General features: G+C 53.3%; 93 protein-coding genes, 1 tRNA gene and 1 pseudogene. 35 read left to right on the forward strand and 60 right to left on the reverse strand.

Annotation, left to right across the window (positions count from 1 at the left end; all coding sequences use genetic code 11):
• Nucleotides 1-206 precede the first annotated feature (206 nt).
• The 3 genes from B4B27_RS01040 to B4B27_RS01050 form a co-directional block, all read right to left on the reverse strand.
• Nucleotides 207-947, reverse strand: a complete 741-nt coding sequence (locus B4B27_RS01040) for a hypothetical protein (RefSeq protein ID WP_290722806.1) — start codon at nucleotides 945-947, stop codon at nucleotides 207-209.
• On the reverse strand, nucleotides 944-2,011 hold the full coding sequence (locus B4B27_RS01045; protein ID WP_290722809.1) for a hypothetical protein: 1,068 nt from the start codon (nucleotides 2,009-2,011) through the stop codon (nucleotides 944-946). The genes B4B27_RS01040 and B4B27_RS01045 overlap by 4 nt, the downstream gene beginning before the upstream one ends.
• A gap of 139 nt (nucleotides 2,012-2,150) precedes the next feature.
• A complete protein-coding gene (locus tag B4B27_RS01050; RefSeq protein ID WP_290722812.1) occupies nucleotides 2,151-3,830 on the reverse strand; it encodes an ABC-ATPase domain-containing protein in 1,680 nt (559 codons plus the stop codon).
• Between the two features lie 117 nt (nucleotides 3,831-3,947).
• Here B4B27_RS01050 and B4B27_RS01055 point away from each other — a divergent pair, with 117 nt between their 5' ends.
• Complete coding sequence (locus B4B27_RS01055) at nucleotides 3,948-4,484, forward strand: PEGA domain-containing protein (protein WP_290722815.1); 537 nt, start codon at nucleotides 3,948-3,950, stop codon at nucleotides 4,482-4,484.
• A 163-nt stretch (nucleotides 4,485-4,647) separates the two neighbouring features.
• Here B4B27_RS01055 and B4B27_RS01060 read toward each other — a convergent pair whose 3' ends face one another.
• Nucleotides 4,648-5,862, reverse strand: coding sequence for a hypothetical protein (locus B4B27_RS01060; protein WP_173366007.1), 1,215 nt, complete (start codon nucleotides 5,860-5,862; stop codon nucleotides 4,648-4,650).
• Between the two features lies 1 nt (nucleotide 5,863).
• Nucleotides 5,864-6,856, reverse strand: coding sequence for a DUF6175 family protein (locus tag B4B27_RS01065; RefSeq protein ID WP_173382092.1), 993 nt, complete (start codon nucleotides 6,854-6,856; stop codon nucleotides 5,864-5,866).
• Between the two features lie 276 nt (nucleotides 6,857-7,132).
• On the opposite strand from B4B27_RS01065, the gene B4B27_RS01070 reads away from it, so the two are divergent.
• The 7 genes from B4B27_RS01070 to B4B27_RS01100 all read left to right on the forward strand — a co-directional run bounded on the left by B4B27_RS01070 (nucleotide 7,133) and on the right by B4B27_RS01100 (nucleotide 14,401).
• Nucleotides 7,133-8,077: a hypothetical protein gene (locus tag B4B27_RS01070; RefSeq protein WP_290722819.1), complete on the forward strand. Its 945-nt coding sequence runs from the start codon at nucleotides 7,133-7,135 to the stop codon at nucleotides 8,075-8,077.
• 30 nt (nucleotides 8,078-8,107) lie between these two features.
• Nucleotides 8,108-8,836 carry a response regulator transcription factor gene (locus B4B27_RS01075; RefSeq protein ID WP_173366004.1) on the forward strand — a complete coding sequence of 243 codons (729 nt, stop codon included), beginning with the start codon at nucleotides 8,108-8,110 and terminating at the stop codon, nucleotides 8,834-8,836.
• Nucleotides 8,818-10,665, forward strand: coding sequence for a sensor histidine kinase (locus B4B27_RS01080; protein WP_290722822.1), 1,848 nt, complete (start codon nucleotides 8,818-8,820; stop codon nucleotides 10,663-10,665). The genes B4B27_RS01075 and B4B27_RS01080 overlap by 19 nt, the downstream gene beginning before the upstream one ends.
• A gap of 66 nt (nucleotides 10,666-10,731) precedes the next feature.
• The gene (locus tag B4B27_RS01085; protein ID WP_173366002.1) at nucleotides 10,732-12,069 is read left to right on the forward strand and encodes an ATP-dependent 6-phosphofructokinase; all 1,338 of its coding nucleotides are present in this window, start codon (nucleotides 10,732-10,734) and stop codon (nucleotides 12,067-12,069) included.
• A gap of 24 nt (nucleotides 12,070-12,093) precedes the next feature.
• Entirely contained in the window at nucleotides 12,094-12,237 is a 144-nt protein-coding gene (locus B4B27_RS01090; RefSeq protein WP_173366001.1) for a hypothetical protein, read from the forward strand.
• 6 nt (nucleotides 12,238-12,243) lie between these two features.
• A complete protein-coding gene (locus B4B27_RS01095; RefSeq protein WP_173366000.1) occupies nucleotides 12,244-13,005 on the forward strand; it encodes a hypothetical protein in 762 nt (253 codons plus the stop codon).
• Between the two features lie 283 nt (nucleotides 13,006-13,288).
• Entirely contained in the window at nucleotides 13,289-14,401 is a 1,113-nt protein-coding gene (locus B4B27_RS01100; RefSeq protein ID WP_173382090.1) for a hypothetical protein, read from the forward strand.
• Between the two features lie 138 nt (nucleotides 14,402-14,539).
• Here the strand turns inward: B4B27_RS01100 and pta are convergent, their stop codons facing one another.
• Nucleotides 14,540-15,928, reverse strand: coding sequence for a phosphate acetyltransferase (gene pta, locus B4B27_RS01105; RefSeq protein ID WP_173382089.1), 1,389 nt, complete (start codon nucleotides 15,926-15,928; stop codon nucleotides 14,540-14,542).
• A 259-nt stretch (nucleotides 15,929-16,187) separates the two neighbouring features.
• On the opposite strand from pta, the gene B4B27_RS01110 reads away from it, so the two are divergent.
• On the forward strand, nucleotides 16,188-19,883 hold the full coding sequence (locus B4B27_RS01110) for a fibro-slime domain-containing protein (RefSeq protein ID WP_290722829.1): 3,696 nt from the start codon (nucleotides 16,188-16,190) through the stop codon (nucleotides 19,881-19,883).
• A 233-nt stretch (nucleotides 19,884-20,116) separates the two neighbouring features.
• Nucleotides 20,117-23,794: a fibro-slime domain-containing protein gene (locus B4B27_RS01115; protein ID WP_290722831.1), complete on the forward strand. Its 3,678-nt coding sequence runs from the start codon at nucleotides 20,117-20,119 to the stop codon at nucleotides 23,792-23,794.
• Nucleotides 23,795-23,866: 72 nt separating this feature from the next.
• Here the strand turns inward: B4B27_RS01115 and B4B27_RS01120 are convergent, their stop codons facing one another.
• The 4 genes from B4B27_RS01120 to B4B27_RS01135 all read right to left on the reverse strand — a co-directional run bounded on the left by B4B27_RS01120 (nucleotide 23,867) and on the right by B4B27_RS01135 (nucleotide 27,737).
• Nucleotides 23,867-25,402, reverse strand: a complete 1,536-nt coding sequence (locus tag B4B27_RS01120; protein ID WP_173366049.1) for an Rne/Rng family ribonuclease — start codon at nucleotides 25,400-25,402, stop codon at nucleotides 23,867-23,869.
• Nucleotides 25,403-25,617: 215 nt separating this feature from the next.
• A complete protein-coding gene (locus B4B27_RS01125) occupies nucleotides 25,618-26,613 on the reverse strand; it encodes a hypothetical protein (protein ID WP_290722834.1) in 996 nt (331 codons plus the stop codon).
• A 20-nt stretch (nucleotides 26,614-26,633) separates the two neighbouring features.
• Nucleotides 26,634-27,467: a M23 family metallopeptidase gene (locus B4B27_RS01130; RefSeq protein WP_173366047.1), complete on the reverse strand. Its 834-nt coding sequence runs from the start codon at nucleotides 27,465-27,467 to the stop codon at nucleotides 26,634-26,636.
• Between the two features lie 3 nt (nucleotides 27,468-27,470).
• On the reverse strand, nucleotides 27,471-27,737 hold the full coding sequence (locus tag B4B27_RS01135) for a hypothetical protein (protein ID WP_173382086.1): 267 nt from the start codon (nucleotides 27,735-27,737) through the stop codon (nucleotides 27,471-27,473).
• A gap of 66 nt (nucleotides 27,738-27,803) precedes the next feature.
• Here B4B27_RS01135 and B4B27_RS01140 point away from each other — a divergent pair, with 66 nt between their 5' ends.
• From B4B27_RS01140 to B4B27_RS01155, 4 genes are all read left to right on the forward strand, one after another.
• A complete protein-coding gene (locus B4B27_RS01140; RefSeq protein WP_173366045.1) occupies nucleotides 27,804-27,956 on the forward strand; it encodes a hypothetical protein in 153 nt (50 codons plus the stop codon).
• 3 nt (nucleotides 27,957-27,959) lie between these two features.
• Nucleotides 27,960-29,081, forward strand: a complete 1,122-nt coding sequence (dnaN, locus tag B4B27_RS01145; RefSeq protein ID WP_290722839.1) for a DNA polymerase III subunit beta — start codon at nucleotides 27,960-27,962, stop codon at nucleotides 29,079-29,081.
• Nucleotides 29,082-29,225: 144 nt separating this feature from the next.
• Nucleotides 29,226-30,596, forward strand: coding sequence for an anaerobic C4-dicarboxylate transporter (locus B4B27_RS01150; RefSeq protein ID WP_290722840.1), 1,371 nt, complete (start codon nucleotides 29,226-29,228; stop codon nucleotides 30,594-30,596).
• A gap of 39 nt (nucleotides 30,597-30,635) precedes the next feature.
• Entirely contained in the window at nucleotides 30,636-31,358 is a 723-nt protein-coding gene (locus B4B27_RS01155) for a tRNA 2-thiocytidine biosynthesis TtcA family protein (protein WP_173366043.1), read from the forward strand.
• A 32-nt stretch (nucleotides 31,359-31,390) separates the two neighbouring features.
• On the opposite strand, the gene B4B27_RS01160 is transcribed toward B4B27_RS01155, so the two are convergent.
• The gene (locus B4B27_RS01160; RefSeq protein WP_290722843.1) at nucleotides 31,391-31,993 is read right to left on the reverse strand and encodes a fibrobacter succinogenes major paralogous domain-containing protein; all 603 of its coding nucleotides are present in this window, start codon (nucleotides 31,991-31,993) and stop codon (nucleotides 31,391-31,393) included.
• A gap of 123 nt (nucleotides 31,994-32,116) precedes the next feature.
• Between B4B27_RS01160 and B4B27_RS01165 the strand changes: the two genes are divergently transcribed.
• Nucleotides 32,117-33,871, forward strand: coding sequence for a 1-deoxy-D-xylulose-5-phosphate synthase (locus B4B27_RS01165; RefSeq protein WP_290722845.1), 1,755 nt, complete (start codon nucleotides 32,117-32,119; stop codon nucleotides 33,869-33,871).
• A 130-nt stretch (nucleotides 33,872-34,001) separates the two neighbouring features.
• On the opposite strand, the gene B4B27_RS01170 is transcribed toward B4B27_RS01165, so the two are convergent.
• From B4B27_RS01170 to B4B27_RS01215, 10 genes are all read right to left on the reverse strand, one after another.
• A complete protein-coding gene (locus B4B27_RS01170; protein ID WP_290722847.1) occupies nucleotides 34,002-34,205 on the reverse strand; it encodes a hypothetical protein in 204 nt (67 codons plus the stop codon).
• Nucleotides 34,192-34,752: a 4Fe-4S single cluster domain-containing protein gene (locus B4B27_RS01175; RefSeq protein WP_290722849.1), complete on the reverse strand. Its 561-nt coding sequence runs from the start codon at nucleotides 34,750-34,752 to the stop codon at nucleotides 34,192-34,194. Before B4B27_RS01175 ends, B4B27_RS01170 begins: the two co-directional genes overlap by 14 nt.
• Nucleotides 34,752-35,261: a hypothetical protein gene (locus B4B27_RS01180; protein ID WP_290722852.1), complete on the reverse strand. Its 510-nt coding sequence runs from the start codon at nucleotides 35,259-35,261 to the stop codon at nucleotides 34,752-34,754. Before B4B27_RS01180 ends, B4B27_RS01175 begins: the two co-directional genes overlap by 1 nt.
• 7 nt (nucleotides 35,262-35,268) lie before the next feature.
• Nucleotides 35,269-37,245, reverse strand: a complete 1,977-nt coding sequence (locus B4B27_RS01185) for a hypothetical protein (protein ID WP_290722854.1) — start codon at nucleotides 37,243-37,245, stop codon at nucleotides 35,269-35,271.
• Between the two features lie 2 nt (nucleotides 37,246-37,247).
• The gene (locus tag B4B27_RS01190) at nucleotides 37,248-38,744 is read right to left on the reverse strand and encodes a hypothetical protein (RefSeq protein ID WP_290722856.1); all 1,497 of its coding nucleotides are present in this window, start codon (nucleotides 38,742-38,744) and stop codon (nucleotides 37,248-37,250) included.
• A gap of 8 nt (nucleotides 38,745-38,752) precedes the next feature.
• Nucleotides 38,753-42,052 (reverse strand): AAA domain-containing protein, encoded by a 3,300-nt coding sequence (locus B4B27_RS01195; protein ID WP_290722858.1) that lies wholly within the window; start codon nucleotides 42,050-42,052, stop codon nucleotides 38,753-38,755.
• Nucleotides 42,053-42,066: 14 nt separating this feature from the next.
• Nucleotides 42,067-43,629 carry an AAA family ATPase gene (locus B4B27_RS01200; protein ID WP_290722860.1) on the reverse strand — a complete coding sequence of 521 codons (1,563 nt, stop codon included), beginning with the start codon at nucleotides 43,627-43,629 and terminating at the stop codon, nucleotides 42,067-42,069.
• A gap of 427 nt (nucleotides 43,630-44,056) precedes the next feature.
• Nucleotides 44,057-44,683, reverse strand: a complete 627-nt coding sequence (locus B4B27_RS01205; RefSeq protein ID WP_290722863.1) for a hypothetical protein — start codon at nucleotides 44,681-44,683, stop codon at nucleotides 44,057-44,059.
• Between the two features lie 26 nt (nucleotides 44,684-44,709).
• Nucleotides 44,710-44,952: a hypothetical protein gene (locus B4B27_RS01210; RefSeq protein ID WP_290722864.1), complete on the reverse strand. Its 243-nt coding sequence runs from the start codon at nucleotides 44,950-44,952 to the stop codon at nucleotides 44,710-44,712.
• Nucleotides 44,953-45,292: 340 nt separating this feature from the next.
• Nucleotides 45,293-47,773, reverse strand: a complete 2,481-nt coding sequence (locus B4B27_RS01215; protein ID WP_290722866.1) for a hypothetical protein — start codon at nucleotides 47,771-47,773, stop codon at nucleotides 45,293-45,295.
• A 330-nt stretch (nucleotides 47,774-48,103) separates the two neighbouring features.
• On the opposite strand from B4B27_RS01215, the gene B4B27_RS01220 reads away from it, so the two are divergent.
• The 4 genes from B4B27_RS01220 to B4B27_RS01235 all read left to right on the forward strand — a co-directional run bounded on the left by B4B27_RS01220 (nucleotide 48,104) and on the right by B4B27_RS01235 (nucleotide 51,467).
• Nucleotides 48,104-48,820 carry an NYN domain-containing protein gene (locus B4B27_RS01220; protein WP_290722868.1) on the forward strand — a complete coding sequence of 239 codons (717 nt, stop codon included), beginning with the start codon at nucleotides 48,104-48,106 and terminating at the stop codon, nucleotides 48,818-48,820.
• Between the two features lie 176 nt (nucleotides 48,821-48,996).
• Nucleotides 48,997-49,341 (forward strand): hypothetical protein, encoded by a 345-nt coding sequence (locus B4B27_RS01225; protein WP_290722870.1) that lies wholly within the window; start codon nucleotides 48,997-48,999, stop codon nucleotides 49,339-49,341.
• A gap of 9 nt (nucleotides 49,342-49,350) precedes the next feature.
• Nucleotides 49,351-50,532 carry a DUF4434 domain-containing protein gene (locus B4B27_RS01230; protein WP_290722872.1) on the forward strand — a complete coding sequence of 394 codons (1,182 nt, stop codon included), beginning with the start codon at nucleotides 49,351-49,353 and terminating at the stop codon, nucleotides 50,530-50,532.
• Between the two features lie 35 nt (nucleotides 50,533-50,567).
• The gene (locus B4B27_RS01235) at nucleotides 50,568-51,467 is read left to right on the forward strand and encodes a glycoside hydrolase family 11 protein (RefSeq protein WP_290722873.1); all 900 of its coding nucleotides are present in this window, start codon (nucleotides 50,568-50,570) and stop codon (nucleotides 51,465-51,467) included.
• A gap of 73 nt (nucleotides 51,468-51,540) precedes the next feature.
• Here the strand turns inward: B4B27_RS01235 and B4B27_RS01240 are convergent, their stop codons facing one another.
• Nucleotides 51,541-52,863, reverse strand: coding sequence for an aspartate kinase (locus tag B4B27_RS01240; protein WP_290722874.1), 1,323 nt, complete (start codon nucleotides 52,861-52,863; stop codon nucleotides 51,541-51,543).
• 260 nt (nucleotides 52,864-53,123) lie between these two features.
• On the opposite strand from B4B27_RS01240, the gene B4B27_RS01245 reads away from it, so the two are divergent.
• Entirely contained in the window at nucleotides 53,124-54,041 is a 918-nt protein-coding gene (locus tag B4B27_RS01245; protein ID WP_173381699.1) for a sigma 54-interacting transcriptional regulator, read from the forward strand.
• Between the two features lie 8 nt (nucleotides 54,042-54,049).
• Here B4B27_RS01245 and B4B27_RS01250 read toward each other — a convergent pair whose 3' ends face one another.
• Genes B4B27_RS01250 through B4B27_RS01280 form a run of 7 tightly spaced genes read right to left on the reverse strand, consistent with a single transcriptional unit; the run spans nucleotide 54,050 to nucleotide 63,904 of the window.
• Nucleotides 54,050-54,997, reverse strand: a complete 948-nt coding sequence (locus B4B27_RS01250; protein ID WP_290722876.1) for a PorV/PorQ family protein — start codon at nucleotides 54,995-54,997, stop codon at nucleotides 54,050-54,052.
• A gap of 19 nt (nucleotides 54,998-55,016) precedes the next feature.
• Nucleotides 55,017-56,549 (reverse strand): phosphomannomutase, encoded by a 1,533-nt coding sequence (locus B4B27_RS01255; protein ID WP_290722877.1) that lies wholly within the window; start codon nucleotides 56,547-56,549, stop codon nucleotides 55,017-55,019.
• Between the two features lie 39 nt (nucleotides 56,550-56,588).
• On the reverse strand, nucleotides 56,589-57,080 hold the full coding sequence (locus B4B27_RS01260; RefSeq protein ID WP_290722878.1) for a DNA-deoxyinosine glycosylase: 492 nt from the start codon (nucleotides 57,078-57,080) through the stop codon (nucleotides 56,589-56,591).
• Between the two features lie 2 nt (nucleotides 57,081-57,082).
• Nucleotides 57,083-57,694 (reverse strand): hypothetical protein, encoded by a 612-nt coding sequence (locus B4B27_RS01265; RefSeq protein ID WP_290722880.1) that lies wholly within the window; start codon nucleotides 57,692-57,694, stop codon nucleotides 57,083-57,085.
• Nucleotides 57,691-60,306 (reverse strand): hypothetical protein, encoded by a 2,616-nt coding sequence (locus tag B4B27_RS01270; protein ID WP_290722883.1) that lies wholly within the window; start codon nucleotides 60,304-60,306, stop codon nucleotides 57,691-57,693. Before B4B27_RS01270 ends, B4B27_RS01265 begins: the two co-directional genes overlap by 4 nt.
• Nucleotides 60,303-62,603 (reverse strand): hypothetical protein, encoded by a 2,301-nt coding sequence (locus B4B27_RS01275; protein ID WP_290722885.1) that lies wholly within the window; start codon nucleotides 62,601-62,603, stop codon nucleotides 60,303-60,305. Before B4B27_RS01275 ends, B4B27_RS01270 begins: the two co-directional genes overlap by 4 nt.
• A gap of 2 nt (nucleotides 62,604-62,605) precedes the next feature.
• Nucleotides 62,606-63,904: a hypothetical protein gene (locus B4B27_RS01280; protein ID WP_290722887.1), complete on the reverse strand. Its 1,299-nt coding sequence runs from the start codon at nucleotides 63,902-63,904 to the stop codon at nucleotides 62,606-62,608.
• A gap of 168 nt (nucleotides 63,905-64,072) precedes the next feature.
• Between B4B27_RS01280 and B4B27_RS01285 the strand changes: the two genes are divergently transcribed.
• Both B4B27_RS01285 and B4B27_RS01290 read left to right on the forward strand, forming a co-directional pair.
• On the forward strand, nucleotides 64,073-65,155 hold the full coding sequence (locus tag B4B27_RS01285) for a histidine phosphatase family protein (RefSeq protein ID WP_290722888.1): 1,083 nt from the start codon (nucleotides 64,073-64,075) through the stop codon (nucleotides 65,153-65,155).
• Between the two features lie 6 nt (nucleotides 65,156-65,161).
• A complete protein-coding gene (locus B4B27_RS01290) occupies nucleotides 65,162-65,347 on the forward strand; it encodes a hypothetical protein (RefSeq protein ID WP_290722890.1) in 186 nt (61 codons plus the stop codon).
• Nucleotides 65,348-65,490: 143 nt separating this feature from the next.
• Here the strand turns inward: B4B27_RS01290 and B4B27_RS01295 are convergent, their stop codons facing one another.
• The 7 genes from B4B27_RS01295 to B4B27_RS01325 all read right to left on the reverse strand — a co-directional run bounded on the left by B4B27_RS01295 (nucleotide 65,491) and on the right by B4B27_RS01325 (nucleotide 73,521).
• A complete protein-coding gene (locus tag B4B27_RS01295) occupies nucleotides 65,491-66,540 on the reverse strand; it encodes a hypothetical protein (protein WP_290722892.1) in 1,050 nt (349 codons plus the stop codon).
• Between the two features lie 104 nt (nucleotides 66,541-66,644).
• A complete protein-coding gene (locus tag B4B27_RS01300; protein ID WP_173381710.1) occupies nucleotides 66,645-67,001 on the reverse strand; it encodes a hypothetical protein in 357 nt (118 codons plus the stop codon).
• 133 nt (nucleotides 67,002-67,134) lie between these two features.
• Complete coding sequence (locus tag B4B27_RS01305; RefSeq protein ID WP_290722897.1) at nucleotides 67,135-68,508, reverse strand: glycosyl hydrolase family 5; 1,374 nt, start codon at nucleotides 68,506-68,508, stop codon at nucleotides 67,135-67,137.
• A gap of 24 nt (nucleotides 68,509-68,532) precedes the next feature.
• Nucleotides 68,533-70,101 (reverse strand): glycosyl hydrolase family 5, encoded by a 1,569-nt coding sequence (locus B4B27_RS01310; RefSeq protein ID WP_290722900.1) that lies wholly within the window; start codon nucleotides 70,099-70,101, stop codon nucleotides 68,533-68,535.
• A 231-nt stretch (nucleotides 70,102-70,332) separates the two neighbouring features.
• Entirely contained in the window at nucleotides 70,333-71,358 is a 1,026-nt protein-coding gene (purM, locus tag B4B27_RS01315) for a phosphoribosylformylglycinamidine cyclo-ligase (protein WP_173381712.1), read from the reverse strand.
• 40 nt (nucleotides 71,359-71,398) lie between these two features.
• On the reverse strand, nucleotides 71,399-72,202 hold the full coding sequence (locus tag B4B27_RS01320; protein ID WP_290722903.1) for a cyclic nucleotide-binding domain-containing protein: 804 nt from the start codon (nucleotides 72,200-72,202) through the stop codon (nucleotides 71,399-71,401).
• A 2-nt stretch (nucleotides 72,203-72,204) separates the two neighbouring features.
• Complete coding sequence (locus B4B27_RS01325; RefSeq protein ID WP_290722905.1) at nucleotides 72,205-73,521, reverse strand: ABC transporter substrate-binding protein; 1,317 nt, start codon at nucleotides 73,519-73,521, stop codon at nucleotides 72,205-72,207.
• 170 nt (nucleotides 73,522-73,691) lie between these two features.
• Here B4B27_RS01325 and B4B27_RS01330 point away from each other — a divergent pair, with 170 nt between their 5' ends.
• Nucleotides 73,692-74,549, forward strand: coding sequence for a hypothetical protein (locus B4B27_RS01330; protein WP_290722907.1), 858 nt, complete (start codon nucleotides 73,692-73,694; stop codon nucleotides 74,547-74,549).
• 55 nt (nucleotides 74,550-74,604) lie between these two features.
• Here B4B27_RS01330 and B4B27_RS01335 read toward each other — a convergent pair whose 3' ends face one another.
• Nucleotides 74,605-75,234, reverse strand: coding sequence for an NYN domain-containing protein (locus B4B27_RS01335; protein ID WP_173366771.1), 630 nt, complete (start codon nucleotides 75,232-75,234; stop codon nucleotides 74,605-74,607).
• Nucleotides 75,235-75,326: 92 nt separating this feature from the next.
• Nucleotides 75,327-76,262 (reverse strand): tetratricopeptide repeat protein, encoded by a 936-nt coding sequence (locus tag B4B27_RS01340; RefSeq protein WP_290722911.1) that lies wholly within the window; start codon nucleotides 76,260-76,262, stop codon nucleotides 75,327-75,329.
• A gap of 348 nt (nucleotides 76,263-76,610) precedes the next feature.
• On the opposite strand from B4B27_RS01340, the gene B4B27_RS01345 reads away from it, so the two are divergent.
• A complete protein-coding gene (locus tag B4B27_RS01345; RefSeq protein WP_290722913.1) occupies nucleotides 76,611-76,850 on the forward strand; it encodes a hypothetical protein in 240 nt (79 codons plus the stop codon).
• Between the two features lie 66 nt (nucleotides 76,851-76,916).
• Here B4B27_RS01345 and B4B27_RS01350 read toward each other — a convergent pair whose 3' ends face one another.
• The 8 genes from B4B27_RS01350 to B4B27_RS01385 all read right to left on the reverse strand — a co-directional run bounded on the left by B4B27_RS01350 (nucleotide 76,917) and on the right by B4B27_RS01385 (nucleotide 86,088).
• Nucleotides 76,917-78,737: a penicillin-binding protein activator gene (locus B4B27_RS01350; protein WP_290722918.1), complete on the reverse strand. Its 1,821-nt coding sequence runs from the start codon at nucleotides 78,735-78,737 to the stop codon at nucleotides 76,917-76,919.
• A gap of 42 nt (nucleotides 78,738-78,779) precedes the next feature.
• Nucleotides 78,780-79,094, reverse strand: coding sequence for a nucleotidyltransferase domain-containing protein (locus tag B4B27_RS01355; RefSeq protein WP_173366768.1), 315 nt, complete (start codon nucleotides 79,092-79,094; stop codon nucleotides 78,780-78,782).
• A gap of 138 nt (nucleotides 79,095-79,232) precedes the next feature.
• Entirely contained in the window at nucleotides 79,233-80,843 is a 1,611-nt protein-coding gene (locus B4B27_RS01360) for an FISUMP domain-containing protein (protein ID WP_290722922.1), read from the reverse strand.
• A gap of 25 nt (nucleotides 80,844-80,868) precedes the next feature.
• A complete protein-coding gene (locus B4B27_RS01365) occupies nucleotides 80,869-82,611 on the reverse strand; it encodes a carbohydrate binding domain-containing protein (RefSeq protein WP_290722925.1) in 1,743 nt (580 codons plus the stop codon).
• Between the two features lie 5 nt (nucleotides 82,612-82,616).
• The gene (locus B4B27_RS01370) at nucleotides 82,617-83,450 is read right to left on the reverse strand and encodes a TIGR02147 family protein (RefSeq protein WP_173381720.1); all 834 of its coding nucleotides are present in this window, start codon (nucleotides 83,448-83,450) and stop codon (nucleotides 82,617-82,619) included.
• 186 nt (nucleotides 83,451-83,636) lie between these two features.
• The gene (gene lysA, locus B4B27_RS01375) at nucleotides 83,637-84,899 is read right to left on the reverse strand and encodes a diaminopimelate decarboxylase (protein ID WP_290722929.1); all 1,263 of its coding nucleotides are present in this window, start codon (nucleotides 84,897-84,899) and stop codon (nucleotides 83,637-83,639) included.
• A 177-nt stretch (nucleotides 84,900-85,076) separates the two neighbouring features.
• Nucleotides 85,077-85,490 (reverse strand): hypothetical protein, encoded by a 414-nt coding sequence (locus B4B27_RS01380; protein WP_290722933.1) that lies wholly within the window; start codon nucleotides 85,488-85,490, stop codon nucleotides 85,077-85,079.
• Between the two features lie 190 nt (nucleotides 85,491-85,680).
• Nucleotides 85,681-86,088 (reverse strand): glycogen-binding domain-containing protein, encoded by a 408-nt coding sequence (locus B4B27_RS01385; RefSeq protein ID WP_290722935.1) that lies wholly within the window; start codon nucleotides 86,086-86,088, stop codon nucleotides 85,681-85,683.
• A 141-nt stretch (nucleotides 86,089-86,229) separates the two neighbouring features.
• Here B4B27_RS01385 and rpe point away from each other — a divergent pair, with 141 nt between their 5' ends.
• Nucleotides 86,230-86,880 (forward strand): ribulose-phosphate 3-epimerase, encoded by a 651-nt coding sequence (gene rpe, locus B4B27_RS01390; RefSeq protein WP_290722937.1) that lies wholly within the window; start codon nucleotides 86,230-86,232, stop codon nucleotides 86,878-86,880.
• A 64-nt stretch (nucleotides 86,881-86,944) separates the two neighbouring features.
• On the opposite strand, the gene B4B27_RS01395 is transcribed toward rpe, so the two are convergent.
• Nucleotides 86,945-87,394, reverse strand: coding sequence for a hypothetical protein (locus B4B27_RS01395; RefSeq protein WP_290722938.1), 450 nt, complete (start codon nucleotides 87,392-87,394; stop codon nucleotides 86,945-86,947).
• Nucleotides 87,395-87,716: 322 nt separating this feature from the next.
• On the opposite strand from B4B27_RS01395, the gene B4B27_RS01400 reads away from it, so the two are divergent.
• Both B4B27_RS01400 and B4B27_RS01405 read left to right on the forward strand, forming a co-directional pair.
• A complete protein-coding gene (locus tag B4B27_RS01400; protein WP_290722940.1) occupies nucleotides 87,717-88,091 on the forward strand; it encodes a hypothetical protein in 375 nt (124 codons plus the stop codon).
• 10 nt (nucleotides 88,092-88,101) lie between these two features.
• Nucleotides 88,102-89,865 carry a hypothetical protein gene (locus B4B27_RS01405; protein ID WP_290722942.1) on the forward strand — a complete coding sequence of 588 codons (1,764 nt, stop codon included), beginning with the start codon at nucleotides 88,102-88,104 and terminating at the stop codon, nucleotides 89,863-89,865.
• An 80-nt stretch (nucleotides 89,866-89,945) separates the two neighbouring features.
• Here B4B27_RS01405 and B4B27_RS01410 read toward each other — a convergent pair whose 3' ends face one another.
• From B4B27_RS01410 to B4B27_RS01455, 10 genes are all read right to left on the reverse strand, one after another.
• Complete coding sequence (locus tag B4B27_RS01410) at nucleotides 89,946-90,368, reverse strand: hypothetical protein (protein ID WP_173366531.1); 423 nt, start codon at nucleotides 90,366-90,368, stop codon at nucleotides 89,946-89,948.
• Between the two features lie 18 nt (nucleotides 90,369-90,386).
• Nucleotides 90,387-90,458 (reverse strand) — tRNA-Met (locus tag B4B27_RS01415).
• Between the two features lie 59 nt (nucleotides 90,459-90,517).
• A complete protein-coding gene (locus B4B27_RS01420; protein ID WP_173366530.1) occupies nucleotides 90,518-91,252 on the reverse strand; it encodes a metallophosphoesterase in 735 nt (244 codons plus the stop codon).
• A 357-nt stretch (nucleotides 91,253-91,609) separates the two neighbouring features.
• Nucleotides 91,610-91,972, reverse strand: coding sequence for a bactofilin family protein (locus B4B27_RS01425; RefSeq protein WP_173366529.1), 363 nt, complete (start codon nucleotides 91,970-91,972; stop codon nucleotides 91,610-91,612).
• 9 nt (nucleotides 91,973-91,981) lie between these two features.
• Nucleotides 91,982-92,782, reverse strand: a complete 801-nt coding sequence (locus B4B27_RS01430; RefSeq protein WP_173381333.1) for a M23 family metallopeptidase — start codon at nucleotides 92,780-92,782, stop codon at nucleotides 91,982-91,984.
• Nucleotides 92,783-92,792: 10 nt separating this feature from the next.
• Nucleotides 92,793-93,737 (reverse strand): ParB/RepB/Spo0J family partition protein, encoded by a 945-nt coding sequence (locus B4B27_RS01435; RefSeq protein ID WP_290722951.1) that lies wholly within the window; start codon nucleotides 93,735-93,737, stop codon nucleotides 92,793-92,795.
• 33 nt (nucleotides 93,738-93,770) lie between these two features.
• Nucleotides 93,771-94,556 (reverse strand): ParA family protein, encoded by a 786-nt coding sequence (locus B4B27_RS01440; protein ID WP_173366526.1) that lies wholly within the window; start codon nucleotides 94,554-94,556, stop codon nucleotides 93,771-93,773.
• Nucleotides 94,553-95,275, reverse strand: a complete 723-nt coding sequence (locus B4B27_RS01445) for a 16S rRNA (guanine(527)-N(7))-methyltransferase RsmG (protein ID WP_290722953.1) — start codon at nucleotides 95,273-95,275, stop codon at nucleotides 94,553-94,555. The genes B4B27_RS01440 and B4B27_RS01445 overlap by 4 nt, the downstream gene beginning before the upstream one ends.
• Before the next feature lie 218 nt (nucleotides 95,276-95,493).
• Nucleotides 95,494-96,135, reverse strand: coding sequence for a hypothetical protein (locus B4B27_RS01450; protein ID WP_290722955.1), 642 nt, complete (start codon nucleotides 96,133-96,135; stop codon nucleotides 95,494-95,496).
• Between the two features lie 263 nt (nucleotides 96,136-96,398).
• Nucleotides 96,399-96,719 (reverse strand): hypothetical protein, encoded by a 321-nt coding sequence (locus B4B27_RS01455; protein ID WP_290722957.1) that lies wholly within the window; start codon nucleotides 96,717-96,719, stop codon nucleotides 96,399-96,401.
• Between the two features lie 216 nt (nucleotides 96,720-96,935).
• On the opposite strand from B4B27_RS01455, the gene B4B27_RS01460 reads away from it, so the two are divergent.
• From B4B27_RS01460 to tmk, 8 genes are all read left to right on the forward strand, one after another.
• On the forward strand, nucleotides 96,936-97,442 hold the full coding sequence (locus B4B27_RS01460; RefSeq protein ID WP_290722959.1) for an O-acetyl-ADP-ribose deacetylase: 507 nt from the start codon (nucleotides 96,936-96,938) through the stop codon (nucleotides 97,440-97,442).
• On the forward strand, nucleotides 97,439-97,999 hold the full coding sequence (locus B4B27_RS01465; protein WP_290722961.1) for a hypothetical protein: 561 nt from the start codon (nucleotides 97,439-97,441) through the stop codon (nucleotides 97,997-97,999). Before B4B27_RS01460 ends, B4B27_RS01465 begins: the two co-directional genes overlap by 4 nt.
• Before the next feature lie 55 nt (nucleotides 98,000-98,054).
• Complete coding sequence (locus B4B27_RS01470; RefSeq protein WP_290722963.1) at nucleotides 98,055-98,453, forward strand: pyridoxamine 5'-phosphate oxidase family protein; 399 nt, start codon at nucleotides 98,055-98,057, stop codon at nucleotides 98,451-98,453.
• 452 nt (nucleotides 98,454-98,905) lie between these two features.
• Nucleotides 98,906-99,514 (forward strand): hypothetical protein, encoded by a 609-nt coding sequence (locus B4B27_RS01475; protein WP_290722965.1) that lies wholly within the window; start codon nucleotides 98,906-98,908, stop codon nucleotides 99,512-99,514.
• A 131-nt stretch (nucleotides 99,515-99,645) separates the two neighbouring features.
• Entirely contained in the window at nucleotides 99,646-101,151 is a 1,506-nt protein-coding gene (locus B4B27_RS01480; RefSeq protein WP_290722967.1) for a FecR family protein, read from the forward strand.
• A 235-nt stretch (nucleotides 101,152-101,386) separates the two neighbouring features.
• Complete coding sequence (locus B4B27_RS01485; protein WP_290722969.1) at nucleotides 101,387-102,229, forward strand: hypothetical protein; 843 nt, start codon at nucleotides 101,387-101,389, stop codon at nucleotides 102,227-102,229.
• Between the two features lie 170 nt (nucleotides 102,230-102,399).
• Nucleotides 102,400-105,351, forward strand: a complete 2,952-nt coding sequence (gene secA / locus B4B27_RS01490) for a preprotein translocase subunit SecA (RefSeq protein WP_290722971.1) — start codon at nucleotides 102,400-102,402, stop codon at nucleotides 105,349-105,351.
• Nucleotides 105,352-105,362: 11 nt separating this feature from the next.
• Nucleotides 105,363-105,992, forward strand: a complete 630-nt coding sequence (gene tmk / locus B4B27_RS01495) for a dTMP kinase (protein ID WP_290722974.1) — start codon at nucleotides 105,363-105,365, stop codon at nucleotides 105,990-105,992.
• Nucleotides 105,993-106,014: 22 nt separating this feature from the next.
• On the opposite strand, the gene B4B27_RS01500 is transcribed toward tmk, so the two are convergent.
• The 3 genes and pseudogenes from B4B27_RS01500 to B4B27_RS01510 all read right to left on the reverse strand — a co-directional run.
• Nucleotides 106,015-106,338 carry a DUF3392 family protein gene (locus B4B27_RS01500; RefSeq protein ID WP_290722976.1) on the reverse strand — a complete coding sequence of 108 codons (324 nt, stop codon included), beginning with the start codon at nucleotides 106,336-106,338 and terminating at the stop codon, nucleotides 106,015-106,017.
• An 18-nt stretch (nucleotides 106,339-106,356) separates the two neighbouring features.
• On the reverse strand, nucleotides 106,357-107,586 hold the full coding sequence (locus B4B27_RS01505) for a GDSL-type esterase/lipase family protein (RefSeq protein ID WP_290722978.1): 1,230 nt from the start codon (nucleotides 107,584-107,586) through the stop codon (nucleotides 106,357-106,359).
• A gap of 198 nt (nucleotides 107,587-107,784) precedes the next feature.
• Nucleotides 107,785-108,093: pseudogene (locus B4B27_RS01510) on the reverse strand (ORF6N domain-containing protein); the annotation flags it as partial.

The raw sequence follows: 108,093 nt of genomic DNA on the forward strand, positions 1-108,093 counted from the left end.
GTGAGGCCAATTATAGAATTTTCAGGGAGAATGTCAAGGGTTTTTCTCGAAAAAATTTCACTTTTTTTCACTTTTTTTGAAAAAACGGGTAAAAACCAGTTTAAAAACCCTCTATCAACAAATAATTCACAAAAATCTAGTGTACAAGACCGTTTCAAGGGAGTCGAAAGCGCAAAAAAACAACCGCACACCACGAAAAAAAGCCCCTACTCCTTCCAGACGCTCCTTTTTTGCGGCCTTTCGCCGTTGTTTTCCATGGGAGACAAACGAACTTGCTCCAACGGAGAACCTTTCACAACCAGATGCAGGAGTTTTTCAGACAAACTAACATTCGCCGTACGTCCCATTTCACCCCGGACGTCCACCTTGCCGTACGCAAGAACCTTGCCGCGCTTGACATCGGTAATGGAATACTGGGCCTTCACCGTTTTTACACCCGTTGTATCAGCACGTTCGCTTGCAACAATGACGACTGGCGATATCACCACCGCGACTTCTTCCACGTCATCCCTGTATTTTTCGCGAAGCACCGGCACCTCGACCGAATCCGCATCTGCGCCATAGCGATGCCACTGGGCGCGCCGTTCCAGCGCAAACGCAGAATCATCGACGCTCATTACTTCCGCTCGGACGCTAAGCGTCGCCGCGGCATAATCCATCTGCTGCTTGAACCAGCCGCTGAAATTGCCGCCGTATTCAGGCCACTCTTTTTTGAACGACGAATACCCGTCGAACATAGGCTCGGAATACAATACCGTAACACTGCGCGGGACTCCGTCCCATTCGGGATCCACCCAGCCGCCAGCCGGCACATGGTCCCTATAGTAGGAATCTTGCGTGTAGTTCATCCAGTCAACGGCGAGTTTCATTACCGTGGTACAGCCACTCAGCACACACGTCATTAAGAACAACATAATCACAAACAAAGGAGCAGTAAACTTTTTCATCGTCCACTCCTTTTGGGCGCACCGAAATGGACCCCGGCAGAAAGATTCAACACCTCGACCAGGCCGCCCTTGTTGCGACCGTCGATCTCGAAGGAGGAATAGCGCAAGGAGAACTGCGCCCGGATATCGATATCAAGGACATTCGTCACGGGAATGAAGCCATCGACCTGCACGCCAACGAGCATAGTTTTTGACGACGGGATATCGTCTACATCTTTCATTTTCAAATCTTCACCGACCATCCCGAATATCACATCCGCCGAGAAATATTTCCATTCCATGAAGGCAAAACCGCCAGACAGCGCCATGGAAAAATGACTGAAGTCGTCACCGGAAATAGAACCAACCTGGAGCAGGAACAGGATGCGCGACATCTGCCATTCGGCCATGATGTTGAACCCGGTCGAAGGCTCCAGTATTTTTTCCAATCCTCCGGAATACATCGCATAGGAATACCCGCCAAGCAGCGTCCAGTGCATCCACTTGGGAGCCACGGACAGATGCTGATCCTCGGCAGCCTTCGCCGTCTCGGGGCTTGCTGGAGGCACCCAACCAAGGTAAGGGCTACCGGGATAGCGTTTGCGAAATTCATTCCACTCCGCAATAGAATTGCTATAGTCCATCGGTTCGCCACCGCCATAGTTCAGCGCGAGGCGTTCCAGGTATATGCCGTAAAATTCGCGCGTCTCGCGCGGGACATCCCTCACCGCCATGGCAAACCGTAAATCGCGATGGTTCACGTTGATGGCCAGATGACGCTTTTCGAGCAGACATTCCCCACCAACAACCTGCAGTTTTTCGCGGACCGCCACAATGGAATCGCGTTTCGCGAGCAGAAAATCTATATGCTCCCAATACTTCGGCTTGTCTATGGCATCGGCATCCTGGATCGCCCTGCTGTACAGGAGGAATTCCTCTTCATAAGAAAGGAGAACAAAACCGGCAGGCGGCGCGAGGCGTTCCAGTTCCTCGACAGCCCTTTCCGAGGAATACCCGTAAATGGCATCGCGCTTGGCCTTTTCCAAACTTGAATCGGCAGCATAAGCCACCTGTGCAAGCAGCACAAGGCTAAATAGAACTAAACAAAGCTTTTCTCCTCTGGACATGATTACACCTTACCGAAAAACTAATAGGAGGCCCCGAAAACAACTCGAAGACTCTATTAGAATATATATCAACGTTGCAGATTATGAATGTAATTCGTCAGCGTTTTGCAGCGGTCAGTCGGAACGCCACGCAGGCGATATCGACGGCACGGGGCAGGCTCATCTCGCGGCTCATGCCTTGCGGCAAGTTGCGAAACCCGACATTGCAAATCGTGTCGCAAAGTTTCTGCGCCGCACCTGCGACAGAATCGACAGGCGAGTCTCCCTCGGCATTGCTCGCGGCATTCTGGAGCATGTTCAAAAGCATGAAACCGGCACCGAAACGTTGCTGTTTATCTACCAGCGTCACAAGTCTCGATGTGTCGGCCACAAGGAAGCCTATCTGCAAAAGCGTATCGCCCACAAGCTTCACCTTCACCTGGCGTTCCACGGCAGAGGCCGGACGTACAAATTTCTGAAGGGGCTGCATGTAGGCAACAAAGGGGCGCTTCACCGGCATCCCGGCGGGCACCAGAGCAGCCGCGGCTTCATTGAACCTGGCGCACTCCGCCCTGTAATTTGCCATTACAATTATGTTGTCTGCAAGGTCAAGATAGTCACCGCAGGCGCCCGCGACAAGAATAAAGTTCATGCCCGCAGAAGCGAGCTCGCGAATGCGGTCGGTCAGCGGGATAAGCGGCTCGCGCTCGTCGCCCAGCAGTTTGCGTACGCGCATGTCGCGAATCAAGAAGTTCACCGCAGAGGAATCCTCGTCGATGAAGAATGTTCTTGCACCCGCCTCCATGGCTTCGAGAAGGTTCGCCGCCTCGCTCGTGGAACCCGAGGCCGACAGCGTATTGAAATCCTTCGTGCTGATGCCACCCGGCAAGTCGCGGACAAACATCGAGAGGTCCGTACCGCGAACGCTGCGCCCGTCTTCCACGCCCACACGGAGCGCAGTCTCGTCAACCACGATTCCCTCGCGACCGTCACCCGGCACATGCGGGTACACCGCCCGCGTCAAGGCCTGCAACAACGTGGATTTCCCGTGGAACGCGCCGCCGGTAATAACCGAAATTCCCCTGGGGATTCCCATGCCGCGGATTTTGCGTCCGCAAACATCTAGAGTCACAGCCATCTCCGCAGGCGAGGCAAACGGCACGGCTCCCTCTAGAGGCATTTCGCTCAGGCCCGAAGCCCTCGGAAGTACCGCCCCGTCGGGTACGAACGCGCAAAGCCCGCGAGTATCGAGCTGCTCCAGAATTTCCTTGCGTTCGGCAAGCACACGGTAGTGTTCCAGCATCTGGGGTTCGTCCGCCTTGCTGAAATACAGCCCCGCCGACACAAGGTCAGGCAGGACCATCGTCAAGATTTCCGCCGCAGGTTCCGCCTGAATCTTGCGGCCCTCGCCCGGGAGCCTCACCTGCAAGCACACACGAATTTCGCCATTGTCTATCCAAAGGCTATTCCGCACCAACATCTCGGGTCCGGCAAAATCGAACAGGACCGCGGCATCTTTCCCGGGGAACCTTTCCTGCACCAGGCGTCCCAGTTTACGGTATAGAAAATCGCTCAGCGCGAGCCTGCGTTCAAAGCTACCGCCCCATTCCGACGCATACCCGAGCGTCGAAAGAGCCGCCCTGAGAACAACCCTCGAAGGCGGCGCATACGGATCTCCCTGCACATGGATAAATTCCAGCACAAAGTCGCCAAAATCCCATGGTTTTTCAGCGAGGCTCTTGTACAGGCCGTAGTTCTTGCCGCTCAGAATGCGGATTTTCTGGTATAGGGCTTTCATAAAAATTGGCTTTTGGGTGTCTCTTAAAAGAATTTTACCTACAAAATATTATAAAACTCTTCCCACTTCAAGGAAAACTTTATATTTTAGGGGTAAACGTAAATAGGAGTAACACTAATGAAGAAACTTTACATCCTCGCCCTTTTGGTGGCATTCCTTGTCTCGGCCGCTGTCGCAGACGACGACCCGCCTCCCCGCGGCAAGCCCGCAACCGTTACCATCATCACGAACCCGCCCAACAGCGACGTGTACCTGGGTAACGAACTCCTCGGCAAGAGCCCCATCGAGAACATGCAGGTGCAATCCGGTCGCCAGACCCTCATCGTCATCGACCAGGGCTACGAACTGGTGAACCAGCGCGTGAACGTGTGGCCGGGCAAGGACAAGCGCAACACCTTCGACTACGGCACCAAGATCCCGAAGGGCCACATCGAAGTGACGACCATTCCGGGCAAGTGCCTTATCTATGTCGACGGCGAAAACTCCGACAAGACCGACGGCGCAGCTCTCACCATCCACAACCTCGACGCAGGCGACCACCTCGTGCGCGCAGAATGCTCCAACCGCAAGTCCGCCGAAATGCTCGTGACCGTGAAGGGTGAAGAAACCGTCAAGATTACGCTCGACGCTAGCGGCAAGAAGAAAAAGAAGTAATCGTCAAAGCACCGCCAAGTGCACACGAAGAAACTGCAAAGGACGCCGGATGGCGTCCTTTATTGTATATACGAGGCAAGCTCTTGCATGCCAAAATTTTTTACTTCATCGATTACGCATGTGTATGCGCGAGGCAAGCACACGCTTGCCGAAGTTTCTCGTTTTACTTTCCGCAGGTAGCCTTGACCTGCTGTTCCAGTTCCTTGAACTTGAGTTTGCCGATAGCCTTGGAAACGGCTTCGCTTTCCGTCTTCCCGACACCCTTGGAACTCTTCGAGAAGCTGACCCTGTCACCGGAAACGGAAATGGCGACATCAAATGACAGGAGCTGGTTCAGAGAACTCTTGGGAGTCGACTTTACCTCCGCGGCGAGAAGCGGGTAGCGGGAATCGTTTCCGACGAAGATGGATTGCTTGGCCATCTGGTCGGTAAGCGCCTTGCATCCGTCTGCATTGCCCTTGCAGTCAAGGCGCACATTGCATGCCGGCAGCTTAACCTCGTACTGGACCACAAAGCCCTGGGCCATCCCGGCCGCCTTCAAGATATCTTTCGGGAAGTTGGGAACCAGGGTCAAGGTATGTTGGCCAGCACCGAATTCCACATTCTGGATCGTGAACACGGCAACGCCCTGGTCCTGGGTGCGACGTTCGGCGAGCGTCTTGCCATTTTGCACGGCCTTCAGCGGGAAATCCGTCACGATTCCATTCGCATCCGTAACCGTCACGTTCAAGTCGGTGATGATATCCTTATCGATAACCAGGCGCGCCGGTACGGATTGCACGCTGATGTTCGCGAGACGCGATGCGATAGCGGCCTTGAGACCGGGAAGATCGTGCTTCAGGTTGAACGATTCATTCAGGGTAAAGACCTTGGCAAGTTCAGCCTTCAACTGCGCATACGGCTGCAGGAGAGCCTCTGCCGCGGCGAGGTTGCGCGCAGCCTCGTCATAGCGGGAAGCGTCCAGGGCGGCGCGGCCGGCAGCTTCAAACTTCTCGAGCTTTTCTTTTGCCGTCGCCATCTGCAGGCGGATGTTGTTCGTCATCTCGTCGATATCGAGCGTGGCCGTCGCGCGGAAGCGCTTGCCTTCCTTCGGGAGCGGAGTCACCTTGATCCACTTGAGGTCGACATCGGTCTTCACGTTCTTGTTGGACGTATAGGTCTGCGAAATCTTCTCCTTGCCTCCAGCGGACACATCCTCCGTATAGAGCTTGTCATCGGTCTTGACCGTCGATGAAACCTGCTTTGCGACACCGGCCATCGCAGTATTATTCGCTTCTTCCTGCGATACGGCAGAAGATGCCGTATAGGTAATGACCTTGCCAGCAAAAGCAGCAACAGAGAACGACAACAGCAAAATCGCAATTTTCTTGATGTTCATCTTACTTCAACTCGATAAGAATAAGTTTCTTGGTGATGTTGATTTTCTTGACTGTCACCGAACCCTTCATGCCGCGACGGACGTAGCTGTAGACTTCCTGCGAATCGGCGAACTTGTTCATGTCCGCGAATACGGTCAGGTCGATAGTCTTCGATGTCATCACGTTCACGCTAACACGCTTGAAAGCCTTCTTCAGGAGCTGATCTACGTCATCCTGGATATCCTCGACACGCTGTTCATCGAACTCTCCCTGGAGTTTCATGATGACCTTGTACTGCACGCCGTTCTTACGGTCCACTTCCCAGTAACCCTTGATTTTCTTCTCGAGGCCAGGCATGGCGCGTGTAGCGGCGGCAAAGACTGCGTCAGCAATTTCGCCACGGGAATTTCCCGAAACCATGGCCTGGCTCGTCTGGCTTCCCAGAAGGCGCGCGGTCGCGGCCTCGTAGGCGCTCAGCTCAATCAGCACGACTCCCTTTTCGATGGATGCCGCAAACTTGACGTAGATATCGGCACCGAGAGCAAGACTTGCAAGATAGGAGAGGTCCTCGTCCGTCTCGGCGATATCCTGCTGCATCTGGATGACCTCGTTCAATGTCTCCTGGCCCTGCAGGGACTTGACTTCGTACTGGCGCTGTGTCAAATAGCTGTTGATGGCTTCGGTCGCCATGCGGTTGTTGGGGTTGCTCTGGAAAGCCTGCAAATCACTCATGCCCTTTGCCTTCTGGGCCGGGACGACGAGAATTGTAGGCATGTGGAAGTCCCCCGCATAGGAGGAATTCGACTGCGAAACCGGCCTCTGGGCCGATGCCGGAGCCACCGCCTGCTGCTGGGTCCTCTGTGCGGGAGCCGTCTTCGGGGCGGGCCTTTCCACCCCATCCAATTCGTCATACGCACGGGAAGCGTCGCGCTTGGTCTCCGTTCGCGATGGAGCCCCGAACGAGAGGCCGACCAGGCAACCGAGGAGAATTATGTATTTTGCGATATTTCGCATATCACACCTTCTTTCAAACATCTTGCGATACACCGGCTACCCCTGCCAAACCGCATCAGGGGTCACCCTAGCATCTTAATAGATAGTAATATATACTTTTTTTCACATTGTCAGAGAAAAATGATACGAAAAGTGTGATAAATATCCTATTTATCCGATAAAAGGACTCGGAAAGAAGGCTTCTGGCCCATTTTCTTGTTTTTTCGGACATTCGAGTGTCCGTTTTTTGATTTTTTTTTCTAGTTTCAAGTTTGAAAGTCAATCCAAGGAGTCTATATGAACTTCAAAGCAGTCCTTGCGGCAGGCGCCCTGCTTGCAACACAGTCTTTTGCCATCATCGGCATCGGTGCTCACTACACCCCCAATTTCGGGACGAAGATGACCGGTTTCTCGGCCACCCCAGACAGGTTCGGCAACAGCGTCGACGTTTCCGATGCGGGCGAAGTCAAGCTGTGGCACGGTGGTTTCAACGAGATGATGCACGGTTTCGGCTTCAAGGTGTGGGTGGACATCCTCCCCATCATCGACGTGGAAGCGACATTCAACATCCAGTTCGGCTCCTACGACGCATCGCTGTTCATGCTCGACCCGAGCCTCGCCCTCAAGAGCGCCATGGGAATGGGCGCCGGCGAAGAATACAAGCTGGAAGACTACAAGCAGATTGACCTCGAAATCGAACTTGGCGGGACCCCGTTCGGCAAGGCGAACCCAAAGTTCGTGCAGATGAACGGCGACATCTCCATTACCTATCCCATCACGTTCATCCCCATCATCCGCCCCTACATCGGCGGCGGTCTCACCTACTACATGAACACGTTCATCCTGAACCAGAAGTTCACGAAGCGCGTCGTCGGTGACACCTACAAGACCCTCATCGACACCTTCAAGGACGAAGCGGAAAAGAAGGTTAACGACATCATGAGCGACCCGACCAAGCTGCTCGACCCATCCGCAGACCCGACTTCCATGGCGATGCCCGACCAGGCCGACATCATGAAGACTGTCTCTGACGCCATGGTCGAGAACCTGCAGGATGCCGCCCTCGAAGAAGGTCTCAAGACCAGCATCGGCGGACATATCCTCGTTGGCGTGCGTGCCAAGCTCCCCATCATCCCGATCGCCGCATATGCAAACTTCAAGTACTACTTTGGCGGAGACTTCCCCGAAGAAGTCGAACCGGGCAGGATGGCCGCCGAAGTCGGCGTCGGCTTTGCACTTTAATTTTAAGGAAGGAATACAAAGGAATCAAAGATGGCTCTCAATCCAAGCAGCACAAGCATCCTCATTGTTGAAGACGAAATTGCAATTGCCGAAGGTCTCGTGGACCTCTGCGAACTCAACGGCTACAACGTAAAGCACGTGGCCGATGGCGAAAGCGGTCTTTCCGAAGCCCTCTCCGGGCAATACGGGCTAGTCCTCCTCGACGTGATGCTCCCTGGAATGAACGGTTTCGAAGTCTGTGACAAGATTCGCGAAAAAGACAGAAGCCTCCCCATTATCATCCTCTCGGCAAAGAACACCGACGAGGACATCATCAACGGCCTCAAGTTCGGCGCCGACGACTACATCCCGAAGCCGTTCTCCGTCCCCATGCTGCTCGCCCGCATCGAAGCGGTACTCCGCAGGAGCAGGCAGTCGCTGGAAAACGAAGGCAAGCTCGCCGCCGGCAACCTCCGCGTGAACTTCCGCGAATACGCAGGAACGCGCGGCAAGGAAGAACTCGCATTCACCCGCAAGGAAATCGAAATCCTCGAATACCTCTGGAACAACCGCGACCACGCAGTGCCCCGCTCGGAGCTGCTCCGTGAAGTCTGGGGCTACGAGAATGCCGAATCCGTGGATACGCGCACCGTGGATATCCACATCACCAAGTTGCGCAAAAAGATCGAGGACGACCCCTCGCACCCGAAGCTCCTGGTCACGTTCCGCGGCGAAGGTTACCAGATGCGGTCGACGCCTGAATGCACAAAAACCGCTTAATTGCAATATTCGTTGCCATCTTCGTTGTCATAGCGGTGCCCATCGCGGGGCTCCTCTATGACTCGTACCTGCACATGCAGGACGACACCAAGGCCGAGTGGGCCATGCACGCGAACCAGGTGCTGAAGATGGCGAACAACCGCATCAAGGACGACCTCTCCATCGAAAACAAGCGGTCGTTCATGGAATACCGCTTCATCAAGGTCGCAAAGACCATCTCGGCGGGCGAACAGCCGACCTATTCCGACCTAGCCCTGAACTACCCCGTAGTTTCGTGCGACAACGACTCCACAAAGAACGACTACTGCAGCCAGTACACAGGGTTGATAGGGCATTTCCAGATAGACCCGGACGGCGTTTTCAGCACGCCCTATCTGCCGGCAGGTGTGCTCGGCCAAGTGCAGCTCGAAAATCGCGAAGTACGCGAGTCCCTCCAGAACAAGCTCAAGTTCATTGTCCGCGACATGGGCATCAAGAACAAGAAGGCGACTGCGCAGGATTCGCTCAAGAACTCGAGCGCGCTCGACCAGCTCGCAAACGAAGTGGACCTCTCCAAGCGCAAGAAGGGACGGAAGACGCGCGTGGAAAGGACGTCCGAGCAGGAGCAGTTCGCATTCAACGTCGAATCGGCCAAGAGGGATACTTCCGGGCTCTACCGCATATTCCCCTATGTCGGCACGATGGACATCTCCATCGAATCGTTCCAGGTCGAACTGGACAACCGCCACATCGTTTTCTACAGGAATGTGCTGCGCGGCGAAGAAAACTTCGTGCAAGGTTTCGTCGTCGACATCCGCGAATACCTGAAGAGCATCGTAAGCCTCGAAATCAGCGAGTACGAGAACAGCGACAACCACCTCTCGCTCCGGTTCTTCAAGAAGGGCGAACAGGTCATCTCGTTTGGCGACAGGAACAACAAGACCCTCAAGGTGTTCGAGGAACCGCTTGCCGAACCGCTTGACGGCATCACCCTCGCCATGTATATCGACCAAGACGCCGAGAAATCCAGCGACCACGGCCAGGTCATATCGAACGGGAACTTGCTCATCCTCATCGGCGGCATCATGTTCCTGTTGCTCGGGGGCGGCCTCGTCTCGATTTACCGGCTCACCCAGAGCCAGCTCAACCTCGCCCAGAAGAGGCAGGACTTTATCTCGGCGGTGAGCCACGAGCTAAAGACTCCGCTAACCTCGATAAAGATGTACGCAGAGCTGCTGCAGAATTCGTGGGTGGCGAACGAGGAAAAGCGGCACAAGTACTACAACCTCATCGCAAGCGAAGCGGAACGACTCACGAGACTCATCCAGAACGTGCTTAACTTGTCCAAACTCGACGGAAACCGCTGGACCGTACAGCTGCGGCAAGACAGGCCCAAGGCCGTCCTCGACGATTTCGTCGCCACCTACACGCGCAACGTGGAGAAGAACGGGTTCTCGCTTACGGTCACCTGCGATACAAGCGCAAGCGAAGTCTCGCTCATGATGGACCGCGATGCCGTAATGCAAATTCTCATGAACCTGGTGGACAACTCGCTCAAGTTCTCGAAGAATGCCGACTACAAGATGATCGTCATCGAACTCAAGAAGGAAGGGAACCACGTGTACCTCGCCGTGCGCGATTACGGCCCCGGCATTCCGCCTTCCGAAATGAAGAAGGTGTTCCAGGAATTCTACCGCGTCGAAAACGAGATGACGCGCGAAACCAAGGGCACGGGCATCGGGCTTTCCATGGTGAAAAAACTCTGCGCACTTTCGGGAATGACCATCGAACTCGAGAACGCGGGGCCCGGATTGAGGACGAAAATACACTTCCCGCCCGCATCCGTCTAGGCCCTTTTTTTGTATTTTAAGGTAGGTTCCGCTAAAGGGGCCTCAGAACGCAACAAGGATTAGGCAATGACACAGGAAGACATTCTCCAGAACCCAGACCAGTACGACCTCTCCATCGAGACCGTCGGAAAGGGGACACTTCGGTCGCCCATGAAGGGCATACAGTTCGTTTCGGAAGAAGACCGCATTAGCCTCACCACGGATGTAAAGCGCATCCATGAATTTTACGAGAAAGGCATCGCCATTCCCTCGCTCGAAGCGGCCGGCCCGCGCGAGACCATTTTCCATGACCCCGCCTGGACACGCGCGGGAATCGTCACCTGCGGAGGCCTCTGCCCCGGCCTCAACAATGTCATCAAGGGCCTGGTACAGGTGCTGTGGTTCGACTACGGCGTCCGCAACATCTTCGGCATTCCCTACGGCTACCGCGGACTCAACCCCGCCTACGGATACTCGCCCATCGTCCTGAACCCGGATGTCGTGGACTCCATCCAGGAAGACGGCGGCACCATCCTCGGAAGTTCCCGCGGCACGCAGGAACCCGCCATCATGGTAGACACCCTGATGCGACTCAACATCAACGTTCTGTTCTGCATCGGCGGCGACGGAACACTTCGCGGGGCGCATGCCATTGCCGAAGAAGTAAAGAAGCGCAGGCAGCCCATCTCGGTTATCGGCATCCCGAAAACCATCGACAACGACCTGAATCTCATCGACCGCACGTTCGGTTTCGAAACGGCCGTGCTCTCCGCGACCGACGTGATAACGAGCGCTCACAACGAGGCGAACGGGGCGTTCAACGGGCTCGGTCTCGTGAAGCTCATGGGCCGCGACTCGGGCTTTATCGCCGCCTATGCCGCCCTTGCAACGACCGTCGTGAACTTCTGCCTCATTCCCGAAGTACCCTTCACGCTGGAAGGCCTCTTCAAGGCTCTCGAGAGCCGCTATGCAAGCGGCAAGACGCACGCCGTCATCGCTGTCGCCGAAGGCGCCGGGCAGGAACTATTCAAGGACCAGGAAGAACGCCGCGACGCCAGCGGGAACATCCTCAAGAACGACATCGGCGAGTTCCTCACGCGCAAAATCAACGAACACTTCAAGAAGGTCGGCAAGGAAGTGAACATCAAGTATTTCGACCCGAGCTACATGGTGAGAAGCATCCCCGCGAAAGGAACCGACGCCATTTTCTGCTTCCAACTTGCTGAAAGCGCCGTGCACGCAGGCATGGCCGGCAAGACCGACATGGTGGTGGGCAGCATGAACGAACAGTTCAGCCACGTGCCTATCGAATACGCCGTAAACGAAAGGAAGAAAATTGACCCGAACGGAACACTATGGCACGCCGTTCTCGGCGCCACACGCCAGCAGGACTATTTCTCCGGCAAGGGCAAAGGCAACAAGTAAACGTATTTTTATTAACTTTACCGCATGCTGAAAAAAGAAGAAAGACTCCTCATCCGCACCTCGCTCATGGAATACCGCAATATTTTGTTCAAGACATACCACGGTACAGACGAAGAGAAGGGGCGGATAGCGCAGGTCAACAAGCTCCTGCAAACCTGGAAAGTATAGGACCCCATGGGAATCGGCTTCAAGACTTTATTCGTATTCGCATTGGCAGCCAGTGCCGCGTTCGCAAACGAGGATCTCCGTTTTGCGGACTCGTGCTATGCGGCCAGGGCGGAACGAGCCAAGGGCGACAAGGCCGACGCGCATAACGCGAAACTCATGATCGACGCCTATCACAAGGCCACCAGCGACGCCTCGGTCGAAGAAGCCGCCACCGAAGGCTACGTGAAAAGTCTTTTCTTCTCGTTCCGGTTCGTGCCCTTCGACAAGAGCAAGCGCGCAAGAAAGCTCGATTCGCTCAAGACTGCCAGCGAGGATGCCTACGGCAAGTTCCCGAAAAACAAGGAAATCGCACACATCTATGCATCCGCCCTTTCCATGTGGGGTGCCGACAAGAATCCGCTGCAGGCCGTAAAGGACGGCGTCGCCGCCAAGGTCCGCGATGTCGCGACCGCTGCCGAGGACTACCAGGTGCTCGGACGCGCGCATTTCGTACTGCCCTACATTCCGCTAGTCCTTTCATGGCCCGACAAGAACCTCGCCGACAAATACCTGACCATGGCGCTGGAAAAGGACCCAAAAGACTTGTACAACTACTTCTTCCTTGCAGAGCTTCGCTTTGACCAGAAACGCTATGCCGACGCGCTCGACCTTATCGAACGCGGTCTTTCCCGCGGTATCCGGACAAACTATTTCATGGAAGACAAGCGCGGCCGCTGGCAGCTGAAAGAGCTCAAGAAGAAGATTAACGCCAAGCTCGACAAGAAATAGGGCAAAGCGTCAATTAAACTGGCCATCCCAGCCAGGAGTCCGGTCGCTATCCCCCAACAGGTTTGCATGTTGACGAAGTTCAACGACCTTCATCTCCGGAGACCGATAATCTCTTTTTTGAACAATACAAGTGTAACAAGACTGCTTGCAGACCTGTTTCCGAGCCGCAGCCACGGACGCTGAACGCGTCAAATAACTGAAAACATAAGTATTCATTGCGGTAGAATTAAATTATATTTATTATACAGCAGAAATTCCAACTTTTCCCCAGGAGACACATATTATGGAAGGAAACGCTACCAACCAAAAAGCCATGGAACTACTCCATGAGGCCGCCTTCACCTCTTCCCTTATCAAGGCCAAGGAACGCGAAAGCGGCATTGTAACAGAAGAAAATATGTACCCGGTCAACAAGAAAGAGACCGACCGCATGGCAGAACTTCTGGGACAAGCCGAAGCTGCTGCCGACAACGCCCAAGACCCGGCATTCGTCGAAAAATTCGACCAGCTAAACGATATCGTACAGTGGTCCTACGCCCGTCATCGCACATGGAAGTTTAGCCTTATTTGTGGCGTCATCCTTTTGGCCCTTCTTTTCCTATGGGCACGCAGCAGCAGTCAGGACTCGGTCCAAACAGCAAAAGACACTATCGCAAAAGTCGAAGCCTGGACCGAAAACGACACCACCATCTCTTGGGAAAAGAGCGGAACGCACTTCAAATACACTGAACTCTTCGTCTCTGCAAACAAATGGAAAGCGAACAAGCTGGCCTCGTATAAAAACAACTACCTCGAGTGCGAAAAGAACCTGAAGACCCTCAATAAGTCTCTTGAAACGGCCACCACCGACTCCAGCAAGAATGCAATCCAAAAGCAAATTGAATACAACACAAAAGACATGAACCAGAGCCGTGCCATTTTCGACAGCATTGCCGCGATGAACTTCCAGCAAATCAAAGCCAGTGTCATCGCGGATGAAAATCGATACATCAAGAGTTCAGAATCCAGCGCCACAACCTACCTGGTTTTCATCATCCTCCTTGCCGTTCTCATCGGCCTCTACATCTGGACCGGTTACCCCTATGGTTACGAAATGACGCGCAGCCGCACCCGCAACAAGATCCTCGAATGGGTGCGCAAAGTCGGTTTTTCATTGGCAAGCACGTTCTTCGGCGCTGGACTTGCAGCCAAGCTCTTTGCCGATGACTATATCGTAAAGACCACATTCATGGACGGTCACACCGAAACCCGCAGGGAATCGGACATTGCCGGCACCTTCTTCAACATTATCATAAAATTCGGCCTCATGGCAGTCGGTGCTTTCATCTTCATATTCATCTCCATATTCATCATCTTTATCGAAACCGCAGCCGGCCTGATAAACAAGATCCGCTAGACGATCGCCAAAGCCATTTACCCAACAGAAAAGCCGGTAGCAAACGTGATGAAAACCCCGAAAGTTGTATCCAACTTTCGGGGTTTTCATCAAAGCGGTGCTTTTAAGCTTTGCACTAGGATGAGCGGTCGCTAGCTCTTACCCTGCCTGGACGGCGGTGAGGGCGATCGTGTACACGATGTCTTCGACGAGGGCGCCACGGCTCAGGTCGTTCACCGGCTTCGCGAGACCCTGGAGCATGGGGCCGATGGCGATGGTGCCCTGCGCGCTACGCTGCACGGCCTTGTAGCCAATGTTACCCGCAGAGAGGCTCGGGAACACGAACACGGTCGCCTTGCCGGCGACGGTGCTGCCCGGGGCCTTGAGGGACCCGACGCTCGGCACGGTCGCGGCATCGTACTGCAGCGGGCCATCCACGAGCATCTCGGGGCGGGCTTCCTTCACGATCTTGGTCGCTTCGCGCACGAGGTCTGCATCGGGGCCCTTGCCGCTGTTCATGGTGCTGTAGCTGAGCATCGCGACACGGCTCGGGAGGCCGAAGGCCTTAGCGGTGTCGTCGCACTGCATGGCAATCCCTGCAAGTTCCTCGGCGGTCGGGTTCAAATTGATGGCGCAGTCGCCGTAGATGTAAGTCTTGCCGGGCATGCACATGAAGAACACGGAGCTCACGGACTTGACACCCGGGGCGCACTTGATCACCTGCAGGGCAGGGCGCAGTGTATCTGCGGTAGAGTGGATGGCACCGGAAACGAGGCCGTCGACTTCGCCCATCTTGAGCATCATGGTGCCAAGCATTACGTTATCTGCAAGAGCCGCGCGGGCTTGGTCTTCGGTCATGCCCTTCGACTTGCGGAGTTCCACGAGCGTCGGAACGTACTTTTCGGCGAGTTCAGCACTGGGTTCGATAATTTCGATGTCAGCCGGGAGCTGCACGCCCTGTTCCTTCGCGACCTTCAGAATTTCTTCCTTCTTGCCCACGAGCACGGGAACCGCGATACCACGGTCGATTACGAGCTTCGCGGCCTGCACGGTACGCGGTTCGCTACCTTCAGGGAGCACGATACGCTTTTTCACCTTGGACGCCTTGAGGAGAAGACCCGCACGGAACATCGCCTGGCTCGTCTTCCTTTCGGCGGGTTCTGCGGCGAGGTCCTTCGCAAGGCACTTGGGGCAATGCAGCAGGCGGCACGGGCAGAACAGGTCGGCATCCTCGCTATCGGAATAGATCTTCGCGTCGAGCGCGGTCGCGAGGGTGTCGTTGAACTTCTGGGCCATCACGTCGCTCATGCCAACAGCGCCTTCCACCACGACTGCATCCACGGAATCAAAGTCCTGCTTAAGGAAGTCGGCGGCAATCTTTTCCATGAGCACGGCGGAGTTGTGCGCCTTGAGTTCGGCAACTGCCTCGGCGCCGTTCACGCAGGGCTTGTAGGTGGCGGACTTGAGGCCGGCGGCGGCAACGGCGTCGACGACTTCCTTGACTTTGGCTTCCATATTTGCGGAAGCGACCAGGTAGACTCGATTCATAGAATATCTCCGGAATAAAACTGATTGTTGAACGTGTAAAAAGTAGGTTTTAACCGCGGAAAAAATTGGGGACCTGTCCCAAAAACGGCACCCTTTGCCCCGCCGTAAACTTTTGTTTACGTAAATAGGCTGTTTATGCACGTTTTTTGCACGCTTATTTTAAATTGGAACCCTGCCTCCTGTTGCATTTTTACCCAAAATAAGCGATATTTATAGTATCGCCCCACTTGATTGGGATGTGTAATAAGGAGCGATTATTGTGTGGTATAAGGTTATCACTCGTGTGATTCTGTCGACGCTTGTCATGGCAATGTGCGCCATGTCACAGCCTGGGAGGGACAGGAGTTCTTCCTCGGCCGACGTTGCGTCGTCATCGTCTGTCGCCGGACCCGGCGCAGGCGGTTCTACTGTCGTTATCCGGTTCATGCCGAACTGGACCAACACCAACGCCATCTTGAACTACAAGGGCACGGAGACCCCCATGACCGCAGTCAACAACTACTGCGGCTGGTTCCAGGCGACCGTCAAGAACGCCCCCGCAAGTGGCTTCGAGGTCTTGTTCAAGCAGACCATCGGAAACACTTACGTGACCGCGGAAGGCCCGGAAAAGGTGGCGCGCGACCTGCAGCCCGTCGGGACTCCCATCAACCTCGACAGCGTCGCCGCGCTGAACGACACGCTATGGATTATCGGGAATCCCTCGGGACCCCCTGACCTGTTCTCGAAATACCCGAACCGCCTGGGCGACTGCCCGGTCAAGACGCTCTCGGTGATGATGTTCGACTGGTACGACGGCTCGAACAGGGGCGGACGAAACGGCTACGAGGCACGCGGCGTCCCCCAATACGGCGAAGGCACAAACGAAGACTTCGGCAACAGCGGATGCGGTCTCACGAAGGGAATGGTGGAGCCTACGCTCGGCAGCAACGGCGTCCCGGTCCGCGCAAGGGACTTCCCCTCCAGCTGCACGAACGCGACCCACCTCGACTACTGGTTTTTGCCCGAAGTCATCAACACCGGTGCAGACGGCAAGAAATACACGAACGCCACATGCCGCGACCTGGAACTCGAACTGACCGACGACGGATTCTGGCTCGGCCAGCGTGACGACGGCAGCAAGGAAGGCGGGTTATTCTTCCTCGACGACTTCCGCTGGCTCGACGAGGCCGGCACGGTCGAGAACGTGCATTACGATTCCATCAACGGTAACAAGGGCTTCCACAACTTCGGCTTCACCATGAAAATCCAGGCGAAGTTCGAATACGTGCCCGGCCAGTACTTCGAATTCAACGGTGACGACGACGTATGGGTGTTCATCAACAACCGTCTGGTGGTCGACATCGGCGGACAGCACACCAAGGCTTCGGGCTCGGTAGACCTCGACACGCTCGGGCTTGTCGAAGGCAAGACCTACCCGTTCCACATCTTCTACGCCGAACGCAAGCAGACGCAGTCGAACTTCATGATGCGCACCTCCATCGACCTGCGCACCGAGGCAAGCATATTCCTCACCGACACGCGCTCCACGCGGGATATCAAGAACTACGACGTATGGCAAATCGTGAAGAAGGACGCCCTCAGTTGCGACTTCTCCGCGAACGAGCTTGCAGACGTCGACACCGTGGAAGGCCCGTCCAACTACCGCCTTACCGGCGGCAACCTCGGTGAAGCGGGCGTGATGCTCGATACCGCGGGAATGTGGTTCGAGGGCATCTACATCGAAAACAACTGGTACCAGTTCAGCATCGACTCCGCACGCATCGTAGAGAACAACGGGCTTGCGCCGGGCCACTACTACCTCGAGGTCTCGCTCAAGAACAACCCCGAACAGAAGACCGGCGTGTGGATTACCATCCCGCCGTACAAGGTGCCCACGCTCGTGTTCGCTACCGAGGAATGGAAGAACCTTTCATCGGAGATTTCGGGCGACACGCTACAGATCGGCCAGTGGGCATACGAGATGTACAAGGTGCAGGTGATGTTCGAGGAAGACTGGGCGCAGGTATCCATCTACAACCAAAACATCAACCTTTCTTCTAGCGACCCGAACATGAAGACGGTGGACGAGAACGGCAAGCCCATAAGCAAGGTCGTGCTCGACTCCATGGGCCGTGCCACGTTCTACGTCATCGCGAATGCACCCGTTACGGGAGCGACGCTACAGGCGAAGGGGGCGGCATCTTCCGCAGCAACATGGACCGACCTCGTGTTCAAGGAACCTCCCATACCGCGAATCTCCAGCGCGATATTCATTGACCGCAACGGCGACGGGCGCGGCGACAGCCTGCACATCAAGTTCAACAAGGAGCTCGGCGGCAAGAACAACCTCGACTCGCTCAAGTTCGCATTCGGCGAAGGCTTCCCGGTACAGACAAAAGAAAACTGGAAGGTCTCCAGCAACAATACCGAACTTTCCATCGTATCGAGCAGCACCTGCGAACCCTACAAGCTCTGCGGATTCAGTTCCCTCATCTTTACCGGCGGCAAGGAAGATATCTACACCGGAAGCATCGACACCTGGTTTACCTACACCGAAGGCGGCAAGGGCTACCACTTCCACATCGCGGCAGACCCGCTCGAAGACGGCGTGAACCCCATCGTCACGCAAGCCGTCAAGAACATCACGAAGAACGGCCACGTGCTGAGCCTCACCTTCAGCGAGGCGATCACCGAAGAGACGAGGCAATACTTCAAGGACATGTTCCGATACGTCTGCGTGCGTGGCGGCGAACAGGTCAATCCCGAAAAGCCCATGGGCATAGACAACGGGACTTCCCGCAGCACGATGGACCTGCTCTTTACCGTGACCACCTACGATGCGGTGATTCCCTCCGTAGGAGACTCTGTCGGCTTTGTCCCCGGCGTAGGAGGCTCCACCACGAATGTCGCCGAAGACATGAGCGGGGTAAAACCGCACAAGTACACCCCGATGGTGCGCATCTCGGGACAGCAGGACATGCAGATTACCGGAACCGACGTGCTCCCGCTCTCGCCGGACAACCCCATCGTGCAGGATCCGACAACCACGCAGCCTAAGCTCATCACCAACAAGGATGCCGACGCGAAACAGGTTTCCGATTCTCTCGGCGTGCAGGGGCACCTGGTCGGTTTCGACGTGGCCGAACTCATCTCGACCCAGACCGCCGAAGAAATCGCGAGCCTCGACAACCTCATCTCGACGCTGCTGAACGGAGGCAAGGACGACACCACGTACACTGTGCTCGAGATTACCAAGGAAGAATCCATCGCCCAGCTCATCGAGGCCATCCAGGCAAGCACCATCAGCGGCTTTAGCGACAAGGCCATCACCGGGTTCATGGATTCCACGATCAACGCCAGCAACTACAAGAAGAAACTGACAGGCGATGACCTCCAGCTGTTCGAGGAATACGTGCAGCGCGGAATCGAAGCGAGCCGAGACACCATCGTGAACATCACGACCGCGGCCGACATGGATGTCAGTTCGCTGTTCCAGGACATTATCGACGGGACCATTTCCGCGAAAGAACTGAAGAAGAACGGCGTGAGCGAAGAGGTAATCGAGGCCATCAAGAACGGGACGATTACCGCAAGCAACATCGACCGCTACCGCGACGGGACGCTCTCGCTCGTCACGCCCGACGACGTGAAGCTTGTTTACGAGACCAAGTACTACTCGCACCTCGGCAACTACGTGGGCGGATCCTCGGGATCCATCCTCTGCTCCGACAAGGAAATCTATGGCGACGCGGGATGCCTCGCGAACCCGGGCAACCTGTTCCTCGCATGGAACATGCGCGCCGACGACGGACGGCTCGTCGGAACGGGCGCCTACATTGCGCGCCTGCACCTGAAAGTCGTCGTCGGGAAGAAGACCGCAACGAACATCACGCGCGACCTCCTGTGGGGCGTGCGCCGCGGAGGAAACAACGGCATCAACCTGGGAGATATCCTGAACGAAAAGAAGAAAAAGTAGCATTACGGAACCTTTTCTCCCTACTGTAAATTTCTGTTAACCAAAGATACACGAAAATGGCCATTTTTCGTGTATCTCCTTGTGTTGTAAACAATTATATGGTTGCATTTTCGTTTACAATAAGGCATATTTAAGGTATAGTCTATTAATGGGATGTTAAAGGAGTAACAACCGTGTGGTACAAGTCTATCACTAGAGTTTTATTGTTGACGCTTTTTGCGGTAGTGTGCGCTATGTCACAGCCAGAGGGTGGCCGCAGCTCAACAACGGTAATCCGGTTCATGCCGAACTGGTCCAATACCAATGCTATCCTAATCTACAACGGAACGGAAACCATCATGACCGCAGTCAAGAACTACTGCGGCTGGTTCGAGACCAAGGTGAAGGACACGCCCGCCTCCGGGTTCGAGGTGACCTTCAAGCAGACCATCGGCAACACCTACGTGACTGCCGACGGACCCGAGATCGTCCCGTCCGGATCGCTCCCCGTCGGGGCCCCGATTTCGCTCGACACGCTCAAGGCCAAAGGCGACACGCTGTGGATTATCGCAAACCCCGTGGACGCACCCGAACTCTACGCGGCATATCCGAACCGCCTGGGCGAGTGCCCCGTGAGGATCCTCTCGGTGATGATGTTCGACTGGCTGCACGGTGAAGGATGCGACGGAATAGAATGCAAGGACAGCAAGCCCTACGCGAACGGCGCGAAGGACGTTTATTTCAACGACCCCATCTACGCCATCAGCAACGACTTCGGTAGCGGCGGCTGCAGCGGATCGTACAACAACTACCAGAACAACGCGAAGGACCAGCACAACACAAGCTACATGTCGGGCATGGTAGAACAGCAGCTGGGAGCAAACGGCGCACCGGTTCGCGCACACGACTTCCCCGAGCACTGTCTCCTCACCGAGCACCTCGACTACTGGTTCCAGCCCCTCGTCATCGGCAAGGACGCCGCCGGCAAGCAGTACACGAACGCTACCTGCCGCGACGTGGAACTCAAGTTGACCGACAAGGGATTCTGGGAAGGCAAGAAGGACGGCAACAGCAAGGAAGGCGGGTTCTTCCTGCTCGACGACTTTGAATTTCTTGACGATGCGAAGACCGTAAAGAACATCTTCTTCGACACGGGAACCAAGGCCAAGGACGGCAAGAACCACAACTTCGGCTTCACCATGAAGGTGCAGGCGAAGTTCGAATACGTGAAGGGCCAGGAATTCGAGTTCTTCGGCGACGACGACGTGTGGGTGTTCATCAACAGGCGCCTGGTGGTCGACCTCGGCGGACAGCACAGCCAGGTGCGCGGCTCCGTGAACCTCGATACGCTCGGGCTCGTCGAGGGCCAGGAATACCCGTTCCACATCTTCTACGTGGAACGCCACACCGGTTCTTCCAACTTCATGATGCGCACGTCCATGGACCTGCACACCGACGCAAGCATATTCCTCACCGACACGCGCTCGACGCCACTGCTCAAGAACTACGACGTGTGGCAGATCGTGAAGAAGGACGCTCTCTCCTGCAACTTCGACATGAACGAAGGCGCACAGGTCGATACCGTGGAAGGCCCCTCCAACTACCGTCTCACCGGCGGCAACCTCGGCGAAGCGGGCGTGCTGCTCGACAAGACCGGCGAGTGGTGGTTCGAAGGCATCTACATCGAGGACACCTGGGACAAGTTCAGCATCGACTCCGCACGCATCGTGGAGAACAACGCGCTCGCCCCCGGCCACTACTATCTCGAAGTTTCGCTCAAGAGCAATCCTGAACAGAAAGCCGGAGTCTGGATTACCATTCCGCCCTACAAGGTTCCCACGCTCGTGTTCGCGACCGAAAACTGGAAGAAGCTCGGCTCACAGGTTCTCGGCGACACGCTACAGATTGGCGAATGGGCCTACGAGACCTACAAGGTGCAGGTGATGTTCGAGGAAGAGTGGGCGACAGTCACCCTCTACAACCAGAACATCAGCCTCTCCTCCTCCGACCCGCAGATGAGCATCCTCAACGAAGAAGGCAAGCCCATCAGCAAGGTCGTTCTCGATTCTACAGGAAGGGCGACCTTCTACGTCCGCGCGAACACTCCCATTACGGGCGCGACCTTGCAGGCCAAAGGAACGGCGGCATCGGCGGCGACATGGAGCAACCTAATATTCAAGGAACCGCCCATCCCGAGGATTACCTCTGCCAAGATATTCGACCGCAACGGAGACGGACGGGGCGACAGCGTGTGCATCAAGTTCAACAAGGAACTCGGCGGCAAGAGCAGCCTCGACTCGCTCAAGTTCGCGTTCGGCGAAGGATTCCCGGTGCAGAAGAAAGGCGCCTGGAAGACCCACAACAACAATACGGAAATCACCATCGTCTCCAGCGAGACCTGTGAGCCCTACAAGTCATGCGGCTTCAGCTCGCTCGTGTTCACCGGCGGCAAGGACGACGTCTACACGGGCGCCGTCGACACCTGGTTCACCTACACCGAAGGCGGCAAGGAATACAACTTCCACATCAACGCGGACCCGCTCGAAGACGGCGTGAACCCGATTGTCACGCAGGCAGTCAAGAGCATCACGAAGAACGGCCACGTGCTGAGCCTCACCTTCAGCGAGGCCATCACCGACGAGACCAAAGATTACTACAAGGAGATGTTCAACTACGTGTGCGTCCGCGCCGGCGAAGTTGTAGATCCGGACAAGCCTATCGGATACGACAACGGCAGCAACCGGAGCAAGATGGACCTCCTGTTCTCCATGGCCACCTACGACGCGATTGTCCCCTCCGTGGGAGACTCCGTCGGATTTGTGCCCGGCGTGGGTGGCTCCACCGTCAATGTCGCCGAAGACATGAGCCAGAACAAGCCGCACAAGTACACCCCGAAGGTAAGAATCTCGGGCGACCAGGAAATGGAAATCACGGGTCCCGATGTCCGCGGAATCAATCCCGACAACCCGATTATCAAGGATACGACCACGACGCAAACATTCCTCGTCACGAACAAGGATGTCGACGCCAAGTATGTTTCCGACTCTCTCGGTGTCCATGGGCACCTCATCGGTTTCGATGTCGCGGAACTCATCTCCTCGCAGACGGCCGAAGAGATTGCGGCACTCGACGCCCTCATCACGGAACTCCTGAACGGGGGCAAGGACGACACCACCATCACGGTCACGGAGATATCGCGCGAGGAAGCCACCACGCAGCTGATAGAGCTTATCAAGGAAAGCCAGGTGACCGGATTCAGCGACGAAGTGTTCAACGGGATTCTCGAAGGGACCATCACCGCCGACAACTACAAGACCAAGCTCAAAGGCGATGACCTCGCGCTCTTCAACGAATACGTGGAAAGCGGCATCGAGGCGAGCCGCGACACGGTCTACGACATCAAGTCCGCCGCCGACAAGAACATCGGGAGCCTCTTCCAGGATATCATCGACGGGACCATCACCGAAAAGGAACTCAAGAAAAACGGCGTGAGCGACGAAGTAATCGAGGCCATCAAGAACGGCACCATCACGGCAAGCAATATCGACCAGTACCGCGACGGCACCCTGAACCTCGTCTCACCCGACGACGTAAAGCTCCAGTACGAGACAAAGTACTTCACGCACCTCGGCCACTACGTGGGCGGGTCCTCCGGCGTCATCATGTGCTCCGACAAGTCCGTCTACGGCGAAGAAGGATGCCTCGTGAACAACGGCAACCTCTTCCTCTCCTGGAACATGCGTTCGGACAACGGCCGCCTCGCGGGAACGGGCGTCTACATCGCGCGCCTGCACATGAAGATTATCGTCGGCAAGAAGACCGCATCGAACATCACGCGCGACCTGCTCTGGGGCGTGCGCCGCGGCGGCAAGAACGAAATCGACCTCGGCTCGATGCTTCCGAAATCTTCCAAGAAATCCCGCAAGAAATAATATTCTCTCTCATTGAAAATTAAGGGCTTGCGGTCTTGCCGCAAGCCCTTAAATTATCACCCGGGGATTATCCTATACAAAGTTGTACAGGTCGGTGATATCCTCGTTGTTCTTGTCGTACACCCAGAACTGGTTCGTATGCGCATGATCGTCTTCCACGAGGTTGATCTTCATGCCGTGCTTGTATTCCAGGTAGTGGAACATGCGGCCGAGGTCCTTGCAGAACACATCGACAAGCGGCGTGCTCACCACGAGGGTCACTTCGCGAAGCTTGCCCTTCGCACGGGCGCGGGCGAGCCAGCGGTCAATCATGCCGAGCGTAGATTCGAGAGTCGGGATACGGCCACCGCCATGGCAGACAGGGCAGAGTTCCGTCTTCTCGGTCATCAGGTTCACGCGGACGCGCTTGCGGGTCACTTCCATGAGGCCGAACTGGCTGATGGGAGCCGGGCTGATGGGAGCCTTGTCGCGGCGGATAGCCTTGCGGAATTCCTGGTACACCGCCTCGCGGTCGGCATCGGTCTCCATGTCGATGAAGTCGATGATGATGAGGCCGCCCACATCGCGGAGGCGCAGCTGCTTCGCAATCTCGTGGCAGGCGTCGATGTTTGTTTCGAGGATGATCTTGCTCTGGTCCTTGCCGTGCACCTTCGGTCCGGTGTTCACGTCGATGGAAACTAGCGCCTCGGTCTGTTCGATGACGAGGTTGCCACCGCGCGGAAGCGGGACCTGGCGCTGCAGGGAGCGCGCATAGTCGTTCTCGATCTTGAAGTATTCGAACAGGCTCTCGCTAGAGCTCCAGAGCTTCACCTTGTCAAGCTTGTCCGGAGAAAGCACCTTGAGGTAATCACGGAGGGCAAAGTATTCGTCGCGGTTGTCGATATACACGTAGTCCGTGTTCTCGCCGAAGTATTCGCGAACAGTCTGCTCAATGGAATCGGATTCCTCGTAGATGCACGTTTCGGCAGGCATGGTCTCGAAGTTGTACTTCGTCTGTTCCCACTTGCTCTCGAGTTCGCGCATCTGCTTGCTGATTTCGAATTCGGATTCGTTCAGGCCGTTGGTACGCACGATGTAGCCCACGTCGCGGCCCTTGAGGCGGCGGACCACCTTCTTGAACTCGCGGCGCTTGGACGGGTCGCGCAGCTGCTTGGTCACGCCGATGAAGTTCGTCCCCGGCATGCACACCAGGAAGCGGCCCGCAAAGCTCAGGTGCGTCGTCAGACGGGCGCCCTTGGTGCTAATCGGTTCCTTCACGACCTGGACCATGATTTCCTGGCCTTCCTTCAAGATCTCGTCGATGGAGACCTCCTTGGAAGAACCGCCCTCGTCGTCATCGTCGCCATATTCGCGGCGAAGCGACTCGTTCCTGTCCATGGCGTCGTCCTGATGGAGGAACCCGGCCTTCTCGAGGCCGATATCGATGAACGCGGCCTTCAGGGCGGGGAGCACCTTCTGGACGACTCCCTTGTAAATATTGCCCAGGACTCGAGTAGACGAGACGCTCTCCACGACAAGTTCCGCAAGGTCGCCATCTTCCATGATAGCGATGCGCTTCTCGTAAGGTGTCTTGCTAATCAAAATCCCACGCTTACACTTATTTGCCATAAAACTCCTAGAAGTAAATGCAAAACCAATAAAACTTATAAATCCCTAAAAAGCCCTCCAAAAGTATGGAGCGCTTCCGAGTCACGGGGGATTCCTTGCGGAAAGTACCGAAATTCCACCCCACGGAACCTAGGGAACCAAAATATAACAAGACAGGAAGCTTTAGGTAGGATTGGGCCGCCCTTTACAAGGACAAAACGCCCTCTTTCGAGGCGCTAACCGCCCAAATGGGTCGGCGGATTGCTCGCGCTGCTCCTGATGGCGGCCTTCTTCTTTTCGACAATCGCATCCGCAATGGAGCGAGCCTTCTCGACAAGCCACAGCCACGACTGGGAGCCTTCCGAATAATCAGCCTCGCCGAACATCTGCACACGGTTGTCCCTGCGAAGGGCGTCGACCTGCTTGAACGCGCGGACGTTGCCCTTGGGATAGACGGCGAAGGTGGCGCCGCCATTGTAGTTCAGGATGCTGAACGCAGGCACGTCGGAAGGGCCGTCGGCGATATAGACCATGTTCTCGAAGGGAACACGGCGGCTCTCGCGAGCGATGGACGAGTTCACGTCGATCGTATCGGGATACTTGTTGCTTCCCTTGTTGATTTCGAAGAGGTAGCGCGTCTTGGAGGTGTTGTCGAGAGCGCAGGCGACCTGGGTAATCTCGCGATCCGGAACCAGGCCGAGTTCCGCGGCAGACGCACTCGATTTCAGGTCCCCGGCCGCATTCAGGAACCCGGGCTGCAAAGCATCCTCGATGAACTCGCAGCCGTAGATGCCGTCGACATAGGGCGCAATGGCACTCCCGCGAATCGTCTCCGCGAAGCCGGTACTAACAACATAATGTTCCAGACGGATATCGAACGCCTTGTATTTCGGGTCTTCGGCGATAAGCTTCTTCATGTCGCCGAAAAACTGCGGGAGGCCCGGATAAAACACGAGCTCCTTGCCGAACTCGCGAAGCCGGGCGTTGTTGAGTCCCTTGAACAGGCCCGCCTTCACATAGGTGAGGATGTGGTTCAGGTAGCTCGTATCAGCATTGACGGATATGCCCTGCGCGGCATAGCGTTCCCTGAGGGCGTTCGCCTCGTCCCAAAAAATTTTTCCGTCCACGCCGTAATAGCGGAAGAGCGGTTCTTGCATGTAAGAACTGATGAGCGTCTTGTCGCAGTCCCAGACCATCGCGATTACATTCTGTTCAAACGGAGCCTGTTTCATTCCCGCACCTCGCCTTGACGTTACTTTGTTATAAAATAGTCTTCCGGATTTACGGGCACGCCATTCACGCGAATCTCGTAATGAAGCCCGACTCCGGATTCGCGACCGCTCTCGTTCACAATGGCAATCGGGGAACCGCGATGGACACGTTCGCCTTGCTGTACCAGCGACTGGCCCAAGTGCGCATAGAAAGTCTTGACCCCGGGCGTATGTTCGATTTTGACCGAGAGGCCAAACCCGCGATGAGAACGCACCTCGGCCACCACTCCCGCACCGGTCGCGTAGACCGTATCCCCCACATCGGCGACAAAATCTATTCCGCGGTGTGGCAGGTCTATTTCGGTAAACGGGTCATGGATCATCTCGAAGCGGTTCCTGACAGCATGGCCGTTCTTGAGCGGATGCAACACCGGAATCGATGCGGCAAGAGCAGGATTCTTCTCGACTCCATTAAGCAGGTTCTTGAAGGTCGTCTCGATTTCACGGATACTTTTCCGTGGGTACAGGCCATTCGCACCGTCGTCGGCCAAGGCATCATCGAGCGTGAACCCGAGCCCGCTGAGCTTGACGGTACTGTCGCGCAGGAGCTTGGTTTCTTCTGCACGGAGAATCGTCTCGTCCACCGATTCGCGAACCTTCTTTATCTCGCGGGAGATACCCCTATTCTGGCGATACACGGATACGGCGTCGCCATCGGCGACACTGTCCACAATCTTCACGGGAGAAAAAAGCACGAACCCCACGACGGCAAGCACGAAGCATATCCCCATGACAACAAGCCGCATCGGGCTCACGCGGAAGCTCTTGCTGCCGGACGTCCTTTCGGAGAAGGTATGTATCTCAATCTTTCGCACAGGCTACGGACGCTCCCCGGCAATCTTCTTTTCGAGATCCTCGATACGCCGCTTGCCCTCCTCGATTTCGCCCAGGAGTTCCACAACGGCCGGATCGTCCTTGATTGTCCCGAGCAGGTCCCCGCGGACCGCCTGGTACAGCTTCTGGCCCAGGGACTGGAACCTGGTTTTCAGGCGGCTTTCTTCCGTCGCCAGTTCAACCCTCGCCAAAGCGGAGCCCGCAAGGTCCTTCGCCTTGGTTTTGAGCTTATTTATTGCCGTTTCGTTCATGTTCCTTTCCTCTTTCGCCTCTAAAAAATAGTAGTTTTTCACTGTTAAAATCAACGGAGACACAACATGAGTCGAAGCGAACGCAGACGCGCAAAGCAGAATGCAAAGAATTTCGTGCCAAAGAAAAGCAATTCCATGAACAAGTGGGTGATCGTGGCTTTGGCCGTTATCGCAGTCGTATTCTTTGTCGGTACGACTATTATCCAAAGAGGTGCCTAAAAAATGAAGTTCGTTATTGAAAAAACCGTTTTCCAGGATGTACTGCAGGCAGCCATCAACGCCGTCCCCAATAAGTCCACCATCCAAATTCTCAACAACTTCGCGCTGCGCCTCGAAGGCAACTTCCTCGAAGTGAGCGCGACCGACTTGAACCTCGGTATCAGGGTCAAGGTCGAAGTCCAGGGCGAACGCGACGGTTCCGTGGTCATCAACGCACGCAAGCTTCTCGAACTCATCAAGAGCCTCGTCGACCCGAGCATCACGACCGTATCCGTCGACGTGCAGGACTTCCTCGCCACCATCCAGTGGAGCGAACGCGGCAAGGCCTCCATCACCGGTTTTGATGCAAGCGACTTCCCGCCGTTCCCCGAAGTTGCCGAGGGCGAATCCCTGAGCTTCGCCGCTAGCGAACTTGCATTCCTCGCCGAGAAGACGACCTTCGCCTGCTCGACCGATGCCATCCGCCTCAACCTGAACGGCGTATTCCTCGAAGCGAAGGACGGCACCGTCTCTATGATTGCGACCGACGGTCACCGTCTGGGCCGTGCCTCCATCGACCAGGAAGGCGCGAACCTCACGAACGGCGCCATCATCCCGAAGAAGGCACTCCAGCTTATCCTCAATATGGCGAAGTCCGACGCGACCATCGAAATCCGCACGTCGGCCACGCACATTCTCTTCAACACCGGATCCACGCAGGTCATCTCGAAGCTCTTCGAAGGCCCGTACCCGAACTACCGTGCCGTGATCCCGCAGAACTTCGAACGCACCGTGCAGATGAACACGACCGAGTTCCTGAACAAGATGAGGAGCGTGCTCTCGATGGCGAACGCCCGCACCCACAAGGTGCGCCTGCAGATCGACGGCAACACCATGGAACTTTCCGCAAGCGACCCGGATGTCGGCGGCGATTCCCGCGAAGCCATCGCGGTGACGCACAACGGCGAAGGCAACTTCAGCATCGGGTTCGATGGCCGCTACCTCACCGAAATCTTCGGCATGTGCAAGAGCGAAGAAGCCATCATGAAGATGAACAACCCGATTGGTGCCTGCATCATCGAACCGGTGGGCGACAACCTCGGGTTCAGCTTCCTCCTGATGCCGACGCATCTGAACGACGACTAACAGTCCTGACAGGCTGTTACGTATACAGATAAACTAAAAACAGGGTTCCGCACGAGCGGGACCCGTTTTTGTGCCGTCCTGATTTTACGGAGAATTATCAAAAAAGCCAAACCCTTTTCCGGGAAAAAAGATTATTTTAAAACCATGACATTGATGATTATCCAGCTCTTGATTGTGCTCCTCGCCCTCTACGTGGGTTCGCGTTACGGGAGCCTTGCCCTCGGCGCCATTTCGGGAATCGGCCTTGCCATCCTCGTACTCGGTTTCGGCCTGCAGCCGGGCAAGCCGCCTACCGACGTCATCTACATCATCATCGCGGCGGTGACCTGCGCCGGCATATTGCAGGCATCGGGCGGCATGGATTGGCTGATCCAGATTGCGGAAAGGCTCCTGCGCAAGCATCCGAACCACATCACGATTTTGGCCCCGCTCTGCACATTCTTCCTCACGGTTCTCGTGGGCACCGGCCACGTGGTTTACACCCTCATGCCGATTATCTGCGACATTTCCCTCAAGAAGGGAATCCGTCCGGAACGCCCGTGCGCCGTAGCTTCGGTCGCTTCGCAGGTCGGCATCACCTGCTCGCCCATTGCAGCAGCCGTCGCCTCGTTCGTGATTATCTCAAACGCAAACGGGTTCAACATCAACAACCTGCAGGTCATCGCGATTACGATTCCCGCGTGCCTTTGCGGCCTCATGGCCGCGGCAGCCGTCTCGTACAAGCGCGGGCTCGACCTCGACAAGGACCCGGCATTCCAGGCGCGCCTCAAGGACCCGCAGATGAAGGAATACATGTACGGGAATACCGCTTCCGTGCTCGACAAGGAAGTCTCCAAGGAAGCGAAGCGCGCCGTGTTCATTTTCCTCGGTGCCCTCGCCGTCATCGTATTCTTCTCCATTATGCAGATTGCGGGCCACGACATTCGCCCCAAGTTCCCTACAGGTAAAGTAATTGACGGCGTGGCGCAAATGAAGCCACTCGCCATGAACATCATCATCCAAATTGTGATGATTGCTGCGGCCGCGTTCATGGTTATTTTCTGCAAGGCAGCCCCCAAGAAGGCCGTGGCGGGCGCCGTGTGGCAGAGCGGCATGGTCGCCGTCGTCGCCATTTACGGAATCGCATGGCTCGCCGACACCTACTTCGCGAACTACATGGACGTGATGCAGGGCGGCCTCAAGGACATCGTGCAGCATTACCCGTGGGCCATCGCGTTCGCGTTCTTCGCGGTGAGCGTGCTCATCAACTCGCAGGGCGCGGTGGTGGTAGCCATGCTCCCGCTCGCCTACAGCCTCGGCATCGAAGGCCCGGTACTCCTGGGCGTGCTCCCGAGCGTGTACGGGTACTTCTTTATCCCGAACTACCCCTCCGATATCGCGACCGTGAACTTCGACCGCTCGGGCACAACCGTCATCGGCAAGTACCTGCTGAACCACAGCTTTATGCGGCCGGGCCTCGTGAGCGTCATCGTCTCGACAATTGTGGGTACTCTGCTCGTGAAGCTGTTCTACTAGAATGCGCCCTACCACCTATAATTTTATATTATAGATGAAATGGCAAACGCAATCCGCAAACGCATCAGCAAGAAGATTACCAAGGCGCTGCACGACTTCAATCTGATTGAAGACGGCGACAAGGTGCTCGTTGCCGTAAGTGGCGGCAAGGATTCGAGCGTGCTGCTGATGGAACTCGCAAACCGCATGGGCAAGTTTTTGCCGAACTGCGAAATCGGTGCGATACATATCCAGAGCGATTTTGCCGACAAGGCCCCGCGCGAATTTCTGCAACGGATGGCGGAACAGTACCCGCAGATTCCGTTTTACTTCAAGGACGTGGCGGTAGAAGGCCGCCTCAAGGAAGGGCGCAGCCTCAACTGCTACTGGTGCAGCACGCAGCGCCGCACCGAGCTCATCAAGTTCGCCCGCGAAAACGGCTACAACAAGATTGCGCTCGGCCACCACATGGACGATATCGTGGAAACGCTCCTGATGAACATGCTCTACAAGGGCGAGTTCAGCGGCATGCCCCCGATGGTACCCTACGAAAAGTACCCGTGCAGCATTATACGCCCGCTTTGCTACTGCGAAGAGAGCGAGATTATCGAATATGCAGAGGACGCGGACATCCGCAAGTTCACCTGCACCTGCGAGTTCTCAAAGGCGAGCCACCGCAAGACAATACGCGAAGAAATCAAGAGCCTCACCAAGGGCAATTCCACCCTCAAGGCTAATTTATTCGAAAGCATGCGGAATATCCGCATGGACTACTTGCTATAGGCGCTCGCGGAGTTTATTCAACCGCAAGACATTTACTGCGCCGCTTGCGCGGCCTTGACGCAGCGCACGGAACGGAAGTCCCCCTTGGGGAAGGCGTTCATGCTTGCGGCCTTGCTGCTGAAATCGAGGAACAGGTAATACGCGAGATCGTCGGGCGTGGCAGTTGCGCTCCAGAAGTAGGCGTAGCCGCCGATGCCGTCGTATTTTTCACCGCGATACCCTGCGGGGAGAGCATTAAAGCCGAGCGCGTCGGTGCCGTTCCCCTTCTTGAACCACCCGCCGGTGGACTTGAGTTTTTCGCCCGCGACTGCCATGCTGCTCGCAAAATCCGCACCGCCCGCCTGTTCTACGAGGGTCGCGAAATCGGCACTATCGGGTAGCCTCCAGCCTTCGGGGCACGCCGTGCGCGCATCGTCCCAGGTGTAGAGGCGCCCGTATTCGGAACACTTGCGGCTGTCGCCCTCGGGGCACACGCTCCCCTCGGTCATAAAATTCAGGTTCTCCGCAAACCAGGTAAGGCCACCAATCTTCACTACGTCGTAGCTCTGGCCATCGCGCGGGTCGGTAAACGACTCGGAGCAGGCGATAAACAGCACCGATACAAGAAGGCAAGGCAGGTATAAAACGCGACGCATAGGAGAAAAAATAATAAACGATATCGCCTGTTTCCTGTAAGAACCAGAAAAAGTGTTTTCGGGAAGAATAAAAAGCGCAGCAGGTTGTATATTTACTTTAGAACAACTTTAAGACGGTACCCTATGCTGATAGAAAAGATTGCATCCCCTGCTGATGTGAAAAAGATGGACATGGAAAGCCTCAAGGCGCTCGCGGCCGAAATCCGCACGGCGCTCCTGAACAAGATTTCAAAATGCGGCGGCCATTTGGGCCCGAACCTCGGATTCGTGGAGCCGACCATCGCGCTGCACTACGTTTTTGAATCACCCAAGGACAAGATTGTCTACGACGTCAGCCACCAGAGTTACACCCACAAGATTTTGACAGGCCGCGCCGAGGCGTTCCTGAATCCGGAAAAGTACTGGAGCGTCACCGGCTACACCGAGCCTTGCGAAAGCGAACACGACCAGTTCATGATTGGCCACACCTCGACTTCCGTAAGCCTTGCGCTCGGGCTTGCGACCGCCCGCGACATCAAGGGAGAATCGGGCAACGTGATTGCCGTAATCGGTGACGGTTCCCTGAGCGGCGGCGAAGCATTCGAAGGCCTCGACAACGCAGGCGAATACGCGACGAACTTTATCGTGGTCGTGAACGATAACGAAATGTCCATCGCCGAAAATCACGGCGGACTTTACGGGAGCCTCGCGGAACTCCGAGCCACGCAGGGCAAGAGCGAAAACAACTATTTCAAGAGCCTCGGCTTTGACTACCTGTATGTAGAACAAGGTAACGATATCGAATCGCTCATCGCCGCATTCAAGCAGGTGAAAGATTCCACGAAGCCCGTGGTGGTGCACATCCACACGCTCAAGGGCAAGGGCTACAGCTTCGCCGAAAACGCGAAGGAAGGTTTCCACTGGGCGGCTCCCTTCGACATTCCCACCGGCGTGGTGAACTGGGGCAACGGTGAATCGTACGGCAACATTCTCGGCGACTACCTGATGAAAAAAATCAAAGCCGACCCGAAAGTCGTCGTAATCCATTCCGCGGTGCCCGCAGGTATCGGATTCTTTGCCGACCGCCGTAAAGAAGCGGGCAAGCAATTCATTGACGTGGGCATCGCCGAAGAACACGCCGTCGCACTCGCCTCCGGACTTGCCAAAGGCGGCGCAAAGCCCGTGTACAGCACGCACAGCACGTTTATCCAGCGCACCTACGACCAGCTCTCGCAGGACCTGTGCGCTAACAACAACCCGGCTACATTGCTCATTACCATGTCCGGCGCCGACGGCATGAACGACACCACGCACCTCTGCATTTTCGACATCGCGATGATGAGCAACATCCCGAACCTAGTTTACCTCTGCCCCACCTGCGTAGAAGAAGCTATCGCCATGATGGATTACGCCATTGACCAGACAGAACACCCCATGGCCATCCGCATCCCGAACGGGGTTGCACACCGCAGCGTAAAATTCGACACTGATTACTCCAAGCTCAACACATTCAAGGTTGACAAGCGCGGAAGCAAGGTGGCGCTCATCGGTCTCGGCAGCTACTACGCCCTTGCCGAAGAAGTCGCAGCAGAACTCGCCAAGCAGGGAATCGACGCCACCATTATCAACCCGCGATTTGCCACGGGCATCGACGAAGCTACGCTCACGGGATTGTGCGCCGACCATCAGGTTGTCGTGACGCTCGAAAACGGCGTGGTCGATGGCGGCTTCGGCGAGAAGATTGCCCGCTTCTACGGCAACAGCGACATGCGCGTGCTCGTGAAGGGACTCAAGAAGGAATTCTACGACAAGGTTCCCTACGGCGAACTCATGGAAAGGAACCGCCTCACGCCCAGGCAGATTGCGGAAGATGTGATGGCAGCGCTGAGCTCGAAATGACAGCAATTTTATAAAAGCCCAAGATAGGGTTTTTAAGCATAATCTTTTGTGTTAAAAACCTAAATTTGGGTTATTAAAACTCCCCGAGCGCTAAGGTCGGGGAAAATGAGAATTTTGCTTAAAGTTCCTATTACAACTTATTTTTGATATTGGTCTTAGTAACAATCTGCTCTTTTGCAAAATATTCCGGTTTTTTCTTGTCCTCGGATTCTCCATCTATACCTTCCAACAAGTCGTCAAGTTCTTGTTCACAGACTTTGCCATGAAAGCCCCTTGTGTCCGCTATTATATTTCCATTTTCGTCGATTTCTATTTCAATGTTAAATTCCTTCATTTTGGATATCCTCCATATCGCTGATAAGATCTAAAGTGGGAAAACCACTAATGTTTATATCTCCATTTTCCGTCACATCTATTTCGACATCAGTGTTGTTGAAATCCCAAAATTCCCGGCTTTGGGGATTATGCCATACCTTTTGATTATTATTGGGTTTAGAGCAATCGAACCGACCGTAAACAAGCGTGTCTGCAAGATTCAGTAGTTTTTTCTGTTCCTCTGTTTTCAATTCATCCAGTTCAAATCCTGTAAAAATATGAATAGTCAAATCTGTTTTTTCTTTTATCTCTTTTGCCAATAAAAATAGATCGCTCGCTTGTAAGAACGGTTCTCCGCCACTAAACGTTACTCCAGTTATATTTGATTCCTTTAATATTATGCTGAATAAATTTTGAAAAGAAAATAAATTCTTTGTTTCAAAAGACCATGTGTCAGGATTCCCGCATCCAGGGCAATGAAAATTGCATCCTTGCACCCAGATGACAAAACGCTTGCCAACGCCATTAACATAACTGCCTTCTTCAATGTGGCTTAAATTAATCATTAGGCATCTCTTCGTTGCAGGATGAGTTTGACCTTGTTGTTCTCGACAATTTTTTTCTTTATGACATACCCTTTTTTGGCTGCGTTGGCGGTAATCCGGTCAAGTCGTTCTTGGCGGTATTTCTGTATTTCCGGTTCAACCTTTTTGGCTTCTTCCTGTTGTTGGGATATTTCTTTTTTATTGGCTTGCTGTTGCTTTTCAAGCTCAATGAGTTGCCTTAAGATTTCTTCTTGATTTGACACGAGTCTTTTTTCTTCTTCAAGCTTCGCTCTTTCCCGTTCAAGCCGGATACGTTCTTCTTCAAGCGCACGCTGTTTTTCCTCTAACCGCATGCGGTATTCATTTTCAATGGATTGGATATTGCTTTCCAAAGCCGGAGCGAGGAATCCGTTTGTTCGCCCCGTGAAATGATGATTTTCTATTACTGCAATGCCGGGATATTTTTTCAAGATTTCCTGTGCCAACAGTAGATCGGTGATGAAAATTTTCCCTTTTACGATTCTTTTCAAACTCATATTATACCTTTGCTACGACTTTATAGTTTTTCCCTGTATAACGATTTACCAGTTCATTGGCTCGCTCTAAATCTTTGTCATCAAAAATTTCAAGATAGAAGGTGTCTTTGGTTTCAAAGAGTTCTCCAACATCAGGAAGTAGAAAGTCGGGTTTCTTGATTCTTGTGTAGTTGTTCTTTGTACTTTCAAAACTTTTTTGCGTTTCGCTTTCGTTGAACACGCGTTTTCCAATCGCTTCAATATCGCCTTCGATATTCTTGATATCTCGATCTAATTGATTTATTGCATTTTCAAGGGAGCGTTTTTCTCCTTCAAGGCGACTTTTTTGTTTTGAATCCTGATTTTTTGGCACATAATTCCGTAATTCCTCTTCTAGGGCTGCAAGAGCCTTTTCTTTAGCGCCCTTATCAAAATTTTTTTCATCCTTTTCTTCGGATTTTTCCTTGTCTTTAGTGCGCTTTTCAAAATCTTCCAATTGTTTTTTTATAGCTGCGATACTGTTCTGGATTTCATTTTTTTTAGCAGGATCATTAATCTTGGGATTAAAATCTACAAGTTCCTTGTCTAATTCCGCAATTCGAGAATTTTTTTGTGCTTTATCATTTTCTTTTTGCTGCTTGTTTTGTTTTTTCTTGTCAATGTCATCTCGGTTTTTAATTTCAAATTCTACCCTTTTTATGCCAACTTTTAAATTGATTAGTTGACGGACCCAATTTCCTTCGCTGTCGGGGTTCCATTTGTCTACAATGTTTTCAATTTCAGTTATAGGCATGGTTTTAAACTCAGCCTTTTCCTCTTTTTTTATAGACTCTATATTCTGGGATATTTCACGGTTCAAGCCAGGAGCTTCTTTAATACAATCTTTATTTTTTAAATCTTCTAATTCCGCTTTAATTCTCTTGATATTATTGTCATGTCCATTTTTTAGGTGCTCATATTGTTTGTATATGGTGGCCTTGTCCGCATTTTTTGGTTTACTTGGTGGTTGAACGATGTACTCAAAACACGTTTCCATTGCATACGGTTCGCACTCCATATCACTTTCAGGAGGTTCCTTGCTATCCATCTCTTCAATGGTGTCGACTATATAGGGCTTTGCCAGTTTCTTTTTTTTAGAATCTTGCTTTGTAATCGGATTCCAGTCATTCTTGTCAAAGTCAATGAATGATTTTGGAACTTTCGATAAGGGGCCGTAAGCCTCTTTCCATGTATTGACCGGACCTTCGAAATCAATAATGTCTAGGATGAAATTCCCTATTTTCCATTTTTTCTCGTTTTTGAACAAGGGATTTTTGATCTGGTTTGAAAGAATTTGGATGATATCGTTTTTTTCTTCCCTTTCCTTTTTCAAGCGGGGCTTGAATCCTGCGTCTTGAGGGTAATAAGATTCTATAGCTTCGAACGGATTGTCTAGTGTTTCTGAAATGTTTATAGTTTGGCGTGACGTAGCGGGGATGGAAAAAGGAGACTCTTTACACGATCTGATATCTTTCAGAATGTGTTCTTTTTCATCGCTATTCCAAAAAGTGTGTGTAAACCAATAGAACAAATCCTTAACATGGTCATCTGAGAATGTAATGCAAGTGTTCTTATCGATATTATTTAGAGGATTGATGAATAAGAATGCGATTTTATTATCGATAATGATGAAGTCATTCTGTAGCGCCTCATTACTTCTGAACAATGCTGGATTTTTGTCATCAAACCAAGCAAGTGATTTTGAACAAACCTCGAAATCGCGGAAAATTCCGTAAACCCGGATTCGGTCTCGTATTTTTTTCAGGAGGGGCTCTCTGATAGAATCCTCAATATTTGATGTCGATGCGATGCATATCGTTTGTTCCGCATCATTGATTGCAGAAAGCAAATCGCTAGAAACATCCTTTGTGCGGGAATTCTTGCTGCACTCAAAAAAATGCAGTTGCTTTTGAGAATTATCAACAACTTTTTCTTTGGTTATAGCTTTAATCACTGCCATACTTACTTGCTCCATTCCCTAATTTCGGACGGAAGTTTATCTATGTCAATCGGATTTATATTAATCTGTTGCTTTATTTCAATGTGATCGTTCTTTACCCAAATTTCATTGGGGCTAATTCCTATAGTAAATGCAGAATTGTCTAGAATCCAATAACGGTCATGGGGAATTTTTCGTTTTTCCCAGATTTCAAAATCGACATTGTATTGCCTTTCAAAGTCTTTGACCTCCTCTCGCTGTTTTTCTGATCGATTGCTATCATCTCGAAGAGAAATGATTTGAACACTTTGAGGCGGATTGTCTAGGCTGTCAAATATCTTCTTTAGTGTTTTTATAGCATGGAATGTATTTGCGTATGGGTCCACAATCATAATGGTCTGCGCATTTTTCAAAGCATTCCAACTATCCAAAATATCCTGTATGTCAGCCTTGTCATTGGCAGGAATATTGATAGAGCCGTTAGAGCGGCGAATGGTCTTGATATCGGAATATGGATTTAGATCCGTCGCTGCCTGCAGCAACCAATATTCTTCCTGTTGTGGTTGATAACGCTCAATGAGGTCGCTATAATTGAAAGGTTTTATTTGTTTTTTGTATTCTTCCCGTTGAAGCACGACTTTATCTCTTAGAATCTCGTCCCATTTAAATTTTAGGTCGTCTTGAGAAAGGTACCCGTTGACTTTAAGAGTCCTGTTGAAGATTTCGTTATACCAGGAAGATACTTCTTGATCGATAGGCAAAACATCTACATTTTTGTAACATGCGTTAAACTTGCCCCAGTCTGTGTTGATAGATTCGCTAAATGATGCCGAGAAACTATCAATTACATTTGCAGAATTGGGTATTTTCTGTGCTTTTTCGAAGGGCAGCCTCAAATAGAACCGTCCTCCTTCGGCTATCAATTCGTCATTAAACAATTTGCGGAATGGCATTTTTTCCGTCATCTCAAAAATATTGTTCTGAATTCGTAAAATCCAGTTATCATCGCTATCATTGATTTCTATTGAAATTTGTTCCTCTCTTTCTTCAATTTTTCTAAGAATTGGAGAATCTATCCTGTAAATGGAACATACGGCAGATTCTGCTCGCATCTTGCCTTGGGCTTCTTGTATTGCATTCAATAAACCTGATTCAGAATACTCACTACCGCCGCTTTCCTGAACATACCGGTCCATTTTTATCGGAAGCCTGTTATACGGGGTTTCATTGTCGGTAGCGATATACTTTAAAACATAGTCCCCGTACTCGCCGACAAGAGGTTGCCGCGAGATTGTTCCCTCTTTATCTATAATTCTAAGTCTTTTTAATGTCTTGCAAAATTCAGATACGGCACTTTTTGCAATGCCTTCACGCAAAAGATGATCGCTCAATTCAGCTTCATTTTGAGAGCCTTTAATGATATCTTTATATGTTTCAAACTTTTGTTCGTCACGAATAGCTACTTCGCCAAGAAAGCGAATGGTTTTGGTGTTGATGTTTTGTTTCAATTCAATTTGCATATTGTCACCTACCCGCTAAATGGTGTACTTCTTTTTGCGAGGTCTCGAAGTTCGTCTGAAAAATGTTTTTTATTTTCAAAAAGTACTTTATCTCCAACAATAACCCTTTGATATTTCGCTCGCGTTAGAGCAACATTCATTCGATTCGTATTATCCATAAAACCGATTCCCTTATTCCGGCACATACTGATAAAAACAATATCGGCCTCTCGACCTTGAAATTTATCTACGGTATACAACTGGATTTCTACATTGTCCTTTTTAAAGTGCGAGATTTTATTTGGCTGGCCGGTATATTTCTGGAGCATTTCTCGAATAAGGCCTTCCTGGGGGCGATAATACGAAAGAATTGCGACATTCCATTTTTCGCCATTTTTGCTTTCGGGCAAATTACTTGGATCTTTGGCCCATTGGATAAAGCACTCTAATTCTCTTTTGATAACGTCACATTCCGTATAGTTTTTGTTGACCTTGGTATTTTGCCTCTCTTTAAATTTATCGCGTTTTACATCTAGCCAAACAGCGCGTGACGGGTATCTGTTGTAGCCCCATTTTCGGTCTATTTCCTGGCCGTCCTTGAGCTCTGCAACACCCCTTTGGGCACCATAAAAATGCTCGCGGGAAAATTTGGAAATATCCGGATGCATACGGTGTTGGTAATCTAGGCGTTCAAATCGACACTTGAGATCTTCTTCGTCGAACCCCGCCGTTAGTGTCGTCTTGAATTTTTGGATTTCCTTGTTCCCCAATTGTAGCAGTTCAAGAATCGACGGGAAAAAGATGTGCTCAACATCCTCAATTGTTTCCGATGTTTTATTGTCATTTTCCGGAATTAGCTTTTGCAAGTCTTGCTCGTAATTCGACTCTTTGAGGTTTCTTCGTTCAAATTTGCGTACGAGTCTCCAGGAAACTTCTTCGGACCAGGAGCGAGACATGAAATTCTTTAGATTGTCTGAATCCTTGGATCTAATTTCATTCTTTTCTTCTCCATCCAGAAGTCTTTGCCTTCGCGAAAAGCCTTCATTGGCGGTGTCTTTGTTTACAAAGGAAACAATATAGTAGGATTCGGGGATAAAGTTTATGGCTATGCTCAGGTTGTTAGCTTCTAGCAGGAGCAACTCATTTACATAAAGGTTTAGCCATGGTATTTCTTTATCCGAATTGTAGTCGAATAGTCTTTTATTTTTTATGTAGGCGATTTTTGAAGGAATCTTGTCAAATCGTTCCGTCTTGTATTTTTTAAAGTCCTCAATGGTGCAGCCGGTAGGGAGTTCCAAGGCTAGCGGGAATGGAATGCATTCTGGATTGTCAAACCCTTTTTTCTTCTTGAACTTTAGCGTGTTCAAGTGGTTGATTATGGCGCATAGTTGCTGAGTCTTTTCGTCAATGCTTTGGGTTAGGTGCGCTTTGAGGTATTCTTTTTCGGTATATGGAGAAAGCTGCTGGACATCTCCAATGATAATCCATTTCTTTGCATATAGTGCGGGGACTATAAATTCCTGGAAGGTCGTTTTGCTGGCTTCATCGATAACCATTACATCGTATAATGGAACAGGAATGCGACGTTCTTCTTTTTTCCATCGGAAGTCGGGATGGTTTTGAATTCCCATGGTTGTTCCACATACCAAATTTGATGAATCCAATAAGAAGCGTTCGGCAACTTCGCCATCCCAGCCTTTTTCCATGAGCTCGTTTTTCTTGCTATCGATTGAAAAGTCTTTGACAGTTTCGCCAATAGAATTTTCTCGGCCTATGCGTAAAGGGGATACATCGGGATATTCTTTAATTCTTTCAAGAATGTTGTCGATGGCTACATGGGTGGATGCAGTCAGCAGGACTCGTTTTCCTTCCTTGATGAATTGAAGAATCAATTCAAGAATCGCCGTTGTCTTTCCGCTACCAGGAGGTCCTTCAAGAAGCATGTAGTCATTCGTTCCTAGGGCTCTTTCGACGAAATTACGTTGTGATTCCGTTCCTTGATATGCGCGATTATTCAAGACAAACCATTTGTCTTCGTCAACTTTTTTGGGGGAATTTTGGGGCCAAATGCTACGATTTTTTTCCTTGAGAAGATCTTTGTTCTCGAAAAGTTTTATGAGATTACGGTGCTCGTTTACTGGGGTCTTTAAAAGCGCCATAATGGCATTTTGTTGCCGTATGAGGTTATTTGTGTCAATAACCATTTTTATGGGGAGATTCGGATCAAGGCTATTGCCGTTCTTTGAACTTTTTTCTACATAAAGTTGGTGTTCGTCAGGTCTAGACTTTATGACCTTGAAAGAATCTTTCTTTTCGCTCTGATAAATTTCCTGCAACATTTCATTTTCTAAAAAATAATCGCAGGCGGACTTTTCGCCTTCTTCGACATCGTCGTTGTCAAGCAGTTGTATAATTACTCTGTTGCGCCCCTTTTTACTGTTATTATAGGGTACCAACCTGTATAATTCTCCTTGCTCGTCTAAAACTTCAAGACTTGCTGGTGTATCTTCAGAAAAGTATTCGTCGTCTTCTTTCACAAAATCCCATTGTTGCCTATTATTTTTGAAGAATAGTTTTTCCGGCTTGGGATGGATTGGAGATATGGAGAATTCATAATTGTCTATACGGACAGGACTTTTTGTTGTGAGAAAAGATCGCTGGGTATCTATGTCGAAAATAATGTTTTGCTCATTTTCGCGAACATTACGAATGACATATTTTTTCCCGTCTTGAACGATTTCTGATCCCTTGGCGATTTTGGGAACCATGAAACTAAACTCGATTTTATTGTTATTAAGACTCAGATTTGTCTCTGTTCCCAATTTTTCTATCGCCTTGTCCCATTCTGGATTATTTTTTACCGAAAGGATCCTTTTTTTGTCTGGCGATAGGACCGCGTCATCCTTAGAAAAGGTGACCATAATGTCGTGTGTTTCAAGGATAAGCCGGTTTTTTTCTTCTTTCAATTCATTGTCACCCATGAACAGAAAAATGATAGGCGTAATTTGAGACCTTGAAATAGAAAAACGGGGATATTGCCACTCTAGTTTATACGAGTCATTGCTTTTTATAATTTTAAACTTGCATTCATAATCGGCTTTTTTCTTTTCGGTATCTATTGAGTTTTTTATAAAACTTAAATATAGTTCAAGTGACTCTTTTGCCGCAGTCCCAATGGCATCTCTTTTGCGTTCTAAATCCCTGGGGTTGTCTTGGTTTACAAGGGCTTCAAAATAGAATTTATCAAAGAAGATTCTGCGGACACGATCTTCCGATGTCCTTTCGGCATTATTTACCGTTCTATTTCTATAACGTGGGTTGAACGACATTTAAAATCGCCTTCCTATGCAAAGATATTGCGCCTTTCCTGAATAAGTTTCGGAACCTTGGTGTCGGCTTCGATTTTTTCCGTGTTGGGCTCCGAAGCCAACTTTGCACGGGCTTTGGCCCATTGACGCAATTTCGTGATCGATTCCTGCATGGTTCTTGATAGAGGCCACGTTCCTTCTATAGCCTGTTCTATATCTTTTTGCTGAGGCTCGCGCTTCTCGCTGTACGCAATAAACAATGCCTCATTTACCGCTTCCTCAATTTCTGCGCCAGAAAAACCGATTGTCTTTGAGGCGAGATCCTTAAGTTTGAAGTCCGAACACTGGCGGCCTTTCTTTTCGATATGGATCTGGAAAATGGCTTCGCGTTCCGATTCGGTCGGCAGGTCTACAAAAAAGATTTCGTCAAAGCGACCTTTGCGCAACAGTTCTGCGGGCAATTTCTCGATATCGTTCGCCGTAGCAATAACGAAAACTTCGCTTTTCTTTTCTTGCATCCATGTAAGCAATGTTCCGAAAACGCGTGAGCTTGTTCCGCTATCGCCATTGCTACCTAAGCCGCTGAGGCCTTTCTCTATTTCGTCTATCCAAAGAATTGACGGAGAGATGGTTTCTGCAAGGGAAAGAGCTTTTCGAATATTAGATTCGCTTTCGCCCACGACACCGGCAAATACTTTTCCGAGGTCAAACTTTAGTAGTGGAAAATTCCATTCGTTCGCAATTGTTTTTGCGGTCAGACTCTTTCCGCAACCTGGAATGCCCAGCAGCAGTACACCCTTGGGAGTCGGCAAACCATATTTTTTTGCATCATTCGAGAATGCTTTTCCGCGGTTCCGCAACCAATCCTTTAATTTTTCTAGACCACCGATACTGTTGAGACTGGCATCGGGATGGAAATATTCGAGAATTCCGCTTTTCTTTATGATAGCCTCTTTGGCGGCAACGATTTGCCCAATTTCAGTAGCAAGTATTCGTCCTTTCTCGGCTATAATTTTCCTATAGGTCCACTCGGCTTCGGAACTGCTAAGGCCAATGCTGGCATTGACAATCTCATCAAAATCCTTGGACATGTCTCTTGGTTTATGGTCAAAGTCAAGTTCTTCAATAGATGCCTTAAAGATTTTTTCCAGAACATCTTTACCTGGTAAGGGCAACTCCAGGATAGGGACTTCTTTTTCAAGATCTTTTATCGTTGAAAAAGATAGTGTTTGGATAATTAGTGTTTTACGGGTTCTGGGGTTTATCCTAACGCATTCGCGGATACGGCGTAAAATCAGGGAGTCTTCAAGTTGTGGGTGAAAATCTTCCAGTAATAGGATTAACTCCTTTTGCTCCGGGTCTTTAAACCAGTCGAGTACTGCGGATGGGTCGGGATTTTCATCAGAAGCACCAAAAGTTTCGGTGTCGAAGTCCCATTCTTTTCGCCCTTGTGTGGAACTCCAAACGAAAAATTTTTTGCCTTCTTCTTTGGCAATTTGTATGCAGACCCCCTGAAGACGTTCCCATTCGTAGGTACATATTTGCAGTACGGGGATTCCAGCTTTTATCGTGTTGATGAATTCGTTGTTAAATGACATAGGTTCCTCTGATCTATTTTAATTTAAATCTCAAAAAAATGAATAGTCTCGCCCACTTGTAAATTTAAGTTTACAAACAGGCAGGAGGTGTGAGTTTAGTCATTTAATCTCATATTAGACGACACTTTCTTTGAGCAGACATCCTTAATCATCGTCGTCATACACAGGAATGTGGCCTATCCAACCACAGTTGGGGCACCATACATTACCTTCGGAATCTGACGAAGCAACCCACCCGTGCTGTCTACAAAATTCTCGGTTATTGGATGAAAATCCGATATCATAAAAATCTTCTTTTGTCATATAACTCCTTTGTTGTGTTGAAAATATGCCTGAACGAAGGGAGCGTTTTACCTGGAATGAATTCCCAACGCTTGCTCCGTATGAGGGCGTTGAAGATGTCTTTGGAGACCTCCGTTTTTTACTATCATGGTCTATTCAACCAGATTTTTCCCAATGGGTCTTCGGAACCCAAGCCATCAACACGGAAAAAGAAATCGTTATCAACAAGAATGGGCTTGTATTCCAATTCCCACTTAGTCACCTCACTTCGATCATTCCAGTAAATAACTGGGTCTTCTTCCGCCTTAAGGCTATACCATTGCCTTTTATTAAGATTGTATAGAACGCTTAGATCAAATACATGGTTGGAACGATAAGTGAGCCAAACATGGCAATCCAAAGATTTTTCGTACACTCGTCCCTCTTCTATTATTTTCTGAAGGCTTTCTGTGCTGACCTTGTACATCCACTCACCCCTAAACGCAACATCTCCTATTGTCAGGCTGACCTCCTCTTCCACGTAATTCGCCTGCAGTATGGCGGTCATCATGGCGCTGCTAGATACATTATGACATGCGCTTTCTGGCACACCACGAGCATACAACCAGTTCATCAAAAATCGGTGCGTAAACTCATGAAAATCACGGCTATTTTGATGAGCCTGCTCTAATCCGAACCCAGCCAAGTCTTGATAGCATACCCTAGCCTGATCAGCTGGCACAAATTTGGCTCTATTCTGAAAAGCCTGTAGAAAATCGTCTCTATATGACATGGTGAAATCCCCTTTTTGGTTGATGTTTAGGCGATGATGACGCCGGTCTGGATGAGGAACGCGCGAATGTAACGGTTGTATTCCCGTCGCATCATTTCGTAGGCGTAGTTGTTACTGGGCGTACTCGACACGATGAGCGTCTTGAAGCCGCCCTTAGACATATGCCTGAGCGAAGGGTGCGTTTTGCCTGAAATGAATTCCCAACGCTTGCTCCGGATGAGTGCGTTGCAGAATTCGTTGATGCGCCTATCGGCAGAGATGTAGATCATTGGGTACCTCGCTTGGGTAAAATTTTGCGTTGAAGATGTGTTTGGAAACATCCCGTCCGGTTGGAACGGAATTCTTGGCTTTTGGCGCTGCGCAAAACTGCCGCAGACAAAACGCCGAAAACCACCTATTGATTCAATAGGTGACTACTAATAAATGTCAATGGATCGCTGTCATAGAACCTCCCCTTTTGACTCCAGCAATTGTCAAAAGGCTCAAGCGACTTGCTGGATTCGGGATCGTCAACTATGACACTTATAATATACAATAAAAATGAAGAAAAAGCAATAGAGTAAATAAAAAAATCTGGCTCGCGGGATGCGGGCCAGATTGTGTGAAAGATTACTTATACAACATGGTCAATTCAACGGCAACCTTTATTAAATAAACCGCCATTTCATACTTGTAAGCATTCCAAAAATCGGTGGAATATTCCGCATAATATTTTTCAACAATTTCGTCATTTTCTTCAGTGTATTCGGAATGCCATTTCATCAAATCGGAGTTACAATATAGAATGTTCAGGCAATCTTTCAATTTGTCCTTTTGTATTGAGCTGGATGCCCAAAAATCTTCCCCAAGTTCCTTTAATTTTTTTCTATGGGGGACAGGTTCCCCTTCGTCATCAAATATGGAGCCTTTGCAGTAACTATTATTTAATACAAACGTTTCCATTTTATTCAAGCATTCTGCTAGGAACTTTTTGTAGTAAGGATATGCCTCTATTTCCTCAAAGCGACTCTCCTTCATCGCGAACCATTGTAAGTTTAATTTATTTTGCGTAAGGTCGTATAAAGCTGTTAGCAAATCAGGAAAATTACGTGGATCGAGAAGGTCTTCTACTTTTGAAAACGCTGCATAATGTGTTGCCATATTTCGGTCGAAATAGGCGTATTTGGCATGGATGAGGCTACGGTACTGGTTGCGAAAAAATTTATTATCGCTACATAGTGTGTTTACATCGGAATCTATGAAAATCTTTACAGTAAGATCTCTGCTGAGAACGAGATTCTGGAAGGATGGAATTTTTTGCATAAAGGATAATACCTTGAAACCCGAATCAATATCGCGCAGTTTCTCTTGGTGTCTTGAAATTTTACTTTCTCCGGATAGCTCCTCATTTTTTTCAGCTTCTTTTAGTTTCATGTGTTCGGGGATACGGAGAAGTTCGTTCTGTAGTTCTTTTATGTAGCTAACTTCATTTACTAACCATCGAGTATCCTGCCGCAGAAATTTTGAAAGATTGTAAATAAGTAATACCATAGATTTTGCCGTCTTATCGTTGCTCGCAAAATCATTTAGCATCTTTGTTAATTTAGTGTTTAGGTTGATTTTTTTACCTAAATGGTTATACATATCAAGAAGGACATCTTTATTGCACCATGTCCCATCTTTTATCCTCTTTATCCATGGAACAAGAACTTCTTTCTTTTCAAAAAAGCTGTTTTCGAATTTTGACATAAGATCAAACAGGATAAAAAATAGAAGCATTTGTAAAATTTCAAGAGAATGTTGTTTGTAATGGCGTTTTTCTATTGGAATAACGCCGTTTTCTTTGCTATATGCATCGGAGGGAGTAATAGTCGTTTCTTCTTCTAAGAATATCTCATTAAAATCATGCTCGTTCATGAAATGAGTTAGCCAGTATAAACAGAATACAAAACCGGGTCTATTTTTTAAATTGTCTGGTTTTTGTTGAATGACATTCCTGAAATATTTTGCAAAAAATATCGAATCTGTACTGCTAGGTGGAGCAAATAAATATCCGAAGCATCTCTGTACTATAAAAGCTTCGTCAAGGGTGATGAGATCAAAAAATCCCATCAGCTGAATCCATGAATTTAGTTCGTCATTATTTCTGATGATTGTATACAAGTCTCCTTCATAGTTCATATGACAGCAACTATGGAAAATATTACCGCTTACGCCTCCCCAAGTATCGAGATCCGTTCTTCCGGGTTGCTCCTTGCGAAGAAACCAGTAAAGATAATCTGTCAAATAATTGTCGACGTTGGAAAATAGTTCTTTCTTATTGTCTACGTATGCCGCGAATGATGCTAGAGTGATGATTGCGTCGTATTGTTTTTCGAAGAACTCGTCCCCCACGGGTCTCGGTAATCCCAGATCGCGTTGCCGCAACAATAAATACAACGCATAGGCAAAGTGCTTATCATTGCATTCGCCGTTTTCGATAAAACCCTTGAGAGCCTTTAGATGACCATCAAGCCAGTCAGATTTTTCGCATGGTGTTTCTTTGGCAAACTCAGGGTTGCATTTCTTTTGGTCATAATCAACATCAGGATCAAATTTCTTAACGGCTGCTTTTGCCTCCGCATTCCATTCATTCCGGCATTGCTCTTGCTTTTCTAAGCTATCGAGAATTAGTTTGCGATATTCTTGAGCCCTCTTTTCTGCGGTCTGCTTTTTCCTTGGAGCTTTTTGCGATTCCTTCCACGGCACTTGGGCGTATTGCCAATAGATCCAGTCATCTTTAATTTTAATTTTATTTTCGCCTAGAACTTTTAGAAAATAGCAGATTTTTTTCTTGAACCAGCCCCTTTCTTCGGAGAGATCGTTTAAACGGAGTTCGGTGTATATATGACACAGAAAGAAGTATGCCGAAAAATTCCAAAACACGTTTATCACATTGCCAATAGTTTTGAGTTCTGGTTTATGGGCTCTCAGGATTTGAATAACCCTTTTTACGTATTCATCGAGTTTACCGATGTCTGCACCGGGTATTAATATCTTCTTTGTTTCCATTGTTGTCGAATTTGGATTTGTCATATTCCAAACAATTTCAGATATTTCAGATATAACCATAATTCTTTCCCTTTATATTTGTCGTTTAACCATAGACCTACACTCGTAAATCTATCCTTTTTGTCCGGGGAGTGGAGAACAAATGCGAAAAACCACATCACAGATGTGATTTTGCTCCGAAAAGGCTTTGCCTGTATTATTCATTCTAGACTCCTAGTCAAAAAAAGCGCATACACGACTCAGAGTCCCTAAGAATGTACTACGAATATACAAACAATTAGTCTTCCAGTCAAGTCTCTGAGCGAAAATAATGCCGTTCATTTTCTATAAAACCCGTTTTTTCTAGCCAAATTGAACCATTTCCACAAATTTTTTCATATATTCCCTAATATGGACACAGAAAGGAAAATAGCCCTGATTATCGATTGCGACAACGCCAAGGCGGACGCCATCTACGGCATCATGGAAGAACTCTCCAAGTTCGGGGAGACGAGCATCCGCAGGGCGTATGGCAACTGGAAAGGGAGCAACCCCTGGGAAGAGGTCCTGCATCCGTTTGCGATTCAGCCGATACAGCAGTTCCCCTACACGAAGGGGAAGAATGCGACCGACCTCGCGATGACTATCGATGTGATGGAACTCCTGTTCACGGAGAGCATCGACATTTTCGCCATTGTGAGCAGCGATTCGGATTTCACTCCGCTTGCCATGAAACTTAGGGCCAAGTCAAAACAGGTCATCGGGTTCGGCGAAGAAAAGACGCCGCAGCCGTTCATCGACTCGTGCAATTCCTTCATCTACATCGACAAGTTCAAGAAGCCGACTGAATCGGACGAGGCGACAAACAACATCGAACCGCTTGATCGCAACAAGCTGCGCGGCAACGCGAAAATCATGAACGCCATCCGCAAGGCAATCAGCGAGGAAGCCGACGAAGCGGGCTGGGCAATCGCATCCAAGATTTCACAGCAGATCAACCGCCAGATTTCGCTGAGCCCCAAGAACTTCGGCTACGCCAAGTGGCCTGCCCTTATCCGTGCCACGGAGTACTTCGAAGAAGGAAAGAATTCCAAGGGGCAGCAAGTCTTCCGCATCAAGAAGAAATAGTATCCCATTTCTTCTTCCGCACACTCAACATTGCTAAAACGGCCAATTTTTACATCGTTTTAGCAATAAAATCCCGTGAAGCAAATCACTTTTGCCACTGACGGTTACAAAAAAGCGCTCCCGCGCGGGTTTCATGGTATATATTACTTGTGTCTAAAAATCCAAGGAGTATTACGATGAAAAAAATGTTCCTCGCAGCCGTTATCGGCGCAAGCGTTCTCTTTACCGCATGTGGCGACGATTCCTCTTCGGCATCCAGTTCCCCGACCTGCACCATCAACAAGGGCAGCAAGGTGACCATAACCATGACCAAGGACGGCCAGACGGAAGAAATCGTGTACGCCCTTGATGGCGACAACCTCGTGATGACCAAGGACGGCGAGAGCGAAACTACTCCGGCAGGCGGCATGACGCTCGACGACATTGGCGACATGGCCGATCAAATGTGCTACGACTTCATGACGGGCACAATGGACAGCGAGAACGACACCCCCGCCAAGGACGATACGCAAGAAAATTAAAACAGCAATGTGCGAAGGGTAGTAATTACATCGCTCCTGTGCGGAGTGTTTTCGCTTGCAATCGGGCCGTTTGCCGGCGCAGTTCATGCGGCGGGGTTCGCGGGTGTTTTCGACGCGGGCTGGTCGACCGCCTACTACCCGCAGGATTCCATCACGCACATGCACCAGCGTTTGCACGCGCTCGGGATGGACGAAGTCGTATTGCAGTACGCCGCGGTCGAGGCGACGCACTTGTACTACCCCTCGCAACTTGACTTTCTGCAGAACACGCAATACAAGAACAATGAACTTTTCCCCAAGAGTATCGAGGCGGCGAAGGCTACCGGAACCAGGGTCTGGCTCGGGCTATACTACAATGGCGACAACTGGTACACGCCACCGACCGCCGAACAGCTTGATACTTTGTCTGCACGCAACCTGAAAGTGCTTGAAGAAATCTACGCGCTTTATGGTAGCGAGACCGTAGTCGCGGGCGTGTACATTCCGCAAGAGATTGCGCGCTACTACTGGGACGGCCTGCGCGATGATGCAACTCCGGAAATGCTTACGAAGCACTTCTTGAAACCGGTCACCGAAGCCGCACAGGCTAAGGGCTGGAAGGTGATGGCGGCCCCATTCTACAACCAGAACCTAGAATCGCCCGCAAAGCTGCAATCGTTTTTCGAAAAGCTCTTTGCAGCAGGGTTCAAGCCCGACGTAATCGCCGTGCAGGACGGCGTGGGCGCAAGCGACGCAGGCAAGCACCATGCCGAAACATCGAACGTGGCACAGTACGAGCGGGCAGTCGCAAGCGCCTGCAATCAATACGAAATCGAATTCTGGGTGGACATGGAACTGTTCCGCACCGACGATTCGCACGCGCTTGCCGACAGCGCAAGGATTTCGGCACAGCTCGATTCCGCATACGCCGCGGGGGCTTTGAAGGTCATCGGCTATGACTTGGCCGTGCTCGGGAATGCGGGCCTAGATTCCCTCGAAAAATGGAAACTGGAATCCAGCGTGGAGCCTGCGTCACCCGATTCCACAACCGGCATTGCGATACCACGCGAGACCCGCCGCGACTTCAATGCCCGCGACGAAAAATCGCAAAAACGCGAATTGTTCCTGAACGGGCGTTTACAGAACAGCCGTTCCCTGAACGAGAATTCGCAGTATTTCAAGGCGAACGGCGCGAAGGTTAAGCAGAATTAACGCCCACCGGGCCGCAAAAAGTATATATTAGTAGCATGAAGAATCTAGTGGGTTTAGGAATCGCCCTCACCATGGGCTTGGCTACGACTATCTATGCGGAAAGGTGTCCTAACGCATGGCCCGCGGAGGGCGAAAACTACGCCTCCGGCACGATAGACGGTACAAACTACAGTTACGAAGTCTGGCGCGATGGCTACAATGCTTATTTGGAGTGCTACGATGATGGCGGCTACTTAGTTTACTCCAAGGTCGCGGACGCTATCGTGCGCTTTGGTCCCAAGTTCGACGAGCCAAAGACCTTCGACCAGCATGGCAACTTTGCGGCGGACTACAAGTTTCGCACAAAAGGCGGCGGCTTCGGCACCCCCTATTTTCTGGTTGGCATCCAAGGCAATACCACCGAGCCGAAAACCGAATTCTATATCATAGACTACTGGATAATCAAAGATACAGCCGACACATCCACTTTCGGAACCAGGCTCGGCGAATTCACCGTCGATGGCGACACCTACGACATCTGGCAGAACACCGCCAACAGTCACATGGGCGTCCAGGGCGACTCCTCGTTCAAGCAGTATTTCAGCATCCGACGCACCAAGCGCGATAGCGGGCACGTCGACATTACCGCCCACTTCAAGAAGTGGGAAGAGCTCGGCCTGAAGGTGGGCAAGATAACCGATGTCATGGCGCTTGTGGAAGGGTATAAGGGGCAGAGTTCCATCAACTATTTTCAAATTGACTACTTCAACATCACCGAATCGGCAGACACTACCGGCACAGCATCAGACAGCACCGGCGAAACGACAGCCATTTCAAGGCGCGCAAGCCTGCCGTTCCTAAAGGGTGATGCCCGCGTGTTCGACATGCAGGGCCGATACCTCGGCAACGGCGAAAAGAAAATCAGCCCCGCCGTCAAGACAGTGAGGAAGAGATAAAATCAGATTTTTGATAAATTAAAAACGGCCCGGATTTTATTCCGGGTCGTCTTTTAACTTTTGCTTTCGCGGGTTATTTAACGAACGCGCCGTAGATGGCCTTGATAGCCTTCTCGGTATCGGCTTCGTCAACACCGGTGATGATGTTGATCTGCGAAGAACCCTGGTCGATGATGCGGACGTTCACCTTGTTCTCGGCAAGAGCGGTGAAGAGCTTTGCAGCCACACCGATCTTGTTCGTCATGCCGTGACCGACAGTCGCGATGAGCGAGATGCCCGGGAACACCTTGATACGGTCGGGGCGCATCTGCTGCGTGATGTCTTCGAGGACCACGTCCTGCACGGCGTCGAGGGCCTTAGAATCCACCACGATGCTCATGGAGTCGATGGCGCTCGGGCACAGTTCGTAGGAGAGGCCTTCGCTTTCGAGCACGGCGAGCACGCGGCGACCAAAGCCCACTTCCTTGTTCATCATGGACTTTTCGATGTAGATCATCGAGAAGCCCTTACGGCCGGCGACACCCGTAATCGGGAGCTTTGCTTCTTCCGGAGTGGGGCCGATAATGGTGCCCGCATCTTCGGGGCGGTTCGTGTTGCGGATGTTGATAGGAATCTTCTTCGCGCGGCACGGAGCGATAGATTCGTCGTGGAGCACGCTTGCGCCGGAGTAGGCGAGTTCGCGGATTTCGCGGTAGCTCACGTATTCGATCGGCAGCGGATTTTCGACGATGCGCGGGTCAGCCATGAGCATGCCCGAGACGTCGGTCCAGTTCTCGTACTTGGCGGCATCGATGCCGTTAGCGAGAATGGCACCCGTAATGTCGGAGCCGCCACGGCTGAAGGTCTTGACTTCGCCACGGAGGTTTGCACCGTAGAAGCCCGGCAGCACATAGAGCTGGTTCTCGTCGGAGAGGGTCTTCGCGATGTCTTCATAGGTCTTCGGGACAATGCGGTACTTGTCGTCGAAAGTAATCAGCGGGAAGGTGTCGACGAAGTTTGCGCCCAGGTACTTGGCCATGAGGCGTGCGCACAGGAATTCGCCACGGCTCACGAGGAAGTCCGTGCTCACGGATTCGGGCTGGTTCTTCAGCTTGTCTTCGAGGCTGTCGAGGTCTTCGGTCAGCTTGTCTTCAAGACCGAGGTCCTTGCAGATTTCGTCGTAGCGCTGACGGATCAGGTTCCACGGGGTCGAAAAGTCGAGGCCCTTGGAGGCGAGGTCGTAGGTGCTGTAGAGGAGGTCGGTAAGCTTCGTCTCTTTGGGATTGCGCTTGCCGGGTGCGGAAACGACGATGACCTTGCGGTTCTTGTCGGATTCAACGATGGCCTTGATCTTCTTGAACTGGCCTGCATCGGCGACAGAGCTGCCGCCGAACTTACATACGATTCTTTGACTCATTTTTTCCTTTCGGGCCACCAAACCTCTCGGCTTCGAGCGCAACCGCTTTCCTCACGGTCGTCGTGCCCAAGCCTACCCATCTGGCCAGCCACTTGGTTTTTGTGTCTATGTCTGCCGAGGAGAATCCCCGAGCGCGGACAAAGATAGAAAAACGGAGAAAGTGCGGCAAGGTTTTGTAAAAATTGCGACGCAAATGTAAAAAAACGGCATCGGCAGGGAACAAAATGGCGTTTCAATCGTTTTTAGGGTAGGAGACTCCCATGAAACAACCGAACGAACTGCTGAACATCGCCGCAAAATCTTCCGTCCCCGTCCTCATCCAGGGAGAATCGGGCGCCGGGAAAGAAGTCGCCGCACGCTACATCCACGAACACGGCCACCGCAAGCACGGCCCCTTCATCGCCGTCAACTGTGCGGCGCTTTCACAGAACCTGATCGAGAGCACCCTGGAAGGTTCGATAAAGGGTGCATACACCGGCTCCGAAAGCGACCAGAAGGGAATCGTGCGAGCCGCGAACGGCGGAACCCTTTTCCTCGACGAAATCGGGGAGCTGCCCCTGGAGGCGCAAAGCAAGCTGCTGCGGATACTGCAGGAACGCACGGTAATGCCCGTCGGAAGCACCCGGAGCATCCCCGTCGATTTCAGGCTCGTCTGCGCCACCAACAGGAACCTCAAGGAGGAAATCTCCGCAAAGCGATTCCGCGAAGACCTCTTTTTCAGGTTGAACGTATTCCCGGTGCAGATCCTTCCCCTACGCGAACGCGACGATTTCGACGACATCGCCACGTCAATATGGAACGGTATTCTCGATAACGTAAGCACAGCCACCCTCGAAGAGATTCCAAACAAACTCACCGCCTACAACCTCGCGGCGCTACAGCGGTTCAGCTGGCCCGGAAACGTGCGGCAGCTGAAAAACGTATTGCAGCGGTTCGCCCTACTCTGTCCGCACGGAATCAAGCTCGAAGAAATCCTCGAAGAAGAATTCGCAACGCCGGCGGTGTTCGATTCCAAAAAGAACATCATGCGCATCTGGACAAGGCGCCGCAAAAACGCCCCCGACTGGGACATCATCAAGGACGCCCTGGATTCATGCGACTGGAACAAGTGCAAGGCTTCAAGGAAACTCGGTATCAGCAGGGGCTGCCTCTGCTACCAGATACAGAAGCACGGATAGCGAGGAGGCTAGAACCTGTAGCCCACGCCAAGGTAGTGGTTGCCCGAAGCGAGAGCCGGACGCGGCGAATAACCGTAATCGAACACGCAGGAACCGAAGGCAATGCCGATACCCGCACTCAGACCGTCCTCGGTTTCGGGGCGCAACGCATAGCCTGCGCGAAGCGAAACGAATTCCTGATACGAAATTTCGCCACCGAAGCGCCATTCAAAATCTTCCATGTCGGCACGCCTGTAGATATCGGCGGAGAGGTGCACATCCCACATGCTTTCCAGGTGCAGGAGGCTACCTACAGGAATGGAACCCGTGATTCCCGCCTGCAAGGCCATCGGGGCGGCTTCATGTTCGCCGCTGTATTCGCTTTCGGTCACGTAGCCGAAATTCGTAACCGTCGCACCGAACGCGACAAAGCGATTCACGCGGTAGGATGCGCCCGCATCGGCCAAAATACCTAGCGTCGATTCATCGTCGATCGCCTGGTAGGCAAAACGCGTCTGCAACGACCATGCGAACGGGCGGCCGTGATTGCCGATTCCCGCCTGGGCCGCCCAAGCATAGGCCGAATAGTCCGACGTGACGAACCCTTCCTCGTCGCGGCCCTCGATATCGCCATAGCCCAGGAACTCGAGCCCCATCGAAAGCACGAACAGGTCATTGAGCGGAAGCCCGTAGTAGATGGAGACAAAGTTGTCTGCACCCGCATCGCCAAAGACAATCTGGCTGAACCCTATCTCCGCCTGCGAGACGGTCGTGGCGGCCAGCGGATTGCGCGTCAGTTCGGAGAGGCGCACGGGAGAAGCGACACCCGCACCGGATAGGGCCGCACTTCGAGGCGACGCCTGCATCGAGAGGAACTTCATCGTCGTGCCCCCGAGCCCCGTATTCCAGTAGCGGCCGCTCGCGGCAAACGCGGCGACGCTTAGCAGAAGCAGGGGCAGGAGGATTTTCTTGGACATATGGGACAAGATACAAAAATTAGCCGCGCCAGCCTTCCATGATCTTCATGCAGCCGGCAAGGAGCTCGGCGGAACGTTCCTTGTCGCCCGTTTCCACGTAGCAACGGAACTCAGGAGCGTTGCCGCTCGGGCGCAGGTGCACAATATCGCCGGAATCGAACTCCATGCGGTAGCCGTCGGTCTCGTCGATGGAGACGATGTCGCCGTGGAAGGGTGCGGGCATCTTGCCGTCGGCACCGGGCTTCGCGAAACGGCTCGGCTTCGCCCTCAGCGCGCCGAAAAGCTTTTCGCCGAGTTTCTGCTCGCGGATTTCGGCAAGTTTGGCCTTCGAGGTCGCGGTCGGGAATTCCTTGAGGCGGTCGCTGAGCGTAAAGCGCTTCGGGAGTTTCTTCAGGAGGTCGACGACGCAGAGGCGTTCTTCGCGCACGCGCACCATCACGGCAAGCATCGGGAGCAGCGCGTCGCGAGTCGGGAGAGCCGGGAGCGTTCGCGTGCCATCCTCGAATTTGCGCGTGAGGTCCGTCTGCAGCAAAAAGCCGCCGTTCGCCTCGTAGCCAGCGACAGAGACGTTTGCATCCACCAGGCTTTCCATGCCGGCAATCACGTAGGGGCTGCCGATGCGGGTGCGGCAAATTTTCTCGAAGCTGCCGCATTTTTCGAGCGACGTGTTGCAACTCACCGGAGTTGCAATGCGCTTGATGCCAAGCGCCTGGGCAGCGAGGATGCCCAGCACGTCGCCACGCAGCCACATGCCGGTATCGTCTGCCAAAAGCGGGCGGTCAGAGTCGCCGTCGGTGCTGAAGATCGCATCGACAAAATCCTTGTGTGCGAAATCGCGGGCAAGGTCTTCGTCTTCCTTGCGGATGGCCTCGGTATCGACCGGGATGAACGTCTCGCTACGTGCGAACGGCTTCACCGCGGCACCCAGGCTCTCGAGCACCTTCACCACGATGTCGCGGCCCACGGCGGAATGCTGGTACACGCCGATGGTGAGGCCTTGCAAAGCCTTGCTGCCGAAGAACGCCGGATAGCGCTTCAGGTAGTTTTCCTCGGCTTCCATCTCGACCGCCGGGAGCGCGGGCGCATCCTTCAGCATGCCAGCCGCGTCAAAAATCGATTCGTCGAAATCCACCGACTGCGAGACGATTCCCTGTTCGTCCTTCTTGGAAATTTCGCCCTTCGGGTGGTTGAACTTGATGCCGTTGCGGTCGGCGGGGATATGGCTACCCGTCACCATGATGGTCGGGAGCGCCTTGTCGATACCGTACAGCGCAATCGCCGGGCTCGGGATGCGGCCGCAGTACACGACCTTCCACGCGCTGTCCTCGCCCGCCTTCACGAGCGCCTTCAAAATGCGTTCCGTACTCGGGCGCAGGTCACCCGCAATCGCAATCGTGCGTTCGCACTTGTAGCTCGCCTCGCAGTACTTGATAAAGCAGCGCGCGTAAACATAGCACACGCGGTCCGTCATCGCCGTCACCAGGCCGCGGGCACCGCTCGTGCCGAAAGCCACGCCGGACTCTTTCATCACATCTTGCATCGAAATGCTCATAAAAAACCTCTCGGGAACAAAAATACAAATTTGCGGTCGCTACAGAATCGCCCGATAAGCCTCGACAAGCTTTTCCATCGAGACGGCGCAGTTCGCGGGCGATGTCGAGGGCAGCTTCACGGCATCGATTCCCACTTCGGCAGCGCAGTATTTCTGGTACAGCCTGTAAGCCGTGGCGCCCGTGCAAAAGATGCGCGAAACCTTCGAGGCCTTCACGAGACCGCTTATTTTGTTCGGAACCACGTCCTCGATGCTCGTGTCGCTCGCGCCTACGATAGTGCAGCTTTCCAGCACATCCCAGAGCGCAATATGGTGCTTTTTGAGCATGTTTTTTTTCTGCGGAATGGTTGCGGGGGCATCTTCGCCCAGGACGGCGGCAAGCACTTTCCAGAACCGGTTCTGCGGATGCCCGTAATAGAACCCCACCTCGCGCGACTTGGGAGACGGAATCGACCCCAGCAGAAGCACACGCGATTCCCGGTCGTAAACCGCCGGAAACTCGTGCGACACCCTTTCCCGTTCAAGCGCCATCGTTACGGTTTCCCGCCATAGATAATGTAGTCGCCGTTCGCGTCGGTAAACTTGATTGCCCCTCCCGTATGTTCAAAACGGTAGGCGGGCCTTTGTCTGGGGAACCGGTCATCTTGTACAAGATAAAAGCCGTTGTCTATCCTGACATAGCTCCCGACGAACCTTGCCGAATCGGAACTGCACCGCTCCAGTTCCAGGGTATCGAGATCATTGCCCTTCCTGTCGCTCAGTATCGCCCCGCAGGTCGAGAAGTACTTGTCGAGTTTTTCGTAGCGAATGGTATAGTCGTCCGTTTCGGCCTTCTGGGGTAGCGTATCCTGTGCAGAACTGCCTCCCTTTCCGCGCCAGTACGAGCCCATCCTCACGGGATAGAAGCGCGTATCTTTCGTCCAGTGGAAATCGTCGTCCCATCCCATCAGGTGATGGTCGTGTTCCTCCCCCCATTGCTCGAGCGCTACGCTCACGAGGGCCGTAGAATCATCGACGAGACCTACGAATCTCCAGGTATGGCTTTCTTTCTCGATTTCATAATCCGTCATGGAGCAGCCTGTCAATAACGCTGCGCACAGGAGGGCGGGAACTGCTAGGAACTTCACGAAGCGAGCATTTCTCATTCTTCCCTCCCGTCGCTAACGCAAATTGCCTGCACCATCGGGTAGAGGTCCTTGGGGCATTCGACAATCCCGCTCAGAATGGTTTTTTCCTGGTACCAGCCGCTGCTCACCTTGACGTATTCAAAGCAGTACTGCGTCTCCGAATCCTTTTCCGTGCTGGTCCACACGAAGCTGTACTCTACATCGAAAGTCCCGTAATCGCCGGAATCCTTCTTCTGCCTTACCCGCAGCGCGCGATCCTTCGCGATACTGAACCAATCCGCATAATTCTGGTACAGCCATTCATCCGCGCTCGGGATGTGCGACCCCTCGGGGCAGAAGTCCTTCGCCTGTTCCCAGGTCGTGTAGGAGTTCTCGTTGTAATGGTTGAATACCACGTCGACCGTGGATGTGCCCCAGTCCGAAACGCAGCTGATTCCGGTGATAGTCGCATCCGGGCAACCGGTCGATTCCACCACCTGCTGCTTCCAGTCCGTAAAGTAGGCATCGAACGATGCGCTCTTTCCGTCAATCGCGTCAAGCGCTACGGCACTGTCGCCGATCGCGGCACGAATCACCATCTCCCTCCTAAGATCGTTCATTCCCGTAATTTCGAACGGCGCACCTGTCTCCGAAACAACCGACTTGAGGTTCAATATCCCGTATTTGTCTCCGCTGCTGCTCAGACCGCTAATGTAGAACGAGTATTTCCATCCATTCCTGGTTATGATATAGTCACCATTCTCGTATATGCCGCCGGCCACGTCTCTCGGATCATGGATATCCGCAAAGGCTGCATACTTCATTTCGTAGCGCACCTGTCCCCATCCGTAGTTCGCCTCCGTGAACTTTTCGACGCAGCCGTAAAGCGCAGTGTCAGCTTCGTCCCAGAAGATGGATATCCGGTCCGTGCCATTGAAGCAAAGGTCCGGCTTGTACTTGTTGCGCACTATCGCCCTGTGCACCTTGAGCTCATAATCGGTGGCCTTCTCCCATACCGGGAAGCCGCACTTGTAGCCCACGCCGCCATATTCGACGACCTCGCCCTCGTTTGCCATCTCGCAAAGGTTGCCGTTCCTTACAGGTTCCGCAATGTCCGTATAAGACGGGACTTCCCAGTGGGAACCCGAGAATCCAGCCCTGGCCCTGCAGATATACAGGGTTCCATCGTACTTCTTCACATAGCCGGCAAGTTCCGGCTTGCATTCGTCTCCGTAGTAGTCTGGTATCAGGACCTCTTCCCATTTCGAGCCAGACCTGGGCCATTCATCCGGCCTGCATATAAAGTAGCCGACTGAATCATGGTGGGCCTTCTTGCCCCTCCCCAGGCTGTCACATTCGCCCAAGAAATAGGTAGCCCTGTCGATTTCTTTCCACGCCGAATCCTTGCACAGGTAATACTTGCCTTCGATCAGGGCCATTTCGCCAGAGCGCCCGCCATTGCACAGGCCCTCGTGCTTACGGACAAAGATGTTCACCGGATCGCTCCATTGGTCATCCAAGGGCACCTTCCATTCCCAGATGACCCTGGAAAGCCAATCCGTGTGGCTCGCACAGACATAGTAAACCGAATCGTAAAGGACGCTGTCGCCTTCGACTTCGTTCCTGCATTCTCCGTAAAGATAGAGGAGCCCCTGCTTTTCGGGCATCTTCTTCCATTCCGCCCTTGCAGAGTCGCACACGTACACCACGTGCCCGAAACCGGCCGTATCACGCAGGGCGGGAGTGCATACGCCGATATCCTTTTCGAAATCCGTCATCAGGCGCCACTTGTACTTGTTCACGTATTCAGGATTGTCGCATACAAATACCTTCCCGTAATGGGCGCTCTCCTTGTTCTTTACGCTCGCAGTATCCTTGTAGTTCGAGCTGTCACATGCCGGGAGCCCGAACGACTTTATCCAGAAATCCTCCCACCTGTTGCGGTTGAAGAGGGTGTCCCCAATCTCGGTTTCCGAAAAGAAGTCTCGCCAAGTCTTGTCTTCGCCCATGGCATCGCGCAGTTTCATGTAATTGGCAAAGAAGGCGGTATCGGGCTTTTCGATAATGCATATCTGGTTGATATAGACCGTCATGGATAAATCGCCCTGGGCGTCGTAATCGAGCAGCGAGCGGGCTTCACGGTTCGCTTTCCGCCTTGCGCCCTCGAGATCGAACCCATCCTCCTGCACCAGGAATTCGATGCGCTTGCTTTGCAGGGCGTCCGACAGGGAAAGCACCGTCACGCTGTCCTTGTCAATATCGGCATACTGCACAAACTCCATCTTGAGTCCGCTGGAAGAATCCGCGTAGACGCAGGTAAACTTTATGCGCAATAGCGACGAAGCGAGATCCAACGAGTCGGAGGCAAAGGAAGTCGCACCGTTACGGTGGCGCACGAGTTTCACGTCGACCGTCCCGATGGAATCGAGACGCTCGTCAAGCAGCGTCACCTCGACAGCGACAGGGACAAGGCGCACGTGCAGGTAAAATCCTCCCTGCAGGGCGGTCCAGCGGCTTTCGGGATAGATGTTCCCCTCGATATGCCTGCCGCCCGAAACCGAATCGCCGCCCTCCCCGCCGCAAGCGACAAGGAATACGGACACCGAAAGCGCGGCCATCAGCAAAAGCATTTTCACGAAGTTCCGCATCATTCCTCCTCCCCGTCCTTGAAGCACAACGTCTGCACGCCCGGATAGAGATCGTTCGGACATTCGACGGTGTGGCCCAGCGGACCGGTATTGCCCTCGTAGCGTACCTCATAGCAGTAATGCGTTTCCGAATCCTTCGAAGCCGAAGTCCAGTAGATATCGTAGAGGTAGGTCGTCCCATCGTAGCGGACCTTCAGCGGACTGTCCTGGCTATAGCGCTCTTCCACCGGGAAACTCTTCAGCAGATCTTCCGTCCACTCGGTCGTATCGGGCAGGTGGAAACCATCCGGGCAGAAGCCCGCCGCCTTCCCGAAATCCATGAACGAATCTTCGCCAACGCGCACGAACCGCACGCCGAAAGCGGGGAGCACCCCATCCGAATGCATATACTGCGCAACAAAGCTATCGAAACTTGCGCTCTTTCCGGGGAAGGACTCGACTGCTATGGAATCGGTCCCCTTCTTGCCGGAAAGGTACGGAACCTTGTTCCTGAAAATCGCCCCGTATTCCTTGCCGCCGATATCCGCCTCGACATTGACGACACCGAAGAGCTTGTACCAGGGACGCATCCTCTTGACGGTATACGTAAAATCCCCATGCCGGGCGACGATGGTGGAAGAATCCACGAATACTCCCCCGTCAAGAATGCCTATCCCGTAATTATTCCGTTCATCGAGCTCCATGTAGTCCCATTCAGGCGCCTCATCGCTGCATGCAGAGTAGGCGTTCGACGAATAGTAATTGCTTATCGCCTCGTTCCAGTAAATGGTCGTTCCTACAGGGCCATTCTTGCATTCGTCCTTGTGTTCCCGGCTGAACGCGTAAACGATGGACTTGGTGAAAGTCATTTCCCTCCACGCATAGCGCGCACCGTCATGGACACAGGTCCAGTAGCGGCCGTTGACTTCTTCCTTGCGCCCGCTTGTAGAATCGACGCAGAACAAGCCGTTCCTCTGGACAGCGGGAATGGTGTCCGCGGCCAGTTCGTACCAGAACGTGCCGACATATTCGCCGTCGCGATAATACCCGTGGCACCTGTAAACCTTGTCACCGTATTGCGCTATGTTTCCCAGAACGCACCGCTGCAAATCCTTGACCGGAGGAACGACGAACTCGTCCGGAATGCGGATCCACATAAATCCACCGTCACATCTAAAATATTCCCCGTCGCGGATCATGATATCGCCCTCTTCCCCGTAGTCTTCGTAATAGGCGGGCGACATGATGGGAACCCATTCCTTGCCCTTGCACATGTAGTACTTTCCCGTATCGAGCATCACCTTCTGCTGTTCGCGGTTGATCGAGCATTCCCCGAATATCTCGGCGAGGGAGGGCAAGGTATCGGCGTTCGCAGTATCCTTCGCCGTTGTATCGGGAACATCGGCGGTATCACGCGGGGCCACCGTATCCGCCGTGCAGGTCAAGGTATCGTCTACAATCCGCCGCGCCATGTTGTAGCGAAGCAGTGTCCAGTCGATATCCTTCTTCAGTTCGTTGCGGACAGTCGTGTCGCACTGCGATTGCCCGAGCCTGTAATGCTCAATTAGCTTGTCCGAAATCTTCTTCCGGGAAAGGACCTCGTCCCACTTTTTCTCGCCGCCGACTGCCTTGGAGAGTTTCTTGAAATTCTTGTAGAAAGTCGTGTCCTTCATAAAGAACAGGCTGTAGAGATATGCGAAGGTTTCGAGCGTGTCGTATCCGTAGGGGGCGTTCCCGATACCGTATTTGAATTCCGTCTCCGGGTCGAGCAAATCGTGAATCGCCTGGTGCGTATGCTTCTGCGCAAGGTCAAACGACTCGCCCTCCTCCTGCATGAGGTTTTTCAGGTATTCGCTTTCGAGAAGTCGGTACAGGTTGATGTTTCTCGCGCTTTTGTCAGAAAGCTTCGCGATGGAGCGGAACTGCATCTCGGTCGTGTCCTTCGAATCGCGGAATCTGCAGGTGAGGTCGAATTCCACATACGGTTCCGTGAAGAACATCTCCTTTACCTTGTAGGTAAAGGAAATCCTGTTCCGCTCGATTCGTGCCGTGACGGATTCCTGTTTTTCCAGGTCCTTGTCCAGGGAGCCGATTTCGAGCTTTACCGGTTCCAGGAAGGATGCCAGGTTGAATCCCCCCTCGATCGAGCGGAGGGTATCGGCAGCGACTTTTTCGACTGCGCCGGAATCTGCTTCCTTGAGGCCGAATTCCCTGTCGCAATTCCTGTAATCGTCCGCATAGTACGTGTCGGTAGTGCATGCGGCCATCATGGCCATGCATATAAGCAACAGGATCGCTATGGAATATGGAGCCCGGAACATCCTCATGGTTCCTCGCTGTATTCGACCTTGACAATCGTATCCGGAATACCTTCAGGATAGTATTTGTTTATGGCCGCGGTGTCGTTCATCCAGGCGTATCCTGTCTTTTCTTCCGTGTAGCCCATGCTGGCGTATGTCGAATCGATATACAGGTAGGAACTGCAGATGTATGGCGTGCCCCTGAATTCGCAGATGCTTTGCTGGTTCCACCTGTAGCATTCCTTATATATGGACTTGAGCACGGTGTTCATGTCATTGACTTCTTGCCAGCTGTTCCCGCTGCAAAGGTAGAATGTCGAATCCTTTTCGGTGAGGGTTTCCTTGCCGTTAATGCAGTACCCGTATTTCCGTTCGTCGGGGGTGATGCGCCGCCAGTAGGGAATTTTGGGGTTCATGATATTGTTACCTGTATAGTCGCATACGAGCACGCTGTCATAGAATTCGCTCCGGCGGTTCGCAACGGCAATCGTGTCCCCGCTCCGTTCGATGGAGCAGGATTCAATTCCGAGTGCGTTTTCGCGGAAGTTCGCGATGGGGTAGATGGAACTGTTGGCGTAGCTGTCAATGCCGCGGACTCCGATCCATCCGCTCTTGTCGTAGTAGCGCATCAAGGCGTCGGCGGCGCGCACGCGGAAAAGCGTATCGCCCCATTCCCCCTTGTCGATGGCGTCTTCGAGCTCGTGGAAATCGCTGTAGAATATGGAATCCGAAATGAAGTAGCGGCAGTAGACATAGGGCAGCAAATACTCGGGGCTGTTTGTGAAATACCCGCTTTCGAAGTCGTAATTCTCGATACCGAAAAAATCGTCGATACCTGCGTAGGCGAGCGCAGTCGCGGAATCGAGAGACAGGGAATCCGACAGCATCAGGCGCCTTATGGGTTTCGCGGCCAGCGCCGTATAAATATTGAGCGCCGGCGCATATTCGTCGACCGACGCAAACCGCGAGAACAGCAGTTTCGCCTTTTTGCCGTGGATGGTGGCGGAGGTATGCAAGGTTATCTTGACATAGGGAACCGGAGTCGTCTTCGGCAGCCTCAGCGGCTCCGTTTGGTACGATTCATAATACAGCATGGTGCTGGGAATCATCGGGTATGTCCGGATTTCGGTCAAGGACGAATCCAGCAGGGTCAAGGTTACCGAATCATGATGGATTTGCTTATCGAAGGCTACTATGGCGCTGAACGTCAGCCAATTATTTTGCGTTCCCTCGCCATCCGGGTCGATAGAACTGATATCGTCCGAGCAGGCGACAGACAGCGCAAGGGCGAGGCCCCCAATTATGCATCCTAACCATTTCATTTACTCAAAATATAGATTCAGGGGACATTTTCCGCAATAACGTTCCTCAGCAGTTTTTGCACTTTATCGGTTTTTGGAGGGTAAAATGGGCGAAAAAATACCCCTCCTTTATTTTTTTATGTATTTTTCCAAGTAAATACAAGTAGAGATCTACCCGAGAGGTTCCATATGAAACTGTCCTACCTTGCAGCAACCGCATGTCTCGCGCTTTCCCTGTCGGCCTGCGGCGACGATTCGCCGAGCGCCCCGACCACAAGTTCCGACAGCAACCAGCCCCAGAGTTCCGCCGCCGCGGAAACATCCTCCACCAGCCAGGATAGCCAGACCGGCTCTTCCGACTCCGCGACGCAGAACCCGACGGAGAGCAGTTCGTCGGTCGCACTGCAGCCCGAATCCTCCGCAGCTACCCCCGTCGATCCCTATGCCGTAGGGACGGACGTCGATGAACCTTCTTACAAGACGACCTGCACCGTGAAGCCCCTCGAAACCGGCAATGGCGACGCAGTCTACTGCGACACCACCTACGCGGGTCCCATCTTCTACGATACCGACGAAAGCGCCTACGACCCGACCGCCGCCGATTTCGGTTCCACCTTCGTCAGCATCAACAAGGTTTTCGCTTCCCTGAAGGCCGACGACAAGGTCGTGTTCGTGCTGCGCCATGCCGACAGGCAGGCAAGTTCCGGACGCACCTCCCACCTGACCGACGTAGGCATTTACCAGGCCCGTAGCGTAGGCGAAAAGATTGCATCCGCCGAAGGCGCCTACTACGCCCACTCCGAATACGTCCGCACGCGCGAAACCCTCGAGAACATCGCCGTCGGCCGCGGAGAAACCGAATTTGTCCACGACGCCTACCCCATCCTCAACGGCAGCTGGTACATCAAGGACAACGCGAAGTACGACGAATACAAGTCCCAGGGCACCGACATGAACTACATGGTGACCACGGGCTGGGCATACAACGGCGAATATGCCGACGCCTTCTACGACCTGGACGAACGTACCAAGCAGTTTGTCGACGACTTCCTGGTGGGCGTCATCTCGAAAAAGAGCCGCATCAGCGTCGTGTGCTCGCATGACCAGTTCCTCGTCCCGCTCGTGATCTCCATCTCCAACAGGAAAATCGGGCTCCGCTATTTCGAAGACCGCCATTGGATCAACTACCTCGCCGGCATCGCCGTGGTCATCGGCGCCGACGGCAAGCAGACCCTCGTGCCCGTCAAGGGACTCAATAGCGGCACCAACTAAGTCTCCATGAAATTTTTCCGGGCCATATCCGCGTTAGCGGCGCTCCTGTGCCCGGCAGGTTGGCACAAGAACGGTTCCAACCAGCACGGGTTCAGCGCCCAGTACTACGACGCCTTCGAAAACAAGCACGAAGGGCAGGGAAAACACGCTCAGAAGGTGAAGCTCGGGCCCCGACAAGTTCCGAATTCCTAAAAAACGCAAAAAACATGCGGAAAATCACACTTCCGCACCCCGAAAATTATTCATTGCTTACGGAGTTGGCCTTTTGGAGGTCAACTTTGTATTTTATGCCCATGAATTCCCACGAGCTTCACATCGTAAGGCAGATTGTGCTGTTAACCGCCGTGGCCGTCACCCTCGGCTTCCTCTACGGCTAATTCCATAGAGCCGCCCGCGCGACTCAGGTAATCCAGGAAGAGCCTCTGGGCCGGCTGGTCGTACATGACCACGTCGTAGATTTCACCATTGTATGCCGTCCTCGATTCCACGAGGAGCCCCGCCACGGAGCCCTTCTCGGTCGGGAGGAATGCGGGTTTCCCATCGCTGTTGTTCCTGAATTCAAGGTAGCCTTCCGACACATACCAGTCACGGATCGTCTTGTAGTATATCTTCGCGATGTCCCCTTCCGGTTCCAGGAGCGCATTGAGGCGCCGCGCAATCTCGCTCACGGGAACGGCAGTCTCGTCGGCGGGATATTTCGCGAGCTGTTCACCATCCAGATGGAACTTCTGCTTTTCCCTGCGGGCGGGGCGTTCCTTCACGGGAGCATCCCCCATACGGGCGATGCGTTCGTTCGCGATAGCGACACACTTCTGGATATTGTCGAGGATAAACTGCTGCGCGCGCTGCCAGCACTGCGTGTAGATGTTGTGGTGTCCGCGGAGTTCGGATTCACCCTTCTCGAAGCCGTAGCTTTCGCCGAGGGCCGTCGGCAGGTTCGCTTCCTTGCCGTTTTCCGTCTCCTGGCGCGAAAGGATTCCCTCCTGTACCAGGAAGTTCGCCACGTCGGCATAGGCAAGCGTATTCATGCCCTTCGGCAGCAGTTCGTTCACGTTACGCACCACGCGCGAGATAGAAACAGGGTAGTCGAAAAAGCGGTAATGCGAAAGCATCTCGGAATCGATGGCGAGTTCCTTCAGCGAAGGCATCTGCTTTTGCGCACGCGGTACCTGCTGCTTGCGCGGAAGCTCCTGCACCGGGGCCACCTCGTCGTGGTTCAGGCGCTGCTGCAACAGGGAGGCGACGTAGGCAAGGCACTTGCAGATGCGCTCCTGGCGGCAGGAATCTCCTTCGGGCAATATCTCGTCCGTCAGCGGATTCACTCCGCAAGAAAGTTTCCGCAGATACATTTCAGCACGCTCGATAATCGCATTTTCCGATGCCATAGTCCTACTCCTCAAAGGTCATAAAAAATCCGGAGACAAAGATAGAAAATCCGTCGCAAAAAAGCCCCGCGCCCGCCTTCCAGCAATGGAGCGTGTCGAGCACGTCACTCAGCAGGCGGCATGATTTCTTCTGGCAAGTCGTAAGCCGAATCAACATTGTCGTCTTTAAACCCGTTAAACATCCACTTGAAAAAGCCTACCGTCCCGCCCAATACGGCGCCCACAACAAAACCGCCGGCAGCGGCAGCAATTCCCCAAAAGGCAAGCTCACCCCATTCTGAATCCGAACCAGTTTCTTCCGCCACGGCCCCGCCCACGCACAAGGCGACAAGGCCCGGACCCGCCAAAGCAGCACCAGTATTCACCCCATAACGAATCATGGGGTTCGGGTTCCTGCTCATGGCGCAACCCACGAGGCTCAAGGCAAGCAATACACAAACAACAGCTTTCAACACTCTCATGTTCCGTAATATAAAGTCAAAGAATCCATTTGCCAATAACTTAATTTACAATTAGTGATAATCCGGTAAAAAACAAGGATAGAATACAGAAAGCCCCGCGCACGCACGGGACTTTATCCAGAATTTTTCAGGTTTACGGAATTTCGCAACCGGCGCTCGGATTTACCCAGCCCTCTTCCGGGGGAGCCTCGCCCGCCTTCCAGCAATGGAGTGTGTCAAGCACATCGCCTTTCTTGAAAGTGGACCAGTCCTCAACCTTCCTGTAGTTGTTTTCCAAAGAAGTGTTGTATCGGGTCATGTAATGGTCGATCAAGTACTGCGGGCATTCAACTTCCTCGATGTAGTAGGTCGGATTGTCCGCAGCCATGTACCAGTCAGCAAACCAGTGGCAACCGCGCAACAGGTTCGGGAGGCCGGCGTCAGCGAAAGCAGCGTCGCACATATCCTTCACGCACGTCTGGTATACAGCGAGGGTCGCGTCGTAACCGAATTTGTTCTGGCATTCGGTCAGGAACCCGCCAAAGCCTGCGCCCCAGTTAAAACCGACACCCTTGTTCACCTGGGTAGAGAGCGCGTCAAAGGCACCCACGCCGCCACCCGGCACCATCAAGTCGAACTGGCCTGCAGGCAAATTCGGATTGCCGCCCGCCACATCCATACCGATGTTAGAGGCCATCACGATCATGTGCTTGCCCTTAAGCGCCTTATGGGTTTCCCTGGGCGGGTTGTTTTCCATCTCGTTCGCGAAGTGGCCATCGTACTGCAAGTGATAACACTTGCCACACTTGCTATCGGCAGTGCCCGCAACGTATGCATAGGAAAGAGTATCGTTCACGGCAATCGGCGCCATGTCGGTGCAGGTGAACACGCCCTTTTCCTTTTCGTCGCCGCAGGCGCTTCTTGTACCTTCGTAACTGCGCCAAGCCTTTGACACGTTACCCACGGTAAAGGTAGGGACTTCGACATCGTGAATGTTGCAGTTGCGCGCAGTGGCAAATTCGGCAAGGTACGCCTCGTCAGAAGAAGTATCGGCACGAGTCTTGTCGCTCGAACTTTCCTTAAGCCAGGAACAGTGCGGCTTGCAGGCGTCCCAGTAACGGGTATTCCAACCGCGTTTTGCCGTAGCGCTGATGTCCTTAGTGTATTCGGCCGGAGGAGGGCCGTAAGATTCTAGAGTCGGGAAACCGTTCGCGTCAAGTTCCGGTTCCGTATTTGCGGAACTGCTGGAACCTTCAGGAGCCACTCCGGCACTGGAACCCGGAATAACCGCACCGCTCGATAGCGGATTATCCGGATTCGCGGACGAACCAGGATTCTCCATACCGCTCGAGCCGAAATTCACGGAGCCACTGGAATTCGGGCCGACAACCGCGCTGGATGTCGGGTCGATTACCGCGCTCGAGAAGCCGGGCTGCTGATTATCCGGAGACGACGGATCGTCTCCGCAAGCGCAAACCATGGCGACCGCACCGGCCGCAACTATCGACTTGAACAGTTTACGTTTCATAGCACCTCTTTACGGAGCGAAGGACTAGTACGTCTTGGCCTTGTCAGCAGCCAACTGTTCCGGATTGCAGTATTCGCCCTGTGCATTCGGGGTCTTGCTGCAGGCATCCGTAGTGATAAAGTCTCCGCCCTTGTACTTGGACCAGTCGGACTGGAACAGGATCTTGGTCTCGATGGAAGTGCTGATGGTCGTAGAATACTTGTCAAGCAAGTACTGCGGGCATTCGACTTCTTCCCACTGGTAGGTCGGATTGTCGGCAGCCATGTACCAATTGGAGAACCAGAGGCAACCGCGGAGCAGGTTCGGGTACTTGGAATCACCGAAGGCCGCATTACACATTTCCGTAACGCAGGACTGATAATCCGTGAGGCCCTTGTCATAGCCGAGTTTCTGCTGGCAGTATGTCAAGAAACCACCGTACTGGGCACCCCATTCAATATCGTTGCGGTCGATCATGAGGTTGAGCGCATTGAAGATGCCCGGACCACCGCCCGGTACCATGAGGTCGAACTGGCCAGGCTTCACGTCGTGACCGATATTGGACGCCATGACGATGATGTGCTTGCCCTTGAGCGCCTTGTGGGTTTCCTTGGGTGCATTGCTTCCGCTGGCATCCTTGAAGGAACCGTCATACTGCAAGTGGAAGCACTTACCGCAAGAGGTTGTCGAGGCACTGCCGGCAACGAAGGCGTATGCCAACGTGTCGTTCACAGCCACCGGAGCCATGTCGGTGCAAGTAAAGCCGCCGCCCGTTGCAGGCTGGGCTTCGTCGCATGCGTTAGGAGTATTCTGGAAACCGATCCAGTAACGTTCCAGGCCCTTGCTGTAAGTGAAGGTCGGAATTTCAATATCGTGAATATTGCAGACACGTGCCGTGTAGTGGCTAGCCTCATATTCTGCCTGAGAATTGATTACAGGCTTGCCTTCTGCGCCATCGGTACTCGTCTGGGAGCAGTGGGGCTTGCAGGCATCCCAGTAGCGGGTATTCCAGCCGCTGGTACCGTTACCGAGAATGTTCTTGAGCGTGGGCACGGGATAGTTCTTGATATCCTCTTCGGGGTTGCCAGAATTCTTGACGCTGCTCGAGCTTTCGGGGACCACTTCCGCACTCGACTCAGGATCCACGGACGCGCTAGAACCGGGATTCACGGCAGCGCTCGAATTCGGGTCGACCATTCCCGCACTGGAACCGGGGAGCATGGCGTCGCTCGAGTTCGGATCAATGGCTCCTGTGCTGGAGTTCGGGTCGACAGCGGCCGCGCTGGAACCGACCGGCTGCACCTGGCAAACCTGGAGCGCACCGACATCGACACCCGTAGCAATCTGCCCACCGTCAACGCCAACGACATTGCCATCGACAAACTGCGCGACGACATTCCCGGCAGCATCGGTCACCCTGCCGTCCGGATAAATCAAGTAAGCCTTGTCCGCATTGAAAAGCCATGCATCGGAAAGAACCGTGACATTTGCGCACGGGTCGTTCGAAGTCGAAGATGTCGGGCCGGGAGCCGGGCCTGCAGGGTCGTCACCACATGCCGAAAAAACAGCGGCGACACCCATCGCCACCACAACGTTCAAAACCTTCTTTTTCATAGGTCTCCTTTTCACTTTTGACTTTAAAAATATATTTATGGCACCGCTCATGCACGAAAAAAAGTTATTTGGAACATATTAATGTTCCCAAACTGTGCCCGAACGTGTCACAACTCACACATTTGCGCGACTTTTCGCCACAAAAAAAGACCCTCGCCTTCGCGAGGGTGACGATATAAAATATCGAGGGTGACGATTTAGAATCGTGAGAGCGACGATGCAGAAGCGCGATTAGTCGCGGAACTTCACCTGCTTGGTGCCGGCAACGACTTCACCGATCTGCGTCCACTTCTCGCCCTTGGCTTCAAGGTGTGCAACGACTTCGGCCTTGTCTGCCGGGTCGATGAAGATGAGCATGCCCATACCCATGTTGAAGGTATTGTACATCTCGTCCTTCTCCACGGAGCCTGCCTGCTGGATGAGCTTGAAGATCATCGGCGGATCCCACGTGGTGCGGTCGATGATTACGTCGACGTTGTCCGGGAGGATACGCGGGATGTTGCCCTGGTAGCCCGAACCCGTGATATGGGCGAGGCCCTGGATAATCTTCTTGTTGCAGAGGTCGATGAGGCTCGGGTAGTAGCTCCTGTGCGGCATCGCGAGCGCTTCGCCGATGGACTTGTCCATGCCGTCGACCATGGTGTCGACCTTGTAGCCCGCCACGTCGAAGAGCACCTTGCGGGCGAGCGAATAGCCGTTTGTATGCAAACCGGTAGAAGGCAGACCGAGGATGATGGTACCCGGCTTGATCTTCTTGCCGTCAATGATGTTTTCGCGTTCCACGACACCCACGATGGTGCCGGAGATGTCATAGTCGCCCGGACCGTAGAAGCCCGGCATTTCGGCAGTCTCGCCGCCGATGAGCACGAGGTCGTTCTCGCGGCAGGCCTTGGCCATACCGGCAACAAGCTTGTCCATAACGCCCGGTTCCAGGCGGCCGGTAGCCACGTAGTCCAAGAAGAACAGCGGACGTGCACCCTGCACGAGGATATCGTCGCAGCAGTGGTTCACGATGTCCTGGCCCGGCAGTTCGTGCGTGCCCATCTCGATATCGACCTTGAGCTTCGTGCCCACGCCGTCGACGGAACTCACAAGGACAGGGTCCTTCATACCGAGGTGATTGAGCGTGAAGAGGCCGCCGAAATTGCCGACGTCGCCCAGAACGCCCTGGTTGAATGTAGTACGTACGGATTTCTTGACACCGACCATCGCCTCGTCGGCCCTGGCCAGAGAAACTCCTGCGTCTGCGTAATTCATCTTTTTTCCTTTGCCCTAGAGTCGGGCATTTTGTTTTGCCCTATTTACGGGCACCTTGTTTTTCATCAATATTTCTGAGAGCATCCAGGATAAGGCTCGTGGTATCGGCCATCTGGTTGATGTTCGTCGTCTCGGGCATCAGGTGCGTATCGAGCTTGTACATGGAGTCGTCGCCCCACGCAAGGATTTCCTCAAGCGCATCCGGCCCTGCCAGTTTGCCGCACTTGGCACAGCAGATGCGGCCGTCCTGGAACGCGACAAAGCCCTTGCCCTGTCCGGATTCACAAATCACCGTACCCGTGATGCGGCTCTTTTCCATGGTCTGCGCGAAATCGATAAACGGGAGCACCTTGCCCGATGCAAGGAGCGAGAGGCGCTGGAACTCGTCGAACGCCTTGTTCTTCGCGCGGAGGCTGTCGCACACCACCTTGTACAAAAACACCATGATGTTCGGGTTCTTGTCGAGGAACTTCACGAATTCGGCCTTCGGGATGTGGAGCACCGTGCAGCCGTCCTCGGCCGCGATAATCGTATTGCTCGTAAGCTCGTTGCAGAGGATGGACATCTCGGCGAAGCATGCGCCGCTCTCGATGTAGGCGAGCACGCTGTAGTGCCCATCGGGCAGAATCTGGCCGCACACCTCGGCGCGCCCGCTCTGCATCACGCAGAAGGACTGTCCTTCCACGCCGCCCTGGATAATGATTTCGCCAGCGTCATATTCGCGAATCTGGGCATTCAAAAGTAAAAAGTCGGCACATTCACGCGGCACCTGCTGCAAGAACGGAACCCGCGCCTCGTAGCTGGAAGCAATCCAACCGCCAATACCTGTAGGAGTCTTCATCATAATCAAAAATTATAAATATTTCTATACCACTTGTAAGTGGTGTCCACCGAATTTATGTTCTTTGGGGCCGGAATGTCGGGGTAAAAGCACCTCGCCATGTTCCACAGGAGCTCCACCGGGCGCGTCGGGGCGCTTTCGAAGAAGTCATTGCCGCCGCCCGGCCCCCTGCGGGCGTCGTTCTGGAACACCTTCCTGTTCCTGAACGCTCGGATCTTCTTGATCCGGGGTTCGGCAGCGAGCATCTCCTTGGGCGAGGAGAACATCCCGGGGTTCACCCACACGTCGGCGCTGTCCGCGACGGCAAGCACCTTCTCGAGCGGGAGGCGCAATTCGCTGCCCGCCTCGGAATCCCACAGGTAGCAGCCGCCCGCGTCCCTGATGAGCCGCGCCGTGTAGCTGTCCGCGCCCGGGGCATGCCACACGCCGCCGTAAGCCATGCCCGCAAGCACGCGCACGCAGCGCTTCGCTCCCGGAGCCTTCGCGGCCTTCTTCCTCGATGCGGGAAGCGTATCGGGCGATACCTTGACATCCCCCATCCGTCCCAGGAACTGCATTATCTCGAAAGTCTCCATGAGGTAGCCCACGCGGATATCGCCAAAGAGCGAAAGTCCCGATTTGCTGCGGTCGTCCAGGTCAAAGAGCTTGACGAACAAGTTAATCCATTCCGCCTTGGCCACCGGATCGGACTCCTGCCATTCGGAAGTGAGCATCAGCGGGAGCCCGAGGGCACCGAGCCTCTCGTAGTCGTCGTTGCTGCCGCCCGTAGCAAAAGTCATCACCAGGTCGGGTTCAAGCGCCACCACCTTCTCGAGCGAAATCGAGGGGCCGTTCCCGACCTCGGCCACCGCACCGGAAGCCACGCGGGCATACAGGGCGCTATCCGCAACATAGTCGCCTTCGCCCACAGCCACAATGCGGTCGGCAGCGCCAAGGCGGACAAGGTAACCGATATGCGTCGAGGAGAGGGCCACCACCTTACGGATAGGCAGCCGCAAGACGGTCGCGTCCGTCCACCCCACGGGGAAACGGCGCCTGTGCAAGTCGGAACCGTCGCCCGCGGCCTCGGCGGAATCGAGCATCACGAAACGCTTCACGACGGTGTCGCGACCGACAATGGCACGGATTTCCGTCACGTCGACGCCGCAGAGCCTTCCCATCCGCAACAGGCGGCTCATCGAGTTGAAGTACTCCGGAGCCTCCGCGCAGGCCTGCGGCAGGGGCCTCGGCTGCGGAACCGGTGCCGCCTGGGCATCGCCTTCGGCAGCACCCCGATCGCCATCACGTTCGCCGGTCCCACAACCCGCGAGCGCGGCGCTCAAAACCAGAAGTCCGAGGCAAAAAAAACGGGGGAAGCCCAACCGGCACCCCAGGAACGAGCAAAAAAATGCACGTAAATCGTTGATTTTTAACATCTTATGAAAATTTTCCCTGCACATTCGCCAAAGATAATGTATTTTATAACTCGGAATTTCCTTTTTAGGAGTCTTGTATGAAGACAAAGATAGTTTACTTGGTCGCCCTCCTGTGCGCCCTTACATTTTCAACAAGCGCATTCGCAGATGCCGAAACCGGTTTCTACGAAAAGGACCACATCCGTGGATTCATCTCCATCGGCGGTGACTACCGCGGCATGCTGGACGCATTCCAGAAATACGTGAACTCGACAGCCTTCTGGAACGACGGCCACGAGCTCAAGGCCAACGACTCGGCCACCACGACGGAACACTTCTCCGGCACGTTCTCGTATCCGCAATTCGACGACTGGTACATCGGGCTGCACGTGAACATCGGCGCCCAGTACAAGCAGTTCCTCACCTGGTTCAACATCAACTTCATGCCGACCCAGATTTCCGAGAAGTCCTCCGACACCTACACCGTCTCTTCCGAAAGCGGCAACAGCGCGAAAATGCCCCTGTTCGACGTCAAGTGGTTCACCTACGGCGCCGACTGGATGTTCGGCTGGAAGCTCTTCGGCGAGAACACCTTCATCAACCTGATTCCCTCGGTCGGCTTCGGCTTCAACCTCATCAATTTCCACATGGCCTCCATCTTCGACATCAAGGACCAGTCCAGTTCCAACGTGGTAAAGATGCGCGACCGCTACTACAGCACCATGGCGCTCTCCCTTGCCGCCGAACTCGAGTTCCGCCTGGAATTCGGCCCCTTCGGCATCGGCATCTACGGCGGCTACCGCTACATCGACTATAACGAGCTCGAAGTCGAAGGCAAGAGACTCACGAACTACGCCTACGACACCGACAACTGCGGCGACACCTGGTTTGTCGGTCTCCGCCTCACCTGGACGTTCATGAGCGACTGGGAACGCAAGCAGGCAGACAAGCTCTAATCCCCCGAGCACGATTTTACAAACAAACTAAAGTCCCGCAATCCGCGGGGCTTTTTTATGGCACAATCACACGGCTACCGAACAGGCATCCCGGAGCCGCATAATAGGGAGCGTTCCGTTCCGCCACCCGGTCCATCGTCACGTAGTAGGTGCTCGTTTCCATGAGCCCGGAATCCGTCTTCCAGCGGACGATGCGGTCATCCTTCGGATACGAAAAATTCCAGCCCAGGAGCAGCGTGGGGATGCCCCTCATCTGCAGGCGGTCGGGCAGCTGCGCGAACTCCCCCTGCGTACTGAGCAGCACGGCGGCATCCATCCTGCCGTAGTCCGCAAAGAGAAGGGCGTCGTTGAAAAGCCCCATGTTCGGCCCGAGGCCGTCCATCACGCGCTCGTTGAAATGCACCTGGAACCCCACGTGCCGGAGTTCACGCATAAACGACAGCATCCCGTAACTCTTGGCGCACCGTCCCGGATCCTTGTAAGGATGGTAATAGTGGCATTCCATCAGCGCGTAGCTCTCCTGCGGCGAAAACAGGCGCACGGCCTCGCGGCGCGCCCAGTTCTTGAGCGAACGGAAATCGATACGCGAATGGAAAGGATGGTAGAACCTGTAGAACTCGTTCACCTTCTTGAGGGTATATCCATCGACAAAGAAAAAAGGACGGAACGGCCTCTTGCGCGTCATGTATTTTCTCCATTTTTAGGGTTTCTATTCCTAAAAACGGAGATACCCCCCGAAACAAGCCGTAAAAAGTTATTTACGCGCCATTTTTTACATTAGAGCAGGTCGCGCGACTCGAGATCGTCGACCAGCGAGGCGGGCATCCAGCCGCGCCACTTTGCGAAATCCGGATCCGAAAGTTCCTTGCGCCACGCATCCATCTTCTGCCTGTCGCCCTGGTCGGCATAGATGCGTACGAGGTTCATCACGGCGCACCAGTAGCGGATGGACTTGCCCGTCCGCGACCTGTAATCCGCGGCGCTCTTCTCGTAGATGGCGGCGGCTTCCTTGTAGCGGCGGAGCTTGTAGAGCATGTCGGCCTTGACCTGCAGGAGCACCGGATGGTTCGGCGCCTTGGAAAGCCCGCGTAGCGAAAGCTTGAGCCCCGCGTTGAAATCGCCCTTGTCGTAATACATCCACACGAGCGAGGTGAGGAACAACGGCCAGAACCGCTTCGAGGATGACGACGCGGAATCGAGAACGGCGAGGTATTCGCCGCGGCGGTCAGACTTGAAGGGGACCCAGCTGAAACTCTTGTCCACGTAGTAGGCGTAGATGGCGTAGAACGCGCGAGCTTCGAGCTCCGCGGATTCCTCGAAAAGCTTTGCGGCCGAACGCGTCGTCATGGCGCCCTTCACGGAATGTCCCGTCTCGTTCTGCACGTAGCCAATCTCGAACTTGCGAAGCGCCTCCCACAGGCCCGACGACGAACATTTCTCGAGGTTCGCGCCCGCACGCTGTAGCGAAAGCGTATCGCCCAGGTCGTCGTAGCGGCTCACAAGCACCACGTTCTCGAGAACACAGCCGACTCCCGCATCCTTCGCGCGCACCTGTCCCGCAAGCGAGAGGGCGCCATCGTAATCCAGGGCCATGGAACGCTCGGTCGCCTTCTCCGCAAGTTCCATGAGCGGAGCGGGGAGCGAAAGTGAGAGGCCATCGGCAAAGGCGGATACCGCAAGGAAAGCGGCTACAAGCAACGGACGCAAGGACATAACACGCCAAAGATACAAAAATCGCATTCCAATGTGGAATATGCGGGAGCCGGAGCCCAATGCGCGCCATGCGCAGATTCCACGGAAAGTGTAATTTATTGACATTCAACAGATTACCTCCGGCAGCAGCCCGTTACGCCATGGGGTTTCACAGGCAGTTTCTGCCACGGGGCGAATCTTACGATAATCGTATTAAAACGGCGGGAGTGGTCCGGGGGCGCAATCAAAATCTATAATAAAAACAGGAATTTCACAAGCTTTCAACATTCGTGCCACCAACTGTCGGACAAGGGGACGAGACCGGTACGAAACGTGAATTAATAATTGCGAAATCGAATGGAGGCAATTATGAGACTCATCCATAAAACATCCGCCATCTCCTTCCGCCTCTTCCACACCGGCTTCCAGACCTTCAAGGACCGCATCAGGGAAGAGCTCAGCACCGTCAGCCGCTTCACCCTCGACTCCGTCATCGACGACGCGAGCCTCTACTCGTATTACCGCAGCGGGGAATCCGCCGAATTCGTGGCGGCGAGCATCGCAGGAACAAACTTCGATTTCGACGACGAATACGCCGACGCAGGGTAATTAAAAAAAACTTCGGCAATCGAGTCTGCCTCGCGCATACGCAAGCGCATGCGGTCAGCAGCTAATTTATTTCTTCTTGTCGTCCTTCTTCTCTTCCTTCTTGTCGGAAGGGAGCGCCTCTGCGGGAAGGTTGCAGCCGTTCATCACGTAGAACTTGCTCTTGCGGACCGTCACCACCTTGGTGTTGGTGTTCATGCCGCGCACGAACTTGATATCGCCATAGACGCTTTCGAAGGATCCTGCATTATTGATATACTTGGTGAGGCTCTCGACGTTATTCGAAATACCGGAGAACACGATCTTCGCGGCATCGTAGCTGAGCCCGCTCACCTTGTCCTCGGCAGGGGCGGCGCCCCACTTTTCCTCGAACGCCTTGGCAAACTTGTCGTAGGCTTCCTTGTTGCTCGAAAGGTCGAGCCCCGGCACGCTGAAGTAGGTGCTGTCCACGAGATGCTTGCCCTGGATCAGGAGCTCTCGGCCATACCAGCCGGACGTCCCGAGCATGGTCCCCTTGATCTTGTTGTAGGCCACCTGGCCCACCATGAGGCCCGCATCGCCAGGGTTTGTCGACGGGATGAACACGCCGGGAATACTCATCGTCGAATCGGCCAGGTACCTGCGACGCTCGTTCGCATTCACGGCATCGAGGTCGGAGGCGCCTCTCGCAATATTCCTGCGGCGGTTTTCCTGCTTGTAGCGGACATCGCGCAACAGCTTGAACTCGGTCGCGTAATCAGGGCGCCCTTCCTCGTAGCTGCCGAAGGCGACGACGCTTCCGCCACGACGTTCGACAGCGCGGGTAAAGCTCTGGGACATGGCCGACCCATAATCGCCCAGCGGGCTTAGGACGGCGAACTCGCGGATGTCGAGACACTTGGTCGCAAAGTCGGCAATCTTCTGGGCGAGGTTGTCCATAGTGACGTTCACCTGGAAGATGTTCGGACCCATCTTCGCGATGCCGTCGTCGGTAGCCGTCGGGGTAAGCATCGGGATATTCTGGAAGTTGCTGCCGAGCCATGCGGCGACAGTCGCCGCCGGAGCGCTCATGATGGGGCCGATGACGGCGACAATGCTGTCCTGGTTCACGGCCTGCTGCGTACGCATGAGCGCGATGCCCGCATCGGCATGGGTATCGGCGATCCGGATGCGGACCTTCCCCTGGAGGCCGGCCTTCTCGTGGGCAAGGTAGACGCCCTGCACGGCGGCGGCACCGAATTCCGCAAAGTCACCCGAAAGCGGGGCGAGCACGAGCACCGTCGGCTGGCCGGCACCGAGACCGTCCAGCGATTCGAGACCCTGCTGGGCCGTAGAGCTGAGGTTTTCGGCAACACCGCCGTTCACGACCTTCTTGTACCAGTAGCGGGCGGCACGGTAGCGCTTCGCGTTCTGGCACTCGCGGCCAATCTGGAGCTGCATCCAGCCCACCACGTCCTTGTCCACCGGATACTTTTCGAGGAGCGCCTGCAGCTGGTCGGCATTCAGGAGGCTTGCCGCAAGTGTCTGGATGGCGACATCCTTGGTGTGGCTACGGGCGGCCGGATTCTTGGAATAGGCGAGGATACGGAGCATGGCCTCGACACCGTCGTAGACGGAGCCCTGCTCGATAAGCACGATAGCACGGGCGAGTTCCATGCGCTCGCGGTATTCCGAGGACACGTGGTATTCGAGGAACCTCGACGCGAGATTGAGGGCTTCGGGGCGCTTGTGTTCGCGCAGGTAGCATTCCGTGAGGATGACGGACGCCTGGGCGCCCTCGTGCTTGCGGAAGCTGGACTTCGAAACTTTCTGGAGGAGAGGAACGGCTTCGGCGCACTTGCCCTCGCCGACAAGCGCCTTGGCCTTCGCGACTTCGCCCTGCGCGAAAGCCGACGCACAGAGGGATGCCACCAGGAAAAATGGAATTAGACGATTCATCGTAACCTTACCGCGCTAGTCCTCGGCGGCAGCCTGAACCACGTCGTGCTCTTTCTTGATCTGTTTCTGCATGGATTCCGGAAGCTTGACCCAGTCGATGACATCGACCCGGAAGGGGAGCCCGCTTTCGGCGAACGCCTTCTCCACGGCAGTCATGGCCTCGAAGGAAAGGGGCCTCTCGGCGATAACCGCGAGGTCGAGTTCCGTTTCGGGAGTCAAGTCAACCCCCGTGAGGCGGGGGCCGTATGCCCAGACTTCCAGCCCCTCGAAGTGGAGGGAGAGGATGCGCTGGACGGTTTCCAGTTGTTCTGTTTCTAAGCAAAGTGCCATAGTGCGCCAAATATAGTTAATAATCGGCTATGCCCAATGCGGTCAAAACGGCAAACGGGCATGGCAATACGCACTTTTTTGCGGAAAAATGTTTTTTTTGCGCAAAAAACGGGGCCTTCCCTGTATATGGGAGCAATCCTAGTCCATGACGCAGCGGACGCTGTTATATGTATATGTCAGAGCGGAATTATATAATACAGCATCACTAGATGATTCTATCTCAAACGTATTAGAGCCAGGTTCATTTAAGCCATCCTCATCCATCATATAGAAATCTTCACCACGAACCCAGAACGTAGCACGAGATCCAATATCATCATACTTTTCTTGTGCATATGACCCAGCAGGAAGCACTCTGAAGGAATAGTCATCCGTCCCGTTTTTATTCTGTTCCCAGTGATCAACACTCTTCAATCTTTTCCCCGCTATGGAGTCCCCGCCAACCGTTTTCGCCAGTGCTCTAAACTCATCCAGATCCGGCAAATGCCAACCCGTAGGACATACCTCCATCGCATCACTCCATTCATAGAGCCTTCCATACAAATTAGTTTCTGAATCCTGCGCATACGCAACGCCCCAAACGCTATCCTTACTGGGACCGGCATACCTCATATTCTCCGCCATCCACCTCTGGTTCCCAATTTTCACAACCCGATACTTATTCTGATCCCTCGGGTCAATGAAAGTCTCCGTAGAATTTTTCGCTTCCGCCATGGCCTTTTCCTCGGCAACGCGAGTCTTTTCCGCTGCCATGCGCTTTCTTTCTGCCTTGACGGCCTCTCCGGAGCCATCCGTATCTTTAATGCAACGAACGCTATACGCAGAAAATTCTTTATAGAACCAATTTAAAGCCGCATCCTCGCGATCATACGTCATCGCTACACAATATACCTGAGCGCTATCATATTCCGTCGAGCTCCAGAATGTCGTTCTGGTCATCCCGCCTTCAAATCTACCTAACGACGCTTCCCCAGCAGGCAAAGCATTGAACGAGAAAATATCATATGACTTTGGTTCGTTCTTCCATCCGAAACCCCAACCTGAAGCGGCCTTAAGTACAGTCCCTGCTATGGAATCGCCACCCACCACATTGATCAAGGTTTCAAAATCACTTTTCGAGGGCAGGCGCCACCCTTCAGGGCACGCATACATAGCAGCATCCCATGTATACAGGCGTCCATTTTTCTGACATTCACTTGGATTGTTTTCATCACAATAGCTTTCTTCCATTTCGTAATTCAGATTTTCCGCCATCCATTCTTGATCACCGATAATCACCGTTTTGTATTCTTTCTGATCCCTAGAATCAGTAAAGCTCTTACGAATCGAGCATGGTATTTTTATCGGATCATAGGATGAATTATTGGCATAGATATAATTCAAAAATTCTCCGCAATCATAAGGGTTCTCGCCAATTCCACAATAGGAAACTTCAAAAGAGTCCGTATTTGTGTGTAAAACAAATTGAACTACAACCTTCTGCGGATTATCGCATTGTTTTTTTCGTTCGGCTAGCGGAATAAGCTGTTTACCTGGCCAGCCGCTCGCTTCGACAACTCTCACGCCCTTCTCCGTCTCAAAATACTTCCATTCCACGTTACCGAGGACACTTTCAATAGCCCTACCGATAGTTGTCTGTTCGTAGCCATTCAAGGTGCCATTTTTTACCTTTTCCACTTCCGAATCACAGCCACACAGAAAAGCGGCCAGAGAGAACGCGAAAACTAACTTAAGGGTTCTGTTTTTCATGTTTTGCTCCTTGCATTAAACCCGATTACTTCTCCGGGCAGATGTAACTCTTTTCATCTTCGGCACGAGTTGCATTGGTCCATTCGCCTTCGGTGCAGCAATATCCACTAGGTAGGATTTCATTGCTTTCCAGATACTTGTCGCAGTCCTTCTCGTACCAACTGGAACCAAGGCAAATCTGATCTCCTAGAACCTTGCCTTCTGTCCCTTCATCGCCACACCTGGCCGGTTTCCATACCTTATCCGTGCAAAGAAGCGTCATCTCGCTAGCGGCAGCTATTTGCATTTCACCCGATTCACAGGGCTCCTTGAGCTTTTCGATTTCCAAAAATTCCTTTTTATCTGCGCAACCGATTCCCACAATCTCGATAGAACCCGTTTCCCCGAAATGCCAGGTAAAGTTCGTCACCTGCCCGTTGACCCCTTCGATAGTTTCTTCGCCGCAAACACGGCCCCAACATTCGTATTGCAAGTAATCCCAGGGAATATAGACAGTTTTCCACTCATCACTGTCCGTAATATACATGTAGTAGTCGCCATCTTCGCCACCCAAGGGCGATCCCACGACAAACTTGTGACCGTTCCCCTTGTAGGAGTATTTTATGACTTCGCAATCAGAATAGTCCTCCGGTTCACCGCGCTCGTTCAGCCAATAGCCCAAGCCCGCATAGTCGAAACCAATCTTTTTCCCGATATCAAACGTCGCCTTGATGGTATCGCCGGCATTCCTATACGAAATAGTGGAGACACCTCTGTCCACCGAGTCCGTATAGGCTTTCCAGTCATCATAGATTTTCTTGAGCCAGCGGCCATCCTTGCACCTGAATGTCGCATGTGCAAGTTCGCTCATGCTGTTCATGTTTTCCCTCAATTCGCCTTCCGCCTTCTTGTCGCAGTCGCCGAGTCCGTAGTTTTCCCACCAGAACTTGTCAACCGACTTCTCGAATTCCGGAATCGTATCGGAGAGTTCCCAGTCTTCCATGTTCTTGCGAATGGAGGCATAGTAGTCCCCCTCACTTCGTGCGCTTGCCCAGTCTGCAATCTTCGTCGCAGTCACGCTGTCGTCCCACACGCCGTCATTCTCGATGTCGTATGCGAAATCCGCAAGTCTCTCCGAAAATTCCGCCTCGGAAAGTTCTCCCTGCATAAGAATGCTGATGGCGAGCAGGACCGCGTTCCCCTTGCCGGACTCAAATATAGACAGGCCTTCGAACCCCTCGATGGATTCATCTGCGACACGGAACGCCTTGAGGATTTCCTGTTCCGCCTGTTTTTTCGCCTCGGCCACGGAGGAACCGTCATCTACCAGGTGCTGCATGCGTTCGTAGGCAAGGTGCGTGAGCAGGTTGATGTTCGCCGTCTCCCTGTCGGATACGTCCACCAGCGCATTGAGCGAGATGGATGCCGCCGAACTCGTGCCGCTCACTTCATTGCGGTAGAAACCGTTCGCCTCCAGTAACACATACTGCGATTCCAGATTGAGGTGCGTGAAGCGGAAGTCACCGCGATCGCTCGCAATCTTTCCCGTAAAGGCACGACCGGTCTGCCCCAAGTTATCCACGTTCAGTTCGTAGAGCCTTACCGCAGAACCCTTCACGAAAGGCCCCTTCTCGGACACGCCCGCAATGGTCTTGTCCTCGATGGCAATCTGCGTCTCTTCGGTAGCACCGCCCGTATGCTTGTCTTTATCGTCGGAGGAGCATGCGCACAATCCGAACGCGGTAAACGCAAGGGCAGTGTAACTGGCTATTTCCAAAAAATTCTTCATAAAGTTTAATCCTTCTTCGGCTTCACGCTCCATGTGAGCGGGAAAAGTTGCAAGTTCAGTCGATAGACGCGTTCCATGTCGTCGTCTTCGGTAGCGATGGCGATAATACGCCTTCTAAAATCCGCAAGTTCTTTCACTATCTTCTGGAACGACTTCTGCGTGAGCCCTAGCGTAAGGCCCGAAACGGAGCGCTCGGAAAGCGGCACGTTCTTGATGGCGTCAAGCGCGAAGGCACCCATCTGCAGGTGCATCTGCTGTACCGCGAGGGGCACAAAATCCATCTTGCCCGTAGAAATCGTCTTGTTAGTTTGTTCAAACTTATTCTTGCCGGCCTTTTTCAGGAGCCCCATAGCCGTCAGGTACTCTATAGTCGCAGACACCTGCTTCGCGGTGATTTTCGGCATGCACTGTACCGCCACCTGCTTCGGTTTTTTGCCGGGCATGTGGGGCACCAGCTCCCTGAGCACGGGGTTCAGCCACGACTCGAAATACCCCATGGACTTCTGCCCGAGCACATTGACGCGGTGCGCCTTCGATAGTGCCTGCATCTCGTCGAAATGCTTCTGCCTTATGGCTTCGCGCCTTGCCTGATTGAACGCCACGAGCGACCTGAAATACGCAAGCTCGAAGCCTTCCAGCCCCATGGCCCGCGCAACACGCAATATTCCGGGCCCGCGAAGCCCAGACTTTCCCTCACATACCAGCTTCAGGTAAACCGGCGAGCGGAAGCCCGCAAGTTTCGAGAACTCGCGCCACGTTATCGCCGTGTGCGTTTTCTTGTCGCTGAACCAGTCGCGCATAAAGGCGTGATAGTCCTGGTATGTGATTACGGAATTCATTTACTAGGAATATATACGCTTGCTACGAAAAGCGATGTGACAATAGATACAGAATCGCCAAAAAACAACTAATTTACGACAACATCACAAAAATTTACTTTTTTATGATACAAAAAAGCCTAAAACAAAAGAAAAGTGGAAATTTCCACTTTTCTTTATAAATATTTTTTTCAAAAATTTACAAAACTACAGGTCGATTACCCTGTCGTTCTGGAGCAATTGTTCGAACGTCTGCCTTTCGCGGATGACCTTGAGTTCGCCGTTCGTGTACATGGTCTCGGCGGCGTAGCGGCGGCTGTTGTAGTTGCTGCTCATGGCGGCACCGTAGGCACCTGCGTCATGGAGAATCAGCAAGTCGCCGACCTTTGCTTTCGGGAGCTTGCGGGTCACCACGAAGCCGCCTTCTTCCTGCGTGAACACGTCACCGGATTCGCAGAGCGGGCCTGCCACGACGGCATCGACCATCTCGTTCATCTCGCGACCGTCGCGGGCGATGATGGAAATGCCGTGATAGCTGCCGTAGAAGCTCGGGCGAACGAGGTCGGTAAAGCCGGCGTCGAGCAGGTAGAACAGGTTATCGCCCTGCTTTTTGACGGCGCGGATTTCGGCCATCAGGAAACCGCTTTCGGCCACCAGGTAACGGCCGGGTTCGACTTCCAGGTGAACCTCGTGGCCGATGCTCTGCTGGATGTTCTTGCGGGCCTTGTCCCACAGGTCGTAGTAGGCCTGCATGTCGATGCGGTTGCCCTTGTCTTCTTCGTGGTACGGAATCGGGAGGCCGCCCCCTGCACTGATAGTGCGAAGGTGAGAGCCCAGGCGGCGGCTAGCGTCCACCATCGCGTCGCAAACCTGCGAGAGGTGCTCGAAGTCGGAGCCGGAACCGATGTGCATGTGGAGCCCGGTAATCCACATGCCGTTTGCCTGCGCGAGCTTGATGCAGTCCTTGATCTGTTCGTGCCACACGCCGTGCTTGCTGAGCGGGCCACCGGTGTTCACCTTGCTGGAATGCCCGTGACCAAAGCCCGGGTTCACACGGAGCGTGAGTTCCGACTTCACGCCGAAATCGGCCAACTGCTGGATCATGTCGGGCGAACCGACGTTCACCGCGATGTCGTACTTCTTCACGAGTTCAAGCGCGTCGCGGTCGAAGATGTCTGCGGTGTAGACAATTTCAGGAGCCTTGCCCTTCTGCTGACCGCCCTTGAAACCCGCCTTGAGGGCGCGGACGATTTCGCCGGCAGAAACAGCGTCCACCACGCCGCCCAACTTGCGCACCAGCGCTACGATGGAGAGGTTCGGGCATGCCTTCTGGGCAAAGCGCACGGTGTCAAAAACCTGAACCTCTTTCACGCGCTTTTCAATCGTCGCGCGGTCATAGAGCCAGAGGGGGGTGCCGTACTGTTCGGCAGCCTTCACGAAAACTTCTTGAGGGATAGAATAATTTGCCATACGGAGAAAATTTAGAAAATGTGTAGTGCGTAATGTGGAATGTTAGTCGAGGGAATGATTGCCTAAAGCCGCAGCCCTCGGGCTGGCTCCGCTGCAAGCTTTACACAAAATGAAAAATGACGAGCGATTTGCCCAGCACATTCCCGAGCGATTGGCCCGGCACATTCCTCACAAGTTCTACAGGCTCATCGCCAGTCTTGCACCCACCGACTTGTTGAAAGGATCGACGAGCGGGACAAAATCCACCTTGACATGCTGCGGCTTTGTTCGATACCGCCCCGCCGTATTGCGATACTCCTCCGCCTTCCTGATCCTCATGTCGCTTTTGACGCCGAGACCGATACCTTCAGCAATTCCCAACACGCCACCTGTCAAAAGGATAACGCTCGGAATCATGACAATGACCACGGCGACACCGCCACCCTCCAGCGAGCCGCCCGACCCAAAAGACCATATTGTACCGATACCGCCCACAACACCCATCAGCAAGCCAAAACCGATACTCGACGTAGCCTCATTCATCAGCGAGTCCCCTTCAAGCTGCAGGCGTGCCGCCAACGAGTCGTAGTATACGGCGCTGTCAATAACCACGCTATCCGCAATGGTTACGTTATCCGCAGTGGGGGGTGCAGCAGGTTCGCCCGGCGCAGCAAGGAGGGGCGAACAAAGCGCCAGGAACAATATGGCGATAAGCTTTTTCATATACCATGAATATATGTTATTTGCAAAAAAAAAGCCCCGGTAACCCGGAGCCTTCCGATAAACGAACAAAAACGCGCGATTAGACGTGCTTGATCTTGTTGTCGCCAGCGTCCCAGTTCTTGCCGTCGCACACGAACTTGTATTCGTAGTCGCCAGCGGCGAGGGAAATCTTCGCGGTCCAGAGGCCAGTCTTCTTGTCCTTCTTGAGCGTGTCCTTGTCGACAGCCCAGTTGTTGAAGGAACCGGCGACGGAAACGGTCGTTGCGAGCGGGCAGTCGGCGACGAATTCGACGGCGACCTTCTTCGCGGCGGCGGCCTTCGGAGCGGCCTTCTTTTCGGCGGCCGGCTTGGCAGCAGCCTTCGGGGCAGCCTTCTTGGCGGCGGGCTTTGCACAAGCCTTAGCGCAAGCCTTCTTTTCGGCAGCCGGCTTGGCGGCGGCCTTCTTTGCAGGGGCCTTTGCGACCTTGTTTGCAGTAGTCTTAGCCATGATTTTATCTCCTAATGTTGAGTACGGGCTCAAAGTTAGTAAAAAATAAGTTTCGTGGCTAGGTATAAAATATTATGGTTTATTATCGATTTTCCCGATAGCGGCGCACGCCCAACCAGGCTTTTTTCTACCTTTTCAGGCATGTTGAAGCAAATTATCGCCCCCAGCGTGCTGAACGCTAACTTCCTCGAACTCGGTAACGGCCTCAAGGCCATCGAAAACGGCGGCGCAGGCCTCGTGCACCTCGACATCATGGACGGGCACTTCGTGCCGAACATCAGTTTCGGCCCGGGAATTTCGGCCTGCGTGGGCAAGGGCACCAAGCTCCCGCTCGATTGCCACCTGATGATCGAGAATCCCGAGAACTACGTGGGCGAATTTGCGAAGGCGGGTGCAAGCATCATCAGCGTGCACGCCGAGACAACGAACCACCTCGACCGCCTGCTGCACCAGATTAGGGAACTCGGCGTGAAGCCCGCCGTGGCCATTAACCCGGCAACTCCGCTCGAAAGCATAAAGTACGTGCTCGACATCGTGGACATGGTACTCATTATGTCGGTGAACCCGGGATTCGGCGGCCAGAGCCTCATCCCCTACTGCCTCGACAAGATTCGCGAACTCCGCCAGATGAAGCCGGAACTCGATATCCAGATTGACGGCGGCGTGAAGCTCGACAACATTCTCACCTGCAAGGAAGCGGGCGCGAACGTGTTCGTAGTGGGCTCCGCGATTTTCGGGAAGAGTGACCCCGAGGCCGTGTGCCGCGAGTTCGTGGCAAAGGTCGGCGGCTAGGCTCCCCATCCAAATAATCTTCCCCTTTGAAAACAGAAACGGCCCGCATGAGCGGGCCGTTATTTTAGTTTTCGCCATGACGCCTTTCGGTCTCTTCGCGATCCACCGTCCGTGTCAGATATTCCTTGAAATCCCGGTCGATCTTCACTCCGTCGAAATCCATGTTGTCGTCCTTGAGGACAAACACGGCCGACGGGTTATCGATCCAGCCACGGATATCGAATTCCGTTAGCACGATGGAATTATTTCCCGGCCCCTTCGCCACGTACTCGACTTTCGACTTCTCCACCCATCCCTGACCGCAACGGCCCTTGACGAGCACCTCCGTCTCTGCATCCTGTACAATGACCAACTCGTCGTTGAAGCCAGCCGTGCAGACCACGCTGCCACCGCCCCTGTGGGACATGACATCGAGATCTCCCCTTTTGGACTTCACCGTCCCCGTCGCAGTTGCAAACGAAAACGAGACCGACAAAGCGAGGGCAACAATCATCATCAACATTACGCGTTTCATGATGGACCTCCCTTGTTTGAGGAACGGAACCTCCGTCCCTGTAAATCAAGTTACAAAGTCCACCATGCAGAAACCACTTTATTCGTAGTACAGCTTGGAATAGCTGGCTATTACTTTGTTCTAAATTCAAGCTATTTGCAATGTTTTGTCAGGCTTGTGTTCGGGTTATGTCACAAGACCGGTAGCAGCCTCGGGTTCGTATCGCAGAGGCGCATCGAAAGCGAAACCTTTTTATCCAAAAATGCACCGCTGGAACGTAAAACCATGGACATCGCGCAAAAAATTTCTGCCGATTTGCAAAAAAGGATATAGATTTTACCATATGAATCGCAAAGTCATTTCCACAACAACCGCATACGGGATTTCCGTCCTGGCGCTCGCCTTCACGGCAGCCACTGCGAATGCGCAGACCGCAAGCGCAAATGCCGCTCCCGAAAACGACAAGTCCGCCCTCGTCGACGAGGCGCCCGCACCCGCGGCACCCGAACCTGCACCGGTACAGGCAAAGCCCGCCGAAAAGGCTGCACCGCAACAAAAGGCGGAATCCAAGGAGACCGCCACAAGCAAACAGGCAAGCGAACCCGCACCGTGCGAGCCCGCGCCCGCCCAGGATTCCGGCAGCAAGATTCCCGTATTCCCCATAGTCCTTTCTTCCATCGCGACGATTGCATTTGTCGTCCTCGCCATCATCTTCTGAGGAGGCCGTCATGCGTAGTTTGTACAAAGTAATAATGACCGTCGCGACGTTCGCCATGCTTGCCGCGCCCGCCATGGCCGAGGACCCGGCATGCGTAAACCTCTGCCAGGCATGTACCGCAGGCGACAGCACCTGCAACAAGATCGAAGCCGCATGCCAATGCAAGATGCTCCTCGACAGCATCAAGTCAGCGAACACCGCCATCGAAATCAACCAGCGCAAGCTCGCCAAGGAAATCTTCGCGGGTTGCGACAAGCCCACCTGCGCCCGCAGCATCACGTTCGAGAACGGCATCTTCAAAAAGATGGAGAAGGGACGCACACCGCTCAGCAAGCTCGAACTCACGACAGGGGTGAGCGATGCCGCGCAGAGGGCGGCCCAGCAGCTGCCGCTCGAAATCAAGGCCGCAAGGTTCACCGTCGATTCCCTCACCCGCAGGCAGAGCGTGCTTCCGATTGCGCCCATGTCCATGGAGTGCAACGACAACTGCAAGACCTGCGCCGACCCGAACGCCGCAATACCCGCAATGACCCCGGCAAGCGCACAGCCCGCACCCGTGCCCGAATCGGCCGCCGACTCCGCTGCCGCTTCCGACACCACGGCAAAGGCGACCCCCGTTCCCGCAGTCGATTCCGCCGCCATCGCCGATTCCATCGCGAAGGCAGCGACGACACAGCGCAAGGCCTTCTGCCAGCTCACCGAATCGAAATGCCAGTGCAAGGCGCACGAACAGAACGAACGCGACATCGTATCGCTCGACAGTGTCCTCGCCATCAGGACATCGCGCCTCGACAGCCTCGAAAAGAACCGCCCCGAAATCCTCCGCACCGAGATGGCGCGCAGCATCGCCGACCAGGTGCGCGAAAAGTGCAAGGCGGCCGCCAAGTGCAGCTACACGGTCACCTTCACGAACAAGGAACTCGCCCTGCTCGAAATGCACGACACCGCGCTCGATACGGTTAAACCCGCACCCGCGCCCGCTCCGGAGCCCGAACCGCAGGTAACCGCAGAACCCGAACCTGCCGCGACAAGTGCAGACACCGCAGCACCCACGCCTGCCGAAGCCTGCATCCAGCCGGAAGCCGCGCCCGTCGATTCCGCAGCCGAAGCCGAAAAGGCGAAAAAGGAAAAAGAAAGGCGAATCTTCTACAAGGCCATGGAAATCACCTACGGCAAATTCGGCGAGAACGACTACTACAACATCGACCTCGGCCGCGTCAACAACCTGCACGGAAACGGACTTGAAATCGGAATCGCCTACCTGCTGCGCTTCTACTTCTATGACGGCGGCGCCTTCAGCATAGGCCTCGGGACCTTCTACCACTACAACGTCCTCGAACCCGACTCGGGCTACTATACCGAAGCGCCCGATTTCAAGATTACCTACCACAACGCGGGACTCGAAATGCCCGTCTCGTTCAGGCTCGGCGCTCCCGTCGTCCCCATCCTCAAGCCGTTCGTGAGCGAAACGTTCACCATGCGCTGGAACGTGGTCGAGGTATTCAAGGTCGAAGGGCTCGAAGACGAAGATGAAAATGCGATCGACCCGTTCTCCGGAACAGTCAACATGTCGAAGATGGTCCTCGGCGACTGGGACTATTCCATGAACAGGCATCCGCATTTCGAATACGCCGTATGGCTCGGCTTCGGTATAGAAATCACGCACCACCTCTCCATCGAATACCAGCTGAACATGGGCTACCTCACCACGGGCCACAGCCACAACTACGACGCCGACAAGACATGGCGCATCGTTGCCGACTTCGCCTGGTAGCGTCCACGCCGCCACATTCCGGCATGTACAAAAAGAACCGCCCCTGAAAGCGGTTCTTTTGTTTTAAAACCTTAAGAAGCCTAGCGCTTGAGGCCTGCCGCTTCGAAGAACGGTATATTGCGCGGATTGGGGAGCGCGACCTCGGTAATCCAGTTGTATTCCGCGATGCCGGCAAGACCGATTCGGGCACACAACTGGTCGCGGGCGACATTGTAGGCATCGAGAATCTGGACCTTCTCGCCCTCGCTCGCTTCTTCGATTTTCTTGGACCAGGTAACACCGAGTTCGACAAGCGCGGCGCTCGCCTTCACGTAGCGCTTCGCCTGTTCGGCCGTCACCACGGGTTCGGCCGGGGCAGTAAACGGATCGACCTGCACGATAGGCACGCTCTTGGGCGCTATCGCCTGGTTCTGCACCACCTGCGGAGTCACCTGTTCGTCTTCACAGGCAACAAAAAAAGAGGCGATAGCCAGAATTGAAATTGCAAGAATCCTTTTCGACATATGCGCCTCTTTTTTTAATAGCGGTTCAGGGATTTGAACCCCGGACCAATGGATTATGATTCCAGTGCTCTACCGCTGAGCTAAACCGCCATGTAGGGGCAAATATAGAAACGCATGGAATCATTTTCAAGGTATCGGGGCCAAAAAAACTAAAAATGCACGGTGTTTTTGAGGGTGCCGTCTCCCCATTCGATTACGCACCAGCCGGGTTCGCTGCTCTTGAGAGTAAAATACGGCCTGTCCGGATCAATCTGCATCTGGGTGGAAGGTGCAGCATGGACAACCACGTGCCCGAAGCTCTTCTCGAATTCGTGGTGGTAGTGGCCGCAGAACACATGGTTCAGGTTCTTGAAACCGAGCAGGACTTCCTGCACCTCGACCATGTTCCTCAGGTGATAGCGCAAGTCCATGAACTTGTGGTCGCAGAAGCATGGCGGATGGTGCATGAACAGGAGCACCTCGCCTTCCACTTTCGGGACTTCCGCCTTGAGCCAGTCGAGTTGGTCACGCGAAACCTCGCCGCAGGCGCTGTCGATAAAGAAGATGGAACGACCCTTGATGTCGTAGCGGTAATAGCACTTGCCGTTATGGACTTCGAGGTCGAAATACTGCTGCATGACTTCGATACGGTCGTGGTTCCCCGGAATGATGCAGACCGGGACAGGATAGTCCTTGAGCGAATCCACGAAGAACTTGTATGCTCCAGGTTCGGCATCCTCGTTTGCGAGGTCGCCGGAAAGCACCAGAAGGTCGATATCCTTCATGGACTCAGACTTCAGCGCCTTGAAAAAATTGGCACGGACATCTATGCCCTGAACAAGCTCAGTATTCTCGCCGATGTGAGAATCCGATATCTGACCTATCTTCAATAAATTAGCTGCCATACAACGTTTGTAATAATATAAATTATACTAGCATGTAAAACAAGAAAATAATTTTTTTTGATTGAAATGTGACCTTGCTCAACATGCGGCTCGAAAAAATTCCCTTTTTTCAATATCCCGGAGTGACTTTTCTGTTGACAGATGTCAAGAACACGCGTCCAACATCTGTCAACATTGAAAATTGTGAGCAGGATTCGAGTTTTCAACATCTATAAACGATTGTGATTTTCTCATAACTCGTTATTCTGCACAAAGATACACGTCATAGCCGGAATATTTATCCACTATTCACTCCACCATAATCATAATCTTCTATATAAATAAATTGATTATTATGATAGGTGTGTGGGTAAAGGGCTATACCTTCTCCTTGGGCTGGGCTGCCTGTGCGGGAACGCCCATCTGGCAGTTACCCTGGAAGATGGCGCCTTCCTGGATAATGAGCTGCTTGGTCTTGATGTTGCCCACGAACTTGGACGTGCTTTCCAGGATGAGCTTTTCCGCAACGTCGATGTTGCCCTTGATGGAACCGGCAATGACCGTGTTGGTCGCCTTGATTTCGCCCTCGATATAGCCGCTGCGTTCGACGATGAGCTCGCCGTTGATGTTGATGCTGCCGTTAACATTGCCTGCAATGCGCACATCGCTCTTGCCGCTGATGTCGCCCTTGATAGTGACACTGCCGCCGATTTGGGTAATTTCCTGTTCTTTTGTAGCCATTTTAGCCTCTTAGTAGTTGATAAATGTTTCGGGGTCCTGGGGAACTCCGTCCTTCTTGATTGAATAGTGTAGGTGCGGCCCGGTCGCTGCGCCTGTCTGGCCGACCGAACCTATGACGTCGCCCTTGCGGACAGAGCTTCCCTTGCGGGTCTTGATGCTCTCGAGGTGCGAGTAGCTCGTCGTAAAACCGTTTCCGTGGTTGATGACAATCGTGTTGCCGAGTTCGCCCATCTTGCCCGCGGATTCCACCATCCCGCTGCCCGTAGCGAAGACGGGGCTCCCTGCCTGGGCCGAAAAGTCCGTTCCCTGGTGTCCCGTCTCTTCGGAAAACTTCTTGCTGACAAGCCCGACGACCGGGATGATGTCCGGGATTTTTTCGATCCTGAGCTTTTCTTCGAGCGGGATCCATGTATAGCCGCCCTCGAAGTTGAGCTCGTTCTTCTTGGAGGGGGTATGCGTGAACAGGTTCCTGTCGATGATGCTGTTGATCTTGTTGGAATCGTTCTCGATGAAGGTCTCGAAGATGTTCTGGATCCTGTTTTCCATTATCCAGAGCGAATCGAGACGCATGAGCATTTCCTCGTAGTTCTGGTTCTTCTTGATAATCTGGGCATTCGAGACGCGCATCTTCTCGTAGCTTGCGATGATCTTGTTCATCTTGCCCAGGTTATAGATGAAAACTCCGGATACGGCTATGAACACCACGAGGAAAATCCGCAAGAAAACGAACCACCTTGTGGATATCTTGAACTTCTTTATCTCGTGCGAATCTTCCGGGATAATTTGTATGGTGTAATACTTGCCTTTCACGATTCTACCGTTAGCGGTTTTCCATGATTTCCTGGATGCGGGTCAGGTCGTCCATGGAGTAGTAGTTGATGACGATGGTCCCCTTGCCGCTGTCCGATGCGCTCGGGTTCAGCTGGACCTTAGTGCCGAAGAACGTCTCGAGTCTGGTCTCGAACTGTTTCATGTCGGCGCTGAGTTCGGGCTTGGGCTTCGCGGGGGTCTCGGGCTTCTTGGCCGGTCCGTCGCCCTGTTCTTCGTCCCTGTCGTCGTCGCCACGGATAATCGCCTCGATCTGGCGCACGTTGAGGCCTTCCTCGATGATGCGTTCCGCGAGCGATTCGGGGTCGCCGATCTTGTCGCTGCAGAGGGCGCGGGCGGCGCCGCTGTTCAGCTTTCCTTCCTCTATCCACAAGAGCACCTGTTCCGGGAGCTTGAGGAGGCGGAGGCTGTTGGTAATCGCGGAGCGCGACTTGCTCACAATCTTTGAGAGGTCTTCGTGCGTATAGCCGTGCTTATCGATTAGCTGTTGATAGGAACGTGCAATTTCGACCGGGTTCAGGTCGACGCGCTGGATGTTCTCGATGAGCGCCCATTCCGCCATCGCCTTGTCGTCGAGATTCTCGAAAACCTGCGCCTTGATTGTGGACAGGCCCGCGAGCTTGCTTGCACGGGTACGGCGCTCGCCGCTGATAATCTGGTAGCGTTCCCCCACCTTGCGCAGCGCGATCGGTTGGATAAGACCCTGCTGCTTGATGGACTCGGCCAGTTCGGAAAGTTCTTCGTCGTCGAATGCCTTGCGCGGCTGGAACGGGTTCGGGTCGATAAGGTCGATCGAGATTTCAACAATCTTCTCGAACTTTTCGGTATTTTCGGCAGGATTGTTGATAGTGTCCGTCTGTTCACCTTTGAAATTGATGTCGTGGTCCTTCATGATGGCGGAAAGTCCGCGGCCGAGGGCGAAAGATTTTTTTCCCATAATATATATGCGTGTTGAAAAAGGTTGTAGGTTTTACTTGCCCTTGTTCAGGATTTCCTCTGCGAGCTTCATGTAGGCCTGCGAGCCCGTGCTCTGCACATCGTACAGGATAACCGGCTTGCCATGGCTGGGCGCCTCGCTCAGTCGGACGTTTCTCGGGATCATCGTCTGGAAAACCGTGTCGGAGAGGTTTTCGCGCACTTCTTCGGCCACCTGCTTGGAGAGGCTCACGCGGTTGTCGAACATCGTGAGGAGGGCGCCTTCGATTTTGAGGTTGCCGTTCAGGTTCTTCTGCACCTCGCGGATGGTCTTGAAAAGTTCGGTCATGCCCTGCAGGGCGTAGTATTCGCACTGCACCGGAATGAGCACGCTGGTCGCGGCCGTGAGCACGTTCAGCGTAAGGAGGTTCAGGCTCGGGGGAGCATCGATGATGATGAATTCGAACTGGTTCTTGAGCACGTTGAGGACGCGTTCGAGCCTGTGTTCGCGGCTCATGGCGTTCACGAGTTCAATTTCCATGACAGCGAGATCCGGTCCCGAAGTGATGACTTTCAAGAAATCCAGCGATGTATCCGAGACGGCCGGCATGATGTTTTCGAGAGTCATGTTGTCCGGGTTTTCGGCCATATCCAAAATTTCGTGGATGTCCATCTCCTGCGATTCGGTAAAGCCGAGACCCTGCGAGGCGTTACCCTGCGGGTCCATGTCGATAAGGAGTGTCTTCTTTTCGAGAGCGGCAAAACTTGCAGCCAGGTTCACGGCCGTCGTGGTCTTGCCCACGCCGCCCTTCTGGTTGCATACTGCTATCACTTTACTCATTTATTACCTCGAGTGACTAAGGCGTAATCCTGTTCTTCGTTCGGCAGCTTGTATTTCCAGATGTTGACTGCCGGGTCGTTTTCCAGGTGTGAAATGCTATTGAAACTTTTTAGAGTGACGAAGAGTCCACCCTTCTTGAGGGCGGGCTGCGCACGTTCCCAGTCGTTTTCGAAAGTCGATAGGGCGCGGCAGCTGATGAAGTCCAGGTCGGCAAGGCCCGAAGTCTCGAAGCGCTTGCCCACCACGGTCAGGTTCTTGAGTCCGAGTTTTTCCTTCGCGTAGTTCATGAACTCCACGCGCATGTGGCGGGGCTCCACCGCATAGAACTGCACCCAGGGCATCGCGATGGCGAGCGGGAAAACCGGACAGCCTGCACCAGCACCCATATCAGCCCATGTCTTAGACGAAAGATCGCTTCGCTGGTAGACGATAGACGATAGGGTACCTCTTTCGTCTTTCTCTTCAAATAATCTTTCGTCTTTCGTCTTTCGTCTTTCGTCTATATATATATAGGGAACGAGCGAGTCGGCGATGTGGCGGCTCAAGAATTTCTCGGAATCCTTCGCCGAAATCAGGTTGCCGAACTGCTTGGTCTCCACCACCAGGTCGGCAAAGCCATAGAGCTTGTCCATTTGCTCATTGGACAACTCGAAGTGAACATGCTCCTTCAGGAACTTGTTCAAGAGATTCTGCTGCTCTATGTTTGTTTTGTAACTCAATTTTTCCTAACGTCATCCCCGCGCAGGCGGGGATCTTCGATAAACAATGTTTCACGTGGAACCAAAATCTTTGACGATTTTGGTTCCACGTGAAACTTTTTTGTACCCACACAATTTAGTATATCTCACAAAAAAAAGAGAACGCTGACATCGGCGCCCTTTCACTTTTTTAAAATATCCGTTAATAACTTTTTGATAGATGTTGAGATGCTGTGAACTTACTTCAAAAATTCTACAGTGTATTTTCCCTGGGCGGGGCGACCGAGTAGGTCGAAGTGTCTTGCATTTTTGTAATTGACTGCCGGACGAACCTTGCGGAGGATTGCATCGGTTCCTGCTTTTCGACGGAACATGAAGTAAGTCATCACCTTGTGGTCTAGCCCATCTTCGATATAAGTCTTGCTAACAATGACCCTGTCATTTTTAACTTCAGTATCGTAACGGTACCAGGTGGTCACGTAGTCGTCGCGACTATCCTTCACATAGCAGGTGTTGGTGTCCTTCTCGTCGTTGACGATAATTTCGCTTTCAGAACGCCTGAAGAGGGTATCATTTCCCATGACATATATATTAGTGTACTTACCGGCTTCGTCGGTGCTGGTAATTGCCAGGGAGTCCCCGTCAAAGTAGATACTTATTGTGTCGCTCACTCCATTTGCCGATCCCATAATGGTCCAGTTATTTTCTACATGGTCGATATCGTAAACTACCGAGTCAGGATTTATGGTAGTCTTGTATTGCCATTCCCCATTGCGGAGATTCGCTTCGTAGGCGCTGTCGACTTTATCGCCGGTCCGATAGTACTTCAGGATATAGATGGAGTTCCCCCTGGTATTGGCAGTGCCTTTGTCTACATACATGCTGTCAAATAGCAGGCCGTCAAAGCTCTTGTCGTAACCAGCGATTGTTGCCTGTTCATATTCAAAAACTGTATGGATGCAGTCAGCAAAAGACTGGGTGAATAATGCCAGAGTGGCGAGAATAAGAATGAGTTTTTTCATATGAGGAAATATAATAAAAGATTTATGTTGGGCGCTACTTGTTTCACGTGAAACCAATTTTTGGTTTCACGTGAAACAATGAGGTGATTCAAAAAAATCCGCATTAATCCACAAATACATTTTTAGAACCTTGCTGGTGAATTTGGGTCGCACCAGATGGGGCCGTGTCCACCGAATGCTGCCGAGAGGGCTGCGCCCGTGACGCAGAGCCCCGTCCAAATGAGTGAATTTTTCAAGTAATTTCCTTTTTCTTGCTCTTTTATGGAGGGATTGATTTTCCTGGAGCTCGAATCCGAAGCCTCGGCCTTGTCGCTATTGTCCACCTTGAATATCATGGCGCGGTCGATTTTCGGCAAATCTTCGGCTTGTTTCTGTGGCAATAGTTGGGCGAACGACAGCGGTGCAGTCGCCAGCAAAATGAATGCAATGTTGTAAAATCTCATGATAACCCCAAAATGTTCTCCTGCAGATAATATATATAATTTCATGGAATTTTTCGCAAGAAAATGACGGATGACATTATTTGACTCTAGAAGTTTATATATTGCCGACAGGACTATTTCAGGGAGGTTCCCGTGTGTTCCCTCATTGCGGCCATTTTCATAACGGTACTGCTTATCATGTGGTATAATTAGGTATATTATATATAGGAGGCCAATATGGTAGAAATCGAGATTATCCAGGGCGACATCACCAAGCTTGCGGTGGATGCCATCGTGAATGCGGCGAACTGTTCGCTGCTGGGTGGCGGCGGTGTGGACGGCGCAATCCACCGGGCGGCAGGTCCGGATCTTTTGAAGGCGTGCATTCCCCTGAACGGTTGCGAGACGGGCAAGGCGAAAATCACCCCCGGCTTCAGGCTCCCGGCAAAGTTCGTTATCCATACTCCGGGTCCCATCTACCGGGATGGCCTGCACGGCGAACCCGAACTGCTGGAATCCTGCTACAAAAGCTGCCTCGATCTGGCCGAACAGAACGGCTGCGAGACGGTCGCCTTCCCCGCTATTTCTTGTGGAGTTTATGGCTACCCCTGGGAGGCCGCTACCGAGATTGCGGTAAAGAGCGTCCGCGAATTCCCGGCGCAGAAAGTCAAGAAGGTCATCTTCTGCTGTTTCGGTGAACAGATGTTGAAAATTTATCGAGAAGTGATGGCGAAAGCGTCTTGAAAAAAATGAAGTTTTATCGTTTATTTTTACCCTTTCTAATGGTACTCGTGATGGCGGGCATCTCATTTGCCAACGAGGAACAGGCCCCCAATGTAGCGCAGGATTCCACTAGGGTGCAGCAGAACTCTGGAAAAACTTTTTTTCGGGAATTGGTTCCTTGGAATATGTACCTGGGAGGCGGCACAGGTTTCGCTTTTGGAGCAGATTGGGTTTTTGGTGATTGGAATTATATATACATTAAAGGTGATGATTCCAGTTTTATACCAAGTCACATTTGGTTGTGGACTATTGGGACGCATGCGTTTTTTGCGGACGGGTTCAACTTCCTGCTGCAGCCAAATATCCTATATTTCTACGAAAGGGGCATCTCGTTCAAGTTTTCCCTAGGTCCAGAACTGGGCTACATTAACGAGACTGGCTTTGATTACGGCTTTTCGCTCTGTATCGGGACAATCATCGACATATTCAATGTCAGGGTGGGCTATCTGGTACGGACGAAGAGTCCTTATTTCCATATATTGTTTAACTTGCCGGTAGGCATTGGTATGTGGGTATAATAATCTATATTTTAGCAAACAAGTATTGAATTTTTTCAAAAAAAAGGAACATCTTATGGAAGAAGTCGTAAAATTTCTCAAGGCATGCGGTGCGTATTTCCTCGCGACGACCGACGGCGACCAGCCGCGCGTCCGCCCGTTCGGTACCGCCAACATTTTCGAGGGCAAGCTCTACATCCAGACCGGCAAGTCGAAGGACTGCTCCAAGCAGATCCAGAAGAACGGCAAGGTCGAAATCTGCGCGATGAACGCCGCCGGTAACGAGTGGGTCCGCGTTGCCGGTACGCTCGTCCGCGACGACCGCCGCGAACCGAAGGTCGACATGCTCGAACACTACCCCGAGCTCAAGTCGATGTACTCCCCCGACGATGACAACACCGAGACGCTCTACTTCAAGGACGCGACCGCTACGTTCTACAGCTTTACGGCGGCTCCGAAAGTTGTGAAATTCTAGGCGCTAGTTTCACGTGAAACTCCTGCCGCGCGGATTGCCCGGCAGAAAAATTTGCCTCGACGGCCTCTTCGTCGGGGCTTATTTCATAGGGTCGTCATTTTCGGATGTTGATATAATTGTAAACATTCTATTAACTAAATTTCGATGTATGGTCTGAAAACATATGATGGACGTGGATAAAGTTGGGGATAGGCGCCTGTTTTTGGGGATGTTTCACGTGAAACGTCATTTGCTCATGTGGATAACTTGTGAGGTTTGGAAATTGCGCATTTAGGCGCCCTTTAAATTATAAACATGTTATCAACAAAAATCTATATGAAGGGGAATGTTTCATATGATGCGAAAAAGCAAAAAAAAGCGCTTGTTTTTTTTATTTCGTTACAAATAAATGCGCTAGTTTGAGTGTGATAGTTGTATATTTTCCAATATCAAAAGTTAGGAGCTACCATTATATGAAAAAGTTAGGAGCTATCATCTTCATTCTCGTGTCGGCTGCCTCGGCGTCCGGCATATCCTGGAAAACCTTCGATGTCAAGACGGGCCCCCTGCTTGGCGGCTGGCTCGAGTCTTCTACGTCCATCGGCTGGTCGCTTTCGCTGGTGAAGCCGCTGACCCCCTACCTGGGCGTGGGCACCATGATCGAGGTCGCGACAAGCCATTCGATGTGCTGCGACTGCGCGGAGTACGACTTCGACGAACTATCCGAAGGGCTGCTGGTGAATTTCGACGCCCCCCTTGCTTACGGGTTCAACCTGATCGCCAACTTCATGTTCCTGCTGCACTGGGAGGAAGGGACGGTCAGCGGTCTGTATTTCTCGTGGCGCGTCGAGGAGGATCTTTACGATGCGGACGGCGAGCCGGTCTACGGTCTCTACAGGATGGAGGAAGACAACAACGACTACGACTTCGAATCGTTCATGTTCCGCTCGAACCTCGGGGTCGCCTGGCGCACTTCGGGCGGGCGGTTCGGCCTCGAACTCTACCCCCTGGACTTCGCCCTGGTTCGTGGCGGCGACGCCCGCTACACGATGTCGCTGAACGCGGTTGTCCGCGTGTTCTAGCCCGCGGATACCCCAAATATATTGCCTTGGAATATTATATCGCGAGCCTTTTCGGAAAATAGTGATTATATTTATAGCGTGTGTTGCGCCCTATGGGCGTAGTTGTTGTCTTATCCCGAGAGGCTGTATCAATGTTGAGAAGCTTAACGCTATGGGTGATTTTGGGTGTCACGCTCTCGCTGGCCGCTCCCCAGAGTGGCAAGGTGCGTTCTGTTCTTGGGGACGTCTCGTTCAAGAAAAAGGGAAAAGGGGACTGGGCCAGTCTCCGCGTGGGTGCGAAGGTCCAGGAAAAGGATGTCATCCAGACGGAAATTGAATCGGGCGTGCTGATTTCGATGCCCGACGGCAGTACTATCTCCATCGAGGAGAACGCGCTGGTCGAGTTCTCGCAGATTCTGATGATCAAGGATTCGCAGGTCTCCGAGGTGGAAGTCAAGAAGGGCATGCTCCGGTTTGACGCCCAGAAGCAGAAGGGGCCGCAGAGCAAGTTCAGGTTCAGGACCGGTACGGCGACTGCATCGATCCGCGGTACGGACGGTGTCATCGGCGTTACGGAAGGCGGCCTCCCCTACGGCGCCCTCAACACCGGCGAGATGGTGATGGAAGAGGACGGCAAGGAAATTTCCGTGAAGGCGCAGCAGTACGTGGCCTTCCGCAAGGGGCAGGCTCCCGTTGTAGTCGAGGCCAAGAACGCGGGCGACCTAGACTTCATCAAGACGCTCAGTGCCGCCGTGGACGACACCGCGAAGTCGGTCGAGGATATCCAGGCGAGCGCAAGGGAAATCGACGCGAAGATCGAGAAGAGGAACGAGGACCTGAGGCTCCAGTACAAGTGCCGCCTCTATTCCGTGCCTCCCGTCATCTCGACGAATACGGTCACCATCGAGGCTCTCTGCTCTCCCGGCGTGACGGTCTCGCTCGGTTCCGAGACGTTCGAATCTAGCGGCCAGACGTTGCGCTTCACCCCGAGCTGGGCGGACGGCGCCTTTGGCGAGAAGAAGTTCCGCATGACCTGCTCCGTGGAGAAGAATACGTTCGAGTGCGGCAATATCTCGTTTGTCTACAGGGTCGATCGCCGCATCAAGTTCATGCGGTACGACGAGCACAAGTGCGAGGCTCTCTATGCGACTACGGGCTTCAACGGAAATGACGGCAAGTTGCGCGTGTACGTCGGCGACAGCCTCCTGAGGGACCTCATGCTCGAAAGGGATATCGCCGCGAGCTTCCCGCTGCTTCCCGGCGTCAACACCTACCGCATTGTTCCTGAAAACGAGGACAGTTCCGTCGGCGTAATCGAGCGCGAACTCAAGTGCTTCCCGAAGACGGGAGTGAAAATCCAGTTGCGAAACGGCAACAAGGCCGTCTTCAAGAAGAAGGTCTCGCAGGGTGCCGCGGTCTATCCGGAACTCGAGTTCGACGTGGTGAAGGTCGTGAACAACGACCCGTCGCAGATAAAGTCCGTGGAAGCGAGCGTCAACGGCAAGCCGTGCGAGCTCAAGATGATTCCGTCCGAGAGCGGCCTTGGCTACAGCACCAAGCTGCAGGTGCGCCGCGGCAAGTCGACGAAGGTTGATATCAAGGTCACCATGCTGAGCGGCGAGGTGGCCAAGGAATCCAAGATTTTCGAGTACAAATAAAGGTTGTACTAAAATACTTAATACTTTGTTATAATTTTAATAAGTTCGCTTTTTGCAACAAAAAAGCGAACTTATTTTTATTTTTGTAAACAAAATTATACCACACAGTGTGTTGACTGCGTAGTTTATTTGCTAGATTTGTGCCAAACCTGATACAAAACATAGCGGGCAAAAAAGGTGTCTGGATGAAGTCCAACGTCTGCTACGAAGTTTGTATCAACTGAGGAGAACAAAAATGAAAAAGATCATTGCATTATGCTCTTTCGTGTTCCTGCTTTGCTCCTGCGCAGGCGTGAACGTCAAGAAACCCGACATCGACAACGTGAAAAAGGTCGCCATCCTGAGCGTTACCGGTAGCGAAGATTACGAAGATATCGAATCCGTGAAGGGCAACAAGGAAAACCTCCTTTCCGTCGTCGGCAACATTATCAAGGACAATGTCGAGATGATCAACGAGCCGCAGGTGAACATCGCCACCCACGGCGCGAACGCCCTTTTCCAGGCGCTCAACGGCATCGAAGGCTGGAGCGTGATTCCGTTCGAGACTGTGCTCGACAACGAAGAGGTGAAGGCCTTCTTCGAGAACAAGGATACCTGGGGCAAGGTCGAGGACTTTGCGAACAAGGTTGCTCCCCGCGACGGCAAGCGCCGCGTGCCCGCAAGAGGCATGTATGAACTTTCCTTCGACAAGGTCGTGCCCGAAGGCTATACCTGGGTGAACGGCGAACGCATCGAAGCCCCTGTCCACCGCGCCCTCGGCAAGATGTGCCAGTCCCTCGGTGTCGACGCCATCGCTGTTGCAGAATTTTACTTCTACTACGAAACCGGCATGATGACCAAGATTACGAGCAACGTGACCCCGATCGTGCTCGTGAATGTCGCGATGATCGACAAGAACGGCGAAAAGGTGCTCTTCACCGACCGCGGCTGGAAGCAGATCGAAGGTAGCGAATCCGCGAAGATCCACCACAACTACGTGGACCTGCGTGACGACCGTTCCGTGAAGGCCTACAACCTCGCCATCGACAAGATCATGGACGAGTTCCGCAAGGAAGCCACGAAGAAACTCGCAAAGTAATCCAGTTTTTACTCCTTGGGAGGGGCTGTGCGTTGCGCGCGGCCCCTTTCACTATTTTCACTGTTGTTTCAGATATAAACGCTGACACGCTGGCATGAATTATGCTAAATTGTGTCCGTAATTTTTAATTGTGGCTACAGGTGTGCCTGTGGCCGTTATAAAGGAATACGATGAGCATAGTAGATACCGTACTTCACAAGGTTTTCGGGACTCCCCACGAACGCAAGGTAAAGCAACTCCGTCCGGTCATTGCCAAGATTCACGAGGCGCGTGCCGCCCTCGAGGCGCTGGACGATGCGGCGCTCGCTGCGAAGAGCGCGGAATTCCGCGAGAAACTCAACAACGGCGCCTCCCTCGAGGACATCAAGGTCGAAGCCTTCGCCGTGTGCCAGGAAGCCTGCGACCGCCGCTTGGGTATCTTCAACATCTTCAAGCCCGAATTCGGTTTCGACTTCAGCCGCCTCGGTCCTGAACTCCAGGGCGCGGTGGAAACGGCCAAGGCCGAACTTGCTAGCGGCAAGAACGAATGGGAAGTCTACCTGCCCGCCGCCCTCTACGCGAAGGTGCGCGAACTCTACCCCGAGTCGGTGAAGCCGTTCCGCATGATGCCCTTCGACGTGCAGATGATCGGTGGCCTCGTGCTTCACGAGGGTGCGATTGCCGAAATGGCGACCGGTGAAGGTAAGACCCTCGCTGCCGCCCTCCCCGTCTACCTGAACGGCCTCGGCGGCCACGGCGTGCACGTGGTGACGGTGAACGACTACCTCGCCGGCCGTGATGCGAAGCAGATGGGCCTCGTGTACAAGTTCCTCGGGCTCACCGTGGGCCTTATCGTGAACGGGCTCGATTCCGAACAGCGCCGCATTAGCTATAACAGCGACGTGACCTACGGTACCAACAACGAGTTCGGCTTCGACTATCTGCGCGACAACATGGCGGTAGACCCGTCCCAGCTGGTGCAGCGCGAACTTAACTTCTGCATCGTCGACGAAGTGGACTCCATCTTGATTGACGAAGCCCGTACTCCGCTCATCATCAGCGGCCCTGCCGAAGATGCGACCGACAAGTATGCGAAGGCCAACGAGATTGCGCAGAAGCTCGTGAAGAACAAGGATTTCTCCGTCGACGAGAAGGACAAGAACATCCAGCTCACCGAGAAGGGCGTGAACCATGTCGAGAGCCTGATGCAGATTACGAACCTCTACGGCGAACATGCCGACTGGGTGCACTTCCTCGACCAGGCGCTCCGTGCATGGCACCTCTACGAGAAGGACGTGGACTACATCGTGCGCGACGGCGAGATCGTGATCGTGGACGAGAATACGGGCCGCCTCATGGAAGGCCGCCGCTACAGTAACGGCATGCACCAGGCCATCGAGGCCAAGGAAAAGGTGCAGATCCGCCGCGAGAACCAGACGCTTGCGACCATCACGTTCCAGAACTACTTCCGCATGTACAAGAAGCTTTCGGGCATGACCGGTACGGCCGAAACCGAAGCGACGGAATTCATCAAGATTTACAACATGAACACCTGGGTCATCCCGACCAACAAGCCCTGCATCCGCAAGGACGAACAGGACCTGGTCTACAAGTCGGAAGATGCCAAGTGGAAGGCGATTGTCGCAGAAATCAAGACGCGCCACGAGAAGGGCCAGCCGCTCCTCGTGGGTACGGCTTCCATCGAGAAGTCCGAACACCTCCACGGCCTCCTGGAAAAGGAAGGCATTCCGCACGAGGTGCTGAACGCGAAGAACCACAGCCGCGAAGCCGAAATCATCCAGTACGCGGGCCACGCGGGCAAGGTGACGATTGCAACCAACATGGCCGGTCGTGGTACCGACATTGCGCTTGGCCCCGGAGTGACGGAACTCGGCGGTTTGCATGTGCTTGGCACCGAACGTCACGAATCCCGCCGTATCGACAACCAGCTGCGCGGCCGTTCCGGCCGTCAGGGCGACCCGGGTTCGAGCCAGTACTTCCTCAGCCTCGACGACAACCTGATGCGCATTTTCGGCGGCGACAGCGTGAAGAACCTGATGAGCCGCTTTGGCGTGGGCGAGGACGAGGTGATTACGCACCCCATCGTGAGCCGCTCCATCCGTAGCGCACAGCGCCGCGTCGAGAGCCAGAGCTTCGATATCCGTAAGCACTTGCTCGACTACGATAACGTGATGAACGAGCAGCGCAAGGTGATTTACGGGCTCCGCCGCCGCATCCTGAACGGCGAGGACATCCGCGACGAAATCATGAACCGCATCGAGGATGCCTGCGACATCAAGGTCTCGGGCTATATCCCGGCGAAGAGCTACCCCGAGAACTGGAACCTGGAAGGCCTGCATACCGATCTCCAGCGCACGCTCGGCATGGAATACAGCCTTACGTTCGAGGAAGCGACAAAGCGCACGCCCGAACAGGTGCTCGACGAAATCATCGCGCTCTGCAAGGCGCGCTACGACAAGCTCACGAAGATTATCCCGGATGCGGACTTCCGCAACATCGAACGCCGCTTCTTGCTCATGACCATCGACCAGGTGTGGAAGGAACACCTCTACGCCATGGACCAGCTGAAGGACGCCATCCGCTTCCACGGATACGCCCAGAAGGACCCGCTGATGGTCTACAAGAACGAGGGCTACAAGATGTTCGAGGGCTGCCTCGAGAAGATCGCGACGCTCACGGCGCTCCGTATCTTGAACATCCGCATCACGCTCCCGAACGGCATGACTGTTTCTCCGGACCAGCTGCAGCTCAAGAGCCAGGAACAGATCGACGCCGAGAAGAAGGCCGCCGAGGAAGCTGGGAACGCCGCCGGCGAGTCTACCCAGGAAAACGGCGCCGAACAGCTGAGTGCCGATGGCGCCCAGGCCGCAGGCCTCGCGGGTGCCGCCGCGCACTCCGAGAGCAACGCGATTTCGGAAGAGCAGCAGGGTAGCCAGCCGATGCCGCAGTCCGCTCTGCCGGGCACACGCCCGACGGTGCGCCGTACCTATACGAACCCCGCCGTGCTCGCCGCCGCAAGGAAGCGCGCGCAGCAGCAGGGACCGAAGCTCGGACGCAACGATCCGTGCTGGTGCGGTTCCGGCCTCAAGTACAAGAAGTGCCACGGCAAGGACCTCGAGTAATACGGCTGCCTATGCAGACGGCGAAGCGCTTCTTTAGCCTGGAAGGTATCGACGGGTCGGGAAAGTCGACCCAGATCGACATGCTTATCGAAAAGCTTACGGCGGAAGGCAATTCCGTCGTGAAGTTGCGCGAACCCGGCGGCGCGAAGATTTCGGAACGCGTGCGCGAGATTCTCCTGGACGCGTCGTTCAAGGGCGTCATGGGCGACAAGACCGAGCTGCTGCTTTACAATGCGGCGCGTGCCCAGGTAATTCACGAGATTATACAGCCTGCGCTCGATGCGGGGAAGATTGTGATTGCCGACCGTTTCGCGTGGAGCACGTTCGCCTACCAGGGCTATGCCCGCGGGCTCGGCGCCGGCATGGTGCAGAAGCTTACGGAACTGACCTGCGGAACCTGCTTCCCGGAACTCACCGTGGTGCTCGATCTGACTGTCGAACGGAGCCGCGCGCGCACCGCGAAGCGGGGCGAGGCACCCGACAGGCTCGAACAGGAAAAGGCCGACTTTTTCGAACGGGTGCGCCAGGGATACCTGGCCGCGGCGCGCGAGTATCCGGAATGTGTCGCCGCAATCGATGCCGACCGCAGCCCCGAAGAAGTATTCAGCGATTTGTACAAACTAATAAAGTCGAGACTCTAGTTTCGGGGCGGAGGGCCGTGCCTTAGATGTCCTTGCCGCTGCGGGCACAGAATGCGAGCACGATGAACGCGGCTGCGATAATGCCGATCAGGGGAAGGTCCGCCTGGCCGTACAGGAACATTTTAAGGAGCCGCACCAGCTGCGACGACATGAATGCGTAGCCTGCGCTGCAGAGCACGACGAACAGGGCGAAGCGCCCGAGGAAGGGGAGGCTCCTCGTAATCTTTTTGAAGTAGCCGTTGATGTGGCCGCCGTAAATGATGAGCAGTGTCGCGACGAGGCCGATGGCTATCGAGTTGAGATGGAGTCTCAGGAAATCGGCGAACTGGTGGATGTAGGGCTGCATGCGGAAAATATAGATAGTTTATCTGAGCAGTTCTTCGGGGACGCATTCGGCCATGGCCTCGTACGCCTTGGCGCTCGGGTGCAAGTGATCGCCCGAGTCAAAACCGCTGCTGAAAGCTTTCGGGTTGTCGTGGCCACGAACGGCCGCGTCGAAGTCCACGCAGCCGTCGAAATCGGGTGCGGTGCGGAGCCACTGATTGAATGCCACGCGGATGATATCGCGGTTCTCGTTGTAGGTGCGCCAACCGTAAATCGGCAGCAGCGTGCCGCTGTAGATTTTGAGCCCGAGCTTGCGGGCGTGCATGATGTAGAGCGTGCGCACGCCGTTGATGAGGTCGTCGGCCGTGGGCATGTCGCTCCAAGGGCGGAACTTGTTGACTTCGACACCGACCGGGTGGATGATATCGTTGATGCCGTGCTGCACGATGACAGCGCGTGCGCCTGCCACGTTCATTTCGATGGGGAAACGTGTGGCACCCTTGAGTCCGTATGCCGCGTAGGTGATGCAGCTGTATTCGCGCAAGATGCGCGTGCCGCTCACCGCGCGACGGATAATCGCCACGTTGTTGAACCCCTCGCGTGCGCAACGCAGCGTGAGGTAATCGGGCCAGTCCTGCGCCGTGATGGAATCGCCAAAACACACTAACGCAAAGTTCTTTTCTTCGGTGAAAATGTCGATGGTGTTCAGGAAATAAATCCAGTTCGTTTTGCGCGTGAGATCGTCGGGGAGCGTGGCAGATTTTGCGAAGTTGCCGTAGCTGTACTTGCCGCCCGAAAGCGGGCCCGTGATTGCCGTACCCGCGTTCATCTGCGTGAAGTCCGCGAAGTAGAGGCTCACATCGAACATTTCGCCCGCGGTCACGTCGAATGCGATTTCGTCGCTCAAGATCTCTTTGCCCGCGGGGATAGTGCCAGAGGTACGGCCGCCGAACGTAATTGCTGTAGGCGCGTACTCGAACTGCGTGGCACTTGTTTCGCTGGCAGTGGACTGCGCGCCGTTTATAGACTGCGTCGAGGTTGCCGGGGAATGCGACGAGGACTGCGCGGAATGCGCGACATACGCCTCAGATATCGTCACGGGTTCTGTGCCGGTGAGATTCGAAAAATGGAACCGCAGCTTGTTGCCCGAAAAGCATGCGCGTATCGGGTAGCGGAGCGTCAAGTCTTTCGCGTAGGTCGCTTCCTTACGGTCTGTGATAGAGGTCGCGTTGCCCCAGCAGGCAACCCATTTCGTGAATTTATCGGGCATAATTCAACTCGTCTCGTTATAAAGACCTAAAACAAATCTTTAATATAGAAAAGCCTTGCGAAATTCCTTGTGAAATGTCAAGTGGGGGTGACATTTTTGACTTTTTTGAATGAAAAGAACCGGTCTGCCTTTAATCTATTTCCCAATTTTTAGATATTTTAATTTTTGGGAAATAGAATTTATGAGGGCCGAAAGATGAAACTGATAGAAAGAACTGAATATCTTGACGCTTCTTTGCTGAATTGCCAAATCGCCCTTGAGAACCGTCATGAGCATGTAGATGCCTTGCTCGGTAAAGGCGTAAGGCATTTTTCTTGTTCCGCCTCGGTTTGATATCAAAAATTTTGATATCAAACCGGAAAATTCCGTTTGTGTTATCTGAAACCGGAAATCATCGTCAAATTTTTCAATGTTGTTTTTCACCTGCTGATTAAAGGCTCCGGTGCTATACCCGTAAATTTCTGCCAAATCGGCATCGAGCATCACCTTTACCCCGCGGATGGTATA

Source organism: Fibrobacter sp. UBA2449 (assembly GCF_002342555.1).
GTDB lineage: Bacteria > Fibrobacterota > Fibrobacteria > Fibrobacterales > Fibrobacteraceae > Fibrobacter.

Bases quoted from the DNA above. Each gene is read 5' to 3' on its own strand.
- B4B27_RS01040 (WP_290722806.1), bottom strand. From the start codon at position 947: ATGAAAAAGTTTACTGCTCCTTTGTTTGTGATTATGTTGTTCTTAATG.
- B4B27_RS01050 (WP_290722812.1), bottom strand. From the start codon at position 3,830: ATGAAAGCCCTATACCAGAAAATCCGCATTCTGAGCGGCAAGAACTAC.
- B4B27_RS01055 (WP_290722815.1), top strand. From the start codon at position 3,948: ATGAAGAAACTTTACATCCTCGCCCTTTTGGTGGCATTCCTTGTCTCG.
- B4B27_RS01060 (WP_173366007.1), bottom strand. From the start codon at position 5,862: ATGAACATCAAGAAAATTGCGATTTTGCTGTTGTCGTTCTCTGTTGCT.
- B4B27_RS01065 (WP_173382092.1), bottom strand. From the start codon at position 6,856: ATGCGAAATATCGCAAAATACATAATTCTCCTCGGTTGCCTGGTCGGC.
- B4B27_RS01070 (WP_290722819.1), top strand. From the start codon at position 7,133: ATGAACTTCAAAGCAGTCCTTGCGGCAGGCGCCCTGCTTGCAACACAG.
- B4B27_RS01075 (WP_173366004.1), top strand. From the start codon at position 8,108: ATGGCTCTCAATCCAAGCAGCACAAGCATCCTCATTGTTGAAGACGAA.
- B4B27_RS01080 (WP_290722822.1), top strand. From the start codon at position 8,818: ATGCACAAAAACCGCTTAATTGCAATATTCGTTGCCATCTTCGTTGTC.
- B4B27_RS01085 (WP_173366002.1), top strand. From the start codon at position 10,732: ATGACACAGGAAGACATTCTCCAGAACCCAGACCAGTACGACCTCTCC.
- B4B27_RS01090 (WP_173366001.1), top strand. From the start codon at position 12,094: ATGCTGAAAAAAGAAGAAAGACTCCTCATCCGCACCTCGCTCATGGAA.
- B4B27_RS01095 (WP_173366000.1), top strand. From the start codon at position 12,244: ATGGGAATCGGCTTCAAGACTTTATTCGTATTCGCATTGGCAGCCAGT.
- B4B27_RS01100 (WP_173382090.1), top strand. From the start codon at position 13,289: ATGGAAGGAAACGCTACCAACCAAAAAGCCATGGAACTACTCCATGAG.
- pta (WP_173382089.1), bottom strand. From the start codon at position 15,928: ATGAATCGAGTCTACCTGGTCGCTTCCGCAAATATGGAAGCCAAAGTC.
- B4B27_RS01115 (WP_290722831.1), top strand. From the start codon at position 20,117: ATGTCACAGCCAGAGGGTGGCCGCAGCTCAACAACGGTAATCCGGTTC.
- B4B27_RS01120 (WP_173366049.1), bottom strand. From the start codon at position 25,402: ATGGCAAATAAGTGTAAGCGTGGGATTTTGATTAGCAAGACACCTTAC.
- B4B27_RS01125 (WP_290722834.1), bottom strand. From the start codon at position 26,613: ATGAAACAGGCTCCGTTTGAACAGAATGTAATCGCGATGGTCTGGGAC.
- B4B27_RS01135 (WP_173382086.1), bottom strand. From the start codon at position 27,737: ATGAACGAAACGGCAATAAATAAGCTCAAAACCAAGGCGAAGGACCTT.
- B4B27_RS01140 (WP_173366045.1), top strand. From the start codon at position 27,804: ATGAGTCGAAGCGAACGCAGACGCGCAAAGCAGAATGCAAAGAATTTC.
- dnaN (WP_290722839.1), top strand. From the start codon at position 27,960: ATGAAGTTCGTTATTGAAAAAACCGTTTTCCAGGATGTACTGCAGGCA.
- B4B27_RS01150 (WP_290722840.1), top strand. From the start codon at position 29,226: ATGACATTGATGATTATCCAGCTCTTGATTGTGCTCCTCGCCCTCTAC.
- B4B27_RS01155 (WP_173366043.1), top strand. From the start codon at position 30,636: ATGGCAAACGCAATCCGCAAACGCATCAGCAAGAAGATTACCAAGGCG.
- B4B27_RS01160 (WP_290722843.1), bottom strand. From the start codon at position 31,993: ATGCGTCGCGTTTTATACCTGCCTTGCCTTCTTGTATCGGTGCTGTTT.
- B4B27_RS01165 (WP_290722845.1), top strand. From the start codon at position 32,117: ATGCTGATAGAAAAGATTGCATCCCCTGCTGATGTGAAAAAGATGGAC.
- B4B27_RS01170 (WP_290722847.1), bottom strand. From the start codon at position 34,205: ATGAAGGAATTTAACATTGAAATAGAAATCGACGAAAATGGAAATATA.
- B4B27_RS01175 (WP_290722849.1), bottom strand. From the start codon at position 34,752: ATGATTAATTTAAGCCACATTGAAGAAGGCAGTTATGTTAATGGCGTT.
- B4B27_RS01185 (WP_290722854.1), bottom strand. From the start codon at position 37,245: ATGGCAGTGATTAAAGCTATAACCAAAGAAAAAGTTGTTGATAATTCT.
- B4B27_RS01190 (WP_290722856.1), bottom strand. From the start codon at position 38,744: ATGCAAATTGAATTGAAACAAAACATCAACACCAAAACCATTCGCTTT.
- B4B27_RS01195 (WP_290722858.1), bottom strand. From the start codon at position 42,052: ATGTCGTTCAACCCACGTTATAGAAATAGAACGGTAAATAATGCCGAA.
- B4B27_RS01200 (WP_290722860.1), bottom strand. From the start codon at position 43,629: ATGTCATTTAACAACGAATTCATCAACACGATAAAAGCTGGAATCCCC.
- B4B27_RS01205 (WP_290722863.1), bottom strand. From the start codon at position 44,683: ATGTCATATAGAGACGATTTTCTACAGGCTTTTCAGAATAGAGCCAAA.
- B4B27_RS01210 (WP_290722864.1), bottom strand. From the start codon at position 44,952: ATGATCTACATCTCTGCCGATAGGCGCATCAACGAATTCTGCAACGCA.
- B4B27_RS01215 (WP_290722866.1), bottom strand. From the start codon at position 47,773: ATGGTTATATCTGAAATATCTGAAATTGTTTGGAATATGACAAATCCA.
- B4B27_RS01220 (WP_290722868.1), top strand. From the start codon at position 48,104: ATGGACACAGAAAGGAAAATAGCCCTGATTATCGATTGCGACAACGCC.
- B4B27_RS01225 (WP_290722870.1), top strand. From the start codon at position 48,997: ATGAAAAAAATGTTCCTCGCAGCCGTTATCGGCGCAAGCGTTCTCTTT.
- B4B27_RS01235 (WP_290722873.1), top strand. From the start codon at position 50,568: ATGAAGAATCTAGTGGGTTTAGGAATCGCCCTCACCATGGGCTTGGCT.
- B4B27_RS01240 (WP_290722874.1), bottom strand. From the start codon at position 52,863: ATGAGTCAAAGAATCGTATGTAAGTTCGGCGGCAGCTCTGTCGCCGAT.
- B4B27_RS01245 (WP_173381699.1), top strand. From the start codon at position 53,124: ATGAAACAACCGAACGAACTGCTGAACATCGCCGCAAAATCTTCCGTC.
- B4B27_RS01250 (WP_290722876.1), bottom strand. From the start codon at position 54,997: ATGTCCAAGAAAATCCTCCTGCCCCTGCTTCTGCTAAGCGTCGCCGCG.
- B4B27_RS01255 (WP_290722877.1), bottom strand. From the start codon at position 56,549: ATGAGCATTTCGATGCAAGATGTGATGAAAGAGTCCGGCGTGGCTTTC.
- B4B27_RS01260 (WP_290722878.1), bottom strand. From the start codon at position 57,080: ATGGCGCTTGAACGGGAAAGGGTGTCGCACGAGTTTCCGGCGGTTTAC.
- B4B27_RS01265 (WP_290722880.1), bottom strand. From the start codon at position 57,694: ATGAGAAATGCTCGCTTCGTGAAGTTCCTAGCAGTTCCCGCCCTCCTG.
- B4B27_RS01270 (WP_290722883.1), bottom strand. From the start codon at position 60,306: ATGATGCGGAACTTCGTGAAAATGCTTTTGCTGATGGCCGCGCTTTCG.
- B4B27_RS01275 (WP_290722885.1), bottom strand. From the start codon at position 62,603: ATGTTCCGGGCTCCATATTCCATAGCGATCCTGTTGCTTATATGCATG.
- B4B27_RS01280 (WP_290722887.1), bottom strand. From the start codon at position 63,904: ATGAAATGGTTAGGATGCATAATTGGGGGCCTCGCCCTTGCGCTGTCT.
- B4B27_RS01285 (WP_290722888.1), top strand. From the start codon at position 64,073: ATGAAACTGTCCTACCTTGCAGCAACCGCATGTCTCGCGCTTTCCCTG.
- B4B27_RS01290 (WP_290722890.1), top strand. From the start codon at position 65,162: ATGAAATTTTTCCGGGCCATATCCGCGTTAGCGGCGCTCCTGTGCCCG.
- B4B27_RS01295 (WP_290722892.1), bottom strand. From the start codon at position 66,540: ATGGCATCGGAAAATGCGATTATCGAGCGTGCTGAAATGTATCTGCGG.
- B4B27_RS01300 (WP_173381710.1), bottom strand. From the start codon at position 67,001: ATGAGAGTGTTGAAAGCTGTTGTTTGTGTATTGCTTGCCTTGAGCCTC.
- B4B27_RS01305 (WP_290722897.1), bottom strand. From the start codon at position 68,508: ATGAAACGTAAACTGTTCAAGTCGATAGTTGCGGCCGGTGCGGTCGCC.
- B4B27_RS01310 (WP_290722900.1), bottom strand. From the start codon at position 70,101: ATGAAAAAGAAGGTTTTGAACGTTGTGGTGGCGATGGGTGTCGCCGCT.
- purM (WP_173381712.1), bottom strand. From the start codon at position 71,358: ATGAATTACGCAGACGCAGGAGTTTCTCTGGCCAGGGCCGACGAGGCG.
- B4B27_RS01320 (WP_290722903.1), bottom strand. From the start codon at position 72,202: ATGATGAAGACTCCTACAGGTATTGGCGGTTGGATTGCTTCCAGCTAC.
- B4B27_RS01330 (WP_290722907.1), top strand. From the start codon at position 73,692: ATGAAGACAAAGATAGTTTACTTGGTCGCCCTCCTGTGCGCCCTTACA.
- B4B27_RS01335 (WP_173366771.1), bottom strand. From the start codon at position 75,234: ATGACGCGCAAGAGGCCGTTCCGTCCTTTTTTCTTTGTCGATGGATAT.
- B4B27_RS01340 (WP_290722911.1), bottom strand. From the start codon at position 76,262: ATGTCCTTGCGTCCGTTGCTTGTAGCCGCTTTCCTTGCGGTATCCGCC.
- B4B27_RS01345 (WP_290722913.1), top strand. From the start codon at position 76,611: ATGAGACTCATCCATAAAACATCCGCCATCTCCTTCCGCCTCTTCCAC.
- B4B27_RS01355 (WP_173366768.1), bottom strand. From the start codon at position 79,094: ATGGCACTTTGCTTAGAAACAGAACAACTGGAAACCGTCCAGCGCATC.
- B4B27_RS01360 (WP_290722922.1), bottom strand. From the start codon at position 80,843: ATGAAAAACAGAACCCTTAAGTTAGTTTTCGCGTTCTCTCTGGCCGCT.
- B4B27_RS01365 (WP_290722925.1), bottom strand. From the start codon at position 82,611: ATGAAGAATTTTTTGGAAATAGCCAGTTACACTGCCCTTGCGTTTACC.
- B4B27_RS01370 (WP_173381720.1), bottom strand. From the start codon at position 83,450: ATGAATTCCGTAATCACATACCAGGACTATCACGCCTTTATGCGCGAC.
- lysA (WP_290722929.1), bottom strand. From the start codon at position 84,899: ATGGCAAATTATTCTATCCCTCAAGAAGTTTTCGTGAAGGCTGCCGAA.
- B4B27_RS01385 (WP_290722935.1), bottom strand. From the start codon at position 86,088: ATGGCTAAGACTACTGCAAACAAGGTCGCAAAGGCCCCTGCAAAGAAG.
- rpe (WP_290722937.1), top strand. From the start codon at position 86,230: ATGTTGAAGCAAATTATCGCCCCCAGCGTGCTGAACGCTAACTTCCTC.
- B4B27_RS01395 (WP_290722938.1), bottom strand. From the start codon at position 87,394: ATGAAACGCGTAATGTTGATGATGATTGTTGCCCTCGCTTTGTCGGTC.
- B4B27_RS01400 (WP_290722940.1), top strand. From the start codon at position 87,717: ATGAATCGCAAAGTCATTTCCACAACAACCGCATACGGGATTTCCGTC.
- B4B27_RS01405 (WP_290722942.1), top strand. From the start codon at position 88,102: ATGCGTAGTTTGTACAAAGTAATAATGACCGTCGCGACGTTCGCCATG.
- B4B27_RS01410 (WP_173366531.1), bottom strand. From the start codon at position 90,368: ATGTCGAAAAGGATTCTTGCAATTTCAATTCTGGCTATCGCCTCTTTT.
- B4B27_RS01420 (WP_173366530.1), bottom strand. From the start codon at position 91,252: ATGGCAGCTAATTTATTGAAGATAGGTCAGATATCGGATTCTCACATC.
- B4B27_RS01425 (WP_173366529.1), bottom strand. From the start codon at position 91,972: ATGGCTACAAAAGAACAGGAAATTACCCAAATCGGCGGCAGTGTCACT.
- B4B27_RS01435 (WP_290722951.1), bottom strand. From the start codon at position 93,737: ATGGGAAAAAAATCTTTCGCCCTCGGCCGCGGACTTTCCGCCATCATG.
- B4B27_RS01440 (WP_173366526.1), bottom strand. From the start codon at position 94,556: ATGAGTAAAGTGATAGCAGTATGCAACCAGAAGGGCGGCGTGGGCAAG.
- B4B27_RS01450 (WP_290722955.1), bottom strand. From the start codon at position 96,135: ATGTATGTAGACAAAGGCACTGCCAATACCAGGGGGAACTCCATCTAT.
- B4B27_RS01455 (WP_290722957.1), bottom strand. From the start codon at position 96,719: ATGAGATTTTACAACATTGCATTCATTTTGCTGGCGACTGCACCGCTG.
- B4B27_RS01460 (WP_290722959.1), top strand. From the start codon at position 96,936: ATGGTAGAAATCGAGATTATCCAGGGCGACATCACCAAGCTTGCGGTG.
- B4B27_RS01470 (WP_290722963.1), top strand. From the start codon at position 98,055: ATGGAAGAAGTCGTAAAATTTCTCAAGGCATGCGGTGCGTATTTCCTC.
- B4B27_RS01475 (WP_290722965.1), top strand. From the start codon at position 98,906: ATGAAAAAGTTAGGAGCTATCATCTTCATTCTCGTGTCGGCTGCCTCG.
- B4B27_RS01480 (WP_290722967.1), top strand. From the start codon at position 99,646: ATGTTGAGAAGCTTAACGCTATGGGTGATTTTGGGTGTCACGCTCTCG.
- B4B27_RS01485 (WP_290722969.1), top strand. From the start codon at position 101,387: ATGAAAAAGATCATTGCATTATGCTCTTTCGTGTTCCTGCTTTGCTCC.
- secA (WP_290722971.1), top strand. From the start codon at position 102,400: ATGAGCATAGTAGATACCGTACTTCACAAGGTTTTCGGGACTCCCCAC.
- tmk (WP_290722974.1), top strand. From the start codon at position 105,363: ATGCAGACGGCGAAGCGCTTCTTTAGCCTGGAAGGTATCGACGGGTCG.
- B4B27_RS01500 (WP_290722976.1), bottom strand. From the start codon at position 106,338: ATGCAGCCCTACATCCACCAGTTCGCCGATTTCCTGAGACTCCATCTC.
- B4B27_RS01505 (WP_290722978.1), bottom strand. From the start codon at position 107,586: ATGCCCGATAAATTCACGAAATGGGTTGCCTGCTGGGGCAACGCGACC.